Genomic DNA, 115,343 nt, shown 5'->3' with positions numbered 1-115,343 from the left:
ACCGCCAGCCCGCCGCCGGTCAGCAGCAGCAGCCCGACGATCCCCGTCACCTTGTCGAAGGCGACCGCCGAGACGATGCGGCCGCCGCCGATTTCTCCCTGGCCCTGCCCGCGCCCTTGCCCCCGCCCTTCGTCGCGGCTGAGCCGGTAGGCCTTCACCGCCTCCCCCGCCAGCTGGCCCGGCAGCACCAGCGCATAGAGCTGCGCCACCAGCGTGTAGGCGAGCAGCCGCCCCGCCCGCAGCTCCGGCAGCAGCACCCGCAGCTTCAGCGCGTTCAGCACATGCATCAGGAAGAACAGCAGGCCGGCGAGCGCCATCAGCCCAGGCGACGCCACCGCCAGCACCCGCCCGACCTCCGCCACGTCGACCCGCCACAGCAGCAGGGCGACCAGCAGCGCGCTGACCAGGGCTTTCAGGCCGGGACGCATTTAAAGATGCCTTTTCATGAAGTCATGAAGTGATGTGAGGGGTTTATGCCCTCTCCCGTCCCGGGAGAGGGAGGGGACCCACGAAGTGGGGAGGGTGAGGGGTGACCCAAGAATCCCGAACCGCATGGCTTCGTGCCTCACCCCTCACCCTTCCCACCGCTTCGCGGCGGGCCCCTTCCCTCTCCCGAGGCGGGAGAGGGAGAGCACTCACGACCCCGGCCGGCGGGCCAGCACGTAGATGTAGTCGCCGTGCGACCAGGAATTCAGGCGGAAGATGTGATAGAGCGCCTCGGCAAGGAAGCGGCGGCCGGGGCCGTAGTCGCCCTCGGTGCCCTGGCCGCTGGCGGCGCCCAGGACGTTGCGGTAGAGCGGCGAGAAGAAGGGGAAGCCCCATTCCACCACCCGCTCGATCTCCAGCCCGACCGACTGGATCTTGGCCTGCAGCTCGCCGCGGGCATAGTTGCGGTGATGGCCGACCGTGCGCTCGAAGTCGCGCATCCGTCCCTGCAGGGTGGAGACCAGCAGGTAGCGGCCGGTCATGGCGGCGAGGTTGCGCAGGGCCGTGACGTCGTCCTCGATATGCTCGACCACGTCGGTGCAGACCACCAGATCGAAGCGGCGGTCGAGATGGCCGGCGGCGACGTCGAGCAGGCCGAACTCGGCGTTCGGCGCCCGGCGGCGGGCGACGTCGATGGCCTTGGCGGCGAAGTCGAGGCCGGTGTAGCTGGCCTGCGGCTTCAGCGGCATCAGCGTGGCGAGCAGCGAACCCTGGCCGCAACCGACGTCAGCCAAGCTGTCGTAGTTCAGCGGGCGCACCATCTCGGTGACGATGCGGCGCAGATGCCGCCCGGTCGGGCCGTATTTGCGCATGTCGTTCCAGCGCCGTTCCCAGCTGTCGTCGTAATCGACGCCGCCGGGATGGTCGGCCGCCGCCGCGGGCAGGGGAGTGTTGGCGGACTTGAATGCGTCGTCGCTCATGCGGGCCTCCGGCGCAGGATGAATTCGTTGCAGCCCGTCGGCACGCGCGGCGGACGGACCTCCAGCATGTCGAAGCCGAGCGCGTCCATCCGCACCCGCACCTCGTCGGCACTGGCATATTCATAGGGGTAGCCGCCGAGCCAGTCGGTCACGTCCACCCAGAACTCCATGCCGCGCTCCTTGCGCAGCGGGTTGGAGCCAGTGATCGCCCAGGTCGCCAGGAACATCAGCGACCCCAGCGTCCAGTCCCAAACTTTCCGAATGAGGCCCGGCGACAGATTGTAGACGATCTTGATCAGGGTCCAGATCGGCGAGGTCCAGTGGCGGTTGTAGAGCGCCAGCACGAAGGTGCCGCCCGGCGCCACCAGCGGCGCCACCGTCTCGATCGCCGGCCACATCGACCCGGTGTGGTGCAGCGAGCCCCAGGCGTAGACCACGTCGAAGCGGCCGAGCGAGCCGACGAAGCCGGTGTCGAGCGCCGAACCGCGGCGGAACTCGATGCGGTCGGCCAGCTCGGGCGCGAAGCGGCCCAGGTTGCGGCGGGCCACCTCGACCCCGGTGGGGTTGACGTCGAAGCCCAGCGCGCGGCCGACGCCCAGCTTGCCGGCGGCGATGGTGAACAGGCCGGAGCCGGACCCGACATCGCAGAAGCTGGCATCCTTCAGCCGGTCGGTCCCGACCAGCCCCTTCAGGCTGTCGATGGCCGCCACCAGCCGCGGCTCGTCCAGCACGGTGCGCGAGTAATGGTCCCAGTTCTCGCCGAAATCGAAGGCCAGGGCGGGAGTGCCGGCCGGGGTTCCGCCCCCGCCGTCCGCCGTCTTCACCGGTTCCGCCACGCTGTCCGATCCCTTGCTGTCCAAGCCCACTCTGCCGCGCCGCCATACGCTCCCGAAAGCCGCCGGATGTCAACAGCACGTCAAGCGGCGTCCCTCACTCCGCCCCCTCACTCCGCCCCCTCACTCCGCCCCCTCACTCCGCTTGGACCGACCGGACCTGTCCTGTAGCCTTGCGACCAGCGAGCGACAGGTCGCGGTAGGCGGCGGCGACGGCGCGCCAGGAGAAATGCTCGACCACCCGGCGGCGGCCGCCCTCGCCCAGCCGGCGGCGCAAGGGCGCGTCCTCGGCCAGACGGGCGAGCGCGGCGGCAAGCGCCGGGGTGTCGTCGGCGTCCAGCATCAGGCCGGTCTCCTCCTCCACCACCAGATCGCGGTTGCCGGCGATGCGCGTCGCCACCACCGGCAGGCCGGCGGCCATCGCCTCCAGAACCACGTTGGGCATGCCCTCGTCGCGCGAGGGGAAGACGAAGGCATCGGCGGTGCGGTAGGCGGCCGGCAGTTCGTCGCGCCCCAGCCAGCCGCGGAAGGCGATGCGCTCGGTCAGGCCGAGCCGGGCGGCCTGGGCCTCCAGTTCCGGCCGGGCGGGACCGTCGCCGACAATGGTCAGGCTGATGCGCCCACGCAGAGCCGGCGACAGGCTGGCGAGCGCCTCGAACAGCACGTCCAGCCCCTTCTGCCGCACCACCCGGCCGACGAACAGCAAGGACAGGCGGTCGCCGGCATCCGTCGCATCGGCGGGTGAGAAGCGGGCGGCGTCGACGCCGTTGGGGATGATGGCGATCGGCTGGTCGGGAGCGAAGCGGCGGGCGAGATCGGCCAGCCCCTCGCTGTTGGCGACGACGGCGGAGGACCGGCGCCACAGCCAGCCGATCACCGGCCCGGCCAGCCGGTGGTAGAGCGAGATGCCGTCATACTGGAAGCCCGGCACGTCGCCGCCGCGCAGGCTGACCGCATAGGGCACGCCGGACAGCGCCTTCACCATCCAGGCCGCAGGGCCGCAGGGCAGGCCGAAATAGGCGATGGTGGCGTCCGGACGCCAGCGGGCGGCGATCCAGGGCGCCATCACCAGCGAACTGGCGAGGAAGGCCAGCATCTCCACCACCGAACTGCGGTCGCGGCGGCGGCGCAGGGTGGGGATGCGGCGGATCTCCACCCCATCGGCCCGGCGCTCCGACCGCGGCAGATCGCCGAAGGCGGAGGTCAGCACCAGCACCTGTTCGCCCAAGGCGGCCAATTCGCGCGCGGTGTTGTCGGTGGCGTTGGCCGCCCCGCCGCCCAGCGGCGGAAATTCGTAATTGATCAGCAGAAGCCGTGCCATGCCGCGCGCCACATTCCCCGTTCGACGAGCGCCATTGATGGGCGGTGAGCGGCGGCGATGCAAGCGGTGAACCCGACCTATCCGCCCCTCCGGCCGGCAGAGTAATCGCCTATGGCAATTATGATCCTACACAAGGAAGCACGTCATTCCCGCGAAGGCGGGAATCCAGCCGTTTCAGTCGCTTTGCACGATGGTTTCCTGGATCCCCGCCTTCGCGGGGATGACCGAAGTCCTTTTATGGGATTCTGGATTCCATATGCGATTGCCCTGTTCCGGCCGGCGCCGGTCCTTTGCAGCACCGGCCATCTCTGCTACTGATCGCGCCGGTTTCCGATGCTGTCCGAAACCAGTTCCTCAACCGGGGCGATGCGGTCCTTCATGAACATCCAGCAAGCCTTCGCCACGGCTCTCGGGTTCCAGCAGAGCGGCCAGGCCGGGGAGGCCGCCCGTCTGTATGGCGAGATCGTCGCCGCCGACCCGCAGTTCGCCCCCGCCGTCAACAATCTGGGGCTGCTGCGCGCCAACGACGGCCGCGATGCGGAAGCGGTGGCGCTGTTCCGCCGCGCCCTGAGCCTGTCGCCGGACTCGCTGAACGGCTGGAACAACATGGGGGCGCTGCTGACCCGGCTCGGCCGGACGGAGGAGGCGGTGCGGGCCTACCGCGCCTCGGTCCGGCTGAAGCCCGACCAGCCGGCCGCCCTCAACGAGATGGGAATCCAGCTGGAACGGCTGAAGCGTGCAGACGAGGCCTGCGACGCCTTCGCCCGCGCGGCGACCCTGGCGCCCGGCGATGCGGAGATCGCCAACAACCACGGCGCCATGCTGCGCATGGCCCACCGGCTGGACGAGGCGGCGGCGCGCTTCCGCCGCGCCATCGCGCTGAACCCTCACTATGCCGGGGCCTACAGCAACCTGGGCTCCACGGTGAAGGACAAGGGCGCCTTCTGGGAAGCGCTGCAGGCCTTCCGCCGGGCGACCCGGCTGGACCCGGACTTCGCCGGCGCCCACTGGAACGAAAGCCTGGTCCGGCTGCTGCTGGGCGATTTTGTCCAGGGCTGGCGCGGCTATGAATGGCGCTGGAAGCATGGCCGGCTGCCGTCGCCGCAGCGCAGCTTCGTCCAACCGCGTTGGGACGGATCGCCGCTGCAGGGGCGCCGGCTGCTGGTCTATTGGGAGCAGGGCTTCGGCGACGTGCTGCAGTTCGTGCGCTACCTGCCGCTGCTGGCACGCACAGCCGGGGGAACGGCCGAAGGGCAGCCGGTCTATCTGGAATGCCAGCGGGCCTTGCTGCCGGTGCTGCGCCGCCTGCCCGGCACCATCGCGGTGGAGACCGGCGGGCCGCTGCCCGACTTCGACGTCCAGATCCCGGTGCTGAGCCTGCCGGCGCTGTTCGGCACCCGGCTGGAAACCGTGCCGGCCCGCGTTCCCTACCTGACGGCGGAGCCGGAACTGGCGGCGCGCTGGGGCGAGCGGCTGAAGGGGTTGGACGGCCTGAAGGTCGGCATCGTCTGGGCCGGATCGCCGACCCACGGCAACGACAAGAACCGCTCCATCGGGCTGGCCCCCTTCGCAAGGCTGGCCGCCATCCCCGGCGTCAGCCTCGTCTCCATCCAGAAGGGGCCGACCGAGGGACAGGCCGCCGACCCGCCCGGCGGCTTCCCCCTGCTGAACCTGTCGCCCGACATCAAGGACTTCGCCGACACCGCCGCCATCATGGCCGGCCTCGATCTGGTCGTCTGCGTCGACACCTCCGTCGCCCATCTCGCCGGCGCCCTCGGCGTCCCGGTCTGGGTGCTGGTGCCCTTCGCCCCCGACTGGCGCTGGATGCTCGACCGCGACGACAGCCCCTGGTATCCGACCATGCGCCTGTTCCGACAGGACCGACCCGGCTCCTGGGACGACGCCATCGACCGGCTGGAGCAGGCGCTCCGCAGCCGCGCGTCCGGATAAGGATCAGAGGGCGGCGTAGGGGCCGTCGCGGTGGACCATCACCAGATCGACCTGCCACATCCGCTCGTCATTGGGACGGTAAAGCGGATCGACGATGTCCCAGACCTGGAACCCATAAGGCGCCATGGCGGCGATGATGCGGGGCAGGCGGGCATCCGGGCCGGCCACCGTCGCCTCGATCACGAAGGCGGCGTCCGGCTGCATCAGGGTGGCGGCACCGGCCAGCACCTCCAGTTCCAGCCCGTCGACATCGATCTTCACCAGCATCGGCCCGGCATAGCCGCGCTCGGCCCTCAGGCCGTCCAGCGAGATGGCGGGCACCGTGCGCAGGCCGGGCAGGGTGCTGTCCGGGCTCTCCCCCTCCAGAATGACGGAGGAATAGAGCCCGTCGTCGGACACCGCCAGCGGGACCGTGCCGTCCCGGCGGGCAACGGCGGCGATGTGGTATTCGGCGCTGCGCAGTTGCCCGCACAGGGACTGCAGGGCCGGCTCATTCTCGGCCACCGGCTCGATCAGCACATGGTGGGCGTCGGGAAAGACCTCGTAGAGCGGCGGAGTGCCGGTCTGGGCGCCGACGTCGATCACCGTGGCGGGGGTGAAGCCACGCCCGCGCAGCAGCGTCAGCGTCTTGTGCTTGCTCTGGCGGATCGCCGTCCGTTGCGACCGGATCAGCGCCAGCAGGGTCACCGCCATCGGGTCCGTCGGACTGACGCGCAGTATGGCGCGGTAGAATTCCTCCGCCCGTTCCAGGTCGCCGGAGAGATGAACGTCGAACGCGATCTTGAGGCCGTCGGCGATGCTCACGGCGTAACTGTCTCCCAGACCGGCGACCGCCCGGGCTTCGCGCGGCGGCGACTGGATGGCTGATTATAAAAGTGCCGCGCCGGACGGACCGGCGCGGCACAGTTTCGGCTGGAACCCTTTCCCGGGTCCATAGCAACAGTTGATGATATTTGCCCGTTTGTTCAAGCGCGTTCTTCGGAAACGGTCAGGTTTCCGCTTCGCCGGCCATGCATTTTCCGCAGACCGGTGCCTGCGCGCTTTTTCCGGGCACCGCCCCGGCCCGAAAGCGGGGATGCGCGGGACTGTCGATTGCGACTCGGGTCGGTCGCAACTCGGGCCGATTGCAACTCGGGATGGCGGGCGGGAGAGACGGGAGGCTCCGCTTGCCAGCGGCAGGGATGCCATGGGATGAAGCCCCGCCCCCTTTCGCCGACCGGTCCGCGCCATGCCACGCCCAACCCCAAACGCTACCCCTCAGGCCGCACTCCAGGCCGCGCTCGACGCCGAACGGGCGGGGAACCGCGAAACCGCAAGGACGCTCTGCCTCCGGCTGCTGGAGCAGGCTCCCACCGGCCCGCAGGCGCCGGCGGCCCACGACGCGCTCGCCCGGATCCTGGTGGGCCAGGACATGGCGGCGGCGGCCGACCATGCGCTTGCCGCCTGGCGGCTGACGCCGGCCGATCCGACCCGCCGGTCAAACCTGTGGCAATTGCTGACCCATCTGGGAGAGGCCGGCGAGGTCGCCCGCTTCCAGGGGCGGGAGGACTGCGTCGGGCTGGTGGCTTTGGGCAACGCGCTGCGCCGCGACGGGCAGGCGCTGCGGGCGGAGCGGGCCTATCGCCGGGCGCTGGAGCTTTATCCGGAGGTGTCCTTCACGTTGAGCCGGCTGGCCTGCCTGTGCGCCGAACAGCACCGGCTGGAGGAGGCCGACGCCCTGTTCGCCCAGGCGGCGGAGCGTCATGGCGGGCGCGATACCGTCACCCGCACCGATCCCGCCTTCCTTGCCGCCCTGCGCGCGGCGCCACCGCCCGCCGGCATCCGCGCCACCATCCAGGAGGGCAAGTGCCAGGAAGGCACGGGGGCAGCATCCCGGCCGCTGGTGGTCTATGCCTGCTGCGACGCGGTCTATGCGCGCAAGTTCCTGCCGACCATGGTGCGCTCCATCGCCGAGGACAGCGGGCTCGACTGCGCCATCGCCCTGCATCTGGTCAATCCCGACGCGGAGGCCGAGGCGACGGTGGCCGCCCTGGCCGCCGCCCACGGCGCCGACCGCTTCATCATCCTGCGCGAGGTCATCGACCTGTCGCCGCTGGGCGACAATGCCAAGACCTATTACGCCTGCAGCCGTTTCCTGGTGCTGCCCGACCTGCTGATCCGCTGGCAGCGGCCGGTGCTGATGCTGGATGTCGACCTGCTGGCCATCCGTGACCTGAACCCGCTGCTGGCGACCTCCGCCCGGTCGGACCTCGGCATGATGAGCCATGCGCTGAAGCGGCTGGACATCTGGAGCCTGCTCTACGCCGACGTGCTGCACATCCGGCCGACCACGGGGGCGCTGCGCTTCCTCGACCTGACCCGGCGCTACATCCGCCATTTCCTCGACCGCGGCCTGCCGCTCTGGTTCCTCGACCAGGCGGCGCTCGCCGCCGTGCATCTGGCCGGCTTCACGGCGGAGGCGGCACCCCGCCTGACCATCTATCCGGCCGACATCCACAGCAGCACGGTGATGGTCGACGGCGAGGGCCGGTACTGGACCGACGACAGCGCCTATTTCTATTCGGTCCGCGCCACCGGCGGCGGCCAGCATGCGGTGCACCGGCTGAAACGCCGCGCCGGGACCACAGCGGACATGAAGCAGGGCTGAGGCCTTCCGTGGCAGTCAGGCATGATAACAGATCATGAAATCATGAATCATGAATCATGATTTCATGCTTCTTCTTCATGACGTGAAACCACTTCCCTCTTTCCTGTTCTTGCGTGTAAATCCGCGAAGCTCCCGCTCGGGTCCGCCCGCTTTCCATCCTCTGCTACCGGGAACCACCGCATGGCTCGGATCATCAGTTTCGCCTCCACCAAGGGCGGCGTCGGCAAGACCAGTCTGGTCATGGCGCTCACCTCCGAACTGCGCCGGCGCGAGGCGAGCGTGCTTCTGCTCGACTGCGACCCCAACCGGCATCTGGCCGAATGGGCGCGGCGGCGCAACGATGCCGGCGTGCGGGTGCTGGACGAGATCACGGAATCGAATGTCCGCCAAACGGTGCAGGAAAATGCGCCGAGCTTCGACTACACGCTGATCGACCTTGCCGGCTTCGGCAACCTGACCATGCTCTACGCCTTCTCGGTCAGCGACGGGGTGCTGATCCCGACCCAGCAATCCTTCATGGACGTGAAGGAGACGGTGCGCACCTTCAAGGTGGTGGCGGATTCCGTCGGGGTGCTGAAACACACGCCGGCCTCCAGCGTGGTGATCGTCCGCACCCAGGCCGCCATCGAATCCCGCGTCGACCGCCATGCCCGCGGCCTGCTGGACGAACATGGCGTCCCGGCCTTCCGCACCGAACTGATCGAGCGCTCGCTGCTGAAGGAGATGACCTACACCGGCCACGGACCGGGCGAAGTCAACCCGAACAGCAACGCCGACCTGAACGTCCGCTCCCTGACCGACGAGTTCGTCGCCTTCCTGGAAGCCTCCCCGGCCAACCCGCTGATCCCGCGCGGGTGAGGCGGGTGGGGCCTCATGGCATGGGATCATGATTTCTGAACAAGATTTTTTATCATGATTTCATGAAACTAAGCTCGGCCAACCTGCCGCAGGTTCCCGACTGGCGAAGGGCTTGCACGCATGAAAACGCCTGGGCATCCTCTTTTCCAACCAGGAGGATGCTTCCGGCATGGATCCCATCATCGCGTCAGTCATTACCGCCGCCAGCGGTATCGCGGGCATAGCAGGCAGCGGCTTCGTCACCGCGGCCGGCGAGGACGCCTATAAGCGGCTGAAGGCGGTGGTCCGCCGCCGCTTCACCGCCGCCGAACCGGCTTTGCTGGAGTTGGAGGCCGCACCGGAGAGCGAGGCTCCCCGCCTGGCTCTGGCCGACCGTCTGACGGAGGCGGGGGCCGCGGGCGACGAGGAGTTGCGCCAGACCGCCCAGGATCTGCTGACCGCCCTGCTGGCCCTGCGCGACCGGCCGCAACCGCCGCCCCTGCTCGACTTCGACAGGCTGGTCGCCGCCCAGCGTTTCGAGATCTCCGACGTGAAGGCCGCCGGCACCGTGCTGCGGGCGAAGGACGCCCGCTTCGAGGGCGAGTTCGTTTTCCGCGGTGTCCAGCAGAGCGGGAGCCCGCAGTCCAGTGGAGAGCAGGAAAAACACTGACGGCGGCGCCGGGCATTCCGTGCCGCCCGGCGCCGCCGCCAGCACGCAGCACACCGGAGTCTCGGCCAGGACCTTCGCCGCCGGAACCGTGAACGTCTATCAGGGCGCTCCGCCGGCGGAGAGCGGGGCGACGGCCGGTCCCCGCTGCGACATCCCGGTGCTCTACGACCGGGACTTCATCGGGCGCGTCGACCTGCTGAGCGCCATCGCCGAAACGCTCGACGATCCGCAGCGGCCGTCGGTGGTGGCGCTGCACGGCACGCCGGGGGTCGGCAAGACGGAGCTGGCGCATGAATACGCTCGCCGCCATGCCAAACGCTATCCCGCCGGCTGCTTCACCCTGGATGCCGGCGGCGACACGCCGGTGAAGCTGGCGGAGATCGGCCGCCTGATCTTCGGGCCGGAGCCGTTCCGCGACCTGCCGATGGTCGATCAATGCAAGGTCGCCTTTCACCGGCTGACCCGATCCGCCGTCCTGCTGGTCTATGACAATGTCCGCTCGGCGGACGCGATCCGACCTTGGCTGCCACCGCACGGCACCCCCTGCCATGTGATCATGACCAGCGTGCTCGATCCGTGGGACGGCCTGTGTCCGGCCTTTCCGGTGGAACTGCTGGACCGGGACGACAGCGTCGCGCTGGTCGCCTCCATCGCCGGCGAGGATGCCTGCCGCGACGCCGACCTGCCGCTGGTCGATTGGGCCGGCGGCCTGCCGGTCCAGCTTGTCCCGGCCGCCGCGGCCCTGAAACGTGCCCGCCGCCGCGGCCGGGCCGGGGCCACCAAATTGCGCCTGGAGCCCGAAACCCAGAACAGCTTCCGCCCGGTCTACGAGTTGCTGCCACCGGACTCCCGCCTGATCCTGCAGACCGCCGCCCTGCGCAACGGCATGGCCCTGATGGCCGAAGACCTCCGGCAGGACATGGAGGACGCGACCGGCTGGGCCGAGGACAGCTTCGACCGGCATCTGGACGCCTGTCTGGACCTGCATCTGTTGGAAAGCGGCGGCGAGACGCTGCGGATGCATCAGCTGATTGCCGCCTTCCTGCGCGACCAACCTGCCCCGGACGGTCATGGCGAAACGCTGACGAGGATCCGGCAGACGCAGTGGAGCCGGCTGGTGGACAGCGCCGAAGCCTTTGCCGATGCCCCCAACCGGATGGAGTTGGCGGCGGGCATGCTAGGCTTCCTGACCGATCCGGCGTTGTGGGACGGCTGTGGCGTCACCGGTTCGGCATTGGAATACCGGGTTGTCTGCCACGCCTTTTCGGAAACCGCCCAGTTCGGGATCGCACAGCTTTGGGCCGAACGATCAGTCTACGCCGTCGAACAGGAGGGGGCGGAAGAGGGTGTAGATAACGAGAGCCTCAGCGTCAGCCTGCACGAGATCGGCAACTGCCTATTCAATCAAGGCCGCTTTGCCGAAGCGCAGCCCTGGTTCGAGAAGGCGGTCGATGCCACGCAGAAGGGCGACATCCATCAACGCATCGATCACCAAAGCCTCGGCGCCAGCCTGCATCAGATTGGCAGCTGCCTGTTCAATCAAGGCCGCTTCGCCGAAGCGCAGCCCTGGTTCGAGAAGGCGGTCGATGCCACGCGGAAGGGCGACATCCATCAACGCGTCGATCACCAAAGCCTCGGCGCCAGCCAGCATCAGATTGGCAGCTGCCTGTTCAATCAAGGCCGCTTCGCCGAAGCGCAGCCTTGGTTCGAGAAGGCGGTCGATGCCACGCAGAAGGGCGATACTCACCAACGCATCGATCACGAAAGCCTCAGCGCCAGCCTGCATGAGATCGGCAACTGCCTGTTCCAACAAGGCTGCTTCGCCGAAGCGCAGCCCTGGTTCGAGAAGGCGGTCGATGCCGCGCAGAAGGGCGACATCCACCAGCGCATCGATCACCGGAGCCTCGGTGTCAGCCTGCATCAGATTGGCAGCTGCCTGTTCAATCAAGGCCGCTTCGCCGAAGCGCAGCCTTGGTTCGAGAAGGCGGTCGATGCCACGCAGAAGGGCGACATCCACCAACGCATCAATCACCAAAGCCTCGGCGCCAGCCTGCATGAGATCGGCAACTGCCTGTTCCAACAAGGCTGCTTCGCCGAAGCGCAGCCCTGGTTCGAGAAGGCGGTCGATGCCGCGCAGAAGGGCGATATCCACCAGCGCATCGATCACCGGAGCCTCGGTGTCAGCCTGCATGAGATCGGCAACTGCCTGTACCGACAAGGCTACTTCGCGGAAGCACAGCCCTGGTACAAGAAGGCGGTCGATGCCATGCAAAAAGGCGACATCCACCAACGCATCGATCACAGATGTTTTGGCATCAGCCTGAAAGCTGTTGGTCATTGCCTGTCCCGATTGGGCCGGGAGGATGAGGCGCAGCAGTGGTACGAGCGGGCGAAGGGGCTGAAGCCGGGTTAAGTAGGCCGGTTGTCTGGACTTTCTTACCGGGAAGGCGCACCGACCGGGCCGTTCCTTCGCATGCCGGTGCCGGCCAGGGGTTACCCATTGGACATGTCCTGTTTTCATGTTCATTTATCATGAAAACAGGACATGAGAGTTTTGGGTGCCCCCCTGCTGGAGCCCCGGCGGGATGGAGCGATGCTTTTCCCCGCACCTCCGTCCCCACGCCATGCCCCCTTAGGCCGGAAGGCCAAGATGGACGGGCAAGCAAGCACCGGCGCAAAGCGCCCGCGACCCAAGGGCGAGGCAGCCACACAGGAGTGGCCGATCACCTCACAATCTCATTTCATGATTTCTTTTCTCCATACCGTGCCATGGCTTTATCTCATCGGACATCCAGCCACACGGGACCGGCCACCCCCGGATCGCCCCACCGACCGCTCGCATTATCTCATGCTCTTATTTCATGACATTTCTCCATCACATCCCCCCTCCATCCCCCCTGTGTTTCCCGCGCCACGCCGGCCGGCTTTCCGTCATGGCGCGCTTCGCCCCCGCCACATGGCGCGAAGACAGGGCAGCAAGTCATGATATTGCTTCATGGCTTATCCAGCCGGCCCATGCCGGTGCCGTCCTGTCCGGAGTGCCCATGTCGACCGAAAGCCCAGCCAAGCCTCCCCTGAAGCCTGCGGCCAAGCCGGCCCGTCCTCCGCTGGGCGGGATCGGGATCGGCGGGCTGGGGGCGGACGACGTCGACCCGATCCGCCAGTACGGATTGAGCAAGGGCTTCCTGCCGACCGAGACGGAGCCGGCCGCGGCCCCTTCCCATCCGCAGGCCCCCACTCCGCAGCCGCAGCCCCAACCGGTGCCGGCCCCCACCATCGTCCGTCCGGCGCCGACCCGGCCGTGGCAGGCGATGCTGCCGGACTATCTGGTGGAGGAGCTGCGGCAGGCTGCCGCACGCGAAGGCACCGCCCAGAAGGTGATCGTGCTGAAGGCCCTGCGGCAGGCCGGCTTCCGGATCGACGACATCGACCTGCAGGACCTGCGGCGGCGCTGAGTCCGTCCCAGGAAACGCACAAGTGCGGCCGAAGGGACGGTTTGACTCTCCTTAAGGAGCCGTCTATGCCCTACCCGCGCTCTGCTCCTGCTCCAAACCGATTGCAGACCACCAGCGACGACGAGAGATGAAGGCAAACATCACCCAGGCCGCCCCGGCGCCATCCTCCCCGGCAGCCTCGCCCCTTCAGGCCTCGCCCCGTCCGGTGTCTGCCGTCCCGACACCTGCCCCGGCACCTGCCCAGCCTCAGGGGTCCCATGGCCTCAGCATCGACATGCTGGAACGGATGCTGGAGCAGCAGCCCAACGACCCCAACGTGTGGAGCGCGCTGGGCGCCCTGCTGAGGCAGGCCGGCAAGCCGGAAGCGGCGATCGCCTGCCAGCGGCGCGCGCTGGAGTTCGACCAGCGCCATGTCGGCGCCTGGACCAATCTGGGCAACGTGCTGGGCGACGTGGAGCGCTATGACGAGGCCATCGCCGCGCAGGAGCATGCGGTGGTGCTGTCGGGCGGCAACGCCAGCCTGCTGTCCAATCTGGTGGTGGCGCTGCGCCACGGCTGCCGGTTCAACCGCGCGCTGGAGATCCTGGACGTCGCCCTGCGCGCCAAGCCCAACGATCCGTCGCTGCTGTGGGACCGTGCCCTGACGCTGCTGCAGGTCGGCCGCTATGCCGAGGGCTTCCGCGACTACGACTCCCGCCTGTCGCTGCCCGGCTATCAGAACCGTATCGCCGAAGGGCCGATGTGGGACGGCGGGCCGCTGAACGGCAAGACCATCCTGCTGACCACCGAACAGGGCTTCGGCGACGTGCTGCTGACCGCGCGCTATGTGCCGATGGTCAAGGCGCGCGGCGGCCGGGTCCTGCTGGAATGCCATCCGGAACTGCAACGCCTGCTGTCCGGGCTGGAGGGCATCGACGGCTTCGTGCGCGCCGGCACCGCTTATCCCGCCTACGACGTCCATTGCCCGCTGATGAGCCTGCCGCACCGGCTGGGCACGACCATCGAGACGGTGCCGCCGCCCACCCGCCTGACCGTTCCGGCCGAAGCGCGCGAGAAGGCCGCCCGGCTGGTCCCCGGCAATGATGGCACGATCAAGGTCGGCATCATCTGGTCCGGCCGCGTCACCTTCAAGGACAACGCACGCCGCGCCACCACGCTCAGCCGCTTCCTGCGCTTTCTCGACGTGCCGAAGGTCCGATTCTACAGCATCCAGAAGGGTCCGCCGGAGGCCGAGCTGGCAACGCTGGGCACCTCGACCCTGATCACGCCGCTGGGACCCCATTTCAACGACTTCGCCGACACCGCGGCGGTGCTGGAACGGCTCGATCTGGTGATCATGACCGACAGCTCGGTGGCGCATCTGGCCGGCTCGCTCGGCCGTCCGGTATGGAACCTGCTGCAGTTCATGCCCTACTGGGTCTATGGCGATAAGGGCGACACCACCCCCTGGTACCCGTCGATGCGCCTGTTCCGCCAGACCACACCCGGCGACTGGGACAGCGTGTTCGCCGCCGCCGAACAGGCATTGCGTCAGGTGGTGGCGCTCAAAACCTGACCAGCGCCCTTTGGCAGCCCCACACATTCGTCGCCACAACCACGCTCTGCTGCCGAGGCCCAGCCGGCCATCCTCCGGCACAGCGCGGCCATGGAACTCCTCCAGGCCGGCGTCGAGTGCTCCGTTATCGCCTTGTGGCTCGGCCACGAGTCCGTGGAAACCACCCAGGTTTATCTGCACGCCCATCTCGCCCTGAAGGAGGCGGCGCTCGCGAAACCCAGCCCATACGAAGGCGAAAAAGCCGATCGGTCCCGACCCGATGAGAAGCTCCTCGCGTTCCTGAACGCCCTTCGATCGCCGTCGACTATGCCGAGCAATGGGGCGCGACCATTCCGGCAAACCTGTCCAGGGCGTCCCCGCTCGGCATAGTTCGGCGTTCGGCATAAACCTGCAAGCTCAACGCTGTCGAGCCGTTCGCCTACCTGCGCGACGTCCTGGAGCGCATGGTGAACGGCCACCCCGCTGCACGCCTTGCCGATCTGCTCCCCTGGAACTGGAAGCCCGCCGTCAACGCCGCCGTCAACGCCTGATCCGGTGCGATCACGCTCCGCTTACATGCGAGGGGGCAATCGGCAGAGTGATGGCTTGGCGGAGCCGGCCGATCGTTGGGTTTGACAATGTCCATATTTGGACCATATGGTCCAAATATGGACCAATGGAGTCCCACCCATGCCCGCTCGCGCCAACCGCATCGCTGCCCCGGTCACCGCAGGTCCATCTCTCCTCCGCCCTGACCGGTTCGCCCCATCCAAGCGTCGGCACCTCAGCGCGCCGGGTCTGCGGACTTTCCTGGCCATCGCCGACCACTGGGGCTGGACAGAGGCCGAGCGCCTGCTGGTTCTGGGCTCACCCGGCCGCTCGACTTACTTCGGCTGGGCCGCGAAGGCGCGTGACGGCCAGGAATTGACCTTGCCGGTCGACGTGCTGTTGCGCATCTCCGCCGTCCTCGGCATCCACAAGGCACTGATGATTTTGTTCGGTTCGGAAGCGGCGGCGTTGGACTGGCTGACCAGACCGCACGATGGGCCGTCGTTCGGAGGCCAGCCGCCGATGGCCCTGGTCACCAACGGCACCATGGACGGGCCCATGCTGGTGCGACGCTACCTCGATGCCGCGCGCGGGGGCGTTTTCGGACCGCCCGGTACGATGGACGAGGCGAGCACGCCCTACGGCGACGACGACATCGTGATCGTGTGAGAGCGTGGTGACCACCATTGCCATACCGCAATCGACGCACCGCCTGATCCCATCGCAGTTCCCACCGATCCCCGCCTTCGACAGCGTGACGCGGCCAGACGATCTGGAGGCTGTCATGGAACTGGAGGGCTGGACCAACGACCGTCTGGTCCAGGAACGTGTCGCCCGGCTTCCCCGCAACCAGTGGGTCTTTGGCGTCCCCAACGCCTCCGTGGTGATGGCCGCCTTCCTGCACGCCGCTCCCGCCGGTGGGCGCTTCAACAGCGGCGATCTCGGCGCCTGGTACGGGGCGTGGACGCTCAAGACTGCCATCGCCGAGGTCGCCCATCACCTCCGGCGCGAGGCGGTTCACCGCCGGCTTGCGGAAATGCGGTTGACCTACCGCCTCTACACCGCCCGCCTCGACGGCGACTTCCTCGACATCCGCGGCCAGAGCAGCGTGCGACCCGACTTGTATGCGGCGGGAGACTACCGTGCCTCCCAGGCCTTCGGCGAGGCGGTGCGCCGGGCCGGGCAGGCCGCCGGCATCGCCTACGACAGCCTGCGCCACCGCGGGGGCATCAATGCCGTCGCCTATCGGCCGCGCCTGATCCAAGAGGTGACCCAGGCGGATCATTACGAGATCACTGCGCCCGTCGAGGGGGCCGTGGTCGCGTGCCGGAAGACGCGCCGCTGACAGAGACGGAACGGCAACAGCACGCACTGCTGTTGGTCGATGAGACGTCGCAGATCAGGCCCGGGAGCGCACCCACCTGCCCCTGTCTCTTCTGGTGGCTTCATCTGGTCCGACGGCTGCGTCTGCCGGTTTCATCAGGGGAAACATCGTCGTCGGGCGTCACGGCGTTAAGCCGTGCCGTCACCCGGCCCGCCGCAGCGGCCACCTCGGCCAGAGGGCCAGTGAGGTCGACAGTCGGTGCGCTTGGTTGGGCTGGCCGCCGAGCCGATGGGAGCGATGCTCGCCCCACCGGCTCCGGAGAAGCCGGCGCGCCGGCAGGGGTGTCGTCGAGCACACCGGTATCGGCCAGCCCCATCGCCCGCACGTCGTCCAGGTCGGGCAGATCGGCCAAGCTCTCCAAACCGAACTGGTCGAGGAAGGCGTCGGTGGTCACGAAGGTCAGCAGGGCGCCCGGACGAGGACTGCGCGAGCCCGCACTGACCAACCCAGCCGCGCGCAGGCGACCAACGGCGTCGGCATCGACGGTGTCTTCTGGCGGGCGCCCAAGCCATGGATGCCGGGATCCCGCCGGCTGGCGGCGTCATGGACAGGCGCCACGGCCTTTTGGATGAAGCCCAATCGTTCAGCGGCCGGGCGGCAGGAAGCTGAGGTCGCAGGCCCAGACCCGTTCGCCGCCGCGGTCGGCGATGTCGCGCACCACGCCGGCATTGGCGAGCTGCTCCACCAGCAGATGCACCCCGCGCAGCGACAGGCCGCAGCGCCCCTTCAGCTCGCCCGCCACCCGGCTGATGGTGAAGGCCGGCCGGTCGTGCAGCCAGTCGAGCACGTCGGGCAGGCGCGAGCTGCTGCGCCGCGGCGTGGCGGCCAGCCGCGCCTCCCAGTGTTCCTGGACCAGATCGAGATGGCGCAACCGTTCCAGCTCATGCGCCACCAGCTCGGGAACGCTGTCGAGGACCCAGCGGGTCCAGGCGCCCTCGGTCCCGGCCAGGGCGAGGCGGTAGCCGGTGACGTCGCGGGCGAGCGCCGCCGTCAGCGGTGGCCAAGCGTGATGCAGCCGGCAGGCCTCGCCGATCAGCGCGGGGGCGGCGAGCCACACCACCACGCTCCACCAGGAGGTCGGCGGCCGCTCCGACGCCACCGCGGCCCGCAAGGCGGCGCTCCCGGCATCGTCGTCCGGACCGGGGCGGAGCGGCGCTCCCGGATCGGGCCGCAGCGCCAGGGCGCGGATCGCCGCCGCCGCCCCGAGCAGGCCGGGCGCGGCGGCCAGGGCCTGCGCCACCGCCTCCAGCGCCGGACCGGCATCGGCGGCGCGGGCCGCGCCGAGGCCGACCGGACGGCCGCCCTGGGCAACACTCCAGCGCCGGTGCAGCTCGTCCAGCCAGGGCCGGGTCCAGGGCGTCAACGGTGGCGGGACGGCCGCGGCCTCGTCGCCGTCAGCGTCTTCAGGCTCCTCACCGCTCCCGAGATCGACCGCATCGAGAGCGGCGATCGAGGCGCGCACCGCGGCCACGACGTCCCCCGGGGCCGCCACCCTGGCCGGGGGTGCCGCGGACCGGACGGTCGCGCGTTCCGGCGGCAGGGCGGCGGTCAGGCCGGCCGGCAGCTGGGCGAACAGCGGCACCAGCAGGGCGGCGCGGGCGGCCTCGCCCCGGGCATGCTCCGGCGCGGCGAGGGCGCGCTGGAAGTCGTGGGCGTCGAGGCGGTGGCCGTCGAGCCGGATCACCGCGGCAGCCGAGCGGCGGGCGGCATCGGCGGCGAGGCGCCGGCGCCGCGCCGGATCGGCGAGGGCCTGGTCGAGGCGGCCGAGCGCGCGTTCGGCGGCGAGCAGGGCGGGGAGAAGGGAGAGGACGGTCATCGCGGCTCCGGGAAAGCCGCGCCAGGATAGCTGAATGCAGTGATCTTTGTTAACTGCACCAACATCGGGAAGCAGGGATAACTGGTTACCGATAACGCTTCGATAATGACACTTATCAGCACGTTATCAGCATCCGATGGACCCGGAGGTTCGGCAACGCTAGGATGGCGCCATGCCCACAGACCGCACGCTGACGGCTACAGAGGCCGCCATTCCCTTCGCTCTGGTCCCGACCCTGACGCCGGCCGAGGCCGAGCGCCTGCGCACAGCCTTCGCCGCCCGGCCCATGGCGGCGTCCACCCGGCGCGCCCTGCTCGGCGACGGGCGTCTGTTCGTGACGTGGTGCGGGCAGACCGGGCGTCCGGCGATGCCGGCCAGCCGGGAAACCGTGGCGGCCTTTCTGGCCGCGGCTGCCGCAGACGGCCGCTCCCCCGCCACCTTGCGGCGCTACCGCAGCTCGCTCGCCTGGTGGCACGCCGCCGCCGGCTTCGCCAACCCGTGCGCCGGGTCGGCCGTGGCCGTGCCGGTGCCCGGACCAGACCTTGCGGATGCCGCCATGGCGGCGCTGCGCACATTTATGGACGTTGCCCAGCACGGCTATGCCAAGGCGACCCTGCGAGCCGCCGAGGCCGACGCCCGCCGGTTCGCAGTCTGGTGCGGGCAGCAGGGGCTGTCCTGGTTGCCAGCCGAGCCTGCCACGGTCGGGCACTACATCCGGGATCTCGGCGGCTCCCGCAAACCGACGACCGTGGCGCGCTATCTGGCGTCGATCGGCCTGATCCACCGAGCCGCTGGGCACCCCGACCCCTGCCGGCACTGGAGCGTGACGCTGGAACGGCGCGGGCACGCGCGCGCGGTGGGCTCCGAACGGCGCCAAGCGGCACCGCTGACCGACGCGGTGCTGGCCCCGATCCTCGATCGGCTCGATCCGGCCCAGCCCGACCGATCAGAACCGCTGAAGCCAATCGATCTCCGCGACCGCGCGCTGTTGCTGGTCGGCCGCGACACCCTGGCCCGCGCCGACGAGTTGGTGGCGCTGCGCTGGACCGACCTGCGACCGGTCGATCTTGCGCTGAACCCGGATGCGCAGCCGGGCGAGGCGACCATCCGCATCCGCCGGTCCAAGACCGACCAGGAGGGGCAGGGCGCCGAGGCTTGGCTGTCGGCTGAAACGATGGCGGCGCTCACCGCCTGGCGGGCGGTGGCGCCGCGGTGGCCGGCCGAACAGGACGGGGAGGGGCCACGCATCCGGGAAGGCGCTTTCCTGTTCTGCCACCTGTCGCGCAGCGGCGCCGGCGAGCGGATGAGCCCGGCGGCGGTGCGCCGCGTGGTGGAACGGCGCACCGGCGAAGCGGACCCGCTTGCCGTCGGCTTCAGCGGCCACAGCTTGCGCGTCGGCGCCGCCCAGGATCTGCTGGCCGCCGGCGTCGACCTGCCCGGGCTGATGCAGGCGGGACGCTGGTCCTCGCCGGTGATGCCGGCGCGCTACACCGAGCGCCTGCGGGCGACACGGGGCGCGGTGGCTCGGGTGCGGCGGGGAAAGGATGGGGGGAAACCGCCGTAACGGTCCGGGATCATTGACGATCGGGCTTGGACAATCGGGCTTGAAATTCGATTGAACAGCGCGTCACTCCTTGGCGTGCTCCTGCGGCTGCGCACCACCGTCGTCATCCCAGCCACGAAGCCGGGCGCCACGCTCCAGCCGGCGTTGCCGCTCATCGGCAATGGTCACGGCAACCGGGAGCGCCGAAGCGGTCTGAATGAACATTTTCCCGCGCAGAAAATGGACCGACGACGAATGCTTGCTCGGGTGGGTGGCTTGCATGACGCCTCTCCTCTCCGGTGCGGTCCAATAAGACCTGGACTGACTGCACCGCTCTCGTGTGTTCCTCGCCGTGACAGTCATCCCGGCATGAAGGCACCCGACTGCGAACCGTACCCCTACGAACCGTACCCCTACGAACCGTACTGGGGTTCCGCTTCCGCCGATGCCAGGATCTTGTCCAGTTCATCCGGATCGATGAGCGCTGTCTGCGCCATACCCATCCCTCCATTGGAGCGTCCATCGGCATGCGGCAGATGGATCCAGGTCGCAGTGCGCCGGTACACAGGGAAAGAGAGCGAGTCGATCAGTTCCTCGTCGGTTTCCACGACGTAGCTCCCCGCCGGCTGCATTCCGTCCATGCCGTTCAATTCGAAGGGACGGGTGACCGTCACGGTCCTGGTGGTTGTGCGGGTGAATGCGGTGCTCATCGAAAGATGCTCCCGTGCGTGTCCGGCGGTTTCTGAAGGTGCTCTCCGGGTCGGGTCGCCGGTTCGACGAATGACCTGGTCATCGCATTTTGATGGCGAGAGAGGTGCCCGTTCGACGTGACGGGCTTGCGGCGGATGGCGTCCTGCGGATGCTCTTCGGGTGGTCGGACGCAGCCGTCGTCTTTGCAGGACGTTCATCTTGCAGCAGACACGCTATCCGCTGAAGCCCGAGAACGCCAACCCTGCGAGAAAGCCGACTGACATGCCAAGTGTCAGATAGGCCATGCTTTTCCATTTCGGTGCGGACAAAGCCCAGGCTGCACGCTCTGAAGCGGTCCACTCTGATAGCGTCGTATTCCTGAGCGTCATCGCAACCTCCCGTTACGGGCTTCATAATCAATATGGTGGCAATAATTTACATAGCAACAATCGTCTCCAAATATTTATACCGAAGCTCATTTGATATGAAATCACATACACTTTGATTGCCTTAATCAATATACGATTTTTCTGCCTCAATTTTGAATGCGATCCTTTCCTCCGCTCCATCGGGGCAGGTCGCGGCAACGCTGTTGCGATGCCCGGCTCAAGACGTCATGAACCGGACCGCCTCGACCGATTGCCAGATGGTGAAAGTCGCAACGAAGAGAACGGCGGCCGCCGCGGTCAGGGACAGCGCCAGCAACACCCCGTCCTCCTCAAGGTAAGCCAGGGCGATCAGCATGATCGTCACGGCCGGCACGATGTTGCTCAGGGGAATCGGGACGAAGAAGACGCTTGTCAGCGCGAGAACGACCAGCCCGACAACGCGCGTCGTCGCGTCGAACGGCGTCTTCCAGCGTGGGTGTATGACCGTCTCCATGCGCCTCAACACCGGCACGGCACGATCGACCAGCCGGACCAGGCGCCGTGTCGAAAAGCGCCGGGACGTGATCATCCGGGGAAACACCGGACTCTCGCGCGCCAGGATCATCTGGATCGCGGGAATGGTCAGCAGCAGCCCGACGACCGGCGAGGTTCCCGGCGCCAGCCCGATCAGCGCCAGCAGCAGCAGAACGATGCCGAAGGAGCGCTTGTGGAGTTTTTCCAGCAGCCAGCCGAGCGTGACGCAGTCGGCCGGAGCCTCGTCCAGCAAGCCACGCAGAACCTCGGATGTCGGGATATGCAGCGTCATGGCCGCCTCGCTCCGGCCGTTTGGGATCGTCGCCATCGGGCGGTCACGCCGGGATCTCGGGCGGTCACGCCGGGATCGACACCGTGACGGTGGTGCCGGGGCCGGAGCTGACGGTCACGCCGCCCTCGATCTGCTTGGCCAGCAACTCCATCAGGGTGAGGCCGAGCGAGCCGGTCCGCCGTTCATCGGGCATGCCGACGCCGTTGTCACCGATGGTCATGCACAGAAGGCTGCGCGAGCTGTGGCGGAACGAGACGACGATGCGGCCGGGGCGTCCATCGGGGAAGGCGTATTTCAGCGCATTGATCATCGCTTCGTTGGCGATGAGGGCCAGCGGGATGGCCTGATCCGGCTTCAGAAAGGCCTCGTCGGCGTCGACGTCCAGCACGATGTTCGGGCTGGGTGCGGCCCCGAAGGACGCCAGCAGGTCACGGCACAGCATCCCCAGATACCCGCCGAACTCGATCTCCTGCAGCCCCTGCGCCCGGTAGAGCTTCTCGTGGATCTCGGCCATGCGGTCCAGCCGCTCTACCGCACTGCGCAGCGCCTCCTGCACGGCCGCTTCCTGGCTCTGAGCGATGCTCAGCTGGATGCGCAGAAAGGACGAGGCCATCTGCAAGGTGTTCTTGACGCGGTGGTTCACCTCCCGCATCAGGTCGTCCTTGTCGCGCAGAAGCAAATCCTTGTCGTACAGTGTGTTGCGCAGCACCCGTTCCACTTCGATGCGGCGCTCGACTTCACTGGCGAGCTGGCGGTTGAGTTGGTCCAGCCGCTCGGTCCGCGACGAGACACGGCGGTCGAGTTCCTCGTTGAGCTGCCGCAATTGGTCTTCCGCCGCCTTGCGCTCGGTGATGTCGACAAAGGAGGCGAAGTGGTAGCGGATGCGCCCCTCCTCGAAGACGGGGGCGACATGCTGGAGCACCCACAGCAGCTTTCCGTCCTTCCGGTAAAGCTGCACCCCGCGCACGATGGCCTCCCCGGCACGCACGGTCAGATCGATGGCGCGCGCCACCTCCGGGTCGGTGTCGGCGCCGGACAGAAGGTGATAGCTCCTGCCCAGCACCTCCTCCCGCGCGTAGCCGCTCAGCTTGATGAACGCGGCGTTGACGAAAACGACCGGCACATCCGGCAGGGTCGGATCGGCGATCAGCATCGGCATCAAAGTCGATTCCGCGGCCACCACGAAGGGACCGCCACGCGCCTCCTCCGCATTGACCGTCTTCTCTGCGTCCTTCTGGTCGCGGGGATTACCGGGCATGCAACGCTCCCTGCGTTTGGTCATTTCTTTTAAAAAGATACAGGTGCGGATCACAGGCTCATTATGCGCAAAAGTGGCGCCGTCACATCGCCCGACGCCCGATCGGACAGGACAAACATATTAATTGTCCAGAAAAGATAACTTCCTCGAAATCACGAATTTGAAAACACCGGCCACATGTCTTCAAATGCCTTCTCCTTTTATCTTACGATTTATAGTGGATTCCTCATAATTATATTTCTGCACCGATTGAATTTTTGCAGCGCAGCATAATATTTGCCTAAGTCATTCAGGTCGAGCCCGGCGCTCCCTGACACACCCGACCACCATCCCGAACAGTCATGGAGACGACATGGACGACGGCACGCACCCGACTCCCACCACCCGCCCCACCATTCACAGCGCCAGCGACGAGGCCGCGGCAAGTGCCGAGGCATCCAAGAGGCCCAACATCCGCCCCAGCATCCGCAGCGCCAGTGAAGAGCAGGCGCCGAAAGCCGGCGCAGCGGCAGCGCAGGCCTCCCGCGGTCTGGGCCAGCAGCCGAGGCCCTGGCCGCCGAAGCTGTCCGGCAGCGGCAGCATGGGTGGTCTTCCGGATGCCGGACAGACGACGGAATCCGGCAATGCTCCGGCAGCGGGGTATGGGATGGTCTTCTCGGAGGCCGTCACCTTCATGAACCAGGCGGTCGACCGCCAGAACGAGATGATGAGCGGCATGCTCCGGGCCCGTGGCCCGCAGGACGTCATGATGGCGGGCAGCCGCTACCTGCTCGGCGGCTGGCTGGCCTTCTTCGAGGCCAATGCCCGCATCTCCCAGGCTGCATCCCGCTTTGCGGAAGACGCCAAGTACAACCCGACACGGCCCGGCCTCTGACACCGCTGGAATCCAACCGCCTCTTTCCAGCTTCCTGGTCCCGCGGAACCGCGGCACCAGAACCGCAGGAGGACCTCCGTTGACCAGTTCGGAAAACGGGCCGCAGACGCTTCTCGCCGTCGAAGAGCGGGTGAGCGTGCGCAAACATACCGAGGTGACCGGGACCGTCCGCGCCCACACCCTCAGCCACGAACACGAGCTGCCTGTCGAAACCGACCTGTCGGTGGAGACGCTGGAGGTCGAGCGGGTCCCCATCGGTCGCTTCGTCGACGGCCCGATCGCCGACCGCCAGGACGGCGATACCACCGTCATCTCGGTGATCGAGGAGGTGGCGGTCGTGGAGGTCCGCCTGAAGCTGGTGGAAGAGGTCCGGATCACCCGCCGCACCACGAGCCGCAAGATGACCGACCACGTCACGGTGCGCCGTCAGGAGGTGATCATCGACCAGGACCCGTCTTTGGACGCCCCCGTGACCTGAGCGGCCCGACTTACCTCAAGAAACTGAAATATTTTAAATCCTACTGGAGACTATCATGAGCACGATCATCGTTGGACTTTACAAGGAAAGCGGTTCCGCCCAGAAGGCCTTCCAGGCCCTGATCGCGGCGGGCTGCCAGGAAGCGGACATCGAGACCTTCGGCGGCGCCGACAGCGCCGACAAGGCCGCCCAGGGCCTGCTGGGGCACGGCTTCGAGAAGGAACTGGCCGAGCAGTACGGTGCAGCCATCCGGGAGGGCCACACCCTGGTGGCGGCCGACATCGCCGACCAGGACGCCGACGCGGCGGAAGCCATCCTCGATGAAAACGGGTCCGTCGACCTGCCCACCCCCTCGGCGGCGGGTAAGCCGGCCCAGAAGGCGGCCAACGGCGGCAGCGTCGAGCAGGAGACCCTCCAGTCGGTGAAGGAGGAGGTCGAGATCGGCAAGCGCCGGGTCGCCAAGGGCGGGGTGAAGGCCACGTCGGAGGTCACCGAGACGCCGGTCCGGGAAACCGTGACGCTGCGCGACGAGGCGGTGGACGTGGAACACCGCAAGGTCGACCGGCCCCTGAGCGCCGGTGAGGAGAAGGCCGCCTTCGGCGAGAAGACCATCGAGCTGACGGCGACCTCCGAAAAGCCGGAGATCACCAAGGAGGCCCGCGTCGTCGAAGAGGTCGTGCTGTCCAAGACGGCGTCCGAACAGGAAAAGACCGTGGAGGCCGTCGCCCGCCGCACCGACGTCAAGGTGGAGCCGGTCGGCGGCAAGGCGGGCAACAAGCGCTGATTTGAAAAGCGCATGAAAACTGCGGACCTGAACCGCACATGAGGACGACAAGACAGCCTTCGCCTCGGTCACAACCATCTCGGTTGTGACCGAGGCGAAGGCCGATCTGCCGAATGCCTCCAGAAGAACGCCGGCTCTTGCAAGTTCTGGAAAGATGCTGGACGACGGGGACAGCGCGGTCCGCTCTTGCAGGTTGTCAGGCCTCCAAGAACTATCTTTAATATTAATTGAAAAGTCCTTGTTCAATCACCAGATAAATTCTTCTGAGGCCACTCCAGGCTCTCTTCTTCATGCTGATGATTCCAGGTCTGAAGCTCTTCCTGGCGTGACTCGATCCAGACGGCATGATCGCCGCCGTCTTTGCCGACAAGACCGGCCCAGATCGGAGAGCATCCATGGATGCCAGGACAAGGCTCGCCTTCTTCATCTTGAAAACGCATTCCGGCTGGATCGTCCGGGTGGACGGCTTCGTCTATCCGCCCTGCACAACCCAAGCCGATGCGTTCGCCAAAGCCATTCGCGAAGCCAGAGCAGCGGAACGCCTCGGCTTCGCCAGCCTTGTGCTGGCACAATCGGCGGCGGGGGAACCCTGTTCTGTCCGCTGGTCCTGTGCCGGCGCCGCCGGAGTTCCAAGGGCAGACACCGAAACTCCGCAATCGGCAATTCCGCCCATGCCGGGCATCCCGCTGTTCGCACACCGACCGGAGGAACGCCGATGACCACCCTGTTCCACTCCATCGACGGGCGATACCCCCAAGGCGCCGACGTGCTGCGTGAACAGCTGCGCTGGGGGGATGCCGAACGCCGTTGGCATCCGGCTCCCCACAACAGTCTGCCCGACCAACTCCCCCCTGGCTACCCACCGCCGGGCCACGCCTGCCTGCTGCGGGGCGCCCTGCTGACCCGTCTCACCACGGCTTGCGCCGCGGTCGGCACGACCGCCATGAAGAAAGGGTGATCCCATGAGCCTTTCGGCCCATTACATCGTGTCATGCCAAGCGGATGGCTGGTTCATCATGCTTGAAGGGGAGCGCTACGGCCCCTTTCTCGACGGTCAGGTCGGCGCCCTCATCGCCGCGGTGCAGGCCGCCAACCATGCCGGAAAGGATGGGCACGACGCCCGTGTGCTGCTGCACACGAAGGACGGAGGCGTCTCCACCGCCTGGATCTTCGGCACCGACAGCTACCCGTCACCCTGGGTGGAGGAACTGCATCGGATCGCCTTGCTGCCGCGCCGGGAGCGTGTCCGCGCGTCTGTCCCTCCGGGTCCCTCGATGACGCTGGATGTTGCGGTCGCCGGTCAGGCGTGACCGGACGGCGATGCCCACGGGCGGGGGGGGAATCAGGTGGCCACCTCATCCGTCCAGACCTGGAACGCCGTCAGCGTGTTGGGGCCGAAGGTGTGGGTGAGCGGCACGTCGGCCGCGTCGCGCCCCTGCGCGATCAGGATGCGCCCGATCCGGGGGGCATTGTTCCGCGGGTCGAAGACATGCCAGCGGCCGCCCAGATACACCTCCATCCAGGCTGCGAAATCCATCGGCGCATAAGGCGGCGGCAGACCGATATCGCTGATGTAGCCGGTGCAGTAGCGCGCGGGAATGTTCATCGCGCGGCAGAAGGCGATGGCGAGATGGGCGTAGTCGCGGCAGACCCCGCGCTTCTCTGCATAGGTCTGGGCGGCAGTCCGCGTCGGACGCGAATGCTCGTAGCCGAAGGTCACATGGCTGTGGACGAAGTCGCAGATCGCCTGAACCCGTGCCCAGCCCGGCGCGGTGCCCGAGAACAGCCGCCAAGCCTCATCCGACAGGACATCGGTCTCGCAATAGCGGCTGCCCAGCAGGAACAGCAGGGTGTCGGCCGGCAATTCATCGACACGGTGCTGGACGGCGCCGGGCTCGGCCGGATCCGGCACTCCACTGTCGCGGATGATGCTGTCGGCCCCGATGGTGACCGGGCCGGCGGGCGCCACCAGCCGGCTGCACCAGTTGCCGAAACTGTCGCGGTAGCCCTGGATCGGCACCGGAACGCTGGTGACGATATGGTCGGGACGCTCCAGGTCGCCGACGCGCGTGTAATGCACGTTCAGCATCACGATCATCGGCGTTGGGGCGGGAAAGCTGAAATTCAACTGATAACCCAAGCGTATGCGCATGATGGCCTTCCGATGAAAAGACGTGCCGGCGACATACCGGTGCGTGTCGGCGCCAACCGGTGGCGGCAGGGCGCCGGTGCAAAAACCCAGCTTTATAAGGGCGGATGTCCGGCCGCAGTCCCGGGATCGAAGGTTGACGCTGGGAGGTGACGGTTCCGCAACCTGAGCAACCGACAGTCATGGTATCGGGTACAAGAGCGCGTTGAACCGCTGTTCGCCTTCCGGCTGTCAAGACAGAACTGGTCTGCATCGTCGCGCCCGCCACATTCAAGGTCCTTTGACCGCGCTTGGTGATGGCTTCCGAAAGGTACGCCTGGGTCATCGCACGGTTCCTGATTTTTCATCGATCAGTTGTCGTCTCCCGGCGGGGCAGGAGAGATCTGACGTGATGAACCAATGTGGAAAGACTGTAGGGTTTGCGCAGGACGATCAACCGTCCCGGCACCTCCTGCGGAATATATTCGCTGTAGCCGGTCATGATGATGACCGGCAACTCGGCATTCCGACGCCGGATCATTCGGATCAGAGCCTCGCCGCCCATGACAGGCATCCGCATGTCGGTCAACAAAATGGCAGCAGGATCCTTTTCGTCAACCTCCAGCGCCTGCACCCCATTTTGAGTGAGGGTGACCCGGTAGCCTTCAGCCTCGAGGAATTCTGCCAACGCTGTCGCCGTAAGATTTTTATCCTCGGCGATGAGAAGGTGAGGATGATTGAGCATGCTTCGATACCAACACACCCGGAGTGATTTGGACAGCCATCAATGCTCATGTGCCGCTCTCAGAGAGGAATCTCTGCATGGTTCTTTTGCTCCAGGGGCGCTTTATTGCAGCGGCAATGACGACGGCGTTGTCTTAACGCGACCGGCGTGAAGCGATTGTTTCAAACGACCTGCTGTAATATCATCCAACGGCAGGCCGTCACCGCGTTGCAAGACACTCCCTGGCCGCTGGACTGACCACCGCCACGAAGACCGAGGAGTGCGCCGTTCCCAATCCAGGAAATGGCGATGCACCGCAGGGCAGGTTCCCTCCATGCAGCGGCACTTCCATACGCTTCGAAAGACGTATCGCACATGATTTCCATCACCAGGACGGAAATCATTCCATCATCACTTCGGAACGCCTGAAATATTGACCGTTCCAGATCGGCGTGAACACAATGCCGGAGAAGCCACTCATCTGCCGATTTTCGGTGAAACTCGGCGGAGAGTTCCATACGGTCACGGCCTCTATTCATCTCGACGTCCCTACATTCGTGAGATTTGAGATGAATGCTCCATCAGGCAATTCCCCATCCATGGTTGTGGCCATGTGGAGTGACGGGCAATGGAATGTCTTCGAGGGTGATCGAAGTGCCGACCCACGGCACCTGCTGGCCATCACCCTGGCCTTCGGCACAATGACCTTTGGTCCTCCTGGCAGTGATTGGCTGCTTGTTCGGGATCTCCTGATCAACCTCACCCAGTCGGCTGTGGTTCATTACCGCTGACGGGCGCCGGTGGCGATGCCAGGACTGCGCACCCCGAGCATCAGGCTCATAAGCTCGTGGGTCGTCGGTCTGCAATTGAAAAGTTCCCCCAAGAAAAATCCTTTTTATTACAGTGATCTACGACTGAAATCCGATCGACTCAGCCTGACCGGGGCAGTTATTTCGACGCCCAAATCTTTCAAAGAAAATTTTCAAAAGAAAGCGACACAGGGAATAAACCGCGGACAGCGGCGGAGACCGGGAGTTTGTCGTTGCGTCCGGCACCGGCGCCGCTTAGATGCCGGGAACGTCCGCCCGTCCCGGGAGGCCCCAACAGCCGCGTTCCGCCATGTCCCTGCCCCCCATTCCCCTCCTTCCCAAACGGAAGGACACGGACGACCGGCAGTCCGAACATCCCGGCTCCGCGCATCCCGGGTCCCCGCACCCAGCTCCGGAGGGCCGTCACGGCGGCTGGTTCCGCAGCCGCCTGTTCCTGCTCCGCGCCCTGGCCAGCCGGAATGTCCGCGACAATGATTTCGCCATCGTCGCCCTCGGGGTGCTTGCCGCGGCGCTGATCGCCGGCGGGGTCGCCCTGCTCCAGAAAGCCGTCGGGCTGCTGCATTCGGTGCTCTTCGATCTGCCGCGCGGCGCCCATCTCAGCGCAGGCGTGGCCATCGGCCCCTGGCAGCCGCTGGTCATCCCGATGGTCGGCGGGCTGGCGCTCGGCATTTTCGGCAGCTTCGCCCGGCGCCTGCGGGCGAAGGACATCGTCGACCCCATCGAGGCGAACGCGCTCTACGGCGGCACGATGTCCCTGCTCGACAGCCTCCGCCTCGCCGCCTCCACCCTGATGTCCAACGCCTTCGGCGCCTCGGTCGGCATGGAGGCGGCATACACCCAGGTGGGGGCGGGCGTCACCTCCACGGCCGGGCAGGCCTTCAAGCTTCGCCGCGCCGACCTGCGGATCCTGGTCGGCTGCGGTGCCGCCGCCGCCATCGCCGCCGCGTTCAACGCCCCGCTCGCCGGGGCCTTCTATGCCTTCGAACTGGTGATCGGCAGCTATACGCTCGCCGCCCTGGCGCCGGTCAGCCTGTCCGCCATCACCGCCGGCATCATCACCCGCTGGACCACCGGCCACGACACCATCTTCGCCGTCTACGACGCCGTCAGCGTGGGGCCGAGCGACTATCCCTTCTTCGTCCTGGTCGGCGTCGGGGCCGCCATCCTCGGCATCGCCACGATGAAGGCGGTGACGCTGGCGGAGCGGCTGTTCCGGGCGGCGCATGTCCCCGGCTGGCTCAGACCGGCCGTCGGGGGCCTGCTGGTCGGGGCGATCGCCATGCTCTACCCGCAGGTGCTGGGCAGCGGCCACGGCGCGATCCAGCACAACATCATCCTCGGCTATGACGGGATCGTCCTGGCGGGCCTGCTGGCCGCCAAGGTCGTCGCCTCGTCCATCTCCCTCGGCGCGGGCTTCCGCGGCGGGCTGTTCAGCTCCTCGCTGTTCCTGGGCAGCCTGTACGGCAGCCTCTTCGTGAAGATCGCCGGCTGGCTGCTGCCCGACGTCGGCATCCACTATACCGCCTTCATCCTGGTCGGGATGGGGTCGGTCGCCGCCGCCATCGTCGGCGCCCCGCTCACCATGGTCATGCTGGTCCAGGAAGCCACCGCCGACTTTCCCGTCACCCTCGGCGTGCTCACCAGCGTGGCGGTCGCGACGATGATCGTGCGCCGGATGTTCGGCCACTCCTTCGCCACCTGGCGCTTCCACCTGCGCGGCCTGCCCATCCACGGCGCCCACGACATCGGCTGGATCGAGACCCTGACGGTAGGACGGATGATGCGCCGCGACGCCAAGAGCGTCCCCGCCTCCATGAAGCTGGCCGAGCTGCGCCGCAGCTTCCCGCTCGGCAGCGCCAAGCAGGTCTTCGTGTTCGACGAGCGCGGAGCCTATGCCGGCATCGTCACGCTTTCCACCGTGCATGACCCGACCCTGCAGGAGGACATGGAGCAGCGCACCGCCGGCGATCTCGCCCGGTCGGCGGATGCCGTCCTGCTGCCGGGACAGAATGTGCGCAGCGCCCTCAAGCTCTTCACCGACACGGAGGAGGAAAGCCTTCCGGTCGTGGAGAGCGCGACGACGAAGCGGCTGGTCGGCTATCTGACGGAAGCCTACGCGCTGCGCCGCTACAACCAGGAACTGGAACGCAAGCGCGCCGAGGAACTGGGAGAACGGCACCTCTTCGGCTGAGCGTTCGGCCGATCGGCCGGCTGATCGTTCGCTTGATCGGCGGGCATCCTCCACCCTCCTGTTCTTCTGCCACGTCCCCCTCTCCGAACGCGCGAAGCCGTGCCTGCCGGCGGCGGATTTATGCTCGTGCCCATACCGGCGTCCACCGGCCTTCGGCAACCCTGACAGCAGTGGGAGGTTGGCATGAGTATGATAAGGCGCAGCTCCGCCGAGTTTCTCGGAACATTCTGGCTGGTCTTCGGCGGCTGCGGCAGCGCCGTGCTCGCCGCCGCCTTTCCGCAGGTCGGGATCGGGCTGCTCGGCGTCTCCCTCGCCTTCGGCCTTACCGTCCTGACCATGGCCTATTCCATCGGCCACATCTCCGGCTGCCACCTGAACCCGGCGGTCACCGTCGGGCTGTGGGCGGGCGGGCGGTTCCCGGCCAAGGACATCCTGCCCTACGTGCTGGCCCAGCTGGTCGGAGCCTTCGCGGCGGCCCTGGTCCTGTATGTCATCGCCACCGGAAAAGCCGACTACAGCCTGGCCGTCAACGGCCTCGCCGCCAACGGGTACGAGGCGCATTCGCCCGGCCAGTACGGCATCACCTCGGCCCTGATGATCGAGCTGGTGCTGACCTTCTTCTTCGTGCTGGTGATCCTGGGCTCCACCGACCGGCGGGCGCCGGCCGGCTTCGCGCCGCTGGCCATCGGCATGGCGCTCGTCCTCATCCACCTGATCAGCATCCCGGTGACCAACACGTCGGTGAACCCGGCGCGCAGCACCGGTCCGGCGCTGGTGGTCGGCGGATGGGCGCTGCAGCAGCTCTGGCTGTTCTGGATCGCCCCGCTGGCCGGCGGACTGGCGGGCGGACTGGCCTACCGCGCGCTTGCCGAGGAGGCACCGGCGAAGCCCGCCATCACCGGGCAGGCGGAAAGCTCCTCCACCTGATCCGGACGTGATCGAAGGGACCGGTTCGCAGGGACCGGTCCCGGATCGCCCGCCCCCGGATTGCACGCCCCCGGATTGCACGCCGATGTCGCAACGTCCTGCTTCCGTCCACTGTTATTCAGGCAGGACAGACGGCGCAGAAGGCGTATCCATGCGGCAGTTCGACCCCGATTCCAATCCGATGACCGAGGCCGATTACGGCATCGTGCTGGGCCTGTTCATCGGCATCTATCTCGGCCTCCTGGTGGTGTCGGCGCTGCCCTGAGCCTCATTGGCCTGACCACCTTCCTCACGGCCCCTCCGGCAGCATCAGGCAGCGGTTGACCAGATTCATCAGCTCGCTCTGGCGGGTGGTTCCGGTCTTGGCGAAGATGCTGCGCAGCTGGCTGCGCACGGTGCTGATCGCCACGCCGCGGCGGTCGCCGATCTCGGCCGGGGTCAGGTCGGCCAGCAGGTCGGCGACCAGGGCGGCCTCCACCGGCGTCAGGCCGAACAGTCCGCCCAGCCGCGCCCCCAGCCCCGGCGCCACGGCGGCCGGATCGACGATGTAGACCACCGCCCGGATGCGGGCGCCGTCTCCTCCCCCGCCGCCGGCATCGCCGAACGGCCCCGCCGCCTCGGGCGACAGCGGCAGAACGGTCAGCAGATAGGGCGCCCGGCCGGACGGGCGCGACACCCGGAGGTCGACCGCCTCGCCCCGGCGCGCCGCCACGGTCCTGGCGCCCGCCGACACCGCCGCCTCCAGCGCATGGGCAAGCCGGCGCGCCTCGGCCCCCTGCTCGGCCTGCAGGCGTCCCTGCTGAAGCCGCAGCCCGTCCCGCGCGTCGACCATCACCTGCCCGGCCCGGTTCAGGCAGAGGAGCCGTCCGGCGGCGTCGAGCAGGGCGACCCCCATCGGCAGGCGGTCGATCATCCGGCCGCTCCACAGGACCTCCTCTTCCCGGCCGTCCTGGCGCGACAGCAGCCGGACGCGCAGCCGGATCGCCCGCTGGAGATGCGGGGCGCAGTCCTGCAGGAGCCGTATCGTCTCGTCGGGAAAGGGGGAGGCGTCGGCCGGGCGGTAGAGGCTCAGCACCGGCTGCAGCGGCGCCAGTTCGCCGCCGTCGGACAGGGCGAGCGCGCACAGCCGGCCCATGCCGTGATCCCGCAGCAGCTCATTGAAGAAGGCGGAGCGCCGCAGCACCGCATCGGACACCAGTTCCTCGCCGCGGCGGACCTCGCAGCGGCTCAGCAGGCCGCGCGCCGCCGCCGCGTTCGCCCAGACGTCGCGGTGACGGAAATGGGTGGTGTAGTCGGCCAGCTGCCTGTCCGTGATGTTGTGGCGGGCCCATAGCGCCGCAGTCCGGCTGTCGTGATGGGGGGCGGTCGTGAACAGGAAGCCGTGCGTCGCATCGCTCAAGCCGCAGAGCCGCTCCAGGATGCCGGCCCAGCGCTCCGGAAAGGTCACCGCGTCGTAGATGTCCTCGATCAGCGAGTCCGCAGCTTGCGCCATGGGGAAATCCTCCGCTCGACAACAATTCCCCGTAGGCAATCGCCGGCGCTCAAGACCAATCGGTTGCGTATGACCATCGGCAGAGCGTTTCGTCCGTCATGTGAAGGATGCGGTCGCTGGGATTTTCCTCAAAAGTCGCTTGATCGCCCCCTGCCGGAAACAGGAGCCATCGAAGCGGAGCAAGGCCCCCATGACGGACGACTGCGGAATGGACGGCGCCATCCTGCCGGCGGCCTGCCGGCCGGTCCTGCGCAGGATCGGGGACCGGGTGCGCTGGGCACTGGTCGCCGACCGCAGTCCGCTGCTGCGCGAGGGGCTGCGGCTTTATCTGGAAACGCTGGGATGGCGGGTCGTGGCGGGCGGCACGATGGACGAAGGGCTGGCGCTGCTGGCGCGGGGACCCCTGGTTCCCGACCTGATCGTGGTGGGGGATACGGGTCCGGAGCGCCGGGGAGCTTGCGGACGGTGGCCCTTGGTCTTCGACCGGCTGGCGGCGATGCGCGGTGCCGTTCGCCCCGTCCTGCTGTCGATCGCCGCGGCGAACCACGACCTGACGGTCCGGGCCCGCGACCGCGGCTTGGAGGCGATCCACATCGACATGCCGCCGCTGAACCTGGAGGAGCTGCTGCTGAACTGCGTCCGGCGGATCGAACGGGGCGAGAGGGCGAGGGTGAGATGACGGCGTGGGATGAAGATATATTTTCATGAAACCATATCATCTTATCGGTGCGTGATCTGCTTTGCTGACGGAGCATGAATTGGTTCTGTGACGAGATGCCGGGCCGGCAAGCCGCATCCGAGTTGACAACGGCGGCGCCTGGGCGGCTTTTCAACCGGACCGAACCGCAAGTTCGCCACCGCAAGAGCCGCACCGCCTCCATCATGCCCGACGAGTCACACCCGGCCCCGAACGCCAATCGCCGCAGAGCCGCCTTCTTCGACCGTGACGGCGTGCTGAACGAGGACATCGGCTTCGCCCACCGCCCCGACCAGATCACCTGGATGCCGGGGGCGAGGGAGGCGGTGAAGCGGCTGAACGATGCCGGCTTCCTCGTCTTCGTCGTCACCAACCAGGCCGGCGTCGCCCGCGGTCTCTACGGCGAAGAGCATGTGCGGACCCTGCATCGCTGGATGCAGCAGGAACTGCGTGCCGTCGGCGCCCATGTCGACGCCTTCTATCACTGCCCGCACCATCCCGAGCATGGCGAGCCGCCCTACCGGACCGCCTGCGCCTGCCGCAAGCCGGAGCCGGGGATGCTGCTGCAGGCGATGGCCGAGTGGCCGGTGGAGCCGAAGGGCAGCTTCCTGATCGGCGACCGCGACACCGACCTGCAGGCGGCGCAGCGGGCGGGCATCGAAGGCACGCTCTACCGCGGCGGCGACCTCGACGCCGTCGTCGCCGGGATCATGGCAAGGACGGCGTGACGGCTAGGACAGCCAGCCTTCGACCGACGGCGCCAGCCACCGCCACAGCAGGGCGCCCGCCGCCAGCCAGAGGGCGATCATGACCGCGGCGGCGGCGATGCTGACCGGGCGGGCCGGGCGGCGCGCCGCGGTGGCCCGGTGTTCGGCCAGAAGCTCCGGCGGGATCAGGCGGACGACCAGCAGGATGCCGAGCGGCACGATCAGCAGATCGTCCAGATAGCCCAGCACCGGGATGAAATCGGGGATCAGGTCAATCGGGCTCAGCGCATAGGCGGCGACCGCCATCGCCAGAAGGCGGACAGGCCAGGGGGTGCGCGGGTCGCGCGCCGCCAGATAGACCGCCAGCACATCGCGCTTGATCGCGCGCGCCCTTGCCGTCGCCCTTGCCGTCGCGGATGTCTTCGCGGATGCCATTGCCGCCGATCCTATCCTCCGGAGCGGATATTTCAACGCGCGGGACTGCGATGCCTGGGACTGCGACGCCTGGGATCACCCGAACGGGAGGGACGCGGTGCCGGTGGTCCTGGGACAGGGCCGCCATGGGTAGGATCGGCGATCCTTCGGAATAAACCTCCCGCGTCCTTTTTCACCCCCCGCAATCAGTCGTAGGTTTTGTTGCCCATTCGAACAGCTTTTCCAAGAAACGCCTTTGAACATCACCCGGAGGCTCCCATGCGGTTCCCGGTGCTCGACGGCTGGCGTGGCCTGTGCGCGTTATGCGTGGCCCTGTACCATTTGCACAGCATCGATCATTTCCACATGCTCGACTTCGTGCGCGGCAGCTATCTTTTTGTCGATTTCTTCTTTGTTTTGAGCGGCTTTGTCATCGTCCACGCCTATTCCGGCCGCATCGGCGGCGGAAAGTCGGCCGGGACCTTCCTGGTCCGGCGGTTCGGCCGGGTCTGGCCGCTGCATGCGGCGGTGCTGCTGGCCTTCGTGGCGCTGGAATGCGTGAAGGCGGTCTCCGGACCACCCGGCGGCCCTGCTGGAACCGCCGCCTTCACCGGGACCTATGCGCCCTCGGCCCTGGTCAGCAACCTCGCCCTGGTCCATGCGCTGGGGGTGGAGGATCAATGGACCTGGAACATCCCGAGCTGGTCGATCAGCGCGGAATTCTTCGTCTACATCACCTTCGCCATCCTCTGCCTGACGGTGCGCCGGCCCGGCGTGCTGGTCGTGGCGATGGGCATGCTCGCCGTCGCCGGCGCCCTGGTGGTGATGCGCTTTTCCGCCAACCACATCGACACCAGCATCGACTACGGCTATTTCCGCTGCCTCTACGGCTTCTTCACCGGCTGCCTCGTCTACCGGCTGTATCGGGCGGCGGCCGGCTGGCAACCGCCCCGCCTTGCCGGCGGGCTGGCCGAGGCTGGGGCGCTGCTGGCGGTGGTGGCCTTCGTCTCGGCCGCGGGGGGCAACGCCCTGTCGCTGGCGGCGCCGCTCCTGTTCGGGCTGGTGGTGTGGGTGTTCGCCTTCGAAGCCGGGCCGGTCTCCCGCCTGCTGGCGACCTCTCCCTTCCAGCGGCTGGGCGCCTGGTCCTACTCGATCTACATGGTGCATGCCCTGCTGGTCGCCGTGCTGCAGAAAGGCACGACGGTGATGCAGGGGGTCCTCGGCCGGCCGCTGTTCGTCGAGCGCGAGGTGGAGGGCGGCAGCGACCGGCTGCTCTCCTTCGGCGACGCCTGGGTGATGGATCTGGTGAGCGGCGGCTATCTGCTGGCGGTGGTCGCCCTGTCGGCCCTGACCTACCGCTTCATCGAACTGCCCGGGCAGGCGATGGTCAACGGCCTGCCGGTCGGGTCGCGCAAAGCCGCGCCGGCCAACCCGCCGGCCAAGCCGCCGCCCAGCCCACCGATGGCCGAGGCGGCCTGAACGCCGGCCACAGCCATCACCCCTGGCCATCATCGGAGAAGCGTCAGGCCCGTCAATGCCGGGCGAAGACCTGCGGTCCGCCGGCGGCGCCGAACAGCATGACCTGATAGGGCTGGCCGACGCCCATGTCCATGCCGGGGGCGTCCTGCGGCATGCCGGGGACCGCCAGCCCGCGGGCCTGCGGCCGTTCGGCCAGCAGCCGCCGCACGTCGTCGGCCGGCACATGGCCCTCCAGCACATAGCCGCCGACCCGCGCCGTGTGGCAGGAGGCGAGGTCGTCCGGCACGCCGGCAATGCGCTTCATCGGCGTCACGTCGTCGACGGTGTGGACGGTGACCTCGAAACCGGCGGCGCGCATATGCCGCACCCAGCCCTCGCAGCATTCGCAGCTCGCGGCCTTCCAGACCTCCACCGCGGCCCCTCCGGCGGGAACGGCGGCGCGGACCATGCCCGGCAGCCCCATCGACCCGAGGCCGAGCGCCAGAACCGTCATCGCCGCCCCCTGCAACATCGTCCGCCGCGTCATGCTCATGGAATTTCTCCTAACGAAATCAGGTCTCTGGTCCGAACACTCAAGCACGGACGGACAGAAGGCGCAGGGCGTTGGCGGTGACCAGCACGGTGGCGCCGGTGTCCGCCAGGATCGCGGGCCACAGCCCGGTGACGCCCAACACGGTGGTGAGCAGGAAGACAGCCTTCAAGCCCAAAGCCAATGCGATGTTTTGCCGTATGTTGGCCATGGTGCGGCGTGACAACGCCACCATCGCCGCCACGTCGCCGACCCGGCCGTGCAGGATGGCGGCGTCGGCCGTCTCCAGCGCCACGTCGGTGCCGCCGCCCATCGCGATGCCGACATCGGCGGCGGCGAGCGCCGGGGCGTCGTTGATGCCGTCGCCGACCTTCGCCACCCGCTGCCCGCCGGCCTGGAGGCCGCGGACGATGCGCAGCTTGTCGTCCGGCAGCAGTTCGGCATGGGCCGTCATGCCCAACGCTCCGGCGACCGCCCCGGCCGTCCGGGCATTGTCGCCGGTCACCATCAGCGAGCGGATGCCGGCACGGTCCAGCGCCGCGATTCCGCTGCGGGCGTCGGGGCGCGGCTCGTCGCGCATGGCGATCAGACCAGCGGCGATGCCGTCCACCAGCAGGACGGAGACCGTCTTGCCCGCCTCGGCGAAGGCCGCGGCCTGCTCCGCCTGCGCAGGCCTCAGGGCGGAGGCGGAGGCGGCGGCCTGGGGCGACAGCAGCGCCACCGTACGGCCGTCCACCCGGCCGGTCAGGCCGGCGCCGGGCAGGGCGGTGACCCCGTCGGCCGCGGGCGGGGCGATGCCGCGGTCGGCCGCCGCGGCCAGGATGGCGCGGGCCAGCGGGTGGCTCGCCCCGGCTTCCAGCGCCGCGGCGTCGGCCAGCAGCTCCGCCTCGCTTCCCCGCAAGGGAACCAGATCGGTGACGCGGGGCCGACCCTCCGTCAGGGTGCCGGTCTTGTCGAAGGCGACGGTGGTGATGCGGCCCAGCGCCTCCAGCACCGCGCCGCCCTTCAACAGCAGCCCGCGCCGGGCGCCGTTCGACAGGCCGGCGGCGATGGCCGCCGGGGTGGAGATCACCAGCGCACAGGGGCAGCCGATCAGCAGGACCGCCAGGGCGCGGTAGATCCACTCCGTCCAGACGCCGCCGAAAGCCAGCGGCGGCACCAGGGCGACCAGGGCCGCTACGGCGACGATGCCTGGCGTGTAGAAACGGGCGAAGCGGTCGATCAGCCGCTCGGTCGGGGCCTTGCCCGCCTGTGCCTCCTCCACCAGCCGGACGATGCGGGCGATGGTGTTGTCGCGCGCCGCGGCGGTGACGCGGACGCGCAGCGCGCCGTCGGCGTTGATGGTGCCGGCGAAGACCGCATCGCCCTCACCCTTCGGCTTCGGCACGCTTTCGCCCGTGACGGGGGACTCGTCGACGGCGCTGCGGCCGGACAGCACGATGCCGTCGGCCGCCACCCGGTCGCCCGGCCGCACCAGGATGACGGAGCCGACGGCCAGCCCGGTAGCGGGAACGGCCTGCGGAGCACCGCCGTCGCGTTCCAGCAGCGCGGTGTCGGGGACCAGCGCGGTCAGGCCGCGGATGCCGGCCCGCGCCCGGCCGGCCGCCACCCCCTCCAGCAGCTCGCCGATCAGGAAGAGGACAAGGACGGTCGCCGCCTCCTCCACCGCGCCGATCAGCAGCGCGCCGATGGCGGCGACCGTCATCAGCATTTCGATGGAGAAGGGGGTTCCCGCCCGTGCCGCCGCCAGGGCGCGGCGCGCCACCGGGACCAGCCCGACCAGCAGCGCCAGCGGGAAGGCCCAGGGCTCAGCCGCCGGCACCAGCAGGCCGAGCACCGTCGCGGCGGCCAGGGCCGCACCGGCCGCCATCGTCAGCCGGGCCTTGGGCCCGCGCCACCAGGGCGCCTCATCCGCATCGCCGTGCGAGTGGGAATGGAAGTGTGAATGGGTTTCGGACCCGCAGCAGCAGCCGCCGCAAGCAGCATCCGGGCCTTCGGCAATCGGATCGGCGGGGACGGCGCCATAGCCGAGCGCGGCCAGCGGACGGACCACCGCGTCGGCGCCGAGCGCTTCCTCGTGGGAGACGGCCACCGTGCCGGCGGGCACCGACACCCGGACCTCATGGATCCCCGGCACCCGGCGCAGCGCCGTCTCGATCTTGGCGGCGCAGGATCCGCAATCCATGCCGGAAACCCGGTAGCGGCTGGTGCGCGGGGCGGCGCCGGCCTGCATCCCGGACTGGGAGTCGGAGAGGGATCCGTGCATGGAAGAGGCTCCTCGATCATGGCCGGTTGTCGGCAGGTCCCCCGAAGCCTAAATTCTCCAGCGACTAGAGGATCAAGAGGGAAATGCCGACCATGTCCAGCCTGCCCACTGCCCTGGCCATCGGCGCGCTCGCCAAGCGGACCGGCGTGAAGATCCCGACCATCCGCTATTACGAGAGCATCGGCCTGCTGCCGGAGGCGCCGCGCACCGGCAGCAACCGGCGCAGCTACGACGACACGGCGGTCAACCGCCTGCGCTTCATCCGCCATGCCCGCGAACTGGGCTTCGAGGTGGAGGCGATCCGCCAGCTGCTGGCCATGGCCGACGATCCGGGCCGGCCCTGCCGCGAGGCCGACCTGCTGGCCCGCACCCATCTGGCCGAGATCGAATCCCGGATCGCCCGGCTGGAGGCCCTGCGCGACGAGGTGCGGCGGATGGTGGAGGGCTGCGCCCAGGACCAGGTGCGCAGCTGCCACGTGATCGAGGTACTGGCCGACCATGCCCACTGCCTGCACGACCGGCATTGACGGAACAGCCCCCTCCGGGACGAAGCGCCGCAGCGGACAAGCGGGCCCTATGACCTGCGGCCGGTTGCCCGGCGGGCGGCGGCGTCTATAGTCACGCCCATGTAGTGTCGAAACCTTCCGTGCGTCTGGACGGCGAACGCCACTCGGCCCGTTGTGCTTGGGCCATCACGGGAGGAAGCGGATCGTCATGGCGACAGGACCGGGGATGGATGCGGGCGCGGCGGTGAGGGCGGATCGGATACGGACTTCATGCTGCGGCTTCTGAGAACCAACCGTCCGCTCCAGCGCATCGGGGCGCTCGGCGTGGCCGTGCTGGCGGTGCTGTGCGGCGGCACCGCGATCGTCCTGAACCGGCTGCATGACGAGACGCTGGCCGAGGCCACGCTGGGCCTGCGCACGCTCAACGCCTCGCTGGCCGAGCAGACGGCCCGCGCCATCGAAGGGATCGACCTGACCGTCGGCGGGGTCGCCGAGCAGATCCCGCTTGAGAACCGGCGCAGCCTCGACGCCTTCAAGCGGCTGCGCTTCGAGCGGCAGGTCTACGAGATCCTGAAGGCCAAGGCGTCCAGCCTGCCGCAGATGGAGGCGCTGAGCCTGATCGCCGCCGACGGCGCGCTGGTGAACTTCACCCGCCAGTTCCCGGCGCCGACGCTCGACCTGTCCCGGCGCGACTATGTGCTGGCGCTCAAGGACGGCGACCCCGGACAGGCCTATCTCAGCCGGCCGACGAAGAGCATGGTCACCGGGGAATGGACGCTCTACATCGCGCGGCGCGTGAACGCCCCCGACGGCGCGATGGTCGGGCTGGTCGTCGGGGCCATCCGCCTGTCCTATTTCGAAGAGTTCTACCGCAGCCTCCATGTGGTGCCGGGCAGCGGCTTCAGCCTGTGGTGGCGCGACGGCATGCTGCTGGCGCGCTTCCCACCGGTGCCGGACAAGATCGGCACCCTCGCCGCCGACCCCGCCATCGACAGCCAGATCGCCCTGTCGGGCACCGCCACCACCACCCTGCAGCGCTCGATCGACGGCAAGGACCGCATCCTGTCCGTCCAGCTCCTGCGCAGCTATCCCCTGACCGTCTCGGTCAGCCGGACGCGGGAGGAGGTCATGGCCCGCTGGCGGAGTCAGGCGGTCGTCATCGCCGGCGCCGGGCTGGTCAGCGCGGTGGCGCTCGCCCTGATGCTGTGGGCGATGGCGCGCCAGTTCCTGGCCTACGAGACCGCCAACCGCGCGCTCGGCGAGCGCCGGCAGGCGGTCGAGGCCCGCGACGAGGCGGAGGAGCATGTCCGCCAGTTGCAGAAGATGGAGGCGCTGGGCCAGCTGACCGGCGGCGTCGCCCACGACTTCAACAACCTGCTGCAGGCGGTGCGCTCCAGCCTGCACATGCTGGAGGCCGGCGGCGAACTGCGCGGGAAGGAAAGCCGCCGGGCGCTGGAGGTGGCAAGCCAGGCGGTCGAGCGCGGCGCCACCCTGACCCAGCACCTGCTGGCCTTCGCCCGCCGCCAGCAGCTGGCCCCGGCGCCGGTCGACCTCGGCGCCCAGGTGGCGGGGATGGCGACGCTGCTGGACCGCACGCTGGGCGGCGCCATCCGCATCCGCATCGACCGCGACGACGCCGTGCCGCCGGCCCTGGTCGATCCCCACCAGTTCGACATCGCCCTGCTGAACCTCGCCATCAACGCCCGCGACGCCATGCCGGACGGCGGCACCCTGACCATCGCCGTGACCAGCCTGTCGGTGGGAGCGGGAAAGAACGCGGAGAAGGGGACGGTCGACGGGATTTCTCCCGCCCTGACGCCGGGCGGCTATGTCGCCGTGACCGTGCGCGACAGCGGCACCGGCATGCCGCCGGAGGTGCTGGCGCGGGCCTGCGACCCCTTCTTCACCACCAAGCCGGTCGGGCAGGGCAGCGGGCTGGGGCTGAGCATGGTGCATGGCCTGACGGCGCAGTCCGGCGGCGGCATGCGCCTGGAAAGCCATCCCGGCCTCGGCACCGCGGTGACGCTGTACCTGCCCCACGCCCCGGTTCCGGCGGACGGCGGGTCCGACGCGCCCGATGGGGCCGCCGCCGGAAAGCAGCCGCTGTCCGTGCCAGCCGCCGCCACCCAGTCCGCCGCCGCCGTCCGCGTACTGCTGGTCGAGGACGACGCCCTGGTCCGCATGGCGAACGCCGCGGTGCTCGACGAGGCCGGCATCCTGGTGTCGGAAGCCTCCAGCGGCGAGGAGGCCCTGGCTCTGCTGGAGGCGGACGAGGGGATCGGCGTCCTGGTGACCGACTTCGCCATGCCCGGCATGACCGGCGCCGACCTGACCCGCCTCGTCCGCCGTCACCGCCCCGGCCTGCCGGTCCTGATCGTCACCGGCTATGCCGAAAAGGCGGTGCTGCAGGATCTGGGGCGCGAGCCCGGCATCCGCATCCTGTCCAAGCCGGTCCCGCCGGCGGCGCTGATCGGGCACATCATGGCGACGATTTAGAAAGCGCCGTGCCTCACCCGCCCCGCACCGGGAAGCAGCCGCGGCCGGCCGTCTTCAGGGCGCTGCAGGCGGCGTCGGCAGTCGCGGCGGGGAATCCGGTCAGGCGGGCCTTGTAGAGGCCGCCGGAACGGACCACCGCGGGACTGGCGCCGGCGGCGAGGCTTCCCAGGCGCTTGGCCGTGTCGCGGGCGCTACGCGCCGCGGCGGCATGGCTGGCGAAGGCGCCGACCTGGATGGACCAGGAACCGCCGGCCGATTTTTTGGCAGCGGCTTCCGTGGCGGCCGGCTTCACCGAAGGAACGGCGACGCTCACCGCCGTGCTGCGTTCGGCGGTCGAGGCGCTGTTCCTGGTGATCACCAGATCCGGCTGCACCGGCGCCGGCCGGGACGGGCTGGTCCGGCGCTTGAAGCCTGCGTCCAGCAGGTCGGCGACGCGATCGTCGCGGGCGTCGGCGCTGTGCCCGCCCAGCACCACCGCGATCAGGCGGCGGCCGTCCCGCACCGCCGAGGCGGCAAGGTTGAAGCCGGACGCGGCGATATAGCCGGTCTTGATGCCGTCCATGCCGGGATAGCGCGCCATCAGGCGGTTGTGGCCATAGACGGTATCGCCCTGCCAGTCGAAGCTGCGGCGCTTGAAATAGGCATAATATTTGGCATGGCTGCGGATCAGCGCCCGGGACAGGATCGCCATGTCGCGCGCCGTCGTCCGCTGCAGCCGGTCGGGCAGGCCCGAGGCGTTGCGGAACACCGTGTGGCGCATGCCGAGCCGGCGGGCGCGCGCCGTCATCTTCCTGGCGAAGGCAGGCTCGTTGCCGCCCAGCGCCTCGCCCAGCACCACCGCGACGTCGTTGGCCGAGCGGGTGACCAGCGCCAGGATCGCCTGCTCCACCGTGATGGTGCTGCCGGGCGCCAGCCACAGCCGCGACGGCGGCATCGACGCCGCATGCCGCGACACCACGAGCCTCTGGTTCAGCCGCAGCGTGCCGCGGTCCAGCGCCTCGAAGGTCAGCATCAGCGTCATCATCTTGGTCAGCGAGGCCGGGTAGGTCAGCCGGTCGGCATTGTGCGCCCGCAGGACCTTGCCGCTGTGCGCGTCCATCAGGATCTCCGCGGCGACCGGCGTCCAGGCCTTCTTGGCCGATCTCCTGGCCGAGGCCGGCAGGGGCGCCAGCAGGACCGCGACAATGGTCAGGGAGAGCAGCAGCAGCGTCGAAACGCGGGCGAGCAGGGGCATCGTCTCTGGTCCGGCGGTTGGTGCAGCCCCGCTGCGGCGCGGGCGCTGTCGGCGTTGCGGGTTCCCCCTTGTTCAGGACGGGAGAGGGCGGGGCGGCTGCCGGGCGGCGTCATCCGTCGGACAGCATCGAACGGACCATGGCGCGGAAGGCATCGACCGCCACCGGCTTGGCCAGCATGCGCATGTTGCGGCCAAGCCCATCCTCGCCATCGCCGGGCCTGTCGTCCAGGGCTTGGAAGGCATAGCCGGTCAGGAACAGGACCTTCAGATCGGGATAATGCGCCTGCGCCGCCTCCGCCAGCTGGCGGCCGTTCAGGCCGGGCAGCCCGACGTCGGTCACCAGCAGATCGACCGGCGGCTTCGCTTCCGGACCTGCCGCGGCCAGACGGGCGAGCGCCGCGGGGCCGTCGGCGGCCTCCAACACGGTGTAGCCGTCGCCCTCCAGCACCTCCACCAGCAGCATGCGGACCAGTTCCTCGTCCTCCACCACCAGCACCGTGCCCCGTCCGGCCCGGCCGATGGGCGGGGCGGGGATGGCGGCGGGGGCAGCGGAGGGGGAGGGGGCGGGCGCCGACTGCGCGGCGGCGTCCCGGTCGCGCGGCAGGTGGAGATGCACCGCGGTGCCGCGGCCGACCGCGCTGTCGATGCGGACGAAGCCGCCGGACTGGCGGGCGAAGCCGTAGAGCTGGCTCAGCCCCAGCCCGGTGCCCTGGCCGATCGGCTTGGTGGTGAAGAAGGGTTCGAAGACGCGGGCGAGCACGTCCGGCGGCATGCCGGTGCCGCTGTCGCGCACGGTCAGCACGGCATAGTCGCCGGGCTCCACCCCAGGATCGTTGACGAGGTCGGCCGGCCGCAGGCTGGCGTTGGCGGTCTCCACCGTCACGCATCCGCCCTCGGGCATGGCGTCGCGGGCGTTGATGACCAGGTTGAGCAGGGCGCTTTCGATCTGGTTCACATCGGCATGGACCGGCCACAGCGGCTCCGCCAGCCGGCGCTCCAGCCGGATCTCCTCGCCCACCGAACGGCCCAGCAGGTCCCACAGCCCGACCACCAGCAGGTTGAGGTCGGCGCGTTCCGGCTTCAGCGGCTGGCGCCGGGCGAAGGCCAGCAGGCGCCGGGTCAGGCTGGCGGCCCGGTCCACGGCGGCGCGGGCGGTGGCGGCGAAGGGGGCGATGTCGGTACGGCCGGCCGAGAGGCGCTGCTCGATCAGCTCCAGGCTGCTGCTGATGGCCTGCAGCAAGTTGTTGAAGTCGTGGGCGACGCCGCCGGTCAGCTGGCCGACCGCCTCCATCTTCTGCGCCTGGGCCAGGGCCTCGCGCGCCTCGTCCAGCGCCTGCTGGGCCTTGCGGCGTTCGGTGATGTCGCGGGTGACCTTGGCGAAGCCGCGCAAAGTCCCGGTCTCGTCGCGGATGGGGTCGATGACGACGCTGGCCCAGAAGCGGGTGCCGTCCTTGCGCAGGCGCCAGCCCTCCGCCTCGAACTTGCCCTCCGACAGGGCGGTGGCGAGTGCGCGCTGCGGCATGCCGGCGGCGCGGTCCTCTTCCGTATAGAAGCTGGAGAAGTGGCGGCCGATGATCTCGTCGGCGGCATAGCCCTTCATCCGGGCCGCCCCCGCATTCCAGCTGCGGACGACGCCGGTGGGGTCGAGCATGAAGATGGCGTAGTCAACCACGCTCTGGACCAGCAGGCGGAACTGCCGTTCGCCGGAGATGGGCTCCCAGGCGGGCGCGACACGTTCGTCCTTCATAACAACGACTTTCCGGAACACGGGAGGAAACAAACGTCCCGATGATCCGCGCTCGATACCGACAGGGTCAATAACCCAATACGAATATCCAGGTATTATTCCGTCGCATTACGCGGAATTTGCCGGGAATTGTCCGGCGCAATTTGGGGCGGGATTTGCAGTCATCAGGGGAAAGGGGCGGGGCGGCGAACCGCCCCGCAGGTTCCCTTTTGGCCAGGGCTCAGCGCGGAGCCAGCACCATGACCATCATACGACCTTCGACCCGGGGCATCTGCTCGACCTTGGCGATGTCCTGGAGCTGGTCGCGCACGCGGACGAGCACGTTCAGACCGAGATCCTGGTGCGCCATCTCGCGACCGCGGAAGCGCATGGTCATCTTGACCTTGTCGCCTTCCTCGATGAAGCGGATGGCAGAGCGCATCTTCACGTCATAGTCGTGATCGTCGATGTTCGGCCGAAGCTTGATTTCCTTCAGCTCGATGATCTTCTGCTTCTTCCGCGCCTCGTTGGCCTTCTTCTGCTCCTCGAAACGGAACTTGCCGTAATCGAGGATCTTGCAGACGGGCGGATCGGCCTGGGGCGCCACTTCGACGAGGTCGAGGTCGGCATCCGCGGCGGCATCCAGCGCTTGGCGGAGCGGCACCACGCCGACCATCTCGCCGTCGGCGCCGACGAGGCGGACCATACGGGCGGTGATTTCACGGTTGAGGCGCGGGCCTTCGCGGACGGGGTCCGCGTCGTAGAGCTTGGCTATGGTGATCTCCTGTGGTCGTGGATGGGTAGAAAGGGACGAGCCCGGGCCGAGAAGCTCAGCCCAGGATGTCGAGCACAATCTGCCGCACTTCGCTCCGGGTCAAGCCGGACGGCTCCGGATCGGAGCGGAAATCGGCCTTTTTGCCCTCGACTGCGGCGAATTGGCCTGCCGAAAGGCGGGTGGCGGCCAACTGGGCCGGCGCAAGCGCGGACTGGGCGGCGAAATGGGCGGCGGACTGCGAAAGGTCGGAAACGATCTGGGTCGTCATGAAAATCCTCCAGGCCGGATGGGCGGACCGATGGACTCGGTGCCGGCCGGCTCTTCGTTGTGCGTGTCGTCGTAAAACGGGAACCGTCGCTGCGCGCTGCGCCGCAAGAGGCTCCGATAAAGCGGAACAGCCCCCGGTACGGGCATGTTCCAAAAGGCAGGCGTTCCCGGAAAAGGCTCCCTCCCGCCGGGACGGGAAAGGTGGGGAACGCACCGCGCGGGCGGTTTTCGGCCTCTCCCCAGATGGGTGCCGGAGTCCGGTTTTTCAAGCGTTCCGCCCCGCCCCTCCGTCCGGCCACCGGACCAGCAGGGAACGCGGAAGCCCCGCCGTGGTTTCGTCTCCACCGGTACAGCGGGTCTGATGGTCGGGCCGGCCCGTGACGAAGGAGGGGTGGCGATGCGGTGGCAGGGCGGACGGGAAAGCGAGAATGTCGAGGACCGCCGCGGGCAAGGGGGTGTCGGCGGCGGCTTCGGAGGGGGATTCGGCGGCAGGGGCGGCGGCATCCGCATCGGCAAGGGCGGGCTGGGCATCGGCGGGGTCGTCGTCGTGCTGCTGGTGTCGATGGTGCTGGGGGTCGACCCGTCGGTGCTGCTTGGCGGCGGCGATCAGGCGGACCGCAGCACGGCCGGGCGGACGCAGATCGGCGAGGCCGCCCCGCGCAGCCAGGCCGACGACGAGCTGAAGCGCTTCGTCTCCGTCGTGCTGGCCGACACCGAGGACACCTGGCAGGGCCTGTTCCAGCAGATGGGGCGCCAGTACCAGGACCCGACGCTGGTGCTGTTCACCGGCACGGTGTCGTCGGGCTGCGGCCGGGCGCAGGCGGCGATGGGGCCCTTCTACTGCCCGATGGACCGGAAGCTCTACATCGACCTCAGCTTCTACCGCGAGCTGCGCGACCGCTTCCAGGCGCCCGGCGACTTCGCCCAGGCCTATGTCATCGCCCATGAGGTCGGCCACCATGTGCAGAACCTGCTGGGCATCTCCGACAAGGTGCAGGCGGCCCAGCAGCGGGCGCGCGGGCAGGCCGAGGCCAACGCCCTGTCGGTGCGGCTGGAACTGCAGGCCGACTGCTTCGCCGGCATCTGGGGCAACCACGCCAACCGCGACCGCCGCCTGCTGGAGCCCGGCGACGTCGAGGAGGCGCTGACCGCCGCCAGTGCCATCGGCGACGACCGCCTGCAACGTCAGGCGCGCGGCACCGTCAGCCCCGACAGCTTCACCCACGGCAGCTCCGCCCAGCGCGTCCGCTGGTTCCGCACCGGCCTGGAAAGCGGCCGGCTGGAAGCCTGCGACACCTTTGGAACGGACCGGCTGTAGCAGGCGCCGACGGATCGGCCGGAACCGGCTCCCGGCACGCATGCGGAACGGGGGGTTGCGCAAAGCCGTGCCGACAGTCACACATTCGGCGATGGCTGGCAGGTTGCCCAGCCCTTCGAAGTGTCGATACGGAACAGCATGATGAGCACAGCGGACACCTCGTCCGATATCCGGGTGCCCGACATCCGGTCTCTGGAAAGCGCCTATCGTGGCCGCAGCGCGCGGGTGGCGGTGGTCGGGCTCGGCTATGTCGGGCTGCCGCTGGCCCTGGCGCTGACCGGGGCCGGCTTCGCGGTCACCGGATTCGACATCGACCCGGCCAAGGCGGCGGCGCTGAATAGCGGGCGCTCCTACATCCGGCAGATCGCCGACGGGCGCGTCGCCGAGGCAGTGGCGACCGGGCGCTTCCGGGCGACGACCGACGCCGGCGAATTCGCCGCCTGCGACGCCGTGATCGTCTGCGTGCCCACCCCGCTGTCGCCGCAGCGCGAGCCGGATCTGAGCTTCGTCGAGGCCTCCACCCGGCTGATCCGCGACCGGCTGCGGCCGGGCCAGCTGGTGGTGCTGGAATCGACCACCTGGCCCGGCACCACCGACGAGGTGATGCGGCCGATCCTGGAGGAGACCGGCCTGGTCAGCGGGCGCGACTTCTTCCTGGCCTATTCGCCCGAGCGCGAGGACCCCGGCAACATCAGCTTCACCACCAGCACCATCCCCAAGGTGGTGGGCGGCGACGACGAGGGCGCGCGGCGGCTGGCGGTGGCGCTCTACGAGCAGGTGGTGCCGCAGGTGGTGCCGGTGTCCGGCACGCGGGCGGCGGAGGCGACCAAGCTGACCGAGAACATCTTCCGCTCCGTCAACATCGCCCTGGTGAACGAGCTGAAGATCGTCTTCGAGCCGATGGGCATCGACATCTGGGAGGTGATCGAGGCGGCGAAGACCAAGCCCTTCGGCTTCATGCCCTTCTATCCCGGTCCCGGGCTGGGCGGCCACTGCATCCCAATCGACCCCTTCTATCTGACCTGGAAGGCGCGCGAGTACCAGATCTCCACCCGCTTCATCGAGCTGGCGGGAGAGGTCAACACGATGATGCCGCGCCATGTGGTCGACCGCCTTGCCCTGGCGCTCGACCGCCGCGCCGGCATCGGGCTGAGCCGGGCGCGCATCCTGCTGGTCGGCATGGCCTACAAGAAGAACGTCGACGACAGCCGGGAATCGCCGGGGCTGCGGCTGATGGAGATGCTGCTGGAGCGCGGGGCGGCGGTCGAGTACCACGACCCCTTCATTCCCGTGCTGCCGGTCACCCGCGAGCATGCGGCGCTTGCCGGCCGCCGCTCCGTCGAGTGGACGGCGGAGCGGCTGGCCGGCTTCGACGCGGCGGTGATCGTCACCGACCATGACGGCATCGACTATCACAGCCTCGCCGCCCATTGCCCGCTGGTGGTCGACACCCGCAACGCCATGCGCGCCGTCGAGGGCATCGAGGGCTTCGCCGACCGCATCGTGAAAGCCTGACGACGGGGCTGGGCGGCCGGCAGATGGAACAGCGTGGAACAGGTTGGGCGCTGCTGTTCCAACGTCTGGCCTGATGCCAGCGGATGGAACAGCGTGAAACACGCCACGCGGTGTTGTTCCATCCGCCGGGCCAGCGGTTGATGGAACGGTGTGAAACACACCGGGCGTTGTTGTTCCATCGGCCAGTTCCCCCTCTCTCCAGGGCGAGAGAGGGATCCGGAAAGAGCGTGGACAGGGAACGGCATGGCGGCGGCTCCGCGACAGTGAGTCCGGCGCCATTTTATAGGAATCAATGCCCGACCGGTGGCGTTAAGTTCAACGCCACCGATCAAGAAGCAAGGGTCAGATCTCGTCGTCGCCGCCGAAATCGCCGCCGAAATCGCCCCAGCCGCTGTCCTCGACCGCCTGTTCCGCGTGGTCGGTGGCGGCGGTCGCCGCGTCGGTGGCCGCACCGGCGGCCTCGGCGGCCACGGCTTCGCCGCCGGAGAACATGCTGGAGAGCGCGCTGCCGATCAGCATGCCGCCGGCCACGCCGGCCGCCGTCTGCATGGCGCCGGCCATGAAGCCGCCGCCGGCCCGCGGCTGCTGGGCATAGCCGGCGACGCGCGGGTCGCCATAGGGAGCGGCACCAGGAGCGGCGGCCGGACGGCCCCAGGGCGAACCCGGCGGCATGGCCGCCTGGGCGGCGGCGGGATGCTGATACTGGGGCTGGGGCTGGGGTTGAGGCTGGGGAGCGGGCCGGCTGCCGCCGCCGAACAGGCTGCCGAACAGGCCGCCGCCACCGGACTGGGCCGGAGCGGCGGGGCGCTCGCGAAGCTGGCGCTCCAGCTCCTCGTTGCGGCCCTGCGAGGCGGCGAGCGCCTGCTCCATCATCACGATGGCCTGGGCCATCAGATAGGGGGCGGCCGGCTGGCGGGCGATGCGCTCGCGGATCAGCGCCTCGGCCTCGGGATCGCGCGGGCCGGATTGCGCCTCGGCCTGATGCAGCTTGGCGAACAGGTCGTCGATGATCTGGCGTTCGGTCTGGTCCATGGCGATGCTCGTTCTCATGAGGAGGTTGCGGGAAAGGCCCGGCCGCCGACGCCGCTCCAAAGGGCCGCAGGGCTGCGGCCGCGCGCCGGAGGGGCGGCGCGCGTCGGGCAGGTGTCGGAAGCGGGAAGGGCCGGGATCGGGGGCCGGCTTTCCGGCGAAGGGGTCGGGGAAAAGGACATCGGTCCCTCCAAGTGCGGTCACGCCCGTCGGCGCAAAAGCAGGTGAAGAGATCCGACATCGCGACCACGTCTAAGTCGCCAGAGGGGCCCGGATCCAGGTGATGAGCACGTGGCCCCGTCCCGCTTTCCTGTCAAGACGGCCCCCGAACAATTTGCGACGCGATGAGGACCGGGACCGGAGCGGGACTTGTCCCGGCAATTCCCCCCACCCTATAAAGGGCGATGGCAACAGTGCAGGAAGCCCTGGTCGCGGCGCTGGATCATCAGGAGGCCGGGCGCTTCGCCAAGGCCGACCTTCTGTATCGCCGCATCCTCGCGGCATCCCCCGGCCATCCCCATGCGCTTCACCTGTGGGGCATCCTGGCGGCGCTGACCGGACGGCCGGAGGAGGCGATCGACCGCATCCGCCGCGCCATCGCCGCCGCACCCGACATCGCCGATTTCCACGTCAATCTGGCGCGGGTCGAGGCCGCGCTGAACCGGCCGGACCGCGCCGCACGCCTCTATGCCAACGCCGTCGCCCTGCAGCCGGAGGCGGTGGAGACGCGCTTCCAGCTGGCCGGGCTGCTGCAGGACCTGGGGCGGCCGGACGAGGCGGAGGAGCAGTATGGCGCCCTGCTGAGGGTGGCGCCGCTCCACGCCAGCATCCACCTGAACCGGGCGCTGCTGCGCGAGGCGCAGGGGCGCTTCGCCGGGGCGCGCGACGGCTTCCGCGCGGCGCTGGTGCTGGAGCCGGCGCATGCCAAGGCGCTGCTGCGGCTCGCCGCCACCGAGCGGGAGCTGGGGCGGAACGATGCCGCCCTGGCCGCCCAGCGCCGGGCGATGACCGTCTCGGATGATCCGGCGGACGCCGGGCTGTTCGCGACCCTCGCAGGCCTGCTGGCGGGAGAGGGGCTGCCCGAACGGGCCGCGCAGGCCGCGCGCATCGCCGTGGCGCTCACCCCCGGCGATCCGGCCTTGTGGAACGAGCTTGCCAACCGGCTGAAGGGCCTGGGGCGGCTTTCGGAGTCGGTGGCCGGCCATGGCCGCGGGCTGGACCTGCTGCCGGGGAACCCGGTGCTGCTGAACAACCGCGCCGACGGCTGGCTGAAGCTGGGCCGTCTGGAGCCGGCGGAAACGGACGCACGGGCCGCCACGACTGCAAATTCCGGCTTTGCGGCAGGCTGGAACACGCTGGGCTCCGTCCTGATGGCGCGGGGAAAGGCCGGGGAGGCGCTGGACGCCTTCGAACAGGCGATCGACGCCGGTGGAGATGCCCCCCAGGCGCGCTTCAACCGCTCCGTGGCCCTGCTGACGCTCGGCCGGCTGGCGGAGGGGTGGGACGGCTATGAGCTGGGCTGGGCCGTACCGTCGGGCCGCTTCCCGCGGGCGGAGTTCCCCCAGCCGCTCTGGGACGGCAGGCCGCTGGGCGACGGCGGCCTGCTGGTGTGGGGCGAGCAGGGGCTGGGCGACGAGGTGATGTTCGCCAGCCTGATCCCGCAGCTGGCCGCGGAGGGGGTGCGGGTGGTGCTGGACTGCGACGCGCGGCTGGCCCCGCTGCTGTCCCGTGGCCTGCCCCCGCATTCGCCAGGTGTCACCGTGGTGGCCCGCCGCGAACCGCCGGACGAACGGCTGACCGCGCCGGACGTGGTCGCGCAGATCCCGGCCGGCAGCCTGCCGCGCCTGATGCGCCGCCGGATCGAGGACTTCGCCGGCCGCCAGCCCGCCTTCCTGAAGGCCGATCCCGGCCGGGTGGCGGAACTGCGGCAACGTCTTGGAGATGGGCGGCGCCTGATCGGGGTGTCCTGGAGCAGCAGGAACGCCGCCGTCGGGCATCTGCGCTCCATCCCGCTCGCCCGGCTGGCGAAAGCGCTGGAGCGGCCCGGCGTGACGCTGGTCAGCCTGCAATATGGCGACGTCGCCGCGGAGGCCGCCGCTGCCGGCGTCACCGATCCGGGGCTGGATGCCTGGGGCGACATCGACGGGCTGGCGGCGCTGATCGCCGCCATGGATCTGGTGGTGTCGGTCGACAACTCGACCGTCCATCTGGCCGGCGGGCTGGGGCGCCCGGCCTGGGCGCTGCTTCCCCATGCCGCCGAATGGCGCTGGATGCAGGGGCGCAGCGACACGGTCTGGTATCCGTCGGTCCGGCTGTTCCGGCAGAGGGCGCCGGGCGACTGGGACGGCGTGCTGCGGGAGGTGGGCGAAGCGCTCGCGGCAGTCTAAGAAAAGCGGGCTGAAGGGGCGGGGCGGAGGCGCAATTTTGCCCCCGCCATTCGGCTTGCCTTTTGCTTTCAAAAGAACATATTGCGAACATCTTCAAGGGAGAGGGAAGCCTCCACGGTGGATGACGCGCTGCTCGACAAGCTCGAAATTCTCGCCGACGCGGCGAAGTACGACGCCTCCTGCGCGTCGTCGGGGGCGAAGCGGCGGACGGGCGGGCCGGACGGCATCGGCTCGACCACCGGGGCCGGCATCTGCCACGCCTATACGCCGGACGGGCGCTGCGTCTCGCTGCTCAAGATCCTGCTGACCAACCACTGCCTGTTCGACTGCGCCTACTGCATCAACCGCCGCTCCTCCAACGTGCGCCGCGCGCGGTTCAGCGTGGACGAGGTGGTGCGGCTGACGCTGGGCTTCTACAAGCGCAACTGCATCGAGGGGCTGTTCCTGTCCTCCGGCATCATCCGCTCGCCCGATTACACGATGGAGCAGCTGATGCTGGTGGCGCGCACGCTGCGGCGCGACCATGGCTTCGCCGGCTATATCCACCTGAAGACGATCCCGGAGGCCAGCCCCTGGCTGATCGAGCAGGCCGGGCTGTGGGCCGACCGGCTGTCGATCAATCTGGAACTGGCGTCCGACCACAGCCTGAAGGAGTTCGCGCCGGAGAAGGACGGCGGCGCGATCAAGGCGGTGATGGGGCAGGTCGGCGAACGCATTCTGGAGGCCAAGGAGGAAAAGCGCCGCTTCTCCCCCGCCGGGCAGAGCACCCAGATGATCGTCGGCGCCGACGCCTCCACCGACCTGTCGGTGCTGGAGACCAGCGACACGCTCTATCGCCGCTATGGGCTGCGGCGGGTTTATTATTCGGCCTTCAGCCCGATCCCGGAGGCGAGTTCCGCCCTGCCGGCCAAGCCGCCGCCGCTCCAGCGCGAGAACCGGCTGTACCAGGCCGACTGGCTGCTGCGCTATTACGGCTTCACGGTGGAGGAGATCGCCGCCGGGGGCGAGGGCGGGATGCTGGACCTCGGCATCGACCCCAAGCTGGCCTGGGCCCTGAAGAACCGCGAGCGCTTCCCGGTCGACGTCAACAGCGCCGACCGCGAGATGCTGCTGCGCGTGCCGGGGCTGGGGGCACGGGCGGTCGACAAGATCGTCGAGGCGCGGCGCCACACCACCCTGCGGCTGGAGGACGTGGCGCGGCTGTCGTCGGGGCTGAAGCGGGCGCGCGCCTTCCTGATCGCCGCCGACCACCATCCGGGCGGGCTGACCGACCGCGCCGACCTGCGGCAGCGGCTGGTGGCGCCGCCCAAGCAGCTCAGCCTGTTCTAGGGGCTTGGTCATGCATCGTGTGGACCTGAAGGACGGCGCCGACCTCGACGGCTTCCGCCGCGCGCTGCGCGGGCTAGTGGCACTTGGCGTCGATCCGGGGGAGGTGGTGTGGAGCGTCGGGGCGGCGCCGTCGCTGTTCGGGGATGACGCGCCCTTGCCGGCGGAGGCGCCGCCGGTGTCGCTGCCGCGGCCGGTGGGGGCGCTGATCGAAAACGTGGTCTGCCACCGCGATCCGGAACGCTACGCCCTGCTGCACCGGCTGGTCTGGCGGGTGCTGCGGGGGGAGCGCGACATGCTCGACCACCATGCCGATCCGCTGGTCCACCGGCTGGCGCTGCTCGACAAGGCGGTGCGGCGCGACCTGCACAAGATGCACGCCTTCCTGCGCTTCCATGAGGTGCGCGACCCCGACGGAACGGAACGCTATGTCGCGTGGTTCGAGCCGGACCATTTCATCGTCGAGGCCACCGCCCCCTTCTTCGTCGAGCGCTTCGAGAGTCTGATCTGGACAATCCTGACGCCGGTGGGCTCGCTGCACTGGGACCGGCGCTCGCTGACCATCGGGCCGGCGGCTTTGAGGCCGGAGGGGCTTGATCGCGACGACCGCTTCGCCGAGGGCTGGCAGCGCTATTACGAGAGCACCTTCAACCCGGCGCGGATGAACCCGACGGCCATGCGGGCGGAGATGCCGCGGAAATACTGGGCCAACCTGCCGGAAACGGCGGCGATTCCCGGCATGATCCGCTCCGCGCCCGCCCGCGTGCAGGCGATGATCGAGGCAGAGGCCGCCGCCCCCCGCCGCCGCAACCCCGCCAAGGCCGTCGCCGCCATGGCCCGGCAGGAGCCGGCGACGCTGGCCGAGCTGAACCGCATCATCCGGGCGGCCGATCCCCTGGTGCCGGGGGCGACGCAGGCCGTGCCGGGCGAGGGACCGGTGGGGGCCGCCATCGCCATCGTCGGCGAACAGCCCGGCGACCAGGAGGATGTGGAAGGCCGCCCCTTCGTCGGCCCGGCCGGCCAACTGCTGACCCGTGCGCTGGAGGAGGCCGGGATCGAGCGCAACGCCGCCTACCTGACCAACGCGGTGAAGCATTTCAAGTTCGTCGCCCGCGGCAAGCGCCGCCTGCACCAGTCGCCGACCGCCGGCGAGGTGAAGCATTACCGCTGGTGGCTGATGAAGGAGCTGGACTTCGTCCGCCCGCGCCTGGTGGTGACGCTGGGCGCCACCGCGGCCCTGGCGCTGACCGGGCGCAGCGTGTCGGTCCTGCGGGAACGCGGGCCGATGGGGTTCGGCGACTGGGAAGGCTTCGTCACCGTCCACCCGTCCTACCTGCTGCGCCTGCCGGCCGGGGAGGCGGCGGAGCAGGCTTATCGCGACTTCGTCGCCGACCTGCGGCGGGCGCGGGGGATGGTGGGGAGACGGGTTGACGGCCTCGGTGGGTATGATCAAGTATGATCAAGTATTCCATGAGGAACCGTCATGGCCGAGATCGAACGTCTGACCATCACCTTGCCGGCCGCCATGGCCGCGGCCGTGAAGGGCGCCGTTGCCGGCGGCGACTATGCGTCGAGCAGTGAGGTCATCCGCGAGGCTCTGCGCGATTGGGCCGTGAAGCGCGCCCTGCAGCGCCAAGAGTTCGCGTCGCTAAAGGCGGACATCGACCGGGGCATGGCCGATCTGGCCGAAGGCCGCCTGACGGACTTCGATGCCGACCGGATCGCCGAACGGGGGAAAGCATTATCCGCCCGCTCCCGCTCCGCCTGACCGAGGCGGCGGAAGCCGACCTTGCGGAACTCTGGGCTCATGTGGCGGCGGAGTCCTCGGAAGCGGTGGCGACCGGCTTCATCCGGGCCATCGAAGCCACGCTTCAGCCCTTGCGCCGCTTCCCTTTATCGGGGGCCGCCCGCGACGAGCTGGCTGCCGGTCTGCGGGTGACCTTCCACCGCACCTACGCGATCTATTATCGGCCGCTGCCGGATGCGGTGGTGATCGTCCGCGTCCTCCATGGCGCCCGCGACGCCGCAGCACTCGCCGTCCGTGGCGAGTTCGAGGACTAGCGTGGGGGTTCTTGCCGGCAATCCCCTCACCCCCGCTCGGGAAACAGTCCCAGCAGCCCGTCGCGCGTGGCGGGGCAGACGCCGCGTTCGGTGATCAGGCCGGTCACCAGCCGGGCTGGGGTGACGTCGAAGGCGTAATTGGCGACCGGGCTGCCGTCGGGGGTGACGCGCACCGTCTCGATCCGGCCGTCGGCGGTGCGGCCGGTCAGTTCGCTCACCTCGCGGCCGTCGCGCTCCTCGATGGGGATGTCGCGCACGCCGTCGGCGATGGTCCAGTCGATGGTCGGCGAGGGCAGTCCGACATAGAAGGGCACGCCGTTGTCGTGCGCGGCCAACGCCTTCAGATAGGTGCCGATCTTGTTGCAGACGTCGCCGGTCGCGGTGGTGCGGTCGGTGCCGACGATGCACAGGTCGACCTTGCCGTGCTGCATCAGATGGCCGCCGACATTGTCGGCGATGACGGTGTGGGGAACGCCGTGATGCTTCAGCTCCCAGGCGGTCAGGCTGGCGCCCTGGTTGCGCGGCCGCGTCTCGTCCACCCAGACATGCAGCGGGATGCCCTGCTCGAAGGCGGCATAGACGGGGGCGAGCGCCGTGCCCCAATCGACGGTGGCGAGCCAGCCGGCGTTGCAGTGGGTCAGCACGTTCACCGGCTCGCCCGGCTTCTTGCGCGCCGCCGCGGCGCGGATCAATGACGCGCCGTGCAGGCCGATGGAACGGTTGATCTCGACATCCTCGTCGGCGATGGCCGCGGCCTCCGCCTCGGCTGCCCCGACGCGCCGGGCTTCGGGGAGCGAGGCCAGCAGGCCGCGCATGCGCTCCAGCGCCCAGCGCAGGTTGACCGCGGTCGGACGGGTCGCCAGCAGGGTGGCGCAGGCCCGCTCCAGCCCGCGGTCGCTGGCGTCGGCGCGCAGGGCGAGCGCCACGCCATGGGCCGCCGCCGCACCGATCAGCGGGGCGCCGCGCACCAGCATGGCGCGGATGGCGTGGGCGGCCTCCTCCAGGCTGGTCAGGCGGACGATGGCGAAGTCGTGCGGCAGCCGGGTCTGGTCGATGATGGCGACGGCCCCCTCGCCGTCCGGCCAGATGGTGCGATAGGCCGTCCCGTCGATCCGCATGACATGACACTCCATCCAAAAACGGACTGGCGAGGGTAGGGGGTGGATGGCCCGGCATCAATCCGCTTGTGGCCGCTTGTGGAGGAAGTCCGCTGTTGCCTTCTCCCGGTCTGCCCGGAATAGTCGCACCGGCTTCAGCGGGGAGAGCAGGGCATGAGCGGTGATGCGGTTGGCGGGGCGGTTGGCGAAACGGTTCTGGGCGTGATCGGCGGCAGCGGCCTGTACGACATCGACGGGCTGGAGAACACCCGCTGGGTCAAGGTGACCACGCCCTTCGGCGACCCATCGGACGAGCTGCTGACCGGCGAGCTGGCGGGGCGGAAGCTGGTCTTCCTGCCGCGCCACGGCCGCGGCCACCGCATCCCGCCGTCGGAGCTGAATTTCCGCGCCAACATCCACGCGCTGAAGCAGCTGGGCGTGACCGAGATCCTGTCGGTGTCGGCGGTCGGCTCGCTGAAGGAGCATCTGCCGCCGGGCACCTTCGTGGTGATCGACCAGTTCATCGACCGTACCTTCGCCCGCGACAAGACCTTCTTCGGCAGCGGGCTGGTCGCCCATGTGGCGCTGGGCCATCCGGTCTGCGGCCGGCTGGGCGACCTGATCGAGCAGGCGCTGGTCGAGCTGGACATCCCGCACCAGCGGCGCGGCACCTACATGGTGATGGAGGGGCCGCAATTCTCCACCGTCGCCGAATCCAACCTCTACCGCAGCTGGGGCTGCGACGTCATCGGCATGACCAACATGCCGGAGGCCAAGCTCGCCCGCGAGGCGGAGATGTGCTACGCGACCGTCGCCATGGTCACCGATTACGACTGCTGGCACGAGGGGCACGACCATGTGTCGGTCGATGCGGTGATCAAGGTGGTGGTCGCCAATGCCGGCAGGGCGCGCGCCCTGGTCTCGGCCCTGGCGCCGAAGGTGGCGGAGCGCGAGGGCGCGTGCGCCCAGGGCTGCCACACCGCGCTGGACAACGCCATCATGACCGCCCCCTCCCACCGCGACCCGGCGATGCTGGAAAAGCTGTCGCTGATCGTGAAGCGCACGCTGGGGTGAGCCGCCACAGGAGAGGGGGCGCCGCAGGCTGCGGATGGATAACCCGCCGGTGAAGTCCTTTCAGCGCCAGGAATGGGCGCGCGGTGCGGCTTGAGATCATGAGTGCGTCAGAGCAGCGCGCGGCCGGCAATGACACGTTTGACCTTCGCAATGGCGCCGTTCAGGGGCGTATTTGGGTGACGCCCGTTTCATCGTGATGACCCCAGTCGCCCAGAAGATGGGCCTCCAACAAAGCCGGGGCGGTTCAGTCAGCGTCGACTTGCCGCTCTTCCCACGGTTCGAACCGCGGCATGATGGCGCCCGCCGCCGTTATACCCGGCCCAAGCCGACGGGCCAGGTCCCGGGAGAAGATCAACGCCCCGGCGGTATTGAGATGCACCGGGTCGGCAAACAGACGGTAGGCGTGTTGGTAGGCCGTATTGGCATCGAAGCGCAGTACCCGCGCGCCCATCGCCGTGCACTGCCGTATGGCGTTGTTCCAATAGGGCATGGCTCGCTGAACGTAGTCGCTCGTTTCCCGGAGATAGAGATCGGTTACCGGTGTCGCGTAGAGCACCAGGCCCAGGTCGTGTGCGGTCACGGTCCGGCAGAAGCGGATCAGGGCCGCCTCGTTCCGCTCCGGCGTCCGGTATTCGAAATAGCGCATGTGGTCGATCCCCGACAACATGGACTGGATAAAGCCGCCGCCGGCCCGCAAGCGGTCCACGCTGTCCGCCAAGTCGGCCGGCGGTTCCGGCTCCAGACCGGACGGCTCGACCGGTTGCTCTGCGGACGCGGGTCCCGTCCTGGAGGCGACGACCGCCGCCAAGGGCCTACTCCACCGATCATGCCGCGCCAAAGGCAGCAGACGCCCCTGGATCAGATTGGACCAATCCCCGCCGATCGGCCGCCAGCCTCGGTAGGGCGCCAACATCCGGTAATACTGCCGGCGCCGCTGTGGCTCGGACCAGGCGTTGTCCAACAGCATGTTCATCGGATCGACGGCGAGGAAGACCAGTCGCAAGCCGCGGGCCCGCGTCAGCATCACCTCCATCAACGCCTCGTTCTCAAGCAAGTCGCGCGAGTTGGCGGCGAAATCGACGCCGGCAATCCCCAGTTCGGAAAAAAGCAGAGCCTTGCCGACCGAGCCACCGAAGTTCACCGCCAGGATATCGCCCTGTTCAAGCCGCCTGAGGCCGGGTGCCAGAAAACGCGCCTCATCGGCGACTTCCGGCAGGACGCGGAGACTGAGCGTGTTCAAGCCCACGATCAGGCCGATGGACAGCAGGGCGGCCAGACCATAGCGCCACGCCGGATAGCGTCGAGAGGATTCGGTCATCGATCAGAACTTGAAATAGAGGAAGCCGCTCTGGCTCAGATCGGCCAGGATCAGGACGCCGATGGCGAACGCCGTGGCGGACAGCCAGCGGACCTCCAGCCACAGCGCATCGATGATGCGTCCGGCCCAGCCGTGCGCGTCCAGCCACTGCCAGATTTCCAGGGCGATGATCGCCAGGATAACGATGGGTACGGTGTACGACTGCGCAGCCGGAACGGCCAGGAGCATGAGAATGTCGTCCAGCCTCAGCGTCGCGATATGTTCGAGGACACGCGTCAACATGCCGAGGTCGCCCCAGGTGAGCGGCATGCCGATCAGAAAGAAGACGACGGTCCAGACGTAAAGCCGTCCCGCCCACTCCCACAGGAACCGCTGCAGGGCGGTGCGCGGACCGATGGCGTTGCGGATGCGCCAGCGTGCCCACCTGCTTTCCGGTATGGCGAGCAGGCCGACCGAACAGCCGGCGATCGCCCATCCCAGCGTCGGGCCGTGCCACAGGCCGATCACCAAACCGGTGATCATCAGGGCGAGCGGACGGCTGGCGGCGACCGACCCGCCCTTGACCAGCGAGCGAAGCAGATAGTCGCGGAACCAGGCGGTGACGGTGATGTGCCAGCGGTACCAGAACCGCATGGTCGAACTGGCCGCGAACGGCCGGTCGAAATTGCGGCTGAGCCGGACGCCGAGCAGCATCGCCGACCCCAGGGCGATGTCCGCATAGCCCGACAGGTCGCAATAATACTGGTAGACGGTGGCCGCCGGGGTCAACAGCACCGCCAACGGGCTGAAATGCAGAGGATCCTGCACGATCGGTGCGAGAATCCGGGCCAGCCGGTCGGCGATGACCAGCTTTTTCGCCAGCCCCAGCACAATGAGGAAGTATGAGGGGCCGACCCACCGCCAATCGAACCGCCGCGATGTCCGGAGCTCGTTCAGCAGATGTCCGGCGCGTTCGATGGGACCGGCGAGCAGTTGGGGGAAGAAGGCGACATAAAGAGCGAAATAGCCGAGATGACGTTCCGCGCGGATGCGGCCACGATAGATGTCGATGGTGTAGCTCAGAGTCTGGAACGTATAGAAGGAGATCCCGAGCGGCAGAATGATGTCGAAGTGAGTGAAATCCGCCGGATCGGCGGCGAACAGCCCGGTGGCGATTTGCCCCGCGACGTCCCATAGGGCCGACGTGTATTTGAAGACGAACAGCAGACCGAGATTGACCAGCAGGCTGACGCCGAGGATCGCCCTGCGGGCGCTTTGGGTCCGCGCAGCCTCCATCCGAAGGCCCACGGCATAGTCGGTGACCGTCGAGAGGATGAGCAGGAAAAGGAAATCAGCACGCCACGCCGCATAGAACAGATAGCTTGAGGCCAGGAGGAGCATCCAGCGAAACCGGTGCGGCAGGGCGAAATGGAGCGCCACCACGACCGGCAGGAAGACCAGATATTGGAAACTGTGGAACGTCATCGTTGCACGCTTTGGTCGGCAGGGGTGGTCGGCGGCAGGGCGTAACGGCTTTCCGGCATCGCGAATCAATCCACGACCAGACCGCCGCCGTTCGTTCCCGCCTCCGCCAGCATGACGTCGCCCGCGGCGCCGCGGCGCCGCGCGGCGAAGGCAAGCAGACGGCGGAGGGTCCGGACATCCTTCGCCCTGGTCAGGTCATAGGCGGCGAGCCGCGGATCGGAGAGGCAAGCGGCCAGCTCCCGTCGGGTCAGGCCTTGCGGGTTGTGCCGCACCAGCCAGTCGGCGGTGAGCGCCGGCGGCGTGAAATGGCGAAGGCCGGGACGTTCGCGGCCGGTGGCGGCACGATCGCCCGCCGACGCGGGAGCGAGCCGGATCCGGCGGCCGTTGAGGTAGGCGATCTCGATGCCTTTCTCCAGTGCGAAGGACAGGGCGCGCTCCAGTCCGTCGATGATCGGCTCGCCCTTGTCGTTCAGCGAGGTGTTGCACAGCATGGGGATTCCGGTGCGTTCATGGAACGCGCGCAGCACGGCGGCCAGGGCCGGGTCGTCCTCGTCCCGCAGCGTCTGAACCCGCGCCGTTCCGTCGAGGTGGCAGACGGCCGGGATCCGGTCCCGGCGATCGGGATGAACCGGCACGGCCTGCAGCATGAAGGGCGACGGTCCGGCGAGGGCGAACCAATCCCGCGCGCATCCGGCGCGCACGATCGGGGCGACCGGCCGCCACCATTCGCGCCCTTTGATGCGGTTCAGCCGGTCCTTGTGGTCCGGGCGTCGCGGGTCGGCCAGCAGGCTGCGATGGCCCAGCGCCCGCGGTCCGATCTCGGCGGTGCCGTCGAACCAGACGACGGGGCCGTTCAGGATGTCGTCGACCACCCGCTCCGGCCCGACCGTCTCGACGCTGGCGACCCGGGGTGCCAGTGGCGAATCGCGCAGAACCCGGTCCAAATCGTTGTGCCGGCGGCCATGGAACGCCGTCCCCAGACGGAATGCCACGCCCTCCCCGGTCCGGTGCGCATGGTGCAGCCCCATGCCGAGCGCAATGCCGGAATCATTGACCACCGGCGGGGCGATGAAGCCGCGGAAGCCGAAGCGGCGCATCAATTGGCCATTGATCGGGCAATTGAGCGCGAAACCGCCGACCATCGACAGATGCACCCGGCTTGCCGCCACGGAGAAGCGTTCCAGCGCCTGCTCGACCGTCCTGGCCACGATGGTGAAGGACGCAGCCTGGACGACCTTCACCAGGGCGGCCGTCCGGATCTCGTCCTGGCTGAACCGCCCATCCGGGCAGCGGAACCGGCCAGGTTCCTCTGCCGCCAGCCGGTCGATCCCCGTCGCGACCTCGTCCAGCCAGTCCAACGCGGCGAAGCGGTCCGCGACCGACCGGATCTCCGGCGGCGGCGGCGGATCAAGCGCGAGCCGGACCGTGCTGGCGCTGCCCAGGGCCATCAACGTCCCTTCCGCCAGACCGCAACGCTCGCGCATCAAGGCCCACAGGATGGCGGGCGACGGCACCGGGAAAAGGGTGATCGCACCCTGGTCGGAGAAGGCGCCGAGATGATGGGGCTTGTCCCACGCATCCTGGTCGATGACGTGATCCGGACCGGCATCCAGCGCCAGACACAGGATCGTCCCCTTGTCGAAGATCTCCGAATCGGCGAGCAATCCGCTGTAGAGGTGGCAGAGGCTGTGATAGGCGACGTCCCGCGGAGGCTCCGGAGTGGCGGCGGCGGGTTCGCCCGGGGCCGACAGGCCCGGCGTGCCGATGATCGCGCGGATGTCGGCCAGTGTCAGCCCTTCCGGAGCCAACGCCTCGGCGATGAAGGCATAGGCCGCCCGCGCGTCCGGAAAGGACAGGGCGTGACCTTTGATGCCGGTCAGCCGTTCGAACTCCCAATAGCGAACCAGCGCCAGCTGGTTTCCGGTCCGTCGCCAAAGCGCCATCGCCTGATCGTGCCGACGCGGGATGGCATAGGCGGCGGCGATGGGAGAAATATCGGCATATATGGAAAGGAAATATTCATCCCGCATTGTGCTGCCGCTTCCCGAGCAAAAGCCGGCCGAGGCCAACCGCAGATATGCGACTGTTTTCCGCTCCGATTCCCAGCCGCTGGATATGGGAGGCGATTTCACTTCTCCCGCAGTCGCACATTCGTGTAGCTTTAGCCGAAATATGCGTTTAGGCAAACTCATATTACTAAATGATTAATAGTTTCTTGGGCGCAGAGAGTTAAGGAGACGTGCACAGATGCACAATCAAACTGTCGGGCGCCTGGGACATCTTCGTGAAACTGCCCGCCTTATCCGCAAACATCTTGGCGAAAGCAAGGTTCTGCAGGAACAGTATGCGGCGGTAACCCGTATCAGCCATCTCTTTGCACGACCCGCTTTTTATGAGATCAGCGACCGTTGCAATCTGAAATGTGAGGGGTGCTACTATTTCGATCCCGCCACCTTCCGCGATGGAGAGGCGGATCGCTTGCGCTTTGACGCGGACTGGGAGTCCTTCCTGGCGCAGGAGCGTGCACGCGGCGTGACCATGCTCTATTTCCTCGGCGCGGAGCCGGCGCTGGAGGAAAAGCGGTTGATCGCCGCCGGCCGCTATTTCCAGCGCGGCAATCTGGGCACCAACGGCACGATCCGCCTGGATCCGGAAATCCCCTTTCGAATCAGCATCTCGGCCTGGGCCGCCGACGAGGCGGACGACGCCCGGCTGCGCGGGGGAAGCACCCTGCGCAAGGCGCTGCGGCTCTACCAGGGGGATTCGCGCGCCATCGTCCTCTATACCGTGAATCCAACCAACATCGACCAGGTGCCGGCGATGGCACGGGCCTGCCGCGACCATGGCTTGCCCCTGACCTTCAACCTGTGGTCACCAACGGCGAGCATGCTGGCCCGGTTGCGGTCCTTCACCGGCAACGACAACGCGTTCTTCCGGATCAGCACGCCGCAACGGTCGCTCGTGCTCGGTGACGGCGACCTGATCCGTGTCCGCGAAACGCTGGCGCAAGCGATCGAAGACTTTCCGGACACCGTGATCTATTCCCACGCCTACAACCGATGGTCAACCAGACCCGAGCCTTTGTACGCGCTTGATCCGGATACCGGCATCGCCGAGGATTGCGGATCACGAATCACCGGAAGCTTCCGCTACTATGGGATGACTCTGGAAGCCCAACCGGTGAAGTGCTGCACACCGGCGATGGATTGCCGAAGCTGCCGGATGTATTCCGGCGGCTGGTCCAGCCAGTTCTCACCGCGCCCCGAACAGGTGGCGACGCGGTCCACCTTCGCCGAGTGGCTGGAGATGGTGCTCACCATCGGCCGCATCTTCCTGCGGCCAGAGCTGGACCCGGAGGCCTTCGTCGGTACCCCGGTCCACCGGACATCGATGGAGTCCGTCTGATGTCGGTCCTGCCGGCGCTTCAACTTCGACCGCGAGCGGAGATCCGCCCGACCACGGCGCTGCGCGCCATGCTCGATGCCGAATCCTACTGGCCACGCGAAATCCTCGAGGAGCCTTACGTGTTCCTCGACACCACCACGGGGCCGCTGCTGTTCCTGACCGGACCGGATTTGGTCCAGGCCGCGGTCATGGAAGACGCATCCCGTCTGCCGCGCTCGCGCCTGCAACAGCGCTTCGCCGGCCATGGAACAGGGCGCGGGAACGTCATCACCGATACCGGGCGGCGCAGTTCGGTTCATCGGCGGGCCTTGGCCCCGCTGTTCCGCGCGCAAAAGCTGCCGGACTATTTCCCGTTCATCCAGATGACCATGCGGCAGGCGATCGATCCCTGGTTCAGGGCCGCGGACGAAGGCGTCGCCGTCGACGTGGCGCGGGCCGCGGTCCACGCGACCTTCGGGGTGGTCTGGCAGATCATGTTCGGCGAGGCCGGCCACCCGGTACCGCCCGCACAGGTCTTCGACATGGCCGAGGCGCTGTTCGCCGCCGGCGCCTCCGGTCACCTGCCCGCCACCTCGGCGGCGATCGACCGGGCGACGCGGGCAAGCTTGGCGCTTCGCCCGGAGCGGCCGCTGGCCGACGACACGCCCTTCCGCCGCACGCCGCCGCCCGATCTGGAACTGACGCCGCAAGAAACCGAGGACAACATCCGGTTTCTGGTGACCTCCGGTCACGAAAGCACGGCGCTGACCATCACCTGGGCATTGCTGATGCTTGCGCTGCACCCGGAGATCCAGGCGACCGTCGCCCGGGAGATCCGTGCCGAAGCCGGGGAAGGACCGCTCGATCCGGCAGCGCTCCGTCGCATGTCGCGCCTGGGACGGGTTCTGGACGAGACCATGCGGCTATACCCGTCCGCCATCCTGGTCAACCGCGAGGCTGTCCGCGATCTGGTGCTGGCGGACCTGCCGGTTCGTTGCGGCACCCAGGTCGCAATCTGCTTCTATGGCCTGCACCGGCACCGCGCCTGGTGGGACCGCCCCGATCACTTCGACCCTGACCGCTTCGACCCGATCCGGGGGCGGCTGCGCCATCCGGCGAGCTTCATGCCGTTCTCCGCCGGCCACCACAGTTGCCTGGGCGGCCATCTCGCCTGGCTGGAAGCCATGCTGGTGCTGGCAACCACCGTGCGTGAGTTGGACATCGTCGTGGAGGACGGCGGAGTGAAGCCCCATGCCCGCTATACCCTGCGGCCGGATCGTCCGGTCATGCTGCGCTTCAGCCGCCGCTCCTGAAGGGCACAAGGACTCGGGGTCGGTTGCAATCCTCCGATGCGGGCGCGAGCTGACCCTCCGGATCGGTGGATATCTCCGCCCGGCTCCAGTCGGGGCGGAGAGGGCGGCTTAACGCCGCCCTTCGAACATCTCCATGACAGCCGTCATGGAGAGGATTTCAAATCACCCCGCGCCGCCGCAGCTCCTCGATCATCTGGGCGACCATCTCGTCGGCGGTCCGTTCGCCACCCTTCAGGGTGATCTCCGGGGCTTCCGGCGGCTCGTAGGCGCTGTCGATGCCGGTGAAGTGGGGAAGCTGGCCGGCGCGGGCCTTCTTATAGAGCCCCTTGGGGTCGCGGGCCTCGCAGACCTCCAGCGGCGTGTCCATGAAGATCTCCAGGAACTCGCCGTCCTCCACCAGGCTGCGCGCCATCCGGCGTTCCTCGCGGAAGGGGGAGATGAAGCTGACCAGCACGATCAGCCCGGCCTCCACCATCAGCTTCGACACCTCGGCGACGCGGCGGATGTTCTCCACCCGGTCCTCGTCGGTGAAGCCCAGATCCTTGTTCAGGCCGTGGCGGACATTGTCGCCGTCCAGGATCATGGTGCGCCGTCCCAGACGGTGAAGCTCCTGCTCCAGCCGGTCGGCGACGCTGGACTTGCCGGAGCCGGACAGGCCGGTGAACCACAGCACGCAGGGCTTCTGCAGGCCGCCCGCCCGCGCCGCCTTGTCCACCTTCGAGGCATGGCGGTGGATGTTCGAGGCCCGGCGCAGGGGGAAGCGGATCATGCCGCAGCCGGCGGTGGCGTTGGTCAGCCGGTCGATCAGGATGAAGCTGCCGGTCTCGCGGCTGTCGGCATAGGCGTCGAACGGGATCGGCCGGTCGAGCGCCAGATTGCAGAAGCCGACGTCGTTGAGGTCCAGATGCTTGGCGGCGGCGTGCTCCTGGGTGTTGACGTTGATGGTGTGCTTCAGCTCCGTCACCTGGGCGCCGACCGTCGCCGTGCCGGCGCGCAGCAGGTAGGAGCGGCCGGGCAGCAGCGGCTGCTCGTCCATCCACACCACATGGGCGGCGAACTGGTCGGCCACCTCCGGCCGGCCGGCGGCGGCGACGATCATGTCGCCGCGGCTGGCGTCGACCTCGTCGGCCAGCACCAGGGTGATCGCCTGTCCGGGCTCCGCCGTTTCAAGGTCGCCGTCCATGGTGACGAGGCGGGCCACCCGGCTGGTCCGGCCGCCGGGCAGGATGGCGACGTCGTCGCCGACGCGCACCGCGCCGCCGACCACCGTGCCGCTGAAGCCGCGGAAGTCCTGGTTCGGCCGGTTCACCCACTGCACCGCCATGCGGAAGGATCCCAGCTTCTGCTCGGCGCGGGCGTCCACGCTCTCCAGATGGCCGAGCAGGGTGGGGCCGCCGTACCAGGCCATGGCGTCCGACGGCTTGGTGACGTTGTCGCCGGTCAGCGCCGAGACCGGGATGCAGGTGACGTCGGTGATGCCGATGCGCGCCGCGAAGACGCGGTAGTCGGCGGCGATGCGCTCGAAGGTCTCGCGGTCCCAGCCGACGGCGTCCATCTTGTTGATCGCCAGCACGACATGGCGCACGCCGAGCAGCGAGACGATGGTGCTGTGGCGCCGGGTCTGGGTCAGCACGCCCTTGCGCGCGTCGACCAGCAGAACCGCGGCGTCGGCGGTGGACGCGCCGGTGACCATGTTGCGGGTGTACTGCTCGTGGCCCGGCGTGTCGGCGACGATGAACTTGCGGCGCTCGGTGGTGAAGAAGCGGTAGGCGACGTCGATGGTGATGCCCTGCTCGCGCTCCGCCGCCAGCCCGTCGACCAGCAGCGCGAGGTCGAGCTGGCCGGCGCCGGTGGTGCCGAAGCGGCCGGAGTCCGTCTCCAGGCTGGCCAGCTGGTCCTCGAACAGGCATTTGCAGTCGTAGAGCAGCCGGCCGATCAGCGTCGACTTGCCGTCGTCCACCGACCCGCAGGTGATGAAGCGCAGCAGATCCTTGCTGTTCTGGCGGGCCAGATACTCCTGCACTTCCGTGGCGGCATCCGGGGGAGCGACGTCGGGGGCCGCGACATCCGGAGCGATGACGGGATCGAGTTCCTTCAGCATCAGAAGTAGCCTTCCTGCTTCTTCGCTTCCATGGAAGCGGCGGCGTCCTGGTCGATCACGCGGCCCTGCCGTTCCGAACTGGTGGACAGCAGCATCTCGCGGATGATCTCGGGCAGGGTGGCGGCGGTGCTGCGCACGGCCCCGGTCAGCGGATAGCAGCCGAGCGTGCGGAAGCGCACCCATTCCATCTCCGGCGTCTCGCCGGGCTTCAGCGGCATGCGGTCGTCATCGACCATGATCAGCGTGCCGTCGCGCTCCACCACCGGACGCGGCTTGGCGAAATAGAGGGGGACGACCGGGATGTTCTCCTGGTGGATGTATTGCCAGATGTCCAGCTCGGTCCAGTTCGACAGCGGGAAGACGCGGATGCTCTCGCCCTTGTTGATCCGGCCGTTGTAAAGGCTCCACAGCTCCGGCCGCTGGTTCTTCGGTTCCCAGCGGTGGGAGGCCGTGCGGAAGGAGAAGATGCGCTCCTTGGCGCGGCTCTTCTCCTCGTCGCGGCGCGCCCCGCCGAAGGCGGCGTCGAAGCCGTGGGCGTTGAGCGCCTGCTTCAGCGACTGGGTCTTCATCACGTCGGTGTGGACGGCCGAACCGTGGGTGAAGGGGCCGATGCCCTGGCGCACGCCGTCCTGGTTGATGTGGACCATCAGGTCGATGCCCAATTCCTGCGCCGTGCGGTCGCGGAATTCGATCATCTCCCGGAACTTCCAGGTCGTGTCGACATGCAGCAGCGGGAAGGGCGGCTTCGACGGATGGAAGGCCTTCATCGCCAGATGCAGCAGCACCGAGCTGTCCTTGCCCACCGAATAGAGCATGACCGGCTTGTAGAACTGGGCCGCCACCTCGCGCATGATGTGGATGCTTTCCGCCTCCAGCCGCTGGAGGTGGGAGAGACGGGCCGGCGTGGTCAGGATGGCGGGCAAGCTGTCCCCAGAATCGGGAGCGGAACCGGGAGCAGCTTCGGGGCGATCCTTGGCCGCGGGACGGGGGTCGAGCAATGGATCAAGCAGCATAGCCGGCCTTCTTCTGCATGTCTCCGGCCACCGCGTCGAACACGGTCCGACGCTTGGGCGACCAGTCGATCTGGCGCTTCGACGGATCGAAGCCTTCGGGTTTCTTGACGGGGGTCCAGCTGACCTCGCCATCGCGGCGCGAGGCGCGGGACGATCCCAGGATGGGCAGGTCACCGATCCGCTCGAACTGATAGCGTTCCTCGTTCAGGTCCAGGAAACGCAGCAGGTCGCGGGCGGTGTCCTCGGGGGAGGCCACCGCATCCTCGAAGCGGACCAGACGGCAGGCGTCGGCGCTCATCCGGCTCTGCGCCTCCAGCGCCGCCTCGGTGCCGAAGCTCCATTCGCGGCAGACGTCGGCGAAGGTGCGGCCGAGGAAGCGCAGCGGCCAGGTGTCGATGGTGGACTGCACCGCGCGTTTGCCGTCGCGCAGCACGATCAGGCAGCGTTCGGTCGGGAACAGGTAGGGGAAATAGCGCATCATCCGGGTGTGGGGCGACTTGATCACCACCGTCTTGTCCGCCGGGAATTCGGCTTCGATGCGACGGAGGAACCCGCTGACCATATAGCAGAAGGTTTCCAGGTCGCTGAACGACTCCCGGTTGCGCTCGTAAAGGCGCAGGAAGCGCCCCTCATAGATGCGCGCGTCCTCCACCGTGTTCAGGAAGGGAAGCTCGCGGACGCCGTAGGGGTTGACCACCACGTCGGGATGCAGTTCCAGCAGGCTCTGGAGATAGTTGGTGCCGCTGCGCGGCATCACCCCGTGCAGGAAGACGATGCGGGGGGTGGTGCGGGGAGTGGCGCGGGGAGCGGCACCGGCCGTATTGGCGGCATCCGGCGCGATCCCGCGAACCGACCGGGCGACCGACCGCAGGTGGCGGGCGTTCTCCTCCGTGAACCAGGGATCGAAGAAGCTAGATCGCTCCGTACTTGGAAGTCTAAGAAGCCGCTTTCCGACAAAACCAATCTCTTTTTGAAGACGATGAACCGCACCATCACCGAAGTGATTTCTTAACGATGCGGCATATTGATCGGCTGTCAGGGTCTTTGCATTCCAAAACACAACGGCCTCCTTTTGCGTCACCGTCCCACCAGTCATCCCGGTTCCCCCCGGACCTCGGCAATCGGTGCGCCTTTCCTGCAAATCGGGCAATCGCCGCTTCTCAAGGTCTTTTATGGCCCTATCGATTGGGCTTTTTTAGGTCTAATCCGGATCTAACCCCATGGGCTTACAAAGTTACCGATGCTTCCCTCAATGGTGGATCGCGCATTGGATAGCAACCTCATGAAAATTGATGTCTCTATCCGACCACTAGGAAAGTCACGTTTGATTTCGACTTTGAATTTACTGATACGCATAGGACGCAAAACTCCGTCGCTGCCCGTCGCATTAGCCCGGATAGTGTGAATTCCTCGAATGTTTATTCATCGATTTTCTTTCGTGATAACGGAAATCCCCGCGCAGCGACACCACCTCTCCGATCTTTCGGGTTAACGGGGGAAACCGAAGGTCTGTTCCCCCTCCCGTCCTTTTTCAGGAGGAACCACCCGGCCGGACGCTCCCGCCGAGCCGTTCCCGCCGCCGCCCCTCCGGTGCCCCCCGACGCCAGGGATGCTTTCGCTTGAACGCCGCCGGGGCGGGGGTTATGGTCGGCCGGCCGCAGACGGGGAATACTTTAAATTGTTTAACTCTCAGTCGGGAAACCCTAAGGTGGCGGGTTTCGGCGCCGGTCCCTTTGCCCTTTTCCAGACCGCCTGGCACCACAGGTCGCTGATCCTGCGGCTGGCCCGGCGCGAGATCGACGCCCGCTATCGCGGCTCCGTGCTGGGCATCGTCTGGGCGGTGCTGAATCCGATCCTGATGCTGGCGGTCTACACCTTCGTCTTCTCGGTGGTGTTCCGCGCGCGCTGGGGCACGCCCAGCGGAGCGGCGGGCGAGAGCAACACCGAATTCGCCCTGCTGCTGTTCTCCGGCCTGATCCTGTTCAACGTGCTGGGCGAATGCCTGAACCGGGCGCCCGGCCTCCTGCTGGAGAACATCAGCTACATCAAGAAGGTGGTCTTCCCGCTGGAGATCCTGCCGCTGGTGTCGCTGGCGGTCGCGCTGTTCAACGCCGGCATCGGCTTCGTCATCCTGGTCGTCTTCCACCTCGCCGTGGCGGGGCTGCCGCCGCTGACGGCGCTGCTGCTGCCGCTGGTGCTGGCGCCCTTGTGCCTGACCACGCTGGGGCTGAGCTGGTTCTTCGCCGCCGCCGGCGTGTTCCTGCGCGACCTGCGGCAGGTGGTGGGGGTGGCCGTCACCGTGCTGATGTTCCTGAGCCCGATCTTCTATCCGATGACCGCGATCCCCGAGCGCTTCCGCGCCATCCTGCACCTGAACCCGATGACCGCGATCCTGGAGCAGTCGAAGGACCTGCTGTTCTGGGGCCGCGTCCCGTCGCCGGTGGAATGGGGTCTGGCGACGCTGGGCGCCTGGGTGGTGGCCTGGCTCGGCTATCTGTGGTTCATGAAGACCCGCCGGGGGTTCGCCGATGTCGTCTGAGACTCCCGCCGCCGACACCCCCCCGGCCGATACCCCTGTGGTCATCCGTGCCGAGGGGCTGGGCAAGGCCTACGCCATCTTCAAGCGCCCGCAGGACCGGCTGAAGCAGATGCTGGTGCGCGGCCGGCGCAAATATTACGACGAATACTGGGCGCTGCGCGGCGTCGACCTGGAGGTCCGCCGCGGCGAGACGGTCGGGCTGATCGGCCGCAACGGCTCGGGCAAATCGACCTTCCTGCAGTTGCTCTGCGGCACGCTGACGCCGACCTCCGGCCGCATCGCGGTGGATGGACGCATCGCCGCGCTGCTGGAGCTGGGCGCCGGCTTCAACCCCGAATTCACCGGGCGCGAGAACGTCTATCTCGCCGCCTCGGTTCTGGGGCTGTCGAACGAGCAGATCGCCCAGCGCTACGACTCCATCGCCGAGTTCGCCGGCATCGGCGACTTCATCGAACAGCCGGTGAAGCTCTATTCCAGCGGCATGTACGCCCGCCTCGCCTTCGCGGTGGCGGCGCATGTCGACGCCGACATCATGATCGTCGACGAGATCCTGGCGGTCGGCGACGCCTCCTTCACCCAGAAATGCATGCGCTTCATCCACCGCTTCAAGGAGCGCGGCACCCTGTTCTTCGTGTCGCACGACACCGGGCAGGTGGTGAATCTGTGCGACCGGGTGGTGTGGCTGGACAACGGGTCGGTGCGGGCGATCGGCCCGGCGCGGGAGGTCTGCCACGACTATCTGGCGGCGCTCTACAGCGACCAGGACACCTCGCGCGGGTTCCGCATCGGCGGGGCGCGGCAGGCGCTGCCCCAGGCCAGGCGCGAGGAGCCGGTGGAGGACGCCCGCGCCGAACTGCTGAAGGCCTCCCGGCACCGCAACGCCATCGAGCTGTTCGACTTCAACGACAGCGGCCCCTGGTTCGGCAACCGCGGCGCCACCATCACCAACGTCTCGATCCTCGATGCCGAGGAGAATCCGCTCAACGTGCTGGAGGGCGGCGAGGTCATCGTGCTGAAGGTGGACTGCCGGGCCGACCAGCAGGTCCACCGCCCCATCGTCGGCTTCTACGTCAAGGACAAGCTGGGCCAGAACCTGTTCGGCGACAACACCTTCCTCAGCTACCAGCTCGACCCCGTCACCATCCCGGCCGGGCAGGACTTCGCCGCCCGCTTCCGCTTCCAAATGCCCTATCTGCCCAGCGGCGACTTCTCCATCACCGTGGCGCTCGCCGAGGGCACGCAGGAGGACCACGTCCAGCATCATTGGGTCGAGGACGCGCTGTTCTTCAAGGTCCACGCCAGCCACGTCGTGCGCGGGCTGGTCGGCATGCCGATGCTGGCGATCACGCTGGAGGCGGAGGGGGCATCCGCCCCCCAGCCTGCCCCCGCGACAAAATAAGGTCACGCCGCCGACAGGCCCCGACTGAGGCAGGAAAACCGCAGTTCCGCGCATTGTTGGACGCCGCAAAGCGGGTTCCGGACAGCGGCTTGCATTCCGGCGGGGTGTCAGCGTATGTGTGTCGGCGGCTGTGACGGGGCCGTCCGACGGGCCTGAAAAATGGTGCCCGACGGGTCGCACCCCGCCGCGAAGCCAGGCAGAAGAAGAGGCGCAGGTGGATTCGTTTTTGAAGGACCAGGGATCGGACACTCTCCGTCGCATCTGCCGACCGATCACGCTCCTGACCCCGGATCTCGTCACGGCGCCGGCCTCCTGGCTCGGCCATGTGCCCTTCGCCTTCTGGATCATCGACGCGCTGCGCCCGGACAGCCTGGTGGAGCTGGGGACGCACACCGGCAACTCCTATGCCGCCTTCTGCCAGGCGGTGCGCCATGTCGGGCTGCCGACCTCCTGCTATGCCGTCGACACCTGGGCCGGCGACCCGCAGGCGGGCTTCTACGGCGACGACATCTACAACAGGCTCGCCGCCTACCACGACCCGCGCTATGCCGGCTTCTCGCGCCTGCTGCGGATGACCTTCGACGACGCGCTGGTCCATTTCGCCGACGGCAGCGTCGACCTGCTGCACATCGACGGGCTGCACACCTACGAGGCGGTGCGCCACGATTTCGAGACCTGGCTGCCGAAGATGAGCCGGCGCGGCGTGGTGCTGTTCCACGACATCAACGTGCGCAAGGGCGATTTCGGCGTCTGGCGCCTGTGGGACGAGATCACCCGCGATTACCCGTCCTTCAGCTTCCAGCATTCCAACGGGCTGGGCGTGCTGGGCGTCGGCGAGGATCTGCCCGATGCGGTGCGCGAGCTGTTCGCCGTGCAGAAGGCCGGCGGCGAAGGGCTGCGGGCCGTCCGCAACTGGTTCGACCGGCTGGGCGACGCCGCCATCGAAGCCGAGACCATCCAGCGCCTGGAAGAGCAGGAAAAGCACCTGCGCACCGAGGTGGCGATGGTCCGCAAGGTGCTGGACGACCAGATCGCCCACACCGATGAGCTGAAGGAGATGATCGCGACGCGCGACCGCGACATCGCGCTGATCCAGGGCTGGCTCACCGACCATCAGGCCGAGATCCGCCGCCAGGGCGAAGAGCTGGACGACCGCGAGCGCAACCTCGCCGCCCATGCCCGCGAGCTGGCGGCGCGCGAGCAGGCCATCGCCGAGCTGCACGGGGTGGTGGCCAGCCGCGACCAGCACATCCACAGCCTGGTCAACTCCACCTCCTGGAAGCTGTCGGCGCCGGTGCGCAAGCTGGGACGCCTGACCCAGAAGGCCGGCCGCTTCTACCGCCGCCGCCTGCACAGCATCACGCTGGAGCCGCTGCACGACGTGAAGCCGAGCCCGCAGGGCGGGTACGAGGCGACCGGCAGCGACCCCGCCTTCCTGCTGCGCTCCGACCGCGGGCGGCTGCCCGGCCACTGGTGCGTGATCTCCTACCGGGTGGTGCGCGCCTCGGCCCCGCTGGTGCCGGTGATCTATGTCGATGCCGGCAACGGCTTCGACGAGCGGACGATGATCCGCCTGCCGGTCGACACGGTCGGCGAGTTCCGCCAGCTGGTCCTGCTGCCGCAGACGGTCAAGGCGCTGCGCTTCGACCCCGCCACCCGGCCGGTGTCCTTCGAGATCGCCGACTTCACCATCCGCGAGATCGGCAAGACCAACATCCTGCTCGACTATGTCCGGCAGAACCAGCCGGCGCGCGTGCTGGACTATCTGCGCCGCCACGGCTGGCAGGCGACCAAGCAGCGCGTCCTGCAGGAGCTGCAGCCGAACCGCTGGTCGGCCGACTACAAGTCGTGGGTGCGGATGTACGACAGCCTGACGCCGGAGGACGGGGCGGCGATCAAGGCCGACATCGCCCGGCTGCCGGCGCGCCCGCGCTTCTCCGTCGTCATGCCGGTCTACAACACGCCGGAGACCTACCTGCGCGAGGCGCTGGATTCGGTGCTGGCCCAGCTCTATCCGGACTGGGAGCTGTGCATCGCCGACGACGCCTCGACCGCCGCGCATGTGCAGACGGTGCTGGCCGAGTACAAGGCGCGCGACAACCGGATCAAGGTGGTCCGGCGCGAGACCAACGGCCACATCTCCGCCGCCAGCAACAGCGCGCTGGATCTGGCGACCGGCGATTTCGTCGCCTTGATGGACCATGACGACCGGCTGCCGCCGCATGCGCTCTACATGGTCGCGGCCGAGCTGGCGCAGCATCCCGACACCGACATCCTCTATTCCGACGAGGATAAGATCGATGCCGACGGCGAGCGCTACGACCCGCATTTCAAGTCGGACTTCAATCTGGACCTGCTGCACGGCCAGAACATGGTCAACCACCTGGGCGTCTTCCGCCGCTCGCTGATCGAGCAGGCCGGACGCTTCCGCCTGGGCTTCGAGGGCAGCCAGGACTACGACCTGACCCTGCGCGCGGTCGAGGCGACGGAACCGGCGCGCATCCGCCACATCCCGGCGATCCTCTATCACTGGCGCGTCTTCCCGGAATCCGCGGCCTTCTCCACGGTCGATCTGCCGCGCGCCACCGCCGCCGCCCACAAGGCGCTGAGCGAGCATTTCCAGCGTCGCGGCGTCGACGCCACGGTGGAGACCTCGCCGGCGACCGCACGCTTCACCCGCATCCGCTACGCCCTGCCGGCCAGGCTGCCGCGGGTGTCGCTGATCGTGCCGACGCGCGACAAGGTCGATCTGCTGAAGGGCTGCGTCGACGGGCTGCTGCACCGCACCGACTATCCGGATCTGGAAATCCTGATCGTCGACAACAACAGCGAGGAAGCGGCGACCTTCGCCTATTTCGACACGCTGAAGGACGAGCCGCGGGTGCGGGTGCTGACCTACAAGGCGCCCTTCAACTACTCCTCGATCAACAACTTCGCCGCCGCCGAGGCGACCGGCGAGGTGCTGGGCCTGATCAACAACGACATCGAGGTGATGGAGCCGGGCTGGCTGGCCGAGATGGTCTCCCATGCCCTGCGGCCGGAGGTCGGCGCGGTCGGCGCCAAGCTCTATTACGCCGACGGCACCATCCAGCATGCCGGCGTCGTCACCGGCATCTGCGGCGTGGCCGGCCATGTCCACAAGGGGCTGACCCGCGACGCCTACGGCTATTTCAGCCGGGCCCAGTTGACCCAGGACCTGTCCTGCGTCACCGCCGCCTGCCTGATCCTGCGCAAGGAGATCTTCGACGAGGTCGGCGGGCTGAATTCGGAGAAGCTGGCCGTCGCCTTCAACGACGTCGATTTCTGCCTGCGCATCCGCGAGAAGGGCTATCTGGTCGTCTGGACGCCGTTCGCCGAGCTGTACCATCTGGAATCGGCCTCGCGCGGGCCGGACACCGCGCCCGACAAGGTCAAGCGCTTCATGGGCGAGGTGGCCTACATGCAGGAGCGCTGGGGCGACAGCCTGCTGGCCGACCCCTACTACAACCCGAACCTGACGCTGGACGCCGAGAATTTCGGGCTGGCCTTCCCGCCGCGCACGGTCAAGCCGTGGCTGCGCAAGTCCTGCCCCGAGCTGCGCAAAGAGCGCCTGAAGGAAAGCATCTGAGCCATGGACGTCGTCTCCCTCGACATTCCCGACGTTAAGATCATCCGCCCGAAGAAGTTCGGCGACAACCGCGGCTTCTTCTCGGAGACCTACACCAAGAAGACGTTCGAGGCGGCCGGGCTGCATTACGATTTCGTCCAGGACAACCAGTCGCTGTCGGCCGAGGTCGGCACCGTGCGCGGCCTGCATTTCCAGCTGCCGCCCTTTGCCCAGGACAAGCTGGTGCGGGTGGTGCGCGGGGCCATCCTGGACGTGGCGGTCGACATCCGCAAAGGCTCCCCCACCTTCGGCCGGCATGTCAGCGCGGTGATCAGCGCGGCGGAGTGGAACCAGATCCTGGTGCCGATCGGCTTCGCCCACGGCTTCTGCACGCTGGAGCCGGACACCGAGGTCATCTACAAGGTGACCAATTATTATTCGCCCGAGCATGACCGCGGCCTGCTGTGGAACGATCCGGAACTGGGCATCGACTGGCCGGTGTCGGCGGACAAGGCGCAGCTGTCGGCCAAGGATCACAAGCATCCGACCTTCGCCCAGCTTGGCGACTGGTTCTGACGGCGCTATTGGATTTCGGCTCTTTTTTGCCCGGTGGGGCGAGCGTCCCTGTTTTTGGCGGTAAGGTGGTTTGATGACGCGCATTCTCGTCACCGGCGGCGCCGGTTTCATCGGCTCAGCGGTGGTCCGCCAGCTTCTCGCCGAAACCGACGCCTTCGTCGTCAATGTCGACAAGCTGACCTACGCGGCCAACCTGTCCTCCCTGCCGGGCGCCGAGGGCAACCCCCGCTACGCCTTCGAGAAGGTCGACATCTGCGATGCCGCAGAGCTGCGCCGGGTCTTCGACACCCACCAGCCCGACGCGGTGATGCATCTGGCCGCCGAATCCCATGTCGACCGCTCCATCGACGGGCCGGGCGAGTTCATCCAGACCAACGTGGTCGGCACCTTCCGCCTCCTGGAAGCGGCGCGCGGCTACTGGTCGGCGCTGCCGGCGGAGCGCAAGGAGCGCTTCCGCTTCCACCACATCTCCACCGACGAGGTGTTCGGCACGCTGGGCGACGACGGCTTCTTCACCGAGACGACGGCCTACAGCCCCAACTCGCCCTATTCGGCCAGCAAGGCGTCGAGCGACCATCTGGTGCGCGCCTGGCACGAGACCTACGGGCTGCCGGTGGTGCTGACCAACTGCTCCAACAATTACGGCCCCTACCATTTCCCGGAGAAGCTGATCCCGCTGATGATCCTCAAGGGTCTGGCGGGCGAGAAGCTGCCGGTCTACGGCAAGGGCGACAACATCCGCGACTGGCTCTATGTCGAGGACCACGCCCGCGCCCTGCGGCTGGTTCTGGAGAAGGGCAAGGTCGGCGAGAGCTACAACATCGGCGGCCACAACGAGCGCACCAACCTGGAGGTCGTCCGCGCCATCTGCGCGCATCTGGACGAGATGGACCCGGCCGGCGCCCCGCATGACCGCCTGATCAGCTTCGTCACCGACCGCCCCGGCCATGACAAGCGCTATGCCATCGACGCCGGCAAGATCGAGCGCGAGCTGGGCTGGACCCCGCAGGAGACCTTCGAGAGCGGCCTGCGCAAGACGGTCGCCTGGTATCTGGAGAACCGCGACTGGTGGCAGGCCATCCTGAACGGCTCCTACCGCGGCGAGCGCCTCGGGCTTAAGGAAGAAGGAGCCGCGTCGTGAAGATTCTCGTTCTCGGCAGCAACGGCCAGCTCGGCTTCGAGCTGATGCGGGCCGACTGGGCGCCCGGCACCGATGTGGTGGGCCTGCCCTATCCCGAGTTCGACGTGACCCGGCCGGGCGACGTGGAAAAGGCGGTCGCCGCCCACGCGCCGGACCTGCTGGTCAACGCCACCGCCCACACCGCCGTCGACAAGGCCGAGAGCGAGGTCGACCTGTCCTTCGCCATCAACCGCGACGGGCCGGGCGCCATGGCGGCGGCCTGTGCCGCGCGCGGCATCCCCTTCATCCATGTGTCGACCGACTATGTGTTCGACGGGACGAAGGACGGCATCTACAGCGAGGACGACCCGATCAACCCGCTGGGCGTCTATGGCGCCAGCAAGGCGGCGGGCGAGGAGGCGGTGCGCGCGGCGACGCCGAGCCATGTCATCCTGCGCACCTCCTGGGTCTACAGCGCCTACGGCAACAACTTCGTCAAGACGATGCTGCGCTTCGGCAAGGAGCGCGAGGAGATGCGGGTGGTCGCCGACCAGCACGGCTCCCCCACCGCCGCCGCCGACCTCGCCGCCGCCATCGTGCAGATCGCCCAGACCATTGAAAAGACCGGCAGCGCCGCCTGGGGCACCTACCACCTGACCGGCAGCGGCTACACCACCTGGCATGATTTCGCCGAGCACATCTTCCGGCGGCTGGAAGAGCGCACCGGCAAGCGCCCGCGCCTGACCGCCATCGGCACGTCCGACTACCCGACCCCGGCGCGCCGCCCGGCCAACTCGCGGCTGGACTGCGGCCGCGCCAAGGAGCGTCTCGGCGTCGCCTGCCCGCCGTGGCAGGAGAGCGTCGACCGCGTGATCGACGAGCTGTTCACCAACCCGCCGCAGGCGTGAGGACGAGGACCATGAAGGGCATCATCCTGGCCGGCGGATCCGGCACCCGGCTCTACCCGGTGACGCGGGCGATCAGCAAGCAGTTGCTGCCGATCTACGACAAGCCGATGATCTATTTCCCGCTCAGCACCCTGATGCTGGCGGGCATCCGCGACATCCTGGTCATCACCACCCCGCACGACCAGCCGCTGTTCCAGACGGTGCTGGGCGACGGGTCGCAGTGGGGCCTGAACCTGACCTACGCGATCCAGCCCTCGCCCGACGGGCTGGCGCAGGCCTTCATCATCGGCCGCGAGTTCGTCGGCAACGACGCTTGCGCGCTGGTCCTCGGCGACAACATCTTCTACGGCCACGGCCTGACCAACATCCTGCGCGCCGCCGGCGAGAAGACCGAGGGCGCCAGCGTCTTCGCCTATGCCGTGCGCGACCCCGAGCGCTACGGCGTGGTGGAGTTCGACGGCGAGGGCCGGGCGCTGAGCATCGAGGAGAAGCCGGTGGCGCCGCGCTCCAAATGGGCGGTGACGGGGCTCTATTTCTACGACAACGACGTGCTGGACATCGCCGCCGCGGTGAAGCCGTCGGCGCGCGGCGAGCTGGAGATCACGTCGGTCAACGCCGCCTATCTGGATCAGGGCCGGCTGTCGGTCGAGCAGATGGGCCGCGGTTACGGCTGGTTCGACACCGGCACCCATGACAGCCTGCTGGAAGCGGCGGAGTTCGTCCGCACCATCCAGCACCGCCAGGGCCTGCAGATCGCCTGCCCGGAGGAGATCGCCTACACCTCCGGCTGGATCGACGCCGAGCAGGTGAGCCGTCTGGCCGAGCCGCTGAAGAAGAACGATTACGGGCGCTACCTGCTTGGGCTGCTCGGCTGACGCCGTTCCAACCGGGCAGAAAGGAAGCCATGCAGGCCCTGACCAACCGAAAGCGTGTCCTCGTCACTGGCGGCGCCGGCTTCCTGGGATCCCACCTGTGCGACCGGCTGCTGGCGGCCGGGAACGACGTGCTGTGCGTCGACAACTTCTTCACCGGCAGCCGCGACAACGTCCTGCACCTGCTGGACAACCCGCATTTCGAGCTGATGCGCCACGACGTGACGTTTCCGCTCTATGTCGAGGTCGACGAGATCTACAACCTCGCCTGCCCGGCCTCGCCGATCCATTACCAGCACGATCCGGTGCAGACGACCAAGACCTCGGTCATCGGCGCCATCAACATGCTGGGGCTGGCCAAGCGGGTGCACGCGCGGATCATGCAGGCCTCGACCTCGGAGGTCTACGGCGACCCGGCGGTGCATCCGCAGCCCGAGGAATATTGGGGCAACGTGAACACCATCGGCCCGCGCGCCTGCTATGACGAGGGCAAGCGCTGCGCCGAGACGCTGTTCTTCGACTATCACCGCCAGCACAGGCTGGACATCAAGGTCATCCGCATCTTCAACACCTACGGCCCGCGCATGCACCCCAGCGACGGGCGCGTGGTATCGAACTTCATCATCCAGGCGCTGAAGGGCGAGCCGATCACCATCTACGGCGACGGCCAGCAGACGCGCTCCTTCTGCTATGTCGACGACCTGATCGAAGGCTTCCTGCGCTTCATGGACACGCCGGCCGGCGTCACCGGCCCGATCAACCTGGGCAATCCCGGCGAGTTCACCATGCTGGAACTGGCGGAGAAGATCGTCCGCCTGACCCGCTCGGATTCGAAGATCGTGCACAAGCCGCTGCCGCAGGACGACCCCAAGCAGCGCCGCCCCGACATCGCCAAGGCCCGCGCCCTGCTGGAGTGGGAACCGGCCGTGCCGCTGGACGAGGGGCTGGCCCGCACCATCGCCTATTTCCGCGGGCGCTTCTTCGCCTGAGAAAGGTGCCTGAGGGGGCGCCTGAAAGGTCTCTGCGGCCCTTATCCTCCGCCATCCATCTTACCGCCAATGATCGGCTAGCCCGCGCCGCCGTGCCTGACGCATTGTCCGGCTCCACGTCGCGGATGCCGGGCCGCCGATTCAGCCCGCACCTCCACATGACGGATACGTGTGGCCGGCCCGCTCTCCTGCGCCGGCCGCCTCATCGTTCGGGAGGTGCCGCATGGTGCCGATCAGCACCGGCGGCTACAGGGAGTGAGGATGGGCGTTCTGCCGATGCCGGCCGGCCTGCAGGAAAGACAGCCGGCGGAAGCGGCCGCATCGGACGCCGCACCGGAGCGGAACCATCAGGGTTCCTATTGGCCGGGCGGCGACGCCATCAAGGTGGTGGCGATGCTGATGGTGGTCGGCATCCACGTCATCAGCCCGCATTTCTTCGGCCAGATCCCGGCCACGCCGCCGGACCAGCCCTTCCGCTTCGACATCCACTGGTGGGTCGCCGCGGCGATCGACAGCCTGTGCCGAAGCAGCGTGCCGCTGTTCTTCATGGCCAGCGGCGCCCTGCTGCTGCCGCGCGCCGAGCCGATCGGCGCCTTCCTGCGCAAGCGCTTCGTCGCCGTGGCGGTGCCGATGGCGGCCTGGAGCGGCTTCTATCTGGTCTGGGGACACCAGATCATCCATTTCGCCGGAACACCGCCGCTGAGCGCGCTGCCGCGCCAGCCGGCCTTCTTCCATCTGTGGTTCCTCTATCCGCTGCTGCTCTCCTATCTGGCGATGCCGCTGATGCGGGCGGTCTTCGCCCAGGGCGGCCGTCTGGTCGGCTATGCGCTCGTCCTGTGGGGGGTGGCGGCGGCCTGGATGTTCGCGGGCAATCTCGCGACCGGGAATGCCGAGCCGGGCGTCCTGTGGCCGGACTATCCCTACTATCTCGGCTATGTGCTGCTGGGCGGCGCGCTTGCGCGCTTGCGCGGCAGCATTCCGCTTTGGGCCGCCGGCGGGCTGTTCGGGCTGTCGGCGGCGGTGACGCTGTTTCTGACCTATGCCTGGTCGGCGCGGCTCGGCACCGCCAGCGAACAGTTCCTGGGATATTTCGCTCCCAACGTGGCGGCCGGGGCGATGGCGGCCTTCCTGGCCCTGGACGGGCTGTCCCGCCGCCTGGGCCGGGCGGCGCAGGCGGTCATCCGCTTCCTGGGCAGCCTGTCCTTCGGCGTCTACGCCGTCCATCCCGTCGTCATCCTGTATCTCATCGGCGACACGCGGAACTGGTTCGCCAATCCCAGCCTCATCGCGCTCGCCGGGATCGCCACGGTGGTCCTTGGGTCCGGCGTCATCGCCTTCGTGCTGTCGCGGATTCCGCTGCTGCGGCGATTGGTTTGAAGGGGGGCTGGTGTGAAACCACCCTGCACGTTGGGATAGCGGCTATGACGATTAGCACCATTCCAAATCGCTGAATCCGCTCCTATCCTCCGCTCGCGGAACGCAATCTGGGGGTGAGTGATGCCGGTCTGGCGCTTCTGGAACACCATCACGGGGTCGCATTTCTATACGGGGAGCGACATCGAGCGCGACGTCGTCGCAACCAACCTGACCTCGATGAATTACGAGGGGGTCGCCTTCACCAACCCCACGGCGACCGACACCACCGTCTGGCGGTTCCGCCGGGCGGACACCGGCACCTTCTTCTACACCGCCAGCACCGCCGAACGGGACGCGGTGCGCAGCACGATGCCGAACTACGTCTACGAGGGGGCGGCCTACAGCGCCAGCACGGTGCAGACGGCGAGCGCGTCGCAGGCGGTCTACCGGTTCTGGAACTCCGACAACGGCGCGCATTTCTACACCGGCTCGGCGGAGGAGCGGGATGCGGTGATCGCCACCCTGCCCAACATGCGCTACGAGGGCATCGCCTACTACATGGCGCCGGCGCCGCAGACCGACCGCAGCGGCGCGCCGGATGCGGCCTGGTACCTGTCGGCCTATCCCGACGTCGCCGAGGCGGCGGCGGCCGGCTTCACCTCCGCCGCGCAGCACTGGCAGGAGTTCGGCCTGCGCGAGGGGCGGCTGCCGCGCGATCTGGCCGCCTTGAGCGGCAACGACAGCATCGCCAGCATCTACAGCACCACCGGCCACGGCGACCGCATGAACGGCGGGTCGGGCAACGACACGCTGCAGGGCGGGCTGGGCAACGACACCATCTTCGGCGAGACCGGCAACGATGTTCTCTACGGCTACCAGAGCGACCATCTGAACGGCGGCGCCGGCGACGACACCTACTATGTCTACACCAACAGCGTCACGGTCCAGGAAGGGGCGAACGGCGGCACCGACACGATGTCGCTGGGCGACAGGATCACCAGCTACACCATCCCGTCCAACGTCGAGGTGACCAACCTCTCCTACTATCTCACCAACGGGGATTTCCCCAACTCGACCGTCCTCCTGACCGGCAGCAGCGGGGACGACACCATCCTGATGCCCGACAGCGTCAACCTGCCGATGGGCGGCTATTACTCCAAGGCGGTGACGGTCAACGCCGGCGCCGGCAACGATTTCATCCGGATGACGGGAACCATCAACGGCGGCGACGGCAACGACACCATCTCCTCATCCTTCTGGGTCAGCCAGCATGGATACCCCACCTCCTACAAATCGTTCGACGACCTCATCGACGGCGGGAACGGCAACGACACCATCTATCTGTCGTCGGGCACCGACACGCTGACCGGCGGAGCCGGGGCCGATACCTTCGTCGTCGCGCGGCCGACGACCGGGCCGACGCCGGGCTTCATGGTCTATGCCGGGCCGTCCGGGACGACGACGATCACCGACTTCCAGCCCGGCGCCGACACGCTGCGCTTCGAGCAGACCACCCTGTCCGCGCAGCAGATCGCCGACCGCTTCAGCATGGCGTCCTTCCTGTCGTCCGACGGGACCCCGATGCTGGTCGGCCGCTTCACCGACGCCGATTTCAGCAGCGCTTACACCAGCAACTCCACGCTGGAAATCCGGCTGGCCGGCCTCACCCCCGGCCAGCTGACGGCGGGGATGATCGCCGCGGTCTGACGGGCGAGGCTGACGGGGCCGGCGAGGGGGGCGCTCTCAGAGGCCCTTCACCAGCCGCTCCTCCCAGGCGAGGGCCGAGGCGACGATGGTCTCAAGGTCGGCGTGGCGCGGGGTCCAGTCGAGCGTCCGGCCGATGCGCTCCACCCCCGCCACCAGGGCCGGGGGATCGCCGGCGCGGCGCGGGCCGATGCGCATCGGCAGCGGACGGCCGGTCACCCGCTCCACCATCGACAGCACCTCGCGCACCGAATAGCCGCGGCCGTAGCCGCAGTTCAGCACCTCCGACGCGCCGCCCGTCTCCAGATGGCGGAGCGCCGCGACATGGGCGTCGGCGAGGTCGCTGACATGGATGTAGTCGCGCACGCAGGTGCCGTCCGCCGTGTCGTAGTCGTCGCCGAAGATCTGCAACTCCGCCCGCTGGCCGGTGACGGTCTGGGCGGCGATCTTGATCAGGTGGGTGGCGACCTTCGACACCTGGCCGGAGCGGCCCTGCGGGTCGGCGCCGGCGACGTTGAAATAGCGCAGAGCGACGTAGCGCAGCGGATGGGCCGCGGCGGTGTCGCGCAGCATCCATTCCGTCATCAGCTTGGAGGAGCCGTAGGGGTTGATCGGGCTCAACGGCGTCTGCTCGTCGATCGGCAGCCGGTCGGGCATGCCGTAGACGGCGGCGGTGGAGGAGAAGATGAAGCGGCCGATCCCGGCCTCCACGCAGGCCTCGATCAGGGCGTGGCTCTTCACCGTGTTGTTGCGGTAGTAGGCGAGCGGCCGCTCCACCGATTCCGGCACGACGATGCTGCCGGCGAAATGCATCACGGTGCCGATGCCGTGGCGGGCGAAGGTCTCGGCCAGCAGGGCCTTGTCGCCGACGTCACCCTCGACCAGCGGCACGCCGTCGGGGATCGCCTGACGCCGGCCGGTGGACAGGTCGTCCAGCACCACGACGGCGCGTCCCTGGTCGCGCAGCGCCAGCACCACATGGGAGCCGATATAGCCGGCGCCGCCGGTCACCAGCACGGTCGCGTTGTCGCTCCTGGTCATGGTCCGCTCTTCGTCGTTGGGCGTCATCCGCCTGAAAGTAGCGCGTCCACGACCTCCCGCATGGGTTTTTCCGGCTTAACGCAAGGGCTTCCGGAGAGGGAACAGGAGGCGCGCGTTACCCCGTTGTGAGCGATGCGGGGTCACCACAACCATCTTCCCAGGGCATCTTCCCAGGGCATCCGCCGCATCACCGCGCCAGCATCACTTCGCCAGCCCCAGCCGGCGGCAGCCCGGCTCCTCGCCGTCATTCGCCGGACGGGGGGCGGCCAGGGCGATGGTGCCGGCATCGGTGTCGCGGGCCAGCACGCACAGCACCGGCGGCCGGTCCGATGCCGCCGCCGGCCGCAGCAGCAGGGTGAAGCCGGCCTGTCCGCGGTCGGCGGCGGGGAAGGCGGCCTGCAGGTCGGGCCGGCGCTCCAGCCCCTGGGACACAACGGTCAGGGGCAGGTCGCTCACCACCGTGACGCCCTGCGTGGCACGGACGCCGGTCCAGGGCGCCCAGCCGCGCAGGCGCAGGATCCCGTTCTCCAGCCGGACCTCGTCCAGGCTGCCGCCGGTCGGGAACGGCCCGCCGGCCGGGGCCGCATCGGCCGGAAGGACGCTCGCCTCCCGCGCCGGAGTGCCGGAATTCGCGGCCCTGGGATCCAGGGCCGACCAGGGCACCCGCACCTGATCGGGATAGGGGGAGACCGGCTCCGTCACCGTGTCCGGGATGATGTGGGCATAGCGGTTGAAGACCTGGGTGAAGCGGTCCTCCGCCATGTCGGGGAAGAGCGGGCGGAAGAAGTCCGCATGCGGGGCGATCAGCGTGTGGGCGATGGAGTTGTAGCCCCAGCCGGCCAGCACCGCCCCGGTGAAGATCGGCAGCGTCTCCACCAGCCAGCCCTTGGGGTGCGCCGCCTGCTGGGCCGACAGCCGGGCGGTCAGGGCTGTGTGCGGCCGGTCGAAGATCGGCCTGGCCGACTGGATCGGGTTGAACTGCCCGAAGGTCAGCAGGTTGGCCGCCACCGCCACACCGGCCACCAGCGTGCCCGTGCGCAACGGCGGCAGCCCCATCGCCTGGATCAGGTACCGCAGCGCCAGCCCGCCGGCCAGCACCAGAAGGATCGTTCCGTCGAACAGGGTGGACCAGGGCGCCACGCCGCCGGCGCGCTTGGACACCATCCAGGCCGCCAGCACGGCGGCGGTGAACAGCGCGACGCGCAGGGGTGTGATCCGCCAGCGGACCGAACCGGCCAGCAGCGCGGTGGCGACCAGCGCCAGCAGGCCGACCGCCACGATCATGCGCGGCGGGAAGACGCGGTCCCACAGCAGGATTTTCCCCACCGCCGCCGGGATGGGCAGCAGCATCCAGGCCGACACCAGCGCCAGCCCGCCGCCCAGCACCGCCAGGGCGGTCAGCAACCGGCCGCGGTCGACGGCTCCGCCGGCGAGTCCCTGCCGCCAGTCGGCGAAGACCAGCAGCAGCAGCGGCCAATAGCTGCCGATCGCCCCGGTCTCCACGATGTTGTGGACGATCAGGCTGTCGAAGCCGCGGGTGGTGATGAAGGGCAGGACCGTCGACAGCCAGATGCGCCAGTCGCCGCTGCCGCCGTCGCTGTGCCGCTGGCCGGGATAGACGGTCGCGGTCATCGCCTGCAGCGGTTCGGCCAGATAGCCGTAGACGGTGCCGGCGGCCAGGGCGGCGGCCAGCCCCGCCGTCGCCAGCAGCGGCCACCGCAGCAGGTCGCGGCGCAGCGCCAGCACCAGCACGGCGCCGACGAAGCCCAGCGACAGGATCACCGGCGGATAGAAATGCGACAGCAGCCAGACCGCCGCCAGCCAGTAGAGCAGCAGCCCCTTCACCGGCAGCCGCAGCGGCGCCGCCAGCGTCACCAGCAGCCAGGGGAACAGGGCGAGCAGCGGCCCGGTGGTGGTCCAGGCATATTGGGTGTAGCCGGCGAAGAAGGCGAGCAGCGAGAAGCAGACCGAGACGCCCGGCGCCATCCCCAGCATCCGCCCCATCCGCTGATAGCCGATCAGGAACAGGGCGATGAAGGCGGCATGGTAGATGGCGAAGGCATGGGCCGGATCGACCAGGAAGAAGGCCCAGTATTGCGGCTTGAAGGGCAGCGCCCAATCCCGCAGGGGCAGGGCGTTGAAGTTGCGCAGATCCTCGTGATAGGGCGAATGGGCGTTGTGGCGGGCGAAATCGTTGTCGACCGCGATCTGGAGATAGGGCGTCCACACCGCCCATTCGTCGCTGCGGATGTCGCGCGGCTTGCCGAGCACGAGGCCGCTGTCCTCCGTCACCCCCATCTGGCGCAGCGCCACCCCGTAGGAGGAGGGCGTCCAGGCCATCGCCGCGTAGAGCACCGACAGGACCAGCACGACGGCGGCGAACAGCCCCCCGGCGGAAACGGACACGGATTTGGACATCGGGGGACTCACCAGATTGCAGGCCGACGAATGCGCCGGAAGGCAGGCCGCCTCGCGAGCGCCGGGCCGCCCAAGGCAAAGCTTGGTGGCCGGCAGGCCTTGTAGCATCGGACGGGCGACGATCCAACATGGTGCGCCATCATGATGCGGAGGCACCCTGTTGGCGCACGCGCCCGTTATCAGGGCTCGCGGATGCTCTCGTCCAGCGCGCGGATGACGGGATAGAGGAAGTAGGACAGCACCGAGCGGGTGCCGACGCGGATCTCGGCCGAGGCGACCATGCCGGGGCTGAGCCTCGTGCCGTCGGGCACCGCCTCCAGCCGGGTGTCGGTCAGGCGGATGCGGGTGCGGAAGACGGCGCCGGCGGCCGGGCGGGGGGCGTCGGCGTTGATGGAGTTTGCCCCGCTCCCCTGGGCGCCCTGGGCCGGGTCGTGGGTGAAGGCGTCGGCGCTGATGGTACGGATCTCGCCGGGCAGGGTGCCGTGGCGCTGGAAGGGGAAGGCGTCCAGCTTCACCCGCACGAAATCGCCGACCCGCACCAGACCGATGTCGCGCGACGGGATCTCGGCCTCCACCTCCAGCGGCACGTCGGCGGGGACCAGGGTGACCAGCGGTTCGGCCTCGCGGATGACGGAGCCGACGGAGCGCTTGGCCACCTCCAGCACCACCGCGTCGACCGGGGCGGTCAGGGTGACCAGCGAGCGGCGGCGCTCGGCCTTGGCGATCTGCTCCACCAGGGTGGCCCGCTGGCGGGTCTGCTCCACCAGCTCCTCCGCCGTCTTGCGGCGCCATTCGTCGATGAAGGCGGCGCGGTCGGCCTGGACGCCGCGCAGCTCGTGCTCGCTTGTCAGCTCGCGGTCCTGCAGGGCGGTCAGCTCGTCGCGCATGCGCAGCCGCTCGATCCGCGCCTCCAGGTAGGTCAGGCGCGAGCCGGTCTGGCGTTCCTGAAGCTGGCGGCGGATGTCCTCCACTTCGCCGACCACGGCGAGCCGCTCGGCAAGCCCGGCCTGGGCGCGGCGGCTGGCGGCGATGGCGCTGTCCAGCTGCCCGGCCTTCTCGTCCAGCGAGGCGAGGCGGGCGCGGTATTCGGCGCGGCGGCGCTCCAGGATGGCGGCCTGCACGGCGGCATCAGGGTTGCCGGCGGCGGGGGTGAAGTCGCTGCCGTCCAGCTCGGCGCGCAGCCGGCCGATCTGCGCCTCGACGCCGGCGAGCTTGCCGGTCAGGTCGGCCAGATCCGCCGCGGCGAAGGTGGGGTCGAGCGTCGCCAGACGGTCGCCGGCCCGCACACGGTCGCCGACCTGCACGTCGACGCCGCGCACCACCGCGGTTTCCAGCGGCTGGGCAACCACCAGCGGCGCCGTGGTCACCAGCCGGCCGCCGGCGGTGACGATGCGGTCGACCTGGGCGAAGCCGGCCCACAGGACCAGCGCCACCAAGAGCCCGGCCAGCACGTAGAGGGTAGAGCGCGCCAGCCAGGGCAGCGGCGCATGTTCGATCGCCGCCCCGTCCGGCAGATACTCCAGCGCGAAGCCCGGCGGTGGTGCCGACGGGGCGGGCAGGGCGGCGCGGCGGCGGCCGGAAGGAGAAGGGGCGGGGGGGGGTGGTTCGGCCTTGGCCGGGACGACCTCGCGGCCGGTTTCGGCCTGCGTGGCGTCCTCGCTGTCCATCTCGGGCATCTGTGTGTCGGGCATGGCTCAGCGCCCCCGGTTCTGCTGCTGCCACAGATGCCGGTATTCGGCGCAGCGGTCGAGCAGGATGGGATGGGGGGCGAGGTCGAGCAGGCGGCCCTGCTCCAGCACGGCGATGGTGTCGCAGCCGGTCAGGGTGGACAGCCGGTGGGTGACGATCAGCACGGTGCGGCCGCGGGCGATGCGCCGCAGGTTGGCCATGACGATGGCCTCGCTGTCGGGATCGAGCGCGCTGGTCGCCTCGTCCAGGATCAGCAGGCGCGGCTGGGGCAGCAGGGCGCGGGCGATGGCGATGCGCTGCTTCTGGCCGCCGGACAGGTTGGACGCCCCCTCCTCCACCAGCGTGTCGTAGCCGTCGGGCAGGCGGTGGATGAACTCGTCGGCGCCGGCCAGCCGGGCGGCCTCGACGATCTCCTCGCGGCTGGCCTCGGGCATGGTCATGGCGATGTTGTCGCGGATGGTGCCGCGGAACAGGAAATTCTCCTGCAGCACCACGCCGATGGAGCGGCGCAGATGGGCCAGATCCAGCTCGCGGATGTCCAGCCCGTCATAGCGGATGCTGCCCTCCTGCACCGGGTAGAAGCCCTGGAGGAGGCGCATCAGCGTGCTCTTGCCCGAGCCGCTGCGCCCGACCAGCCCGACGACGGACCCCGCCGGCACGCTCAGCGTCACGCCGTCCAAGGCCGGCGGCCGGTTGCGGTCGTAGCGGAAGCCGAGCCCCTCGATCTCGATGCGGCCGATCAGGGCAGGGCAGGCGCCGCTGCCCTCGCGCCTGGGTTCGGCCGGGTGGTTCATCACCTCGCCCAGCATGCGGACGGAGAGGGCGGTCTCCTGATACTGGTGGATCAGCGAGACGATCTGGACCAGCGGCGTCACCACCCGGCCCGACAGCATCTGGAAGGCGATCAGGGCGCCGACCGAGAGCTGGCGGTCGAAGACGTCGAAGGCGCCGACGGCGACCACCGCCACCATCATCGCCTTCTCCAGGAACTCGGTCACCGTGCGGGCGGCGATGGAGATGCGGCCGACCCGGTAATGGCTGGTCACCGCGCGGGCGGCCTTGCGGTCCCAGCCGCGCCGCTGCAGCGGTTCGAGCGCGGAGGATTTGACGGTGCGCATGCCATGGATGGTCTCCACCAGCATGGCCTGCCGCTCGGCGTCGGCGTTGTAGAGGTCGCGCAGGCGGCTGCGGTAGACCGGCACCAGCGCGACCACCACCCCGGCGATGAGGCCTGCGAACAGCAGCGCCACCAGGGTCAGCTTGACCGAATAGAAGAACAGCACCGGCAGGAAGACCAGCAGCACCAGGCTGTCGAGCACGGTGGACAGCAGGTTGCCGGTCAGGAACTCGCGGATGCGCTCCACCTGCTGCATGTGGCGCACGGTGACGCCGGCCGAATGCCCGTCGAAGAAGGTGATCGGCAGGTCGAGCAGATGGCCGAAGGTGCGGTTCAAGAGGCGGATGTCGATGCGGTTGGCGGCGGACAGCAGGATGAACTGGCGCAGGAAGCGGAAGGCCGCCTCGAACAGCAGGGCGGCCAGCACGCCGATGGTCAGCACCTGCAGCGTGGCGACGGTCTCGTTCACCAGCACCTTGTCGATCACGATCTGGAAATAGACCGGGACGGCAAGGGCGAGGGCGTGCAGGACCAGGGCCGCCACCACCACGTCGCGGAAGGCCGATTTCTGGCGCAGGATCTCCGGCACGAACCAGCGCAGGCCGAAGGGCTGGCGCGGGTCGGCCAAGCCGTGGCGCGGCTTGAGGAAGACCAGTTCGCCGTCCCAGCGCTCCAGAAAGCGGTCGCGCGGCACGTCGATCACGTCCAGCCGGTCGGCCAGCGGATCGACGACGCCGACCATGGGTTCCTCGTCAGGGCGGGCCGGACGCGACAGCCCGACCAGGATGACGGTGTTGCCGTTGGACAGCCGCGCCAGCAGCGGGAAGACGGGGGGCAGGGACTGCAGGCCCTTCCAGTCCAGCCGGCGGGCGGTCGCCTTGAAGCCGGTGGCGGCGGCGATGCGCAGCAGGTCGGCGGTCGAGGGTTCGCCGCGGCCTGGGGCGACGCGGGCGCGCAGGGCGGCCGGCGAGGCCGACAGGCCGTGATGGCGCGCCACCAGCGTCAGGCAGCGCAGCGCGGTGCTTTCCTCGCGGTCTGGAGCGGCATCGGGGCCGGGAGGCGGGGCCGCGACGGTCGTGCTGGCGTCCGGCATCGGTCAGCCGAAGTTCGGCGAGCGGGGCCGTCCGGGCGGGGAGACCGGGGTCGCGGGGCCAGTGGATGGACCGGTAGGGGAGGCAGGCTGGATTGGAGCCTGAACCGGGCTCTGGAACGCCGGAGCGGCGGACGGAGTTGCAGAGGGGGTGGACGCGGCGCCGGGCGGCAGCACGCCGGCGGCCTCCAGCCGCTGGCGCATGCCCTCAAGGGCCGACAGGCTGGCGAGGAATCCCGGCAGGCTCATCACCACCCGCTGGCGGATGGCAGGCAGCGGCTGGCCGTTGTCGTCCTTGCGCAACGCCGACAGGCTGAACAGGTCGATGCGGACCATGCCGTTGCCGAAGCCGATGTCGAAGACCCCGTCGGCATAGAGTTCGGGGATGCGGTCGTCGGGCGGCGGCTCGATGGTCATGATGGTCCCGGCAGCAGAAGGCGGGGCGCCGCTGTGGCACCCTCGCATCCTCTTTCTACCGGAAGGTGGCGGCCCGGACCAAGCCGCCATTGTCCAAGACCGCAGGAAGACACAAGCGACGCTCGCGCTTCCTGTCTCCCCGCGAACCTGCTTAGCCGCTCAGTTGCGGCCGTAGACGTCTTCCAGCCGGACGATGTCGTCCTCGCCGAGATAGGAGCCGGACTGCACCTCGATGATGGTCAGCGGCACCTTGCCGGGGTTCTCCAGCCGGTGGACCGTGCCGATCGGGATGTAGATCGACTGGTTCTCGTAGACCATCACCTGCTCCTCGCCGCGGGTGACCAGCGCGGTGCCGTTGACCACCACCCAATGCTCGGCGCGGTGATGGTGCTTCTGCAGCGACAGGCGCGAGCCGGGGGCGATGGTCAGGCTCTTCACCTGGAAACGGTCGCCGGTGTGCAGCGACTGGTAGGAGCCCCAGGGACGGTGGACCCGGCGGTGGCTGACGGACTCGCTGCGCCCCTCCGCCTTCAGCCGGTCGACGATGCGCTTGACGTCCTGGGCCTGGGAGCGGTCGGCGACCAGCACGGCGTCGTCCACCACCACCACCACGGCGTTCTCCACCCCGACAACGGCGGTCAGGTGGTTGTCGCTGCGGACGTAGCAGTCGCGGGCGCCCTCCAGCAGCACGTCGCCGACGACGACGTTGCCCTCGCCGTCCTTGTTGCCGACGTCCCACAGCGCCGACCAGGCACCGACGTCGGTCCAGCCGATCTCGCAGGGGACGACGGCGGCGCGGTCGGTGCGCTCCATCACCGCATAGTCGATGGAGATGCCGGGCGCCTTGGCGAAGGCGGCGGCATCCAGGCGGAAGAAGTCGAGGTCCTTGGAGCCCTGCTCCAGCGCCTCGCGGCAGGCGGTCAGCACGGCCGGGGCGTGGCGCTCCAGCTCGGCCAGCAGGCGGGCGGCCGGGAACAGGAACATGCCGCTGTTCCAGGCATAGGTGCCTTCGGCGAGATAGCGCTCGGCCACCTCCAGCGACGGCTTCTCGACGAAGGCGGCGACGTTGTAGGCGCCGTCGGCCTCGTCCATCGAATGGCCGCGGCGGATATAGCCGTAGCCGGTCTCCGGACGGGTCGGGGTGATGCCGAAGGTGACCAGCCGGCCAGCCTGGGCGGCGCGGGCGGCGATGGCGACGGCGCGGCGGAAGGCCTCGGCGTCGCGGATCTCGTGGTCGGCCGGCAGGATCAGCAGCAGCGCGTCCGGGTCGTCGGCGGTCACCGCGAGGGCGGCAAGCGCGCAGGCGGCGGCGGTGTTGCGGCCGGCCGGCTCCAGGATGATGCCGCGCGGCGTGCAGCGCGACTGGCGCAGCTGCTCGGCGGCGAGGAAGCGGTGTTCCTGGTTGCAGATCACCAGCGGGGCCGAGAAGACGACTTCCGTGGCCGTACCAGGCTGCGCGCTGACCCGCAGGGCGGTGTCCTGGAGCATCGTCCGGTCGGAGCAGAGCGGCAGGAACTGCTTGGGATACAGTTCGCGCGACAAGGGCCACAAACGGGACCCCGTACCGCCGGACAGCAGCACCGGGACGATCTTCTGCGCGGAATTGCCGTTCATCCTGCCGCCATTCATTGTGTTGAACATCTGGGTGTCGAGCATCTGGCCGGACGCCGGAAAACCAAAGGCAGGACCAATGGCCGGCGCCACGGCGGTTCGTTATAGACCGCGCTTTCGATGCTCCACAAGCACCCCTCCGAGACCCACCCGACCGGGGCGCCTCTTCCGGGAGGGGGCGGGACGGGAGCGAGACAAGACTCCAAACATCCACCCTGCCGGCCCCCCTGTCGGCGGCACCAAGGCCAGGGTCGAGGTTGGAGTCTTGTCGCGCCCCCCCTGCCGGCGGATCCCCGGATCTGGCCCCGGATCCGGGGCCGGCGGCTCCAGCAGGGACGAATGGGCACGGCGATGCGGCAAAGGCTGGACGAACCGGGGCGCGACAGAACTCCAAACCCGGGGTGCGGATCGGATCGGCCGGCGGCATGAATCATGGGCAAGCCGCGGTCGATTCGCCTCCGCGACTCGGAAATAAGCGAATCGGAAGCGATTCGGGGCCGAATCGAAATGTCCCGCCTGGAGTCTTGTCGCGTTGGCCGAAAAATCCACAGGCAATCGGGACTATCCGCTGGAGTCTTGTCGCGGGAGTTCTGGAGTTTTGTCGCGCGACTCGCGATTCTCTACTGGAGTCTTGTCGCGCAAACTATTAACTGAATCAAATAACCGTACAAATAGTTTGAGCGACAAGACTCCAAATTGCTGGCACTAACCGGCCGTGATATAGGGTTCCTCGCAAAGTCGTGCCAAGGTCAGCTCGCTATGGGACAGATACACACCCTGATCACCCAGCTAGGACGTGACCAGGCGAAGGCGCTCCAGACCGATCCGGATCAGCGTTCGCTAGTCGATGTCGCCGCTGCCGTCCTCGAAGAGGAGCGGCAGGAGCTTGGCATCACCTATTCGGGCTTCGCGCTGACGGCTCTTCCGCATCGTCGTCTTCCCGATGACCAGCCGTGGGAGCGTCGCGGACATAAGATCCGCTTGCTGATCGAGCCTGGACGACTGCCGATCCGCAACGGTGGCTTTAAGCTTTACGGTGTTCCGTACGGCAGCCGCGCGCGGATGATCCTGCTCTATCTGCAGACCCGGGCGATCCAGACCGACAGCCGCGAGGTCGAACTGGGCCGCAGCATGCACGAGTGGCTGGACCGCATGGGCCTGTCGGTCGGCGGCCAGACCTATCGCGACATCCGCGAGCAGGCCTCGCGCATCGCCGCCTGCAACCTGACCTTCGCCTGGGAGGACGCCCACAGCATCGGCTTCGAAAAGGGGTCGATCGTCAAGGGCGGCATCCATTTCTCGGCCAATGCCGGGGCGGAGCCGGGCCAGGGCTCGCTGTGGGAGGACCGCGTCCTGCTGTCCGAGGCCTTCTTCCGCGAGCTGAAGGCCCACCCGGTGCCGATCTGGGAGCCGGCGCTGCGCCACATCCAGAACAACAGCACCAGCATCGACATCTATATCTGGCTGGCCTACCGGCTGCACAGCCTGAACCGCTCCACCCCGATCACCTGGCCGGCGGTGTTCGAGCAGTTCGGCGCCGGATACAGCCGCCTGCGCGATTTCAGGAAGCGGTTCATCGAGGCTCTGCAGCTTGCGCTTGCAGTTTATCCCGACGCGCGGGTCGATGTGGAGGAACAGGGGCTGATGCTGCACCCCTCGCCGCCACCGATCCCGGAGCGCAAGTTCGCGCAGCTTTGCCGGTGACGGCGGAGCACGCACTCTGCCTCGCATGACGGTCATCCCCGCGAAGGCGGGGATCCAGGCTTCCGGTCCAAGTGCTTGACATGATTGGATTCCCGCCTTCGCGGGAATGACGGCTCGTGAATGTTCGAGCCTGCGGTGTCATCCAGATCCCCCTGCGACAAGACTCCAAACTCCGGCCCCTCAGGGATTGGCGCGCAGGGCCTTCGCCAGCGGGGTCAGCAGGCGGCGGAGCATTGACTCCAAAAGACTTTCCTCCAGCGGGCCGGACAGCGCCAGGGCCTGGGGCGGCATCATGAAAAAGGGCGCGCCGCCGGTCGATCCGCTGCGCTGGAGGGTCGCGGCGAGCGACAGAAGCCGCTTTCCGTCACCCTGCCCGTCGTCCGGCCGCAGCGTAGCGTGGACCAGCAGCAGCAGGGTGCCAGGATCGGCGATGCGGGCGTCGTTGGGGACGAGCGCCGTGACCGCCGGGCCGGAGGCCAGCAGTCCCGACAGCACCGCCGCGGCGCGGCCACACAGCGCGTCATCCCCGAGATCGGCGGCCGGGCCGCCCTCGGCATCCACGGCGCAGAGCAGGCCGACGCGCTCGACCCGCTGGAAGAAGGGCAGGGGCGACATGGCAGCAGCCTCCGGGACGTGAAGCAACAGGCTGGCGGCGAGCAGCAGCGCAGGGCGGATCCGCATCATCGCACCTTTTCCATGTCGGTGGTCTCGGCCCCGGCAGGGGAGCCGGCATCGTCCGGCAGGAAGCCGCCGACCTGCCGGCGCCACAGCCGGGCATAGGGGCCGTCGCGGCGCAGCAGGGTGGCATGGTCGCCGTCCTCCAGGATACGGCCGGCTTCCATATAGAGGATGCGGTCCATGCCGGTGACGGTCGACAGCCGGTGGGCGATGGCGATCACCGTGCGGCCCTCGAACAGGCCGAGCAGGGCGTCCTGGATCAGGTGCTCCGTCTCGGAGTCGAGCGACGAGGTCGCCTCGTCCAGCACCAGGATCGGCGCGTCCTTCAGGAAGGCGCGGGCGATGGCCACCCGCTGGCGCTCGCCGCCCGACAGCTGGATGCCGCGCTCCCCCACCACGGTGTCGTAGCCGCCGGCGCGCCCCTCGATGAAGCGGTCGCAATGGGCGCGGACGGAGGCGGCCCGGATCGCCTCGTCAGTCGCGTCCTCGCTGCCATAGGCGATGTTGTCGCGGATGGAGCGGTGGAACAGGCTGGGCAACTGCGGCACCTCGGCCACCGCGCGATTGAGCGAGGCGAGGCTGACCTGGGCGATGTCCTGGCCGTCGATCAGGATGCGGCCGCCCTGCACGGGGAACTGGCGGCGCAGCAGCCGGACCAGCGTGCTCTTGCCGGCGCCGGACGGGCCGACCAGCGCCACCCGCTCCCCCGGCCGGATGGTCAGCGACAGGCCGTCGAACACCGCCCCGCCTCCCGGATGGGCGAAGCGGACATCCTCGAAACGGATGGCGCCTGCGGTGACGGCCAGATCGGGGCGGCCGGGCGGATCCGGGATCTCGTGCGGGCGGACGATCAGCTCCAGCGCGCCGGACAGGATGCCCAGCTGTTCGAAGAAGCCGAGCATGCGCGTCGACAGGCCCCAGACATTGGCGCCGACGATGCTGGCCAGCGAGAAGACCATGGCGAAGTCGCCGACGCTCATGCGGCCGGCCGTCGCCTCCGACACGGCGAGGCCGATCAGGGTGATCTGGAAGACCAGCAGGGCATTGAACAGCCAGAACCACATCCTGGTCAGGAACCAGCGCAGCTCCTTGGAACGGTCGATCTCGCCGGTCAGCGCGTCGGACAGGCCGGCCAGCTCCTGGCGGCGGCGGGCGAAGGCGCGCACTAGCTCGGCGTTGGCGATGACGTCGACCATGCGGCCGGTGGTCGAGGACACCTCTTTGGAGAAGGCATGCGACAGCCGCAGGCAGCGCCGGGCCAGCAGCGCCGACAGGGTCAGGTGCGCCGCGGTCCAGCCGACCAGCAGCCCGGCGAACAGGGTCTGGGCCGAGGCCAGTAGGGTCAGGCCGATGGCGAGGATGACGACGATGCGGATGATGTCGTTGGTCAGGATTTCCAGGATCTGGATGGCGCTCTGCCCGGCCTGCTTGACCTTCTGGCCCAGGTTGCCGGCGAAATTGTCCTGGAAGTAGCGCGGCGAATGGTCGATCAGATGGTCGAACAGCCGGACCTGGATGGCATGGCGCAACGCCGGCGAGGTGTGGAGGTCCACCAGCTCGCGCAGGCGGTTGAACAGGGCGGACGCGATCCACAGCCCGCCCAGCAGCAGGAACCAGCGCATCACCTCCGCCGTCCAGGCGGGAGAGCCGGAGGGCTGCTGTCCCGACAGCCCGCCCCCCGACATCCCGGCGAGCGCGTCGACCAGTCCGCGCATCGCCACCGGCTCCATCCCCATCAGCCCGATCCCGCCGGCGGCGGCGAGGTTCAGCAGGATGGCGCGGCCGAGAAAACGCTCGCGCACGAACATCCACAGGAAGCGCCAGGGGGAGGAGGGCAGGGAGGACGGGGTTGGGCTGGACGTGGTTAGGCTGGACAAGGGGAGTCGGCGCTCCGTCGCGCAATGGGCCGGCAGCGCCGGCGGGCGGACACCTTATAGGCGCAAGGCGGCGGGGGGCGGAACGGATCCTTATAGGACTTGGGAAAGCCGCGCTCCGGATCCCGGGACCGGCTATGGTCATATGCATCGACAGCGCCGCCGGATGGCTGCAGGCTGTCGCTCCGTTTCTCCGTCGTCCGGACATTGTTTTTCCATGCGGATCCTGTTCGTCCACCAGAACACCCCCGGCCAGTACAAGCATCTCGTCCGCCATTTCGCGGCCGACCCGGCCCATCAGGTCGCCTTCATCGGCAAGGTCCGGCGCGAGTTGCCGAAGGGCGTGCAGATGGCGCTCTACCGGCCGACGCGCGAGCCGGGGGAGGGCACCCACCCCTATATCCGCATGTTCGAGGGGCAGGTCCTGCACGGGCAGGGCGCGGTGCGGGCCGGGCTGGCCCTGCAGAAGGCGGGCTTCACCCCCGACGTGATCTGCGCCCATCCCGGCTGGGGCGAGGCGCTGTTCCTGAAGGACCTGTTCCCGGATGCCCGCCTGCTGCTCTATTGCGAGTTCTTCTATCGGGCCGACGGGTCGGACGTCGGCTTCGACCCGGAGCGGCCGGTGACGCTGGAGACGCGCTGCCGCATCCGCACCAAGAACGCCTCGCTGCTGGCCGGGCTGGAGGCGATGGACTGGGGCGTCAGCCCGACGGAGTGGCAGCGGCGCCAGCATCCCGACGCCTTCCGCCCGCGCATCTCGGTGATCCATGACGGGGTCGACACCGAGGTCTGCCGGCCGGATCCGGCCGCCACCGTCACCCTGCCCGACGGCCGGACCCTGTCGCGCGAGGACGAGGTGGTGACCTATGTCGCCCGCAACCTGGAGCCCTACCGCGGCTTTCCCACCTTCATGCGGGCGGCGGCGGAGCTGCTGCTGCGCCGGCCGAAGCTGCAGATCCTGGTGGTGGGCGGCGACGAGGTCAGCTACGGCGCGCCACCGGAGGGGGGCGGCACCTGGCGCGAGACGATGTGGCGGGAGACGATGCTGGACGCCGCCGGCAACCCGCGGCCTGAATCGTCGCGGCTGCATGTGCTGGGCAAGCTGCCCTATGAGGATTACCTGTCGGTGCTGCGCATCTCGCGCGCCCACATCTACCTGACCTTCCCCTTCGTTCTGTCCTGGTCGATGCTGGAGGCGATGGCCTGCGGCGCCGTCATCGTCGGGTCCGACACGCCGCCGGTCGCCGAGGTGATCGAGGACGGGGTGAACGGGCTGCTGACGGACTTCTTCGATCCGATGGCGCTCGCCGGCCGGGTGGAGACGGCGCTGGACGACCCCGACCTGCGTGCCGCCCTGTCGGCCGCCGCAAGGCGCACGGCGGTGGAGCGTTTCGACCTCGCCACCGTCTGCCTGCCGGCGCAGATCCGCCTGCTGGAGGACGTGCAGGCGGGGAGGACCCCGCCCACCCCGTCCGCCGGGGGCCTTGCGCCGGGAGACGGAGTGAATTAACCCGATCGTCAGAAAGCACCGGCTACGGTCGGGATTCATATCGATCCCGGCCGTAGCCGGCGGTTTCGAGCGATGCGGACCTTCAACGGATGGAACCGGCGGTGACCACACATTCCAGCAGGGCCAGCGGACCCGAGGCATGGACCCCGGACGGGGGGGACGGAGGTCTGGAGGCGGGGTTGCGCATGCTGGACGGCCGCTCGGTTTTGGTGACCGGGGGCACCGGATCCTTCGGCCGCCGCTTCGTCGAGACGGTGATGCGGCACGCCAAACCGCGCCGTGTCATCATCTTCTCCCGCGACGAGTTCAAGCAGTACGAGATGCAGCAGCACATGCCGGCGGAGTGGGCGCCGACGCTGCGCTACTTCATCGGCGACGTGCGCGATTGCGAACGGCTGAAGCTGGCGATGCGCGGCGTCGATTTCTGCGTCCACGCTGCGGCGCTGAAGCATGTGCCCGCCGCCGAATACAACCCGATGGAGTGCATCAACACCAACGTCTACGGGGCGGAGAATGTGGTGCGGGCGGCGCTGTCGGCGGGGGTGCGGCGTGTCGTCGCGCTGTCGACCGACAAGGCGGCCAACCCGATCAACCTCTATGGCGCCAGCAAGCTGGCGTCGGACAAGATCTTCATCGCCGCCAACAACCTGTCGGGGGCGCTCGACACCCGCTTCGCGGTGGTGCGCTACGGCAATGTGGTGGGGTCGCGCGGCAGCGTCGTGCCGCTGTTCCGCAAGTTGATCGCCGAGGGGGCCGACCATCTGCCGGTCACCGACGAGCGGATGACCCGCTTCTGGATCACCCTGCAGCATGGCGTCGATTTCGTGCTGTCCTGCTTCGCCATGATGCAGGGCGGCGAGATCTTCGTGCCGAAGATCCCCAGCATGCGCATCGCCGACCTCGCCCGCGCCATGGCGCCGGACCTGCCGCAGAAGATCGTCGGCATCCGGCCGGGCGAGAAGCTGCACGAGGTGATGATCACCGAGGACGATTCCCGCCAGACCTACGAGCTGGCCGACCGCTACGTCATCGAGCCGACCTTCACCTTCTGGCAGCATGCGCCGTACGAGCGGATGAACGCCTGCCCGGTGGCCGACGGCTTCCGCTATGCCAGCGACGGAAACGACGACTGGCTGGACGGCGAGCGGCTGCGCTCGCTGCTGGCGGAAACCCCCTGATGGCGAACCTGCCCTTCCTCCCCTATGGCCGCCAGTCGGTGGAGGAGGACGACATCGCCGCGGTGGCGGCGGTGCTGCGCGGCGACTGGCTGACCCAGGGGCCGGCGGTCGCCGGCTTCGAGCGGGCGTTGGCCGCGCGGGTCGGGGCGGCCCAGGCGGTCGCCTGCGCCAACGGCACCGCGGCGCTGCGGCTGGCCTATGCCGCGCTCGGCATCGGGCCGGGCGACGCGGTGGTGGTGCCGGCCAACACCTTTCTCGCCACCGCATCGGCCGCCCGCCATGCCGGGGCAGAGGTCGCCTTCGCCGACGTCGATCCCGACAGCGGCCTGATGGGCGTCGCCGAGGCAGAGGCCGCCATCGCCCGCGCCCGCGAAGCCGGCTGGCGCGTCCGTGCGCTCGCCCCCGTGCATTATGCCGGGCAGACGGCCCCGATGGACGGGCTGGCCGGGCTCGCCCGGGCCGAAGGGCTGGCGCTGGTCGAGGATGCCTGCCACGCCGTCGGCACGGTCGATCTGTCGGAAGACGGCGGGACGCCGGTCGGCGCCGGCCGGCCGGAGGTGGCGGCCGGGTCGCTGACCGTCTTCTCCTTCCACCCGGTCAAGACCATCGCGGCGGGGGAGGGCGGGGCGGTCACCGGCAGCGACCCGGCGCTGATGGCGCGGGTGCGGCGCCTGTGCAACCACGGCATGATGCGCGAGCCGCAGGCGGGGGAGGGCTTCGCCGATCCCGAGGCCGCGCTGGATGCGGAGGGGAAGGCCAACCCCTGGTACTACGAGATGGCGGAGCCGGGCTTCAACCATCGTCTGTCCGACATCCACGCGGCCCTGGTGCTGAGTCAGCTCGGCCGGCTCGACCGCTTCATCGAGCGGCGGGCGCGGCTGATGGCGCTCTATGCGGAGCGGCTGTCGCCGCTGGCCCCGCTGGTGCGGCCGCCAGCCCTGGTGCCCTGGTGCCGGCCGGCCTGGCACCTGTGCGCCGCCCGTATCGACTTCGACGCCGCGGGACGGAGCCGTTCTGCCGTGATGGCGGCCCTGCGCGCCCTGGGCGTCGGCACCCAGGTGCACTATATCCCGGTCCATCGCCAACCCTACTGGCGCCGCCGCTACGGCGACCTCGTCCTGCCCGGCGCCATGGCCCATTATGCCCACACGCTGTCGCTGCCGCTGTTCCCGGCCATGGCCGACGGCGACGTCGATCGGGTCGCCGCGGCGCTGGAGCGGGCTCTGTCCTGACGGAAGATCAGGGTCCAGACCGTTTCGCCCAAGCGATTCCGTTAGCGTTTTGGACAGGATGGACGGATAACAATGGCGTCGTCAGGACGGCATAGGCCTAGGTCCAACGGCTGAAGAGCCGCATGGCCGGGGTCGGGTCATCCCGAACGCCGCCCCACAGTGTTTCGCGTACGGACCTTCGATTTTGCTTCGCAACACGCTCTGGAATCTGCTCGGCGAGGGGCTGCCCATGGCGGCGGCCCTGCTGTCGATTCCGTGGCTTATCTCCGCCGTCGGGATGGAGCGCTTCGGCGCGCTGACCCTGATCTGGGCGCTGCTCGGCTATCTGGGCGTGCTGGACCTCGGGCTGGGACGGTCGCTGGTCCAGGTCGTCGCCGACCGGATCGGGCATGGGGCGGAGCATGCCAACGGCCCTGCGAACGCCGCCGCCGACAACTCTGCGAACAGCTCTGCGAACACTGCGGGCATCGCCGGGCCGGCCATCGCGCTGATGGGCGCCATCGGCCTTTTGACCGGCGGGGTGGTGGCGCTGGGCGCCGGGCTGCTGGCCGACCGCTTCCAGCTGGAGACCGGCACCTCGCCGGAGGAGATCCGCAACAGCCTGCTGGTGGCCGCGGCCATCGTGCCGATTGCGCTGGTCTCCGCCGGCCTGCGCGGCGTGCTGGAGGCGCACCAGCGCTTCCGCCCGATCAGCCTGGTGCGGATGACGGTGGGGGTGCTGAATTACCTGAGTCCGCTCTGCGTGCTGCCCTTCAGCCAGAGCCTGGTGCCGGTGATCGCCGCCATCGCGGTGGGGCGCTTCATCGGGCTGGTCGGCTACGGCATCCTGGCGGTGCGGCAACTGCCGGACCTGCTGCGGCCCGGCCGCTGGGGCCGGCCGAGCTTGCGCGGGCTGTTCACCATGAGCGCCTGGATGATGCTGAACAATCTGGTCGGCCCGGCGATGCTCTATGCCGACCGCTTCATCCTGCTCAGCCTCGTTCCGGCGGCGATGGTCGCCTTCTACACCACCCCGTTCGAGCTGCTGTCGCGGCTGATGGTGATCCCCGGCGCGCTGTCGCTGGCGCTGTTCCCACTGGCCTCCAGCCTGTTCCGGCGGGATCCGCCGGCGCTGGGCCGCATCCTGGACGCCGGCGGCCATCTGACGCTGGCGGTGTTCCTGGCGATGCAGGCCGCCACCATCGTCGGCGGCGAGACGGCGCTGGAGCTGTGGCTGGGGCCGGCCTTCGCCGCCAACAGCGCGTCGGTGCTGTCGATCCTGATGCTGGGCGTCTTCTTCAACGCCACCGCCTATGTGCCCAACACCCTGATCCAGAGCGTCGGCCGCGTCGACGTGACCGCAAGGCTGCAGATGGCCGAGCTGCCGGTCTATCTGGGCGTGCTGTGGCTGCTGGCCGAGCGCTATGGCGCGGTCGGCGCCGCCGTGGCCTGGAGCCTGCGCACCGCGGTCGATTGCGGGCTTCTGCTGGTGCTGCTGCCGCGGCTGGCGCCGGGGACCGGAGCGGTGGCGCTGACCATCGGCCTGCGCGCGCTGCTGGCCGGGGCGGCCGGGCTGGCCGGGCTGCTGGTCGGAGGGCCGGTGGGAGCGGCGATCAGCCTGACCGGGCTGCTGGCGGTCGGGCTGGGGGTGGCCGGCCGGCTGCTGCGCACCCGGTCGTGGGAGAAGCTGGCCGCCCCGCTGCGCAAGACGCGGCCGGCCGCCGCGCTGCCGGCGCCCATAATGGACGGGCGGGCCATCGACGGAGCGGCCACGGACCGTCCGTAACATCGTCTCATGAGCGTAGCCGGCAGGGGCCGGCCGCGCTCGACCGCTGCGGCGCGCAGGTGGTTCCTTTGCCGCCGGAAATGCGCTATGTGAGCGGAAACTCTGTGCAACGCTGGTTGGAGTTCGAAGGCCATGGCCGAGGGTACTGTGGACTATTACGCGATGGTCGAAGAGGCTTGGCAGCTCAGCGACACCGCGCGCGACTATGTGAAGAACGCCGGCCGCGAGGTGGACAACACCGAGCTGTGGGAGAAGGTGTTCGCCTCCTCGCCGCTGATCGACCTGGAGCGCACCCGCGCCGAAGGCGGCCAGCCGCTGCAGAAGATCTTCTTCAAGAACCCCTACGGCCTGCAGTACCGCGCCGACCACAAGGACTGGATCCCGTTCCGCCACGGCGCGCTCGACCCGGCCTATCTCCAGGTCATCTGACCTGGTTCATCCGGCCTGATCGGCCGTGCGGCGCCGCCTTGCGGCGCCAAGGGGGACGGCTAGGGGGGCGTGCATGGCGCGGCTGGTGGCGGGGCAGGGCTTCGCCCTCGATATGGACGAGTCCCGGCTGGCGAACGGGTTCGTCGCCGACGCCTTCACCACCCTGCCGGATGCCGCCTCCATCGCCGCCGGGACGGGCAGCCAGACCGTCACCCGCACCGTCGCCGGGCGGGCGCATGCCGTCACGCTCGACTATGCCGCCGCCGGCAGCGGGGCGGCGGCGAGCGTCCGCTTCACCGGCCTGACCGACCGCGATCCGGCCGGCACCCTGCGCTACCGGATCGAAGGGCTGAACGTTCCGCTGACCGGCGGGACGCTCGACCGGCTCGGCGCCCGCGCCTTCCAGCAGATCGACGGCTTCGTCGGGGCGGACGGCAACGACAGCGTCTATCTGGGCGTCCCCGGCGGGCGCAGCTTCGACGGCGGCGGCGGCACCGACAGGGCCATCTACACCGCCGACCCGCGCCGCTATGCCCTGCAGGGCGGCAGCTACCGGGCGGAGACGCCGGTGGTGGTGGCGCTCGACGGCAGCGGCCGGCGCTATGCCGTGGTGTCGAGCCGCAGCGTGGATATGCTGACCGATGTCGAGCTGCTGACCATCGACGGCCGCACCGCCGCGCCCTCTGCCTTCGCCTTCGACGCGCGCAGCTACCTTGCGGCCAACCGCGACCTCGCCATCGCCTTCGGCGACAACACCATCGCGGCAGCGGCCCATTACGCCTGGAACGGCCGGAACGAGGGGCGCAGCCTCGGCGGCTTCGACGGGTTGAGCTATCTGGCCGTCAATCCGGATGTGCGGGCTGCGGTCGGCATCGATGCCGAGGCCGCCCGGCAGCATTATCTGGTCCATGGCGCCCGCGAAGGGCGGACGACCGGCTTCGACGCGCTGGGCTACCTTGCCTCCTATCCCGACCTGATCGCCGCCTTCGGCACCGACAGCCGGGCCGCGACCCTCCATTACCTGAACTTCGGCCGGAGCGAGGGGCGCGGCATCACCTTCGACGCGGCGGCCTATCTGGCGGCCAACGCCGACGTGGCGGCGGCGACCGGCGGCGACACCACGGCGGCCGAACTCCATTACCTCGTCTTCGGGCGGAACGAGGGCCGGCCGCTGCGGGCGACTCCCCGCTCGACCGGGGCGGCGGATGCGCTGTCCAGGCAGGGGGCGCCATTGGGCGCGCCGGTGGTGGTGACCGGCACGACCGGCAACGACACGCTGAGCGGCAGCGCCGCCTTCGATGCATTGGGCAACCCGATCACCGACGCGGTGGATGGGCTGGGCGGCATCGATACCTTCGTGCTGACCGGGGCGCTCGCCTCCTATTCGCTGTCCATCGACGGCAACGGCAACCTGCTGGTCAGCGGGCCCGACGGCACCGACACGCTGACCGGGATCGAGATGCTGCAGGCCACCGACGGGGTCTATCCGGTGGGGTCGCTGCTCAGCTTCTCGCAGCCCTCGCTGACCGGGCTGACCGTCTCGTCCTCGGCCTCCACCGGCGACGATTATCTGGTCGGCGGGATCATGGGCGACGCCATCGGCGGCGGCGCCGGCAACGACACCATCGCCGGGCTGACCGGCAACGACACGCTGTTCGGCAATGCCGGCAACGACGTCCTGCTGGGCGGCGACGGCGCCGACCAACTGGAGGGCGGGGCGGGCAACGACCTGATGTTCGGCGGGATGGGCAACGACCTGATGCGCGGCGACGTCATCGACGTCGTCGGCAACGACACCCTGCTGGGCGAGGACGGCAACGACTGGCTCGACGCCGGGGCGGGCAACGACTGGCTGGACGGCGGCGGCGACAACGACACGCTCTATGGCGGACTGGGCAGCGACGTGCTGCGCGGCGGCAACGGCGACGACTGGCTGTTCGGCGACGTCTATTCCGACCGCAACCACGAGATCTCCGTCAACGCCGCCGACACGACGACCACCTACGAGGATGTGCTGCTGGGCGGCAACGGCAGCGACACGCTGGTCGGCGGCTATGGCGCCGACCTGATGGACGGCGGCGCCGGGGCGGATTCCTTCTCCATCCGCAACCTGACCGAATCCACCCTGGCCGCCCCCGACGTCATCCTCAACTTCAACGGCGCCGTCGTGGCGGCGGAGGCGCTGCAGGGGCTGGCGAGCTATGCCACCGTCGGCGCCGAGGGCGACCGCATCGACGTGTCGGAGATCGACGCCATCGCCGGCACCACCGACAACGACGCCTTCACCTTCATCGGCACCGCCGGCTTCAGCGCCGCCGGCCAGCTGCGCTATCAGGCCTCCGGCACGGTGACGCTGATTGAGGGCGACGTGAACGGCGACGGGGCGGCCGATTTCCGCGTCCAGGTCAACATCGCCAACTACAGCTTCTCCGCCTTCGACTTCGTGCTGTAGGCGGCCGATGTTCACCCTCGTCGGGACCGAACGGTTCGAGCAGGAGATCAAGAAGAGCCGCTTCCTGGCCCAGGCCGCCCCGGCCGGCAGCGAGGAGGAGGCGCGCCGCTTCATCGCCGAGTGCAGCATGCCCGACGCCGGCCACAATTGCTGGGCCTTGCGGGTCGGCGACGTCTATCGCTTCAGCGACGACGGCGAACCGGGCGGGACGGCCGGGCGGCCGATCCTGCAGGCCATCGAGGGACAGGAGCTGGACCGGGTGGCGGTGGTGGTCAGCCGCTGGTTCGGCGGCATCCTGCTGGGGGCGGGCGGGCTGGTGCGCGCCTATGGCGGCACGGCGGCCAGCTGCCTGAAGGCGGCGGCGCGCGAGCCCATCGTCGATTACGCCACCCTGGCGGTCGCCTGCGCCTTTGCCGACGAGGCGCGCATCCGCTCCAGCCTCGGCGGCTTTCCCGGCACGCGGGTGGAGACGACGGGCTTCACCCCCGACGGGGTCCGGCTTCACGTCACGCTTCCCCGCGACCGGGCCGACGCGTTCATCCGGCTGGTCGCCGACATCTCCCGCGGGCAGGCGGTGGTGGACCCCGCCGCGGAGTGAGCGGCCGGAGCGGGAGCGCGGCTGTTTTTCCATAAGCAAACTTATGCGTATATTTTAATGTCATAAAGTCATGATCTGAAATACTGATTTCATCGCTTGGACTCTTGCCGCAGCCCGGCTTCTTTCTACCGCTTTTTCGTGTGCGCAAAATGGCGGTTTCCCGCAAAGCGGCAATTTCGGTCAAATACGGCGGAGCGCGGAGATCTGCTGAAGTCACCGCCTGAAATCGCACTCTCCTTCTTGCGATTTTCTGCAGGTGGTCACCCGTTCTTGCCGGCGATACCCCGACTTATCGAATTGTTGATGTGCGTTCATTCCTCACATTCGGGGGAGAAGGCCGTTCGGTCTGGGGGAGTATTGCCGCTGCTGCCGGCGGCCATGAAGGAGGACCATCCTTGCGCGACGTACTGATTGCGGACGCCAGCCTCGACGATCTCGACCTGCTGCTCGACCGTTGCCGGTCCGACATCCGGATCGTCCGGGTCACGGCCGGCGGGGAGGCCCAGGCCGATGCAATCGCCGACGCCCTGAGCGACGCCCTCGCCGACCGGCCCGCCGCCATCCATCTGCTGGCCCATGGCGAACCGGGTGCGGTCCGGATGGGTGCCGGCCGGCTCGACGTCGCGGCGCTGTCCGGCCGCAAGGCAGAGGGGCGCGATTGGCCGCAGGCGCCGGGGACCGAGATCCTGATCCATGCCTGCGACGTCGGCGCCGACGGCGGCCGCTTCGCCGCGGCGCTCGCGCAGGCGACCGGCGCCCGCGTCGCCGCCGCCAGCCATCCGGTCGGCCATCCGTCGCTGGGCGCCTCCTGGGACCTCGACGTGACCACCGGGCCGATCGCAGCGTCCCTGCCCGTCTCCGACACCGGCGCCTGGGTCCACCGTCTGGCCTACAGCGGCACGGCGACCGACGGCGACGACACGCTGATCGGCGACGATGGCGGCAACACCATCAACGGCTTGGCCGGCAACGACAGCATCGTCGGCGGCACCGGCAACGACAGCCTGCTCGGCGGGGACGGCGACGACACGCTGGTCGGCGGCGGCAACAGCGGCCAGTCGGCGGGCGACACGCTGAACGGCGGGCTGGGCGGCGACCATTATGTCGGCGGCAACGGCTTCACCATCGTCACCTACGAGAACGCCACCACCGGCATCACGCTGGACCTGACCAACGGCGCCAACAACACCGGCGAGGCGGCCGGCGACAGCTTCGTCGACATCCAGCGCTGGGTCGGGTCGGAGCATGACGACAGCCTGACCGCCGGCGACAGCGCGGTGTGGTTCTGGGGCCATGGCGGCAACGACGTCGAGTATGGCGGGGCCGGCAACGACACGCTGGAGGCCGGCGACGGCAACGACACCATCTTCGGCGGCGGCGGCACCGACCTGATGTACGGCCGCGCCGACAATGACGAGCTTCACGGCGGCATCGGCAACGACACGATGGCCGGCGGTGGCGGCGCCGACCTGCTTTATGGCGATGCCGGCAACGACCTGATGAAGGGCGACTGGGAACGCGACACCATCCATGGCGGCGACGGCGACGACACCATCCTGGCCGGCATCGTCAGCTCGGGCAGCTATGCCCAGACCCAGGCCGACCAGATCTTCGGCGACGCCGGCAACGACCGCTACATCGTGGTCAGCCAGTATGACGCCGGCACAGTCAGCTTCGACGGCGGCGAGGGCACCGACACGCTGGAGATCCGGTCGGACAACCTGACCAGCTACAACGGCTACGACCTGGAATACTACACCGACGTCGCCTCTCCCACGATCGACCTGACGGGGATGACGCTGACCGGGGTGGAGCGGCTGGAGCTGACCGGCAGCAAGGGGCATGACGTCACGCTGACGGGCACCCAGGCCGCCGGCTTCGACAGCATCGTCGGCGGCGCGGCGTCCGACACGCTTCGCATCGCCGGCAGCGCCGACCTGTCGGCGACGGCGCTGTCGGGCATCGAGGCGATCGATGTCACCGGCAGCGGCAGCACCCTGACGCTCGCCGCCTCGCAGCTGGCCGGGCTGGCGCTGACCGGCAACGGCAACGCGCTCGCGGTGATGGCGTCGGGGACCGGCGCTTCCGTCGACCTGTCCGGCGCCACCGGCTTCGCCCGGGTCGCCCTGACCGGCACCGCCGGGGCCGACGACCTGACCGTCGGGGCCGGGGCGACCGTCACCGGCAACGGCGGCGACGACATCATCCGCATCGCCGCCGGCACCGCCGGGACCATCACCATCGCCGATGCCGGCATCGGCGACCGGCTGGTGATGGAGGGCGCCGACCTGACGGCCATGCAGGTCGAGACGGCCGCCGGCTCCACCACCCTGCGGGTCGGCAGCGATCTGGCGGTGACCCTGAACGGCAGCTTCGAGGCCAGCCAGTTCCAGGCCGGCAGCGGCGGCGTCACCATCGTTCAGGCCGCCGTTTCGCCTCCCCCTCCCCCTCCGCCCGTCACGCAGCCGGATCCCACTCCGGATCCGACGCCGGTCCCCACCCCGGATCCCCTCCCCGATCCGACACCGGTCCCCACTCCGGATCCGACTCCCGTTCCGCCCGCGGATCCCGCCTCGACACCGGCCGCCGGCGGGCAGCCGGGCGGCTTCAACGCGCTCGCCTACATCGCCTCCTATCCCGATCTGATCGCCGCCTTCGGCACCAACACCGAGGCCGCGACCCAGCATTACCAGCAATACGGACAGGCGGAGGGGCGGACGATCACCTTCGACCCGCTGGCCTATACCGCGTCCTACCCCGACCTGATCGCCGCCTTCGGCACCGACACCGACGCCGCTGCCCGGCATTACATCGAGTTCGGCTATAGCGAGGGTCGGCATCCCAACTTCGACGGGCTGGACTACATCGCCTCCTACCCGGACCTGATCGCCGCCTTCGGCACCGACGCCAACGCCGGCACCCGCCACTTCATCGAGCATGGCTCCGCCGAGGGGCGCAGCGTCACCTTCGACGGCTATAACTATCTGGCCGCCAACCGGGACGTCGCCCTCGCCTATGGCCTCAGTCCCGACGCCGCGGCCACCCATTACATCCAGTTCGGCCGGTCGGAAGGCAGGCCGGTCCAGGGCTTCGACGCGCTGCGCTACATCGCCAGCAACCCGGACCTGATCCAGGCCTTCGGTCCCGACGTCCAGGCGGCGGAAATCCACTATGTCCAGTTCGGCTACAACGAGGGCCGGTCGCTGACCGCCTTCGACCCGGCAGCCTATCTGGCGAGCCATCCGGAAATCGCCACGGAGTTCGGCACCAGCGACGCCGCGGTCGAGCTGGCCTACATCAAGCGCAGCACCTCTACGGCAGCGGAGCCGATGCCCGCCTTCGCCGCCATGACGCCCATCGCCGTCACCATGCTGGCGGCGGGGATGACCGGGTCGGAGACGCTGGGGATCGACGGCGGCTTCCATGACGCTTCGTCGTCCGCCATGGCGTCCGGCCTGCTGGCGGCGGGCGACGGCGGGCTGTCCACCCGGCAGCGGACGGAGTTGCCGGCCTGAGGTTGGATTTGAGAATGGGAAAGGGGGCGGCCTTGGGGCCGCCCTTTTCTCATTGGACCGGCCGGTCTCCGGACGCGATCCGGGGCCGACGCATGGACAGGGCGGTCAGGAAGCCGGCAGCGGCGGCCGTGCCGCCCAGCAGGAAGACGCTGCCGTAGCCGGCCCGGTCGGCGAGCAGCCCGGCCACCGGGCCGGTCAGGCCATAGGCCAGATCCTGGAAGGCCGCGAAGGCGCCGAGCGCCGTCGCCCGCAGATGCGGCTCCACCAGATGCACCACCTCCCGGCCCATGGCGGGAAAGACCAGGGAGCAGCCGAGCCCGGTCAGGAAGGCGCCGGCCAGGGCCAGGGCGGGATCGCCGGCGCTCCAGACCAGCAGCTGGCCGACCGCCTCGACCGCCAGCGATCCCATCGCCACCGGCAGGCCGCCGATGCGGTCGGGAAGATGGCCGAAGGCGAAGCGCACCAGGACGAAGCCGACCCCGAAGGCGGTCAGGCCGAGCCCGGCGAAGGGCCAGGATTCATGGACGAAGTGCAGCGAGAAGAAGGCGCCGATGGCGGCGAAGCCGATGCCCTGCAGGCTGACGACGGCGCCGTGCAGCCAAATCCGGCCGAGCACGGCACGGAAGGGCGGGCGCTTCGCACCCGGATGCGCCGCGACCCCCGCCATCGGCCGGATCGCCAGCAATCCCAGCGCCGGCAGCAGGGCGCCGACCGCCATGGTGCCGGCGAAGCCGATGCCGTCGAGCAGCAGAAGCCCCAGCGGGCCGCCCGCCGCGAAGGCGCCGTACAGCGCCGCGCCGACCAGGGCCAGCACCTTGCCCGACCGCTGCGGGCCGACGATGCCGATCCCCCAGGCGATCACGCCGACCCCGACGAGGCTTTCGCCCAGCCCGATCAGCAGGCGCCCCAGCACAAGGATGCCGAAGGCCGTCCAGGGCAGCTGCGGCAGCAGCCCGGCGGCAAGCGAGACCAGCCCGCCGGCGATGTAGAGCGCCAGTCCGCGCGCCACCGCCGGCTTGGCCCCGCCGCCGTCCACGAAATTGCCGGCGAAGCTGCGGGTGAGGATGGTGGCGAGAAAGGCGCTGCCGACGCCCAGCCCCGCCCAGACATTGCCCAGCCCCAGGGTTCCTGCCACGAACAGCGGCGTGACGGGAAGGGAGATGGCGACGCAGAGGTAGGAGACGAAAAGGATGGCGGCCAGGATGAACAGGCGGCCCTGCGATGGATCGCGTGCCGGGGCGCGTGTCGGCTGGGGACTCATGGGTCTGCTCCACACTGGTCCGCGGTCGACAGGCGTCCGAACATCAGAACGCACTCCGACCGCGAGGATCGTTGAGTGCGTTGATTGACGTTGAACGCTTACGGCCAGTGCGACTGACAACGGCCAGACAGCTAACCGATCCGGGAACCCGAGACAACCATGAAGACAGTCGGGGAAATCGGTGCGGCTTCCATGGGGCCTTGCCTCAGCGGCCCTTGCGCTCGGCCTTCGCCATGGAGGACAGCGCCACGTCGATCAGCAGCCGGTGACCGCGGTCCTTGTCCGGGGCCAGGGTGGAGACGGCGAGCAGCCGGACGGCATCCCCCTTGGCGTCGCCATCCTCGTCGCTGAACAGCAGGCGGGTGCCGGCGTCGCTCCGCTCCGCCCGGTAGCCGAGCGTCGTCGCCGGCAGGCGTCCGGAGGGGGCGGCCTGCCACAGCGTGCCGGGAAGCATCACCTCCAGCCGGCCGTCGGGGCGGCGCACCGGCGTCTCGAAGCGCGGGTCCTGGTCGAGGTCGAGCACGACGCGCAGCCCGTCGCCGCCGTTGGCGGTGCGGATGCGCTCCACATGGCGGGGCGTCGCGGAGGCCGCCGCGGTCTGGATGCCGGATGAGCGGGCGGGTGTATCGGGGGCCGGCTTGACGCCGGGGCGCAGGAATTCCACCGCCGGCTCCGTCCGCAGGGCGGGGGCACCGTCCTGCGGCTCGGGCTTTGCCGCCGGGATCGGGGGGGCTGGGATTTGGGGCACCGGGATTGGGGGCGCGGCTGGCTGTGCTGCCGGCTGGATCTCGACGGGCTGGACTTGTGACGGCTTTTCGGGGGCGGGAGCCGGCTTGGCCGTTTCCCCGACCTGTTCCGCGAAGCCGCCGCGGCGGCCCTCGGCGCGGCCCTGCCGGACATAGTGGGCATAGCCGCTGGAGAGCTGTCCGTTGCGGACGGCGGCGGCGACGTCGGGGTTGGCGGCCAGATAGGCCCGTTCCCGCCAGCCCTTCGGCGGCGCCAGGGTGCTGTCGACTTCCACGGAACGGCGCCAGTTGGACAGCAGCGACGGCATCGATCCCTGCAGCCCCAGCCCCTCCACCGCCAGCGACAGCCACAGGGGCGTCAGCAGCAGGAGCAGAAGGCGCAGGAGCTGGGGGATCGGCGACAAGGCGGGTCGTGTCCGGCGAAGGGGAAACGGCAGCGGTCCCGGTGGTCCGGCTGTGCTGCATGCCTACTCCCAAGCGCCGCATCGGGTCCAGGAAAAGCGGTTGGGGAGAAAGCGCGCCAAGCCGTTCGGCCACCCCCGTTTTGAACACCAACGATGCGGGGTACCCCATCGTTCGGGTGGCCGCGGGTGGTCGCGATGCTCACCTTCGGTTGGCCGCAGCCGTTCGGCGCCACCCCTTAGAGTTTCGGAACCGGGAAGCCTTCATGGAACAGATGCGAGACGGGTCGCCGGCCGATCCGGCGCGGGACCCCTCCCCCCTTCCCCCTGGCACCCAAGCCGGTCCCAACCCTGGCCCCAATCCCGGCCCCCGTCTCGATCCCGGCATCGCCGGGCTGGTGTCGGCGCTGCGCATGCTGGGGATTCCGGCCGATTACGACAGCGTGCGCCATGCCTGCGGCGGCGAATCCCCCGACCTGACCGGGCTGGTCCGCCAAGCCCACCGGCTGGGCGCCAAGGCCCGCGTGGTGAAGACCAAGTGGGAGCGGCTGGAGCGCACGCCGCTGCCGGCGCTGGTTCCCGGTCCCGACGGCGGCTTCCTGGTGCTGGCCAAGGCCGGCAACGACCGCGTGCTGGTGCATGACGCCGCGACCAACCAGACCCGCATCCTCGACCGCGAAGGGTTCGAGCCGCTCTGGACGGGCCGGCTGCTCTGCCTGGGTCGCAAGGGCACGATGGGCATGGGCCAGCCGCGCTTCGACGCCCGCTGGTTCGGCGCGGTCGCCTGGAAATACCGCGGCATCCTGGGCGAGGTGCTGCTCGCCTCCTTCTTCATCCAGCTGTTCGCGCTGGTGACGCCGCTGTTCTTCCAGGTGGTGGTCGACAAGGTGGTGGTGCACCGCAGTCTGGGCACGCTGGACGTGCTGATGGCCGGCATGCTGGCGGTCATCCTGTTCGAGGCGGTGCTGGGGGGCCTGCGCACCTACACCTTCGCCCACACCGCCAACCGGCTGGACGTGGAGCTGGGGGCCAAGCTGTACCAGCGGCTGCTGTCGCTCCCCATGGGCTATTTCGCGGCGCGCCGGGTCGGCGACAGCGTCGCCCGCGTGCGCGAGCTGGAGACGATCCGCAACTTCATGACCAGCTCCACCATCACGCTGGTGCTGGACCTGCTGTTCACCGTGGTCTTCCTGGGCGTGATGCTGCTGTACAGCCCGATGCTGACGGCGATCGTCGCGGCCTCCTTCCCCGTCTACATCGTCATCAGCCTGCTGGCGACGCCGATCCTGCGCCGCCGGCTGGACGAGAAGTTCGCCCGCGGCGCCGAGAACCACAGCTTCCTGGTCGAGACGGTGTCGAGCATCGAGACGGTCAAGGCGATGGCGGTCGAGCCGCGCATGCAGCGCCGCTGGGAGGACCAGCTGTCCGGCTATGTCCGCGCCGGCTTCCGCGCCGGCAACCTGAACAACATCGCCAGCCAGTCGGTGCAGTTCGTCTCCAAGATCTCGACCATGCTGGTGCTGTGGCTGGGGGCCAAGCTGGTGATCGAGGGCAGCCTGACGGTGGGCGAACTGGTCGCCTTCAACATGTTCGCAGGCCGCGTCGTCCAGCCGGTGCTGCGCATCGCCCAGCTCTGGCAGGATTTCCAGCAGGTGCGGCTGTCGATGCACCGCATCGGCGACATCCTGAACACCGCGCCCGAACCGCTGCAGAGCCCCGGCCGCGCCGCCATGCCGGCGATCAAGGGCGACCTGACCTTCGACCACGTCACCTTCCGTTACCGCCATGACGGGCCGGAGACGCTGAGCGACGTGTCGCTGCATGTCCCGGCGGGACAGGTGGTCGGCATCGTCGGCACGTCGGGCTCCGGCAAGAGCACGCTGGCCAAGCTGCTCCAGCGCTTCCATGTGCCGGAGCGCGGGCGGGTGATGGTCGACGGCACCGATCTGTCCACCGCCGACGCGGTGTGGCTGCGCCGGCAGATCGGCGTGGTGCTGCAGGACAACGTCCTGTTCTCGGGATCCATCCGCGAGAACATCGCGCTGACCGACCCGACCATGGACATGGCACGCGTCGTCGCCGCGGCGAAGCTGGCCGGCGCCCACGACTTCGTCGTCGAGCTGCCCGACGGCTACGACACCGTGGTGGGCGAGCGCGGCGCCAGCCTGTCGGGCGGGCAGCGGCAGCGCATCGCCATCGCCCGCGCGCTGGTCACCAACCCGCGCATCCTGATCTTCGACGAGGCGACCTCGGCCCTCGACCATGAGTCCGAGCGGATCATCCAGGCCAACATGCGCCGCATCTGCGCCGGCCGCACCGTGCTGATCATCGCCCACCGGCTGTCCACCGTCGCCATCGCCGACCGCATCGTCACGGTGGAGCGCGGCCGCATCGTCGAGGACGGCGCGCCGGACGAGCTTCTGCGCCGTGGCGGCCGTTACGCCACGCTGTTCCGTGGCCAGATGGGGCAGTTGCCGGGCAGCGGCGCCCCGCCTGCGGACGGGCTGATCGAACAGCGGGCCGCGGGCTAACGGGGAATGAACGCCATGAGCAAGAC

95 protein-coding genes and 2 pseudogenes (2 of these 97 cut by a window edge) are annotated in these 115,343 nt (G+C 68.8%); 58 read left to right on the top strand and 39 right to left on the bottom strand.

The window, feature by feature from the left end:
- The 4 genes from PWS46_RS29620 to PWS46_RS29605 all read right to left on the bottom strand — a co-directional run.
- On the bottom strand, window positions 1-428 hold the beginning of the coding sequence (locus tag PWS46_RS29620) for a lysylphosphatidylglycerol synthase transmembrane domain-containing protein (protein WP_434625397.1). Its footprint begins 544 nt before the window's first position; 428 of the gene's 972 nt are visible here — the first part of the coding sequence; the start codon lies at window positions 426-428; the stop codon falls past the left edge of the window.
- A 207-nt stretch (window positions 429-635) separates the two neighbouring features.
- Entirely contained in the window at window positions 636-1,406 is a 771-nt protein-coding gene (locus tag PWS46_RS29615; RefSeq protein WP_434625395.1) for a class I SAM-dependent methyltransferase, read from the bottom strand.
- Window positions 1,403-2,266, bottom strand: a complete 864-nt coding sequence (locus PWS46_RS29610; RefSeq protein ID WP_434625393.1) for a class I SAM-dependent methyltransferase — start codon at window positions 2,264-2,266, stop codon at window positions 1,403-1,405. The genes PWS46_RS29615 and PWS46_RS29610 overlap by 4 nt, the downstream gene beginning before the upstream one ends.
- 109 nt (window positions 2,267-2,375) lie before the next feature.
- Complete coding sequence (locus PWS46_RS29605; protein WP_434625391.1) at window positions 2,376-3,560, bottom strand: glycosyltransferase family 4 protein; 1,185 nt, start codon at window positions 3,558-3,560, stop codon at window positions 2,376-2,378.
- A 378-nt stretch (window positions 3,561-3,938) separates the two neighbouring features.
- Here PWS46_RS29605 and PWS46_RS29600 point away from each other — a divergent pair, with 378 nt between their 5' ends.
- A complete protein-coding gene (locus PWS46_RS29600; RefSeq protein ID WP_434625389.1) occupies window positions 3,939-5,510 on the top strand; it encodes a tetratricopeptide repeat protein in 1,572 nt (523 codons plus the stop codon).
- Window positions 5,511-5,513: 3 nt separating this feature from the next.
- On the opposite strand, the gene PWS46_RS29595 is transcribed toward PWS46_RS29600, so the two are convergent.
- Entirely contained in the window at window positions 5,514-6,314 is an 801-nt protein-coding gene (locus PWS46_RS29595) for an FkbM family methyltransferase (RefSeq protein ID WP_434625387.1), read from the bottom strand.
- Window positions 6,315-6,738: 424 nt separating this feature from the next.
- Between PWS46_RS29595 and PWS46_RS29590 the strand changes: the two genes are divergently transcribed.
- The 10 genes and pseudogenes from PWS46_RS29590 to PWS46_RS29545 all read left to right on the top strand — a co-directional run bounded on the left by PWS46_RS29590 (window position 6,739) and on the right by PWS46_RS29545 (window position 16,547).
- Window positions 6,739-8,157 carry a tetratricopeptide repeat protein gene (locus PWS46_RS29590; RefSeq protein ID WP_434625385.1) on the top strand — a complete coding sequence of 473 codons (1,419 nt, stop codon included), beginning with the start codon at window positions 6,739-6,741 and terminating at the stop codon, window positions 8,155-8,157.
- A 180-nt stretch (window positions 8,158-8,337) separates the two neighbouring features.
- Window positions 8,338-9,015, top strand: coding sequence for a ParA family protein (locus tag PWS46_RS29585; RefSeq protein ID WP_014190058.1), 678 nt, complete (start codon window positions 8,338-8,340; stop codon window positions 9,013-9,015).
- 169 nt (window positions 9,016-9,184) lie between these two features.
- Entirely contained in the window at window positions 9,185-9,664 is a 480-nt protein-coding gene (locus PWS46_RS29580; protein WP_434625383.1) for a hypothetical protein, read from the top strand.
- Complete coding sequence (locus tag PWS46_RS29575) at window positions 9,642-12,077, top strand: tetratricopeptide repeat protein (RefSeq protein ID WP_434625381.1); 2,436 nt, start codon at window positions 9,642-9,644, stop codon at window positions 12,075-12,077. Before PWS46_RS29580 ends, PWS46_RS29575 begins: the two co-directional genes overlap by 23 nt.
- A gap of 631 nt (window positions 12,078-12,708) precedes the next feature.
- Window positions 12,709-13,119 carry a hypothetical protein gene (locus PWS46_RS29570; protein ID WP_434625380.1) on the top strand — a complete coding sequence of 137 codons (411 nt, stop codon included), beginning with the start codon at window positions 12,709-12,711 and terminating at the stop codon, window positions 13,117-13,119.
- A gap of 127 nt (window positions 13,120-13,246) precedes the next feature.
- Window positions 13,247-14,674 carry a tetratricopeptide repeat protein gene (locus PWS46_RS29565; protein ID WP_434625378.1) on the top strand — a complete coding sequence of 476 codons (1,428 nt, stop codon included), beginning with the start codon at window positions 13,247-13,249 and terminating at the stop codon, window positions 14,672-14,674.
- A gap of 63 nt (window positions 14,675-14,737) precedes the next feature.
- Window positions 14,738-15,043 (top strand): annotated as a pseudogene (locus PWS46_RS29560) (tyrosine-type recombinase/integrase); the annotation flags it as partial.
- Window positions 15,044-15,060: 17 nt separating this feature from the next.
- Window positions 15,061-15,204, top strand: a pseudogene (locus PWS46_RS29555) (transposase domain-containing protein); the annotation flags it as partial.
- 139 nt (window positions 15,205-15,343) lie between these two features.
- Window positions 15,344-15,871, top strand: coding sequence for an MbcA/ParS/Xre antitoxin family protein (locus PWS46_RS29550; protein ID WP_434625376.1), 528 nt, complete (start codon window positions 15,344-15,346; stop codon window positions 15,869-15,871).
- Between the two features lie 7 nt (window positions 15,872-15,878).
- On the top strand, window positions 15,879-16,547 hold the full coding sequence (locus PWS46_RS29545) for an RES family NAD+ phosphorylase (RefSeq protein WP_434625374.1): 669 nt from the start codon (window positions 15,879-15,881) through the stop codon (window positions 16,545-16,547).
- Window positions 16,548-16,647: 100 nt separating this feature from the next.
- Here PWS46_RS29545 and PWS46_RS29540 read toward each other — a convergent pair whose 3' ends face one another.
- Window positions 16,648-17,031, bottom strand: a complete 384-nt coding sequence (locus PWS46_RS29540) for a hypothetical protein (protein ID WP_434625372.1) — start codon at window positions 17,029-17,031, stop codon at window positions 16,648-16,650.
- 138 nt (window positions 17,032-17,169) lie between these two features.
- Window positions 17,170-18,402 (bottom strand): hypothetical protein, encoded by a 1,233-nt coding sequence (locus PWS46_RS29535; RefSeq protein WP_434625371.1) that lies wholly within the window; start codon window positions 18,400-18,402, stop codon window positions 17,170-17,172.
- 172 nt (window positions 18,403-18,574) lie between these two features.
- Between PWS46_RS29535 and PWS46_RS29530 the strand changes: the two genes are divergently transcribed.
- Window positions 18,575-19,966 (top strand): tyrosine-type recombinase/integrase, encoded by a 1,392-nt coding sequence (locus PWS46_RS29530; RefSeq protein WP_434625369.1) that lies wholly within the window; start codon window positions 18,575-18,577, stop codon window positions 19,964-19,966.
- Window positions 19,967-20,029: 63 nt separating this feature from the next.
- Here PWS46_RS29530 and PWS46_RS29525 read toward each other — a convergent pair whose 3' ends face one another.
- From PWS46_RS29525 to PWS46_RS29510, 4 genes are all read right to left on the bottom strand, one after another.
- The gene (locus PWS46_RS29525) at window positions 20,030-20,227 is read right to left on the bottom strand and encodes a hypothetical protein (RefSeq protein ID WP_434625367.1); all 198 of its coding nucleotides are present in this window, start codon (window positions 20,225-20,227) and stop codon (window positions 20,030-20,032) included.
- Between the two features lie 131 nt (window positions 20,228-20,358).
- Complete coding sequence (locus PWS46_RS29520; protein ID WP_434625365.1) at window positions 20,359-20,655, bottom strand: hypothetical protein; 297 nt, start codon at window positions 20,653-20,655, stop codon at window positions 20,359-20,361.
- Between the two features lie 586 nt (window positions 20,656-21,241).
- Window positions 21,242-21,829 (bottom strand): exopolysaccharide biosynthesis protein, encoded by a 588-nt coding sequence (locus tag PWS46_RS29515; protein ID WP_434625364.1) that lies wholly within the window; start codon window positions 21,827-21,829, stop codon window positions 21,242-21,244.
- Between the two features lie 64 nt (window positions 21,830-21,893).
- Window positions 21,894-23,087 (bottom strand): sensor histidine kinase, encoded by a 1,194-nt coding sequence (locus PWS46_RS29510; protein WP_434625362.1) that lies wholly within the window; start codon window positions 23,085-23,087, stop codon window positions 21,894-21,896.
- 352 nt (window positions 23,088-23,439) lie between these two features.
- On the opposite strand from PWS46_RS29510, the gene PWS46_RS29505 reads away from it, so the two are divergent.
- From PWS46_RS29505 to PWS46_RS29480, 6 genes are all read left to right on the top strand, one after another.
- Complete coding sequence (locus PWS46_RS29505; protein WP_434625360.1) at window positions 23,440-23,961, top strand: hypothetical protein; 522 nt, start codon at window positions 23,440-23,442, stop codon at window positions 23,959-23,961.
- Between the two features lie 79 nt (window positions 23,962-24,040).
- The gene (locus tag PWS46_RS29500) at window positions 24,041-24,439 is read left to right on the top strand and encodes a DUF2382 domain-containing protein (RefSeq protein WP_434625358.1); all 399 of its coding nucleotides are present in this window, start codon (window positions 24,041-24,043) and stop codon (window positions 24,437-24,439) included.
- A gap of 55 nt (window positions 24,440-24,494) precedes the next feature.
- On the top strand, window positions 24,495-25,223 hold the full coding sequence (locus PWS46_RS29495) for a YsnF/AvaK domain-containing protein (RefSeq protein ID WP_434625356.1): 729 nt from the start codon (window positions 24,495-24,497) through the stop codon (window positions 25,221-25,223).
- A 344-nt stretch (window positions 25,224-25,567) separates the two neighbouring features.
- Window positions 25,568-25,942: a hypothetical protein gene (locus PWS46_RS29490; RefSeq protein WP_434625354.1), complete on the top strand. Its 375-nt coding sequence runs from the start codon at window positions 25,568-25,570 to the stop codon at window positions 25,940-25,942.
- Complete coding sequence (locus PWS46_RS29485; RefSeq protein WP_434625352.1) at window positions 25,939-26,181, top strand: hypothetical protein; 243 nt, start codon at window positions 25,939-25,941, stop codon at window positions 26,179-26,181. The genes PWS46_RS29490 and PWS46_RS29485 overlap by 4 nt, the downstream gene beginning before the upstream one ends.
- A gap of 4 nt (window positions 26,182-26,185) precedes the next feature.
- A complete protein-coding gene (locus PWS46_RS29480) occupies window positions 26,186-26,533 on the top strand; it encodes a hypothetical protein (RefSeq protein WP_413342573.1) in 348 nt (115 codons plus the stop codon).
- Window positions 26,534-26,565: 32 nt separating this feature from the next.
- Here the strand turns inward: PWS46_RS29480 and PWS46_RS29475 are convergent, their stop codons facing one another.
- Both PWS46_RS29475 and PWS46_RS29470 read right to left on the bottom strand, forming a co-directional pair.
- Window positions 26,566-27,375: a transglutaminase-like domain-containing protein gene (locus PWS46_RS29475; RefSeq protein WP_434625350.1), complete on the bottom strand. Its 810-nt coding sequence runs from the start codon at window positions 27,373-27,375 to the stop codon at window positions 26,566-26,568.
- Window positions 27,376-27,715: 340 nt separating this feature from the next.
- Window positions 27,716-28,096, bottom strand: a complete 381-nt coding sequence (locus PWS46_RS29470) for a response regulator (protein ID WP_434625348.1) — start codon at window positions 28,094-28,096, stop codon at window positions 27,716-27,718.
- A gap of 440 nt (window positions 28,097-28,536) precedes the next feature.
- Between PWS46_RS29470 and PWS46_RS29465 the strand changes: the two genes are divergently transcribed.
- The 3 genes from PWS46_RS29465 to aqpZ all read left to right on the top strand — a co-directional run bounded on the left by PWS46_RS29465 (window position 28,537) and on the right by aqpZ (window position 32,023).
- Entirely contained in the window at window positions 28,537-28,866 is a 330-nt protein-coding gene (locus PWS46_RS29465) for a hypothetical protein (RefSeq protein ID WP_434625346.1), read from the top strand.
- A gap of 328 nt (window positions 28,867-29,194) precedes the next feature.
- Window positions 29,195-31,096 (top strand): chloride channel protein, encoded by a 1,902-nt coding sequence (locus PWS46_RS29460; protein ID WP_434625344.1) that lies wholly within the window; start codon window positions 29,195-29,197, stop codon window positions 31,094-31,096.
- A 189-nt stretch (window positions 31,097-31,285) separates the two neighbouring features.
- On the top strand, window positions 31,286-32,023 hold the full coding sequence (gene aqpZ / locus PWS46_RS29455; protein WP_434625679.1) for an aquaporin Z: 738 nt from the start codon (window positions 31,286-31,288) through the stop codon (window positions 32,021-32,023).
- A gap of 289 nt (window positions 32,024-32,312) precedes the next feature.
- On the opposite strand, the gene PWS46_RS29450 is transcribed toward aqpZ, so the two are convergent.
- Complete coding sequence (locus PWS46_RS29450) at window positions 32,313-33,515, bottom strand: helix-turn-helix transcriptional regulator (RefSeq protein ID WP_434625342.1); 1,203 nt, start codon at window positions 33,513-33,515, stop codon at window positions 32,313-32,315.
- Between the two features lie 190 nt (window positions 33,516-33,705).
- Between PWS46_RS29450 and PWS46_RS29445 the strand changes: the two genes are divergently transcribed.
- Window positions 33,706-34,194, top strand: coding sequence for a hypothetical protein (locus PWS46_RS29445; RefSeq protein ID WP_434625340.1), 489 nt, complete (start codon window positions 33,706-33,708; stop codon window positions 34,192-34,194).
- 203 nt (window positions 34,195-34,397) lie between these two features.
- Window positions 34,398-34,940, top strand: a complete 543-nt coding sequence (locus PWS46_RS29440; RefSeq protein ID WP_434625338.1) for a D-glycero-alpha-D-manno-heptose-1,7-bisphosphate 7-phosphatase — start codon at window positions 34,398-34,400, stop codon at window positions 34,938-34,940.
- Window positions 34,941-34,943: 3 nt separating this feature from the next.
- On the opposite strand, the gene PWS46_RS29435 is transcribed toward PWS46_RS29440, so the two are convergent.
- Entirely contained in the window at window positions 34,944-35,354 is a 411-nt protein-coding gene (locus tag PWS46_RS29435; RefSeq protein ID WP_434625336.1) for a YkvA family protein, read from the bottom strand.
- 258 nt (window positions 35,355-35,612) lie between these two features.
- Between PWS46_RS29435 and PWS46_RS29430 the strand changes: the two genes are divergently transcribed.
- Complete coding sequence (locus PWS46_RS29430) at window positions 35,613-36,812, top strand: acyltransferase family protein (protein WP_434625334.1); 1,200 nt, start codon at window positions 35,613-35,615, stop codon at window positions 36,810-36,812.
- 52 nt (window positions 36,813-36,864) lie between these two features.
- On the opposite strand, the gene PWS46_RS29425 is transcribed toward PWS46_RS29430, so the two are convergent.
- Together PWS46_RS29425 and PWS46_RS29420 are read right to left on the bottom strand one after the other, a co-directional pair.
- The gene (locus PWS46_RS29425) at window positions 36,865-37,344 is read right to left on the bottom strand and encodes a DUF411 domain-containing protein (RefSeq protein ID WP_434625332.1); all 480 of its coding nucleotides are present in this window, start codon (window positions 37,342-37,344) and stop codon (window positions 36,865-36,867) included.
- A gap of 40 nt (window positions 37,345-37,384) precedes the next feature.
- Window positions 37,385-39,607: a heavy metal translocating P-type ATPase gene (locus PWS46_RS29420; protein ID WP_434625330.1), complete on the bottom strand. Its 2,223-nt coding sequence runs from the start codon at window positions 39,605-39,607 to the stop codon at window positions 37,385-37,387.
- A 92-nt stretch (window positions 39,608-39,699) separates the two neighbouring features.
- Between PWS46_RS29420 and PWS46_RS29415 the strand changes: the two genes are divergently transcribed.
- Both PWS46_RS29415 and PWS46_RS29410 read left to right on the top strand, forming a co-directional pair.
- The gene (locus PWS46_RS29415; protein ID WP_434625328.1) at window positions 39,700-40,134 is read left to right on the top strand and encodes a MerR family transcriptional regulator; all 435 of its coding nucleotides are present in this window, start codon (window positions 39,700-39,702) and stop codon (window positions 40,132-40,134) included.
- 249 nt (window positions 40,135-40,383) lie between these two features.
- Window positions 40,384-42,609, top strand: a complete 2,226-nt coding sequence (locus PWS46_RS29410) for a response regulator (RefSeq protein ID WP_434625326.1) — start codon at window positions 40,384-40,386, stop codon at window positions 42,607-42,609.
- A 13-nt stretch (window positions 42,610-42,622) separates the two neighbouring features.
- On the opposite strand, the gene PWS46_RS29405 is transcribed toward PWS46_RS29410, so the two are convergent.
- The 4 genes from PWS46_RS29405 to PWS46_RS29390 form a co-directional block, all read right to left on the bottom strand.
- A complete protein-coding gene (locus PWS46_RS29405; protein WP_434625324.1) occupies window positions 42,623-43,843 on the bottom strand; it encodes a D-alanyl-D-alanine carboxypeptidase family protein in 1,221 nt (406 codons plus the stop codon).
- A gap of 109 nt (window positions 43,844-43,952) precedes the next feature.
- A complete protein-coding gene (locus tag PWS46_RS29400; RefSeq protein WP_434625322.1) occupies window positions 43,953-45,590 on the bottom strand; it encodes a PAS domain S-box protein in 1,638 nt (545 codons plus the stop codon).
- Between the two features lie 220 nt (window positions 45,591-45,810).
- Window positions 45,811-46,275 carry a translation initiation factor IF-3 gene (gene infC / locus PWS46_RS29395; RefSeq protein WP_012978665.1) on the bottom strand — a complete coding sequence of 155 codons (465 nt, stop codon included), beginning with the start codon at window positions 46,273-46,275 and terminating at the stop codon, window positions 45,811-45,813.
- 124 nt (window positions 46,276-46,399) lie between these two features.
- The gene (locus tag PWS46_RS29390; protein ID WP_434625320.1) at window positions 46,400-46,612 is read right to left on the bottom strand and encodes a hypothetical protein; all 213 of its coding nucleotides are present in this window, start codon (window positions 46,610-46,612) and stop codon (window positions 46,400-46,402) included.
- 396 nt (window positions 46,613-47,008) lie between these two features.
- On the opposite strand from PWS46_RS29390, the gene ypfJ reads away from it, so the two are divergent.
- Window positions 47,009-47,929, top strand: coding sequence for a KPN_02809 family neutral zinc metallopeptidase (gene ypfJ / locus PWS46_RS29385; protein WP_434625318.1), 921 nt, complete (start codon window positions 47,009-47,011; stop codon window positions 47,927-47,929).
- A 141-nt stretch (window positions 47,930-48,070) separates the two neighbouring features.
- Window positions 48,071-49,444 carry a nucleotide sugar dehydrogenase gene (locus PWS46_RS29380; RefSeq protein WP_434625677.1) on the top strand — a complete coding sequence of 458 codons (1,374 nt, stop codon included), beginning with the start codon at window positions 48,071-48,073 and terminating at the stop codon, window positions 49,442-49,444.
- Between the two features lie 342 nt (window positions 49,445-49,786).
- Here PWS46_RS29380 and PWS46_RS29375 read toward each other — a convergent pair whose 3' ends face one another.
- Window positions 49,787-50,476, bottom strand: a complete 690-nt coding sequence (locus PWS46_RS29375; RefSeq protein WP_434625316.1) for a DUF2076 domain-containing protein — start codon at window positions 50,474-50,476, stop codon at window positions 49,787-49,789.
- Window positions 50,477-50,877: 401 nt separating this feature from the next.
- On the opposite strand from PWS46_RS29375, the gene PWS46_RS29370 reads away from it, so the two are divergent.
- From PWS46_RS29370 to PWS46_RS29350, 5 genes are all read left to right on the top strand, one after another.
- Window positions 50,878-52,860, top strand: coding sequence for a tetratricopeptide repeat protein (locus tag PWS46_RS29370; RefSeq protein WP_434625314.1), 1,983 nt, complete (start codon window positions 50,878-50,880; stop codon window positions 52,858-52,860).
- Window positions 52,861-52,977: 117 nt separating this feature from the next.
- A complete protein-coding gene (locus PWS46_RS29365) occupies window positions 52,978-54,189 on the top strand; it encodes a putative DNA modification/repair radical SAM protein (protein WP_434625312.1) in 1,212 nt (403 codons plus the stop codon).
- A 10-nt stretch (window positions 54,190-54,199) separates the two neighbouring features.
- Window positions 54,200-55,645 (top strand): UdgX family uracil-DNA binding protein, encoded by a 1,446-nt coding sequence (locus PWS46_RS29360; RefSeq protein ID WP_434625310.1) that lies wholly within the window; start codon window positions 54,200-54,202, stop codon window positions 55,643-55,645.
- A 24-nt stretch (window positions 55,646-55,669) separates the two neighbouring features.
- A complete protein-coding gene (locus PWS46_RS29355; RefSeq protein WP_194910543.1) occupies window positions 55,670-55,954 on the top strand; it encodes a ribbon-helix-helix protein, CopG family in 285 nt (94 codons plus the stop codon).
- Between the two features lie 41 nt (window positions 55,955-55,995).
- Complete coding sequence (locus PWS46_RS29350) at window positions 55,996-56,247, top strand: type II toxin-antitoxin system RelE/ParE family toxin (protein WP_434625308.1); 252 nt, start codon at window positions 55,996-55,998, stop codon at window positions 56,245-56,247.
- 26 nt (window positions 56,248-56,273) lie between these two features.
- On the opposite strand, the gene mtnA is transcribed toward PWS46_RS29350, so the two are convergent.
- Window positions 56,274-57,365 (bottom strand): S-methyl-5-thioribose-1-phosphate isomerase, encoded by a 1,092-nt coding sequence (gene mtnA / locus PWS46_RS29345; protein WP_434625306.1) that lies wholly within the window; start codon window positions 57,363-57,365, stop codon window positions 56,274-56,276.
- A 153-nt stretch (window positions 57,366-57,518) separates the two neighbouring features.
- Between mtnA and PWS46_RS29340 the strand changes: the two genes are divergently transcribed.
- Window positions 57,519-58,418 (top strand): S-methyl-5'-thioadenosine phosphorylase, encoded by a 900-nt coding sequence (locus tag PWS46_RS29340; protein WP_434625305.1) that lies wholly within the window; start codon window positions 57,519-57,521, stop codon window positions 58,416-58,418.
- A 244-nt stretch (window positions 58,419-58,662) separates the two neighbouring features.
- Here the strand turns inward: PWS46_RS29340 and PWS46_RS29335 are convergent, their stop codons facing one another.
- Genes PWS46_RS29335 through PWS46_RS29325 form a run of 3 tightly spaced genes read right to left on the bottom strand, consistent with a single transcriptional unit; the run spans window position 58,663 to window position 63,230 of the window.
- Window positions 58,663-59,736, bottom strand: a complete 1,074-nt coding sequence (locus tag PWS46_RS29335; RefSeq protein WP_434625303.1) for a hypothetical protein — start codon at window positions 59,734-59,736, stop codon at window positions 58,663-58,665.
- Between the two features lie 3 nt (window positions 59,737-59,739).
- Entirely contained in the window at window positions 59,740-61,269 is a 1,530-nt protein-coding gene (locus PWS46_RS29330; protein WP_434625301.1) for an MBOAT family O-acyltransferase, read from the bottom strand.
- Window positions 61,266-63,230: a carbamoyltransferase C-terminal domain-containing protein gene (locus PWS46_RS29325; protein WP_434625299.1), complete on the bottom strand. Its 1,965-nt coding sequence runs from the start codon at window positions 63,228-63,230 to the stop codon at window positions 61,266-61,268. Before PWS46_RS29325 ends, PWS46_RS29330 begins: the two co-directional genes overlap by 4 nt.
- Window positions 63,231-63,447: 217 nt before the next feature.
- On the opposite strand from PWS46_RS29325, the gene PWS46_RS29320 reads away from it, so the two are divergent.
- Both PWS46_RS29320 and PWS46_RS29315 read left to right on the top strand, forming a co-directional pair.
- Complete coding sequence (locus PWS46_RS29320; RefSeq protein ID WP_434625297.1) at window positions 63,448-64,605, top strand: hypothetical protein; 1,158 nt, start codon at window positions 63,448-63,450, stop codon at window positions 64,603-64,605.
- Window positions 64,605-65,897 (top strand): cytochrome P450, encoded by a 1,293-nt coding sequence (locus PWS46_RS29315; protein ID WP_434625295.1) that lies wholly within the window; start codon window positions 64,605-64,607, stop codon window positions 65,895-65,897. The genes PWS46_RS29320 and PWS46_RS29315 overlap by 1 nt, the downstream gene beginning before the upstream one ends.
- 157 nt (window positions 65,898-66,054) lie before the next feature.
- Here the strand turns inward: PWS46_RS29315 and cysN are convergent, their stop codons facing one another.
- From cysN to PWS46_RS29300, 3 genes are all read right to left on the bottom strand, one after another.
- Complete coding sequence (gene cysN, locus PWS46_RS29310; protein WP_434625293.1) at window positions 66,055-67,998, bottom strand: sulfate adenylyltransferase subunit CysN; 1,944 nt, start codon at window positions 67,996-67,998, stop codon at window positions 66,055-66,057.
- Window positions 67,998-68,849: a sulfate adenylyltransferase subunit CysD gene (cysD, locus tag PWS46_RS29305; RefSeq protein ID WP_434625675.1), complete on the bottom strand. Its 852-nt coding sequence runs from the start codon at window positions 68,847-68,849 to the stop codon at window positions 67,998-68,000. Before cysD ends, cysN begins: the two co-directional genes overlap by 1 nt.
- A 151-nt stretch (window positions 68,850-69,000) precedes the next feature.
- Window positions 69,001-69,765 carry a sulfotransferase family protein gene (locus PWS46_RS29300; RefSeq protein ID WP_434625291.1) on the bottom strand — a complete coding sequence of 255 codons (765 nt, stop codon included), beginning with the start codon at window positions 69,763-69,765 and terminating at the stop codon, window positions 69,001-69,003.
- A 6-nt stretch (window positions 69,766-69,771) separates the two neighbouring features.
- Between PWS46_RS29300 and PWS46_RS29295 the strand changes: the two genes are divergently transcribed.
- From PWS46_RS29295 to PWS46_RS29245, 11 genes are all read left to right on the top strand, one after another.
- Window positions 69,772-70,023, top strand: coding sequence for a hypothetical protein (locus tag PWS46_RS29295; protein ID WP_434625289.1), 252 nt, complete (start codon window positions 69,772-69,774; stop codon window positions 70,021-70,023).
- A gap of 696 nt (window positions 70,024-70,719) precedes the next feature.
- Window positions 70,720-71,550: an ABC transporter permease gene (locus PWS46_RS29290; RefSeq protein WP_434625287.1), complete on the top strand. Its 831-nt coding sequence runs from the start codon at window positions 70,720-70,722 to the stop codon at window positions 71,548-71,550.
- The gene (locus PWS46_RS29285; RefSeq protein ID WP_434625285.1) at window positions 71,540-72,949 is read left to right on the top strand and encodes an ABC transporter ATP-binding protein; all 1,410 of its coding nucleotides are present in this window, start codon (window positions 71,540-71,542) and stop codon (window positions 72,947-72,949) included. Before PWS46_RS29290 ends, PWS46_RS29285 begins: the two co-directional genes overlap by 11 nt.
- Window positions 72,950-73,163: 214 nt before the next feature.
- Entirely contained in the window at window positions 73,164-76,556 is a 3,393-nt protein-coding gene (locus PWS46_RS29280) for a glycosyltransferase (RefSeq protein WP_434625283.1), read from the top strand.
- Window positions 76,557-76,559: 3 nt separating this feature from the next.
- Window positions 76,560-77,111 carry a dTDP-4-dehydrorhamnose 3,5-epimerase gene (rfbC, locus tag PWS46_RS29275; protein ID WP_434625281.1) on the top strand — a complete coding sequence of 184 codons (552 nt, stop codon included), beginning with the start codon at window positions 76,560-76,562 and terminating at the stop codon, window positions 77,109-77,111.
- A gap of 73 nt (window positions 77,112-77,184) precedes the next feature.
- Entirely contained in the window at window positions 77,185-78,252 is a 1,068-nt protein-coding gene (rfbB, locus tag PWS46_RS29270; RefSeq protein ID WP_434625279.1) for a dTDP-glucose 4,6-dehydratase, read from the top strand.
- Window positions 78,249-79,139, top strand: coding sequence for a dTDP-4-dehydrorhamnose reductase (gene rfbD / locus PWS46_RS29265; RefSeq protein ID WP_434625278.1), 891 nt, complete (start codon window positions 78,249-78,251; stop codon window positions 79,137-79,139). The genes rfbB and rfbD overlap by 4 nt, the downstream gene beginning before the upstream one ends.
- A gap of 11 nt (window positions 79,140-79,150) precedes the next feature.
- A complete protein-coding gene (gene rfbA, locus PWS46_RS29260) occupies window positions 79,151-80,014 on the top strand; it encodes a glucose-1-phosphate thymidylyltransferase RfbA (RefSeq protein WP_434625276.1) in 864 nt (287 codons plus the stop codon).
- Window positions 80,015-80,043: 29 nt separating this feature from the next.
- Entirely contained in the window at window positions 80,044-81,000 is a 957-nt protein-coding gene (locus PWS46_RS29255) for a UDP-glucuronic acid decarboxylase family protein (protein ID WP_434625275.1), read from the top strand.
- Window positions 81,001-81,261: 261 nt separating this feature from the next.
- A complete protein-coding gene (locus PWS46_RS29250) occupies window positions 81,262-82,377 on the top strand; it encodes an acyltransferase (RefSeq protein WP_434625274.1) in 1,116 nt (371 codons plus the stop codon).
- A gap of 120 nt (window positions 82,378-82,497) precedes the next feature.
- Window positions 82,498-84,063 (top strand): hypothetical protein, encoded by a 1,566-nt coding sequence (locus tag PWS46_RS29245; protein WP_434625272.1) that lies wholly within the window; start codon window positions 82,498-82,500, stop codon window positions 84,061-84,063.
- A gap of 36 nt (window positions 84,064-84,099) precedes the next feature.
- On the opposite strand, the gene galE is transcribed toward PWS46_RS29245, so the two are convergent.
- The 6 genes from galE to PWS46_RS29215 all read right to left on the bottom strand — a co-directional run bounded on the left by galE (window position 84,100) and on the right by PWS46_RS29215 (window position 93,446).
- Window positions 84,100-85,101 (bottom strand): UDP-glucose 4-epimerase GalE, encoded by a 1,002-nt coding sequence (gene galE / locus PWS46_RS29240; protein ID WP_434625270.1) that lies wholly within the window; start codon window positions 85,099-85,101, stop codon window positions 84,100-84,102.
- A gap of 201 nt (window positions 85,102-85,302) precedes the next feature.
- Window positions 85,303-87,519, bottom strand: a complete 2,217-nt coding sequence (locus PWS46_RS29235; protein WP_434625268.1) for a DUF7657 domain-containing protein — start codon at window positions 87,517-87,519, stop codon at window positions 85,303-85,305.
- A 179-nt stretch (window positions 87,520-87,698) separates the two neighbouring features.
- Complete coding sequence (locus PWS46_RS29230; protein WP_434625266.1) at window positions 87,699-89,210, bottom strand: HlyD family type I secretion periplasmic adaptor subunit; 1,512 nt, start codon at window positions 89,208-89,210, stop codon at window positions 87,699-87,701.
- 3 nt (window positions 89,211-89,213) lie between these two features.
- Window positions 89,214-91,418 (bottom strand): peptidase domain-containing ABC transporter, encoded by a 2,205-nt coding sequence (locus PWS46_RS29225; protein WP_434625264.1) that lies wholly within the window; start codon window positions 91,416-91,418, stop codon window positions 89,214-89,216.
- A 3-nt stretch (window positions 91,419-91,421) separates the two neighbouring features.
- Complete coding sequence (locus PWS46_RS29220) at window positions 91,422-91,832, bottom strand: hypothetical protein (RefSeq protein WP_434625262.1); 411 nt, start codon at window positions 91,830-91,832, stop codon at window positions 91,422-91,424.
- 159 nt (window positions 91,833-91,991) lie between these two features.
- Complete coding sequence (locus tag PWS46_RS29215; protein ID WP_434625260.1) at window positions 91,992-93,446, bottom strand: mannose-1-phosphate guanylyltransferase/mannose-6-phosphate isomerase; 1,455 nt, start codon at window positions 93,444-93,446, stop codon at window positions 91,992-91,994.
- A 756-nt stretch (window positions 93,447-94,202) separates the two neighbouring features.
- On the opposite strand from PWS46_RS29215, the gene PWS46_RS29210 reads away from it, so the two are divergent.
- Window positions 94,203-95,147, top strand: coding sequence for a replication protein RepA (locus PWS46_RS29210; RefSeq protein ID WP_012978551.1), 945 nt, complete (start codon window positions 94,203-94,205; stop codon window positions 95,145-95,147).
- 180 nt (window positions 95,148-95,327) lie between these two features.
- On the opposite strand, the gene PWS46_RS29205 is transcribed toward PWS46_RS29210, so the two are convergent.
- Complete coding sequence (locus PWS46_RS29205) at window positions 95,328-95,831, bottom strand: hypothetical protein (RefSeq protein WP_434625258.1); 504 nt, start codon at window positions 95,829-95,831, stop codon at window positions 95,328-95,330.
- Window positions 95,828-97,702 (bottom strand): ABC transporter ATP-binding protein, encoded by a 1,875-nt coding sequence (locus PWS46_RS29200; protein ID WP_434625256.1) that lies wholly within the window; start codon window positions 97,700-97,702, stop codon window positions 95,828-95,830. The genes PWS46_RS29205 and PWS46_RS29200 overlap by 4 nt, the downstream gene beginning before the upstream one ends.
- Before the next feature lie 214 nt (window positions 97,703-97,916).
- Between PWS46_RS29200 and PWS46_RS29195 the strand changes: the two genes are divergently transcribed.
- From PWS46_RS29195 to PWS46_RS29160, 8 genes are all read left to right on the top strand, one after another.
- Window positions 97,917-99,209 (top strand): glycosyltransferase family 4 protein, encoded by a 1,293-nt coding sequence (locus tag PWS46_RS29195; protein ID WP_434625254.1) that lies wholly within the window; start codon window positions 97,917-97,919, stop codon window positions 99,207-99,209.
- 185 nt (window positions 99,210-99,394) lie between these two features.
- Window positions 99,395-100,387: a UDP-N-acetylglucosamine 4,6-dehydratase (inverting) gene (pseB, locus tag PWS46_RS29190; RefSeq protein ID WP_434625252.1), complete on the top strand. Its 993-nt coding sequence runs from the start codon at window positions 99,395-99,397 to the stop codon at window positions 100,385-100,387.
- Window positions 100,387-101,619 carry a UDP-4-amino-4,6-dideoxy-N-acetyl-beta-L-altrosamine transaminase gene (gene pseC / locus PWS46_RS29185; RefSeq protein WP_434625250.1) on the top strand — a complete coding sequence of 411 codons (1,233 nt, stop codon included), beginning with the start codon at window positions 100,387-100,389 and terminating at the stop codon, window positions 101,617-101,619. The genes pseB and pseC overlap by 1 nt, the downstream gene beginning before the upstream one ends.
- A gap of 184 nt (window positions 101,620-101,803) precedes the next feature.
- On the top strand, window positions 101,804-103,384 hold the full coding sequence (locus PWS46_RS29180) for a flippase (RefSeq protein ID WP_434625248.1): 1,581 nt from the start codon (window positions 101,804-101,806) through the stop codon (window positions 103,382-103,384).
- A 132-nt stretch (window positions 103,385-103,516) separates the two neighbouring features.
- Window positions 103,517-103,813, top strand: a complete 297-nt coding sequence (locus PWS46_RS29175; RefSeq protein WP_044553747.1) for a hypothetical protein — start codon at window positions 103,517-103,519, stop codon at window positions 103,811-103,813.
- A gap of 73 nt (window positions 103,814-103,886) precedes the next feature.
- The gene (locus tag PWS46_RS29170) at window positions 103,887-106,265 is read left to right on the top strand and encodes a calcium-binding protein (RefSeq protein ID WP_434625246.1); all 2,379 of its coding nucleotides are present in this window, start codon (window positions 103,887-103,889) and stop codon (window positions 106,263-106,265) included.
- Between the two features lie 7 nt (window positions 106,266-106,272).
- Window positions 106,273-106,863 carry an IMPACT family protein gene (locus PWS46_RS29165; protein WP_434625244.1) on the top strand — a complete coding sequence of 197 codons (591 nt, stop codon included), beginning with the start codon at window positions 106,273-106,275 and terminating at the stop codon, window positions 106,861-106,863.
- A 395-nt stretch (window positions 106,864-107,258) separates the two neighbouring features.
- Complete coding sequence (locus tag PWS46_RS29160) at window positions 107,259-110,378, top strand: DUF4347 domain-containing protein (protein WP_434625243.1); 3,120 nt, start codon at window positions 107,259-107,261, stop codon at window positions 110,376-110,378.
- 49 nt (window positions 110,379-110,427) lie between these two features.
- On the opposite strand, the gene PWS46_RS29155 is transcribed toward PWS46_RS29160, so the two are convergent.
- The gene (locus PWS46_RS29155; protein ID WP_434625241.1) at window positions 110,428-111,639 is read right to left on the bottom strand and encodes an MFS transporter; all 1,212 of its coding nucleotides are present in this window, start codon (window positions 111,637-111,639) and stop codon (window positions 110,428-110,430) included.
- Window positions 111,640-111,844: 205 nt separating this feature from the next.
- Complete coding sequence (locus PWS46_RS29150) at window positions 111,845-112,789, bottom strand: hypothetical protein (RefSeq protein ID WP_434625239.1); 945 nt, start codon at window positions 112,787-112,789, stop codon at window positions 111,845-111,847.
- A 410-nt stretch (window positions 112,790-113,199) separates the two neighbouring features.
- Here PWS46_RS29150 and PWS46_RS29145 point away from each other — a divergent pair, with 410 nt between their 5' ends.
- Complete coding sequence (locus tag PWS46_RS29145; protein ID WP_434625673.1) at window positions 113,200-115,317, top strand: type I secretion system permease/ATPase; 2,118 nt, start codon at window positions 113,200-113,202, stop codon at window positions 115,315-115,317.
- A 15-nt stretch (window positions 115,318-115,332) separates the two neighbouring features.
- On the top strand, window positions 115,333-115,343 hold the 5' portion of the coding sequence (locus tag PWS46_RS29140) for an HlyD family type I secretion periplasmic adaptor subunit (protein WP_434625237.1). 1,507 nt of this gene lie beyond the right edge of the window; 11 of the gene's 1,518 nt are visible here — the first part of the coding sequence; the start codon lies at window positions 115,333-115,335; its stop codon lies off the right edge, out of view.

The sequence above is a fragment of the Azospirillum sp. B2RO_4 genome, from assembly GCF_051124815.1.
Taxonomy (GTDB): domain Bacteria; phylum Pseudomonadota; class Alphaproteobacteria; order Azospirillales; family Azospirillaceae; genus Azospirillum.
This window is presented reverse-complemented; position numbering and strand designations above follow the sequence as displayed.

Bases quoted from the DNA above. Each gene is read 5' to 3' on its own strand.
- PWS46_RS29615 (WP_434625395.1), bottom strand. From the start codon at position 1,406: ATGAGCGACGACGCATTCAAGTCCGCCAACACTCCCCTGCCCGCGGCG.
- PWS46_RS29605 (WP_434625391.1), bottom strand. From the start codon at position 3,560: ATGGCACGGCTTCTGCTGATCAATTACGAATTTCCGCCGCTGGGCGGC.
- PWS46_RS29600 (WP_434625389.1), top strand. From the start codon at position 3,939: ATGAACATCCAGCAAGCCTTCGCCACGGCTCTCGGGTTCCAGCAGAGC.
- PWS46_RS29590 (WP_434625385.1), top strand. From the start codon at position 6,739: ATGCCACGCCCAACCCCAAACGCTACCCCTCAGGCCGCACTCCAGGCC.
- PWS46_RS29585 (WP_014190058.1), top strand. From the start codon at position 8,338: ATGGCTCGGATCATCAGTTTCGCCTCCACCAAGGGCGGCGTCGGCAAG.
- PWS46_RS29580 (WP_434625383.1), top strand. From the start codon at position 9,185: ATGGATCCCATCATCGCGTCAGTCATTACCGCCGCCAGCGGTATCGCG.
- PWS46_RS29570 (WP_434625380.1), top strand. From the start codon at position 12,709: ATGTCGACCGAAAGCCCAGCCAAGCCTCCCCTGAAGCCTGCGGCCAAG.
- PWS46_RS29565 (WP_434625378.1), top strand. From the start codon at position 13,247: ATGAAGGCAAACATCACCCAGGCCGCCCCGGCGCCATCCTCCCCGGCA.
- PWS46_RS29550 (WP_434625376.1), top strand. From the start codon at position 15,344: ATGCCCGCTCGCGCCAACCGCATCGCTGCCCCGGTCACCGCAGGTCCA.
- PWS46_RS29535 (WP_434625371.1), bottom strand. From the start codon at position 18,402: ATGACCGTCCTCTCCCTTCTCCCCGCCCTGCTCGCCGCCGAACGCGCG.
- PWS46_RS29530 (WP_434625369.1), top strand. From the start codon at position 18,575: ATGCCCACAGACCGCACGCTGACGGCTACAGAGGCCGCCATTCCCTTC.
- PWS46_RS29525 (WP_434625367.1), bottom strand. From the start codon at position 20,227: ATGCAAGCCACCCACCCGAGCAAGCATTCGTCGTCGGTCCATTTTCTG.
- PWS46_RS29520 (WP_434625365.1), bottom strand. From the start codon at position 20,655: ATGAGCACCGCATTCACCCGCACAACCACCAGGACCGTGACGGTCACC.
- PWS46_RS29515 (WP_434625364.1), bottom strand. From the start codon at position 21,829: ATGACGCTGCATATCCCGACATCCGAGGTTCTGCGTGGCTTGCTGGAC.
- PWS46_RS29510 (WP_434625362.1), bottom strand. From the start codon at position 23,087: ATGCCCGGTAATCCCCGCGACCAGAAGGACGCAGAGAAGACGGTCAAT.
- PWS46_RS29505 (WP_434625360.1), top strand. From the start codon at position 23,440: ATGGACGACGGCACGCACCCGACTCCCACCACCCGCCCCACCATTCAC.
- PWS46_RS29495 (WP_434625356.1), top strand. From the start codon at position 24,495: ATGAGCACGATCATCGTTGGACTTTACAAGGAAAGCGGTTCCGCCCAG.
- PWS46_RS29490 (WP_434625354.1), top strand. From the start codon at position 25,568: ATGATCGCCGCCGTCTTTGCCGACAAGACCGGCCCAGATCGGAGAGCA.
- PWS46_RS29485 (WP_434625352.1), top strand. From the start codon at position 25,939: ATGACCACCCTGTTCCACTCCATCGACGGGCGATACCCCCAAGGCGCC.
- PWS46_RS29480 (WP_413342573.1), top strand. From the start codon at position 26,186: ATGAGCCTTTCGGCCCATTACATCGTGTCATGCCAAGCGGATGGCTGG.
- PWS46_RS29475 (WP_434625350.1), bottom strand. From the start codon at position 27,375: ATGCGCATACGCTTGGGTTATCAGTTGAATTTCAGCTTTCCCGCCCCA.
- PWS46_RS29470 (WP_434625348.1), bottom strand. From the start codon at position 28,096: ATGCTCAATCATCCTCACCTTCTCATCGCCGAGGATAAAAATCTTACG.
- PWS46_RS29465 (WP_434625346.1), top strand. From the start codon at position 28,537: ATGCCGGAGAAGCCACTCATCTGCCGATTTTCGGTGAAACTCGGCGGA.
- PWS46_RS29460 (WP_434625344.1), top strand. From the start codon at position 29,195: ATGTCCCTGCCCCCCATTCCCCTCCTTCCCAAACGGAAGGACACGGAC.
- aqpZ (WP_434625679.1), top strand. From the start codon at position 31,286: ATGATAAGGCGCAGCTCCGCCGAGTTTCTCGGAACATTCTGGCTGGTC.
- PWS46_RS29450 (WP_434625342.1), bottom strand. From the start codon at position 33,515: ATGGCGCAAGCTGCGGACTCGCTGATCGAGGACATCTACGACGCGGTG.
- PWS46_RS29445 (WP_434625340.1), top strand. From the start codon at position 33,706: ATGACGGACGACTGCGGAATGGACGGCGCCATCCTGCCGGCGGCCTGC.
- PWS46_RS29440 (WP_434625338.1), top strand. From the start codon at position 34,398: ATGCCCGACGAGTCACACCCGGCCCCGAACGCCAATCGCCGCAGAGCC.
- PWS46_RS29435 (WP_434625336.1), bottom strand. From the start codon at position 35,354: ATGGCATCCGCGAAGACATCCGCGACGGCAAGGGCGACGGCAAGGGCG.
- PWS46_RS29430 (WP_434625334.1), top strand. From the start codon at position 35,613: ATGCGGTTCCCGGTGCTCGACGGCTGGCGTGGCCTGTGCGCGTTATGC.
- PWS46_RS29425 (WP_434625332.1), bottom strand. From the start codon at position 37,344: ATGAGCATGACGCGGCGGACGATGTTGCAGGGGGCGGCGATGACGGTT.
- PWS46_RS29420 (WP_434625330.1), bottom strand. From the start codon at position 39,607: ATGCACGGATCCCTCTCCGACTCCCAGTCCGGGATGCAGGCCGGCGCC.
- PWS46_RS29415 (WP_434625328.1), top strand. From the start codon at position 39,700: ATGTCCAGCCTGCCCACTGCCCTGGCCATCGGCGCGCTCGCCAAGCGG.
- PWS46_RS29410 (WP_434625326.1), top strand. From the start codon at position 40,384: ATGCTGCGGCTTCTGAGAACCAACCGTCCGCTCCAGCGCATCGGGGCG.
- PWS46_RS29405 (WP_434625324.1), bottom strand. From the start codon at position 43,843: ATGCCCCTGCTCGCCCGCGTTTCGACGCTGCTGCTGCTCTCCCTGACC.
- PWS46_RS29400 (WP_434625322.1), bottom strand. From the start codon at position 45,590: ATGAAGGACGAACGTGTCGCGCCCGCCTGGGAGCCCATCTCCGGCGAA.
- infC (WP_012978665.1), bottom strand. From the start codon at position 46,275: ATGGTCCGCCTCGTCGGCGCCGACGGCGAGATGGTCGGCGTGGTGCCG.
- PWS46_RS29390 (WP_434625320.1), bottom strand. From the start codon at position 46,612: ATGACGACCCAGATCGTTTCCGACCTTTCGCAGTCCGCCGCCCATTTC.
- ypfJ (WP_434625318.1), top strand. From the start codon at position 47,009: ATGCGGTGGCAGGGCGGACGGGAAAGCGAGAATGTCGAGGACCGCCGC.
- PWS46_RS29380 (WP_434625677.1), top strand. From the start codon at position 48,071: ATGAGCACAGCGGACACCTCGTCCGATATCCGGGTGCCCGACATCCGG.
- PWS46_RS29375 (WP_434625316.1), bottom strand. From the start codon at position 50,476: ATGGACCAGACCGAACGCCAGATCATCGACGACCTGTTCGCCAAGCTG.
- PWS46_RS29370 (WP_434625314.1), top strand. From the start codon at position 50,878: ATGGCAACAGTGCAGGAAGCCCTGGTCGCGGCGCTGGATCATCAGGAG.
- PWS46_RS29360 (WP_434625310.1), top strand. From the start codon at position 54,200: ATGCATCGTGTGGACCTGAAGGACGGCGCCGACCTCGACGGCTTCCGC.
- PWS46_RS29355 (WP_194910543.1), top strand. From the start codon at position 55,670: ATGGCCGAGATCGAACGTCTGACCATCACCTTGCCGGCCGCCATGGCC.
- mtnA (WP_434625306.1), bottom strand. From the start codon at position 57,365: ATGCGGATCGACGGGACGGCCTATCGCACCATCTGGCCGGACGGCGAG.
- PWS46_RS29340 (WP_434625305.1), top strand. From the start codon at position 57,519: ATGAGCGGTGATGCGGTTGGCGGGGCGGTTGGCGAAACGGTTCTGGGC.
- PWS46_RS29335 (WP_434625303.1), bottom strand. From the start codon at position 59,736: ATGACCGAATCCTCTCGACGCTATCCGGCGTGGCGCTATGGTCTGGCC.
- PWS46_RS29325 (WP_434625299.1), bottom strand. From the start codon at position 63,230: ATGCGGGATGAATATTTCCTTTCCATATATGCCGATATTTCTCCCATC.
- PWS46_RS29320 (WP_434625297.1), top strand. From the start codon at position 63,448: ATGCACAATCAAACTGTCGGGCGCCTGGGACATCTTCGTGAAACTGCC.
- PWS46_RS29315 (WP_434625295.1), top strand. From the start codon at position 64,605: ATGTCGGTCCTGCCGGCGCTTCAACTTCGACCGCGAGCGGAGATCCGC.
- cysN (WP_434625293.1), bottom strand. From the start codon at position 67,998: ATGCTGAAGGAACTCGATCCCGTCATCGCTCCGGATGTCGCGGCCCCC.
- cysD (WP_434625675.1), bottom strand. From the start codon at position 68,849: ATGCGCGAGGTGGCGGCCCAGTTCTACAAGCCGGTCATGCTCTATTCG.
- PWS46_RS29300 (WP_434625291.1), bottom strand. From the start codon at position 69,765: ATGCCGCGCAGCGGCACCAACTATCTCCAGAGCCTGCTGGAACTGCAT.
- PWS46_RS29285 (WP_434625285.1), top strand. From the start codon at position 71,540: ATGTCGTCTGAGACTCCCGCCGCCGACACCCCCCCGGCCGATACCCCT.
- rfbC (WP_434625281.1), top strand. From the start codon at position 76,560: ATGGACGTCGTCTCCCTCGACATTCCCGACGTTAAGATCATCCGCCCG.
- rfbB (WP_434625279.1), top strand. From the start codon at position 77,185: ATGACGCGCATTCTCGTCACCGGCGGCGCCGGTTTCATCGGCTCAGCG.
- rfbA (WP_434625276.1), top strand. From the start codon at position 79,151: ATGAAGGGCATCATCCTGGCCGGCGGATCCGGCACCCGGCTCTACCCG.
- PWS46_RS29255 (WP_434625275.1), top strand. From the start codon at position 80,044: ATGCAGGCCCTGACCAACCGAAAGCGTGTCCTCGTCACTGGCGGCGCC.
- PWS46_RS29250 (WP_434625274.1), top strand. From the start codon at position 81,262: ATGGGCGTTCTGCCGATGCCGGCCGGCCTGCAGGAAAGACAGCCGGCG.
- PWS46_RS29245 (WP_434625272.1), top strand. From the start codon at position 82,498: ATGCCGGTCTGGCGCTTCTGGAACACCATCACGGGGTCGCATTTCTAT.
- galE (WP_434625270.1), bottom strand. From the start codon at position 85,101: ATGACCAGGAGCGACAACGCGACCGTGCTGGTGACCGGCGGCGCCGGC.
- PWS46_RS29235 (WP_434625268.1), bottom strand. From the start codon at position 87,519: ATGTCCAAATCCGTGTCCGTTTCCGCCGGGGGGCTGTTCGCCGCCGTC.
- PWS46_RS29230 (WP_434625266.1), bottom strand. From the start codon at position 89,210: ATGCCCGACACACAGATGCCCGAGATGGACAGCGAGGACGCCACGCAG.
- PWS46_RS29225 (WP_434625264.1), bottom strand. From the start codon at position 91,418: ATGCCGGACGCCAGCACGACCGTCGCGGCCCCGCCTCCCGGCCCCGAT.
- PWS46_RS29220 (WP_434625262.1), bottom strand. From the start codon at position 91,832: ATGACCATCGAGCCGCCGCCCGACGACCGCATCCCCGAACTCTATGCC.
- PWS46_RS29215 (WP_434625260.1), bottom strand. From the start codon at position 93,446: ATGAACGGCAATTCCGCGCAGAAGATCGTCCCGGTGCTGCTGTCCGGC.
- PWS46_RS29210 (WP_012978551.1), top strand. From the start codon at position 94,203: ATGGGACAGATACACACCCTGATCACCCAGCTAGGACGTGACCAGGCG.
- PWS46_RS29205 (WP_434625258.1), bottom strand. From the start codon at position 95,831: ATGATGCGGATCCGCCCTGCGCTGCTGCTCGCCGCCAGCCTGTTGCTT.
- PWS46_RS29195 (WP_434625254.1), top strand. From the start codon at position 97,917: ATGCGGATCCTGTTCGTCCACCAGAACACCCCCGGCCAGTACAAGCAT.
- pseB (WP_434625252.1), top strand. From the start codon at position 99,395: ATGCTGGACGGCCGCTCGGTTTTGGTGACCGGGGGCACCGGATCCTTC.
- pseC (WP_434625250.1), top strand. From the start codon at position 100,387: ATGGCGAACCTGCCCTTCCTCCCCTATGGCCGCCAGTCGGTGGAGGAG.
- PWS46_RS29175 (WP_044553747.1), top strand. From the start codon at position 103,517: ATGGCCGAGGGTACTGTGGACTATTACGCGATGGTCGAAGAGGCTTGG.
- PWS46_RS29170 (WP_434625246.1), top strand. From the start codon at position 103,887: ATGGCGCGGCTGGTGGCGGGGCAGGGCTTCGCCCTCGATATGGACGAG.
- PWS46_RS29165 (WP_434625244.1), top strand. From the start codon at position 106,273: ATGTTCACCCTCGTCGGGACCGAACGGTTCGAGCAGGAGATCAAGAAG.
- PWS46_RS29155 (WP_434625241.1), bottom strand. From the start codon at position 111,639: ATGAGTCCCCAGCCGACACGCGCCCCGGCACGCGATCCATCGCAGGGC.
- PWS46_RS29145 (WP_434625673.1), top strand. From the start codon at position 113,200: ATGCTGGGGATTCCGGCCGATTACGACAGCGTGCGCCATGCCTGCGGC.